Consider the following 115,343-nt stretch of genomic DNA (forward strand, 5'->3'; position numbering starts at 1 on the left):
GTTCGTCCTGAGCCAGGATCAAACTCTCCATAAAAGAAATTTGATTAGCTCAAATTGTTTTGCTGGCATCAATTTTGATGTCCAAAATTTTGTTTCGTTCACTAACGAAGTTAGTTAATAAAAACTATATTGATTACGTTTTGCTTGTTCAGTTTTCAAGGTTCATGTTGCACTGCGTTTCAGCAGCAATAAAATTATTATATCAAAATATTATTGTGTTTGTCAACAACTTTTTTAAAAGTTATTTTCGCTGTCGAAGTGACAGGATTTACAATATACCACGATAACATTTCATCTGTCAACATTATATTTGATTAATATTTCATTAATACAATTGGTGTTTGACGACAGGATTAAATAATATCATGTTAATTATAGATTAGTCAACAAACTTATTAAAAATCTTCTTTTTTTATTTTTCTACTATATATTCTTGGAATTAGGGCGCTTTCCGCACTCATTTTAGGTTGAAATGCACCCTATCGACCATTGGATTATTTTTAAAACTTTACGAGTACTCTTAATCCTACTGAGGCCCTCCTACCTTATATAGGAATAAAAAAAAAGAACCCTCATAATTGAGGGTTCTTAATCATTTAGTTAAGTTGTTTCAATTAAGCCGTACTTGCCATCTTTACGTTTGTAAACAATGTTTGTGCCGTTTGATTCAGCATCAGTGAAAATGTAGAAATCATGGCCTAACATGTTCATCTGTAAAACAGCTTCTTCATGATCCATCGGTTTTAAATCAAACTGTTTAGTACGTACAATGGAATATTCGTCTTCCTCTGTTACAGTATCAGCTGCAGCTTGCGTTATAGCAAAATAAAGTCCTGCACCTTCACGCTCACGGAATTTACGGTTTACTTTTGTTTTATGCTTGCGAATTTGTCGCTCTAATTTATCAACAATTAAGTCGATAGCAGCATACATATCATTATGACGTTCTTCTGCACGAAGTGTTAAGTTCTTCATTGGAATCGTAACTTCCACTTTTGTTTGCTTGTCATTATAAACCTTTAAATTTACGTTAGCATTGGCGTTAACATCTTCGTTAAAATAACGTTCAACTTTTTCGATTTTAGTTTCTACATACTCTCGAATAGCTGGCGTTACCTCAATATTTTCACCACGAATGTTAAAGTTTAACATGTAAACTCCTCCTTTATGACTGCTATACTTCTTATTTCTACACAAGTGTGTGAAATTCCTCTAAAATAATTCTTTTTTCAATAAAATTTTATGAATTTATTTTTTTCTGTTTTGCTTCAGCCGTTTCTTTTTTACGACGTAATTTCAGCTCGTCAACAATCAAATCCTCAATAGCGCCTTGATTATTGAAAAATACGCCGTATTGTTTCCCATTACCATGAGGACGGCTCCAAATTACTTCGCCATATACTCGGATTTCTCTTGTATCTAGAACAAAGCGCAAATCAAGAGGAGAAGGACGTACACCTAAATCAACCTCAGTAAACATCTTTAATCCCCTCGGACTAATATCCAATAAATCAGCCATTGCCGTTTGCGCATGATTCACTTTACCATTCTCATATATAGCAAAGGTCATATTAACCGGCTCGTCAAATTTAAAACGAAAGCCTTCTTGACGCTTAAATATCATTTTCCCCACCCCAATACTTTTCAAACATTTAGTTAGCTTGATTATGACACGAATACATGATTTTCATCCAGAGGGAATTAGTAACATATTTTACCGTTAAATCACCTAATTTATGACTATATGTAAAGTTCCTCTTGTCTATTTTTGTATAATCTTAATAACTTTATCGTTTTTTCATTTGCATAATTTGTCTAATAAACAAAAGAGACCATCATCAAGCGATGGTCTCTAATTTTTTATTAAACATGTCCGTTATTCCCATTACCGAATTGTTGTTGTCGATTAATGCGAATAACTTCTTTCCAAGTATCCCGAAATTCCGTCACTAAGCCTTCAACTTCTTCGATGATGCTAACATCATTTTGGATATTTGCTTCTACTAAACGACGATTCATATATTCATAAAGTGCTAACATATTTTTCGACACTTCAATATCCATATTAAGTGTAGCCATAAACTCACTAATAATCGCTTGAGCTTTTATCAAGTTTGTATTCTTTTCTTGAATATTTTTTTCTTGAATCGCAAGTTTAGCTTTATTTAAGAACTTTAAACATCCATTATAAAGCATTAATGTAAGCTCACCAGGTGAAGCAGTTGTGACGCTATTTTGCTTATACGCGTTTTGTGCTGTTAAATTTGCTGCCAATAAAGGACAACTCCTTTTAGATGTTACTTATTTACTATTTTAAACCATTAAACGAAGAAAAGCTAATAGAGAAATTAATTTTTCTTATCGTAATACATCCCGTCCATCACACGGACATTACCATAAGGATTAAAATATTGCACTTCACTTTTTTTCGTTTTTTGAAGGTTTGCCATATCCTGCTTTACTGCGCTCATTACAGCAGCCAATCGTTCTTTAATCCCATTATCTAATTCAAGCAAGGTACGATGAACACGATCTTGTTCATCAAAATGAAAACCTTCTTGTTTCAAACCATTGATAATCGTTCCGCGCTTGTCCAACATAGTATTTATAGTATCCACATAGTCATCACGATCTTCGCCTTTTGGGATATCACCTAATAATTTATATAGATTTGCAGATGCCTGTAAAAGTTGATTTGTTAGTTGCATAAATTTCTCCTACCTTGCTTCATAAAAACTTCATCAACCTTGAGCGAACAAGCTTGATTGTGAATTAGCTTTATTAATCGCTTGTTCCATTGCCGTGAATTGCTTCCAATAACGCGCTTCAATATTTTCGAGTTTTGTCTTCCAAGTGCTAATTCGACTTTCTGTATCAATAAGATTTTTCCCAATTGCATATTGAGTGTCGGTCATCGTAGTGCGCCCAGCTTTTTTCTCTATATTGATCTCTAATGATTTCATCGATTCACGTAACTTATCTAAATAACCACGTGTATCTACTGTTTTGCCATCTACTACATCCTCTTTTTTTCCTTCGCTGTTTTTAAAGAGTTTTTCGACTGCATCAGGATTTTCTTCTAAAGCTTTTCGTAATTTAGTTTCATCAATTTCAAGCGTTCCGCCTTCATTATAATTTTTAGAAGTTGTAATTCCTATACTATAGAGTGTATTAAATTTTGAGTCATCAATTGCTGGGTTTGCTTGATAAATTATAGATCGCATACTAGATATTCCTTCACGAATAAGAGTATCTCCTCGAAGTAAACCACTCTTTGCTTTCTCCTCCCACAATTTGATTTCGCTCTCAGACATTTCTTCTTTTTGTTCGCTGGTTAACGGTGTATAAGCACGATATTTAGTTTCTTTAGTCTGATCATTTAAATCTTTTACAAAACCATTATAAGTAGCAACAAATTCTTTAATCTTTGCCAAGATATCATCAACATTTGTTGACGATGTCATTTTCACTGCTTGCGCTTTTGGAGCGGCATTTACTATCGTATCATCTACACTACCATCAGGTTTTAAAATGCCAGCTGCATCAGCATCTGCTTTTGCCGCATTTTGCGTACTAGTAGCTTCATTTAAGCGTGTAACAGCTGCTTTTTCTTCAGCATCTGCAGTTAAGTATTCTGTTCGCAGGATATTTTGATCCGCTAGTGCGTAAAATTTATTTTTTTGATCCGCTGATAAGTCATTCCAAATCTTTTTTTGATCATCTGTTAAATTCTCTTCTTTTACAGTACCATTTTGTAAACCTTTTAATACAGCATCGCCAAATTGACTATACTTTAGTTTTAAATCATCTCCTTGCGCTTTTTCCGCATACGTTTTTAACGTTGCTGAATCCGTTGCAATTAAATTTGTTAAATCATCTTTACTTAATGATTTTAATGCATCTTTTACTTCTTGAGTAAATTCAGTATTATCGTCAATATCTTTATGAATTTTTTCAATAGAATCATTACTGTCGTATGAGAACCGCTTTAGAGCATCAATGGCATTTTGATCAAAGTTTTTTAAGATTGTCCCATACTGTGCGTAATCAGCATGATTTTTAAATGCTTTTAGTTGCGTTGTATCAAGAGAAGATAAAGCTAGTAATTCATCATCCTTTAAAGATTGGAATTTTTCTATTTTCTCTGGACTCATACCGCTTTCTTCAATTGCCTTCCTAATCTCCTCAACTGATTGACCTGCAGATAATTTATCATTGATGAAACTAGCTTCATCGTTTGCTAAGCCTTTCCAAAAAGCGCTTCCTAGTTTATTATATTGCACTTGTTGTGACAAAGTTAAAGAACCACCGAAAGCATCTGTATAAGCCTGGTTGTGTGCTGTTGTGTAACTATTAATATCGCTAGCACCATAAGCTCCTTTTTTTGTTGCAAGGTTTGCTTGTTTATTTGCTAAATTAGTAGTAGCATTTTTAAATTCTTCCAAAGCAGCTTTATATTTATCAGCAATAGTTTGAACACCGTTAAATGTATCTTTTAATGTTACATTATAACCCGAAATCGTAAACGTATTAGTTGTTCTTTCTGTTGCAATCCCATTTACGGTGAAAATAGCATTTTTACCTTCAGTAGTTTGTACTTTACTAGGATCGCTAAATCCTAACTTTGCAAAAATGTCATCTCCACCTGTAACTTTAATTTCCTCATCGCCTTTAACATCACCAGTGTTCTTGGCAGTAAATGAGAAGCGACCATTTTCAAATACAGCACTAATCCCAGCATTACTAGTATTTACTTTACTAATAAACTGATCCACAGTCATATCAGAAGTAATTTCAATTTTCGTAGCTTCACTTGCTAATTTCCCATTATTCTGGATTGCTTTAAATTCAATAATCCCTGTTGCACCTAAATCGGACATTTTTGTCGAACCTACAGCACTTACTTGATCTCCAACTTTACGCGCTGCTGTAGCTAATTGTGAAACCCCTTCAATTGAAAGTGAACCAGCAGCACTTCCTGTTGCAGTAGCAGATACTAAATTAGAATTTGAACTAGCAGCAGTTTTAGAAATGAGACTTTTTAATACTAAATTATCAGAAATATAAGTATCAAATGTTCTAAGTTTTGTATTTACACTACGATATGCATCACGTTGCCATTCATAAGTTTGTTTCTTTTGATATAACTTGTTTAATGGTGCTTTTTCCGCAGTCATTAATTTTTTTACTAATGCATCTATATCCATTCCTGAAGCTAATCCGCCTACTCTATTTACCATTATATTTCCTCCTAAATTTGTTTATATTTTTTCGTCTACAATCATTCCTAATAACTTTTGCATCTCATAAAATGCATCTAAAAGTTTTTTAGGTGGTATTTCTTTAACCACTTCTTCTGTTTGCGTATCCACAACCTGTACGAAATAACGATCTAGTCCGTCATGTAACACAAATTTAGAAGCATTATGGTTTACTTGTAAAAACTCATTTACAGTGTCTACTACATTTTGCAGCTTATCTTTTGATATTTCTTGATCTTCAGCAGCTGGTAATTCTCTTGATTGCATTACAGATTGCGATTTAACAGTTGTCGTTGGTAGTTCCTCTGAATCAACTTTCTTAGCAAATGTTGATGAAGTTATAGTACCTACATCTGTAGATTGTCCTTGAGTTGCAATACGCATAATATGTAAACCTCCTAAACATTTCTTGTTCTTATATTTAGTATCGGAAGTTTTTAGGAATGTTTCACTTTTTCTGTTGAAGTACTTTGAATCGGTTGTATTTCTTCAAAAGAAAAACCTCTCGATCAATAGTTATGCTTTGAACAAGAGGTAATTTCAATTTATTCTATTTAAACTTTATCTTATCACTGTAAAGTTATTTTATGGCTGCAATTTTATTGCTCTTTGAATAGTTGTATCAATATATATCTCAAGTTTTTCTTTAAATTGTACTGATACATCGTCAAATGTTTTTATGTCTAGTAACTGTGCTTCATAATGCTCTAAATCAACTAATCCATTCTCAGAAACATTAGATTTGGTTTTAAATCTAAAAATATGTTCTGTATCTGTAATAGCAACTAAGTAAGGCTGATTAGGGTGTATTGTCTCTGTTATTGCTGTATCACGCCCAATACCCCCAAAGTCTTTTAATACAACACCTTCATAACTTTCTGCCTTAATGTCAGCGAGTTTAGAAATTGTAGGGAAAATATCAATGATGGAACATAATTCATAACTAACTTTTCTTTCAATATTTGCCCCACCCAACATAAATGGGACCTTACGTCTCGGTTCATGTAAAAGAAAGTCGTCTTCTTTTAAATAAGTTTGTCCATGATCAGAAACTAATGCAACAATGATATTTTCTTTACCAAAGCTTGATTCAAGATAACTATATAATGAGGATAGATGTAAATCTACACGCTTTAATTCTGATTCGTACTTTTTTAATTTATTGGGGTCATAAGAAGATAATACGGATGTTGCCCCAAGATTTTTATTTTGTCTATATTTAGCTGAAACGTTCACTTGACTCATTAAATCATTATTTATTTCATCAGCCACATCATGTAAGTCCATTAAGCTTATCCATAAAAAATGATTATTATTTTTGAAAGTTTCTAAGTGCTCGATTGCCTCTACAACAACTTCTCCTGCTGTAAACCCACCTGCGTAATTTTGATATAGAATTCGATCCATACCCTCTAAATAACCGTAGGTTGGTGTAACTCGCCAGTCGTTATTAATTTGGGCAGTCAAATATCCATTTTTCTGAAAATCCTTTGTAAACAAATGATTATATTTGTTCAACTCGAAATGATTTGAGGGATGGTAAAGGCCGTGATGTAAGGTAGTTTTTCCAGTGTACATACTTGCAACACTCGGCAAAGTCCAATCTCCAGTTGTATAGCAATTATTATTTATATAACCATTTGAGAAAAAGTTATATGTATGAGGCATTAAACTATGTAACTTTTCTTCGATTACACTATTAGCTAAACCATCTACAAAAATAGTTATGATAATTTGTGGTGTTTTTAATATGGGCTTCATATTAATTGGTTTAGCAATAAAAAAAGGTCTATTTGACGTTACTTTATATTCACCTACATCATTAAATGTAAAATAATTAAATTGGTTAGGGCTTAGTACATTTTTAGGAAAAAGATAGTTACTTTTAGGACCTTGCACTTCGATATCATCATATTGTCCAAACAAACTTATCGGTAATGTTGTTTCATTATTAATTTCAAATGAAAAAGAATTAGTAGTTTTTCCTTGTAAGAGTTCAGTTTTAAAAAAGTACCGTGAATTTGTATCAATATCCATTACATTCATAGATTTATACATTTCTGTAAGAAATTCATTGCCAGCAGAATCTTTTACAACCTTTTTCACAAGACTTTCATTGAAGCGGCTAACTGGATAAGTTCTTTCATCTCCTTCTAGAAGAATCATTTCGGTATAATCTAAAGCTGCACGGAATTGGTCAGGAATTAATGAAGCGTCTTCTTTTAATAGCACTATCACTTGATCTAGATGCTTTGTCGCTATTTCACGATCATTGTCTGAACCTGCTAAATTCACACATCTTGCGAACATCCATAAGCTTTCAATTAACTCACCAACTGCACTCTTTAAAGTGGCCAAATTATAAACTATTTCAAATGAAAAAGGAAACTCTTTTAGTGCTTCTTCCTCTAATAATGTTATTCCTTGTTGAAACTCATTAATTAAATAATAATAGTTAGCAAATAAAGAATAATACGATTCATTTCTTATACTTATTCCATCTAATTTTTCCTTCGCCTCTGCTAATAGACCTTCATTTAATAGAAAAGAAATTTCCTCCACTACTTTTTTAAAACTAGTAATTTTAGCATTCTTCAAAATCATCACTCTTTCAGTATTTTATTCTACTACCTCTAATTCTTTTTAAGAATAATTCTAGCTAAATATGGGTTTTCATTTTTGTAAATAGAAAATCCTCTCCCTTTTGAAAATTCTTGAATTGAAAATCCTAGTTTTATTAATTTAGTAATTAGTAAATCTGTATCTATATATCTTCTGTAATGATCATTAAAAACTTTGTCTAACTCCTCATCTTCTTTGGTTCTAAACTCAGCTACTATTTCACATGAGGTTTGAATATTTTCTAGTATACTTTCTAAAATCAAATTTTCCGTTTCCTCTGTAATTGCATGTAAGAAAAACCTAGTATAAAACAAAATTCCTTTGTCTTGCGATGTTGAAATTTCATTGAATTTTGACATTAATTTTTGAACTTCATTAACATCACTTAAATCAACACAGGCAAAATAAATATTTTTATTTGCATTAAAATGTTTATCCATTATATTATTATTGATTTTTATCACTTCTTCTGATCCATCTATACCGATAACCTCAAAACCATTTTTAGCAAAATAAAATGTATCTTTTCCAGTTCCACATCCTAAGTCAATTAGAATTTTGTTTTTTATAGATTGTTCATTTTTCTTAAAAATAAACTCACTAAAGTTTGATGATTCAGTTAAATCCGCTCTATCTTTATAAAATTCTTCCCAGTATTGTTTGTTTATATAACTCATTAAAAATTCTCCATTCTCTGCCTTCTAAAATTGCCTCTAAAATTAAATGAAATCAAATTTAAATGGTTCTCCCTTATGTATTGAACACTTAACTTTTTTTCCAAGTATATGATCATAATATTTAGGTTTAAGTCCATATCCCGGACGAACTATTCTAATATTTTCTTTATTAAGTACCTCTCCTTCCTTTATATCCTTAGCAACGTATATAGAGCGTCTAAATTTTAATGAAACTTTTTCTTTTTCTGTAGGGCCATACGTAACTTTCCCCATAGCTAACCAAGCACGTTCCGTCTCTTCTACTAGCGCCTTCATTTCAACTGGTTCCATTGAAAATGCTGCATCAACACCACCATCATCTCTGTCTAACGTAAAATGTTTTTCTATGACTGTTGCACCTAGTGCAACACTTGCTACAGCCACGCCTATACCGAGTGTATGGTCAGATAATCCGATTTGGACATCATCAAATAACTGTTTCATATGTGGAATGGTTAAAATATTTGTGTTCTCAGGCGTTGCAGGATATGTACTTGTACATTTTAATAATACTAAATCTTTACAACCAGCTTCTTTTGCTGTTCTTACTAATTCATCTAATTCCGCCAATGTTGCCATACCTGTGGATACAATCATGGGCTTACCTGTTGCAGCAACTTTTTTGATAAGCGGTAAATCAGTATTTTCAAAGGAAGCTATTTTATATAACGGTACATCTAATTCCTCTAAAAACTCAACTGCTGTTTCATCAAATGGCGTACTAAAAGCAATCATTCCCAATTCCTTAGCACGATCAAAAATTGGTTTATGCCACTCCCAAGGTGTATATGCTTGCTGATACAAATTATATAAATTTTGTCCATTCCATAAACTTGTATTATCATTTATTTGGAAACCTGGATTATCTAAATTTAATGTCATTGTATCCGCTGTATATGTTTGAATTTTTAATGCGTGTGCACCTGAGGCCGCAGCAGCTTCTACTATTTTTAAAGCACGTTCAAGAGATTGATTATGGTTCCCTGACATTTCTGCAATAATAAAAGGTTTAGAAAGTGATCCAATTTTAAAGTTCTCTACTTGTATTTGTTTCATTTAGATGTCCCCTCTAACTCTAGCTTTAAATATACTTTATGTTTTTCCCATTCTTCAGCAAACAGACTGTAAACATAAATATCTTCATATTCGTTATTTCTTTTTATTTCCTTTCGCAATACCCCGTCCAACTTAAATCCTAATTTTTCGTGAAAATTACAACTTACTTGATTTGTTTCAATTACTTCCGCACATAACTTTCGAAATTTCAACTCTTTGAAAACAAATTCGAGAGCAGTATATCCTAATAATTTACCAGTTCCTTTTGGAGCATTTTTATCCCCTATATAAAAACCCCATGAACATTTATTTGAATAAATATCCATATCATTAATATTTAGTATTCCATAATCAATGTTATTAACTGAGAAAATTTTAGAAATTTTATTATTATTACTTTTTATGTCTTTATACCAATTCATATGTTGTTGCCATTCTATAATGTCATTGTTAAACATTACAGATCTAATGTGTTCTTGATTACGCCATGCTAATACTTTATTTAAATCATCTTCAACTATATCCCTAAGTGAGGCATTAAACATAATATTACAATCCTTCATGATATTAAATTTTCACAACTTTTTCTCATACGTCCTAATTCTACCGAATCTCCATAGAGAATTTTAAAATTTATTAGTATTTGATTAGCTTTTATTTCATCAGAGACTCCTAAATAAACAATTGCTCCGGTATTCGCAACTGCCTTTGCAACTTCTACTTGATTCTTCGCAACGGCAATGACAATCGAAGGTAATCTTAAAAAAGCCCTTTCCCAAGTCGTAGCTCCGCCCCCGCCAATTGCTAAATCTGCTTGTGCCATTAATTCTGCAATATTGTTCACTTGGCAATGGTAATGGGTATTTTCAATTTCGTCACATATTTGTTTGATTTTCAATTTGTTTGGATTTGAGTTTCCTACAACTACATCTACAACTAATTTATATTGTTCTATAATCGACTTAATTGCCAAAAGAACCTTCTCAGTTTCATTCGTTGGATCACTACCACCAAAGAAAATAAATAGATGCTCAACTCTCCCATTAAAAGGTTTTATATGTTTTTTCGCTTCAATAAACTCATCTCTTAATAAAGCATGACTAGGCCCTAGTAGCATTCTAGCGGAAGAAGGAACTAACCCATCGTACCTTGTTTCCATATCTAAATAAAAATTTTGATCCAGCAATATATCACAGTCATGTTTACGATTTGCTAAGTCATCAATAACCATTATACTCTTAACAAAAGGTCGAACTAATTGTTCCCATTTAATATCAATTGAGTAATGATCAATAATAAGCTTTTCCACATTGTATTCTTTCAAAACCTCAATTGTCTCATTAGCATCTTCTTCCCAGTATTCAGTTACAAAGTTCCATAAAGAAACATCACAAGGAGGTAAAGTATAAACAACAAACCCTTGTTGTTCTATTAATGTTATACATTCACCCTTTGCATCTCTACAAATAAAAGCTACCTTTTGTCCACCTTTTTTTAACCTGTGCGCTAATGTTAAACAACGCATCACATGACCAGTGCCAATTTCAAATGAGGCATCCACTCTTATAATTGTATCCATATTTTCACCTATAACTTCTTTTGTTCAATATGAGCGTTAATATAAATCCAATCTGGATTAGCTTTCATAAGTTTGACTGTATCATATAAGGTAAATTGGGGATTTTCATTATACAGCTTTTCTATTATATTTTTAATTAGCTGAAAATCTTCCTCTGTATCCACTGTCCATCGATATTTACTATAATTTACTTCATTTCGGACACTACCTATTTTAAAAACATCAGGATTCGTATAAAAATAAGCAGTTACATGTTCACGATCCCTCTTCATAACAGCTTCCTTATAAGCCTTTTCTAAAACTGCAAACGTAAATACTTCCGTATCTAGACCTCTTGGATAAGTTCTTTCCACCGTATTTGATACATATTCAAAATTATTATCTACAAAGTATTGTATTGCTTTATCTACCACTTGCACATCAATTATCGGGCAATCTGAAGTGATGCGGACAATTGTATCTGCTCTAAATGTTTTAGCTGTCTCATAATATCTAGCCAATACATCTTCCTCAGATCCTCTGAACCACAAAATATTTTTTTTTTTGCAAAACTCTACTATTAAATCATCTTTTTCATTAATGGTAGTTGCTATTACTAAATCATTGATATAATTACTTTGCTGTAAACGCTCTAATTGATATGATAATAAAGGTCTACCATTTACTTTTTTTAAGATTTTCCCAGGTAGTCGAGTTGAACCCATTCTTGCTTGAATAATTGCTACAATTCTCATTTTTTCACCTTTTCTAATTCCATAATCACCGAATTGATTACATCCTTTGCATCCTCATTAGACATTTTCGGAAATAATGGTAAGGTAATAATTGCTTCATATAGTTCTTCTGCTTTAGGCATAGACCCTTTGATGTACCCTAACTCTTGATAATATGACAAAGTGTGAACTGGAATGTAGTGGACATTCACACCAATATTTTGAGCTAATAATGCCTCAAATATTTCTTTCCGAGTTACGCTTATGTTTTCTAGATTTAATTTAATGATATAAAGGTGCCAACTTGAAACTCCATCTAATTGTTGAGTTGGTACAAATAAACATTCATTATTCTTAAATGCTTCATTATATAGTTGGGCAATTTCACGGCGACGTGATACAAACTGATCTAACTTCCTTAGCTGACTAATACCTAGAGCAGCCTGAATATCTGTCATTCGATAATTGAACCCTAAAAATTGCATATCATAATACCAAGGACCATCATTTTTCGCAAGATTGCTTGCCTCTCTTGTAATTCCATGAGAACGAAATTGTAAGAGTTTTTTATAAAAAGCTTCATTATTAGTTGTTATAACGCCACCCTCACCTGTGGTAACATGCTTTACTGGATGAAAGCTGAACATTGTCATATCACTTAGGGAACCTATTTTTTTTCCTTTATATTCAGCTCCTAATGCGTGTGCTGCATCCTCAATGACAATTAAGTTATGTTTTTTCGCAATATCATGGATTTCAGCCAACTGCACGGGCTGACCTGTAAAATGAACAGGGATAATTGCCTTAGTATTAGGTGTAATTTTTTTTTCAATTTCCAAAGGGTCAATGTTATACGTATCTTCTTTAATATCTGCAAATACAACTGTGCCACCTAAATAACGTACACAATTTGCACTTGCTGCAAAAGTAATCGGCGTAGTAATAACTTCATCACTTTCACCAATATCTGCCGCAAAGCATGCTCCATGTAACGCTGCCGTCCCATTTGAAAATGCTACAGCATATTTAGAACCAACATATTTTGCCATGCATTCTTCGAATTTCGCAATTGTTGGACCTGTTGTTAAGTAACTGCCCTTCAATACATTTACCACAGCCTGAATATCCTCTTCATCTAACCATTGTTGTCCATACGGTAAATATGTATCTCTCATGCTATTAACTCCTTTAAAGAAAAAATGCAGTCAAAGACTACATTTCATCTACTAAATCTTTTAATTGTTCTATAGTTAACCATTCCGAATTGTTATCACTTGTGTAAGCAAATGCATCAGGTAAAGCTTTTCCGCCATTTAGTTGGTCTTTAGCAAACCAAGCAAGCTCCGGTTGGATAACGTAGTAATCATCAAACTCTAATGTATGACGAGCATCGTCTTCCATAATCATCGCTTCATGAAGTTTCTCACCAGGACGAATTCCAATTACTTCTATTTCACATTCGGGACCAATCGCTTTTGCTAAATCTGTTACTTTCATGCTAGGTATCTTCGGTACAAAGATTTCTCCACCATACATGCGCTCTAAATTATCTAATACGAATTGAACTCCTTGATCAAGAGTAATCCAAAAACGTGTCATACGCTCATCTGTAATAGGTAACTTCCCTGTATCTTTGATCTTTTTGAAAAATGGTACAACACTACCTCGACTTCCCACTACATTGCCATAACGAACAACTGAAAATCTAGTTTTCTTTTCACCTACATATGCATTGGCCGCAACGAATAATTTATCAGATGCTAGTTTTGTCGCACCATATAGATTAACTGGGCTACAAGCCTTATCTGTTGAAAGTGCAATGACCTTCTCAACACCGCGGTCAATAGAAGCCTCAATAATATTTTGTGCACCGTGGATATTTGTTTTTACCGCCTCAAATGGGTTATATTCACATGCATCAACATGCTTCATTGCGGCTGCATGAATGACAATATCCACACCATCAAATGCGCGATATAGACGGTCTTTATCTCGTACATCGCCAATAAAGAAACGAATGCGCTCGTCTTGGAAATCTTGTTTCATTTCATATTGTTTTAGCTCATCGCGACTAAAAACAATCACTTTTTTCACACCTAATGAAAGTGCTTTTCCGATGAACTTTTTACCAAAAGAGCCCGTACCACCTGTTACTAATACTGTTTTATCTTTTAAAATATTCATTTTTTCACCTTACTTTATAATCATTAAATTAACTACTAGATACCTAATAATCCCACTCTATACTATTCCTACTCCTACTTTAAATTTTGGAATCCATCTTCCTGTATATTTATCTTTAAAGAATAAATTTTTATTAACGAAACTATCCACAACTTCCCAAAATTCATTAATACTAATATCTATATATTCACAAAAATCTTCAATGTATTTTTCTCCACATTTACCATCATATTCTTCTACATACCAAATTGCATCTTCTCTAGACAATCTTCCTTCCCTAATATCATAACAAGCCTCATCTGTAGCAAAACCAAAACCAAATTTATAATACTTGATCATTTGATTAAGTATTTGCATGTCCGAGTCAAGAGCAGTATAACGTCTATATCTACCAATATCATAAAGACTTTCTGTTGATCTTCCTCTTAATCCCCTTGCTATTGCAAAATCTGCATTTCCAACTTGAGACCATTCTTTTGTATAATATTGCAAATAAATACCTTTAATATCTTTCTGCATAAATAAATCTTGTTCAGGGTATTGATACATTGATAAATCTTTTTCAGTCAGGGAGTCTACTAATAAATCTTTAGCATTTCCTCCAGCAAGTGTATTACCTTTATTTACATTAAGGGCATTTCCATCTGAACCCAATCCATTTGATACTCCTAATGTTAATGCTGCGTTTTCTCCTTGAATAACTAACGGTATGTTAAAATTAATTGCTACTTTATTAGCAGAAGCATATAAAGGATATTCAGAAGGTTTAATAGGATTACCCCATTTATAAAAGGCCGATTTTGTCAACTTTCTCAAAATTCGGGGATTTTGTCTTAGTTTAATGCAATCAAACCCATGATTAATTAAATTTTCGATATTATATTTACCTATTTCTGTTAAACAATCTGGTTCACAATTTACCAAAAGTACATTTAATCCTAATTTTTCTTTAGCATAAAAGGCCTGGAAAGTACTATCTTTACCTCCACTAACACCCACTACACAATCATAATCTCTATTTTTACTTTTTGCCCAATCTGCAATCTTTTGTAATTCATCTTTTCTCATATCCCAATCAATATTCTTTTTTTCATCTTCATAAATACAAGCGTAACAAATACCTTCATTATTGAACTTAATATCAGGCCTAGTATCAGGTTGTAAACATTTTTTGCAATAATTCATTTTACTTCCTCCATTAAAAGATTTACATAAGATTAATTTTAGATCTCGTATATAAAATACCTTTTAAGTAATTCTTTATTATCATGCAAAATTATTTAAACTATCTTTTTTAAAATAGTGAAGCTAGTTTTTAATATTAACTGGCTCTACTTCTTCAAAAAAGGGAGCAATTTCAAATTCAAAAATGTCAGCTATAAGTACATAATCCTGCTTTTCTAATCCTTCATTAACTTCTAATAAGAATTCTTGTATTTTTCCTATATTTAATAAAGCTAATACGTTATTTTTTATTAATAATTCACTTGCATTAGTTAGCCATAAAATTCCCTCTGTTAAATCTTTAATACTAATTAAAGCTTCATTTATATGTTTTTCTCGAAGTTTATCAGCAATTACCAGAATTCCTGCAGGTAACTTTTTTAAGTATTCATTATAACTCTGAATTGTATCATTCAATATATTTTCCATCTTTACACCTCATATTTTTTTGCTTTTTCTATTACGTCTAGGGTATATCCTTTTGTCTTTTCTATAGCTTCTTGCAACCTTGAATACAATTCTTTATTTTGGTTATATACTCTTCTATATTTTTCTTCTGGATTTTCATTTGAAATTGGTTGAAACTTTCTTAAAACATCTATAGTAATTGGATCAACTATTCTATTTATTGAGGTAAAATCTTTCTTACTAATAAACTCTTTATCAACTTTATTTAATTCCTTTAATACATTTTTATCAAATAAAACATTCGATTTATTCCTTTCTAATATTTTTAAAGATAATTTCAAACTTCTTATTAATTCATCATAAATTTTCACTTCTTGTAATAGAATATCTATTAATTTACTATTATTATAGGTATTAAATTTTTGTTTTGATTGGATTTTATTCAGTTGAACATCCCTATTAACATATTTATTACAGAATGCTATAAAACTCATTTGTTGCATTCTTTCAATTTTCACTCCACCTTCAGTACAATTGAATATCATCGTAGATTGACTTAATATTTCATTTAACCTCTCAAAGTCCTTCTTCATGGAAAATAACGGATAATCAGTGAGTACTTTCTCACCAGAATAACCTTCCACTTCAAATAATTCATTTTCTTCTTGAAATTTTCCGTCTATAATTAAAAAATTTTTATTGTTTTCTGCATGAGACTTACTATCTGTATAAGCTAAATCTTGTCCAATAATTGCTACAGGTCCAGTAGAAATATAACTAGCGATGCTTAGTGCAAAATTAGCTACCGATCCTCCACCTGAAAATATCGGCAATTCAATATCAAATACCTTTTTTATATATTTCTGAATATCTTCATCGTCAGGTGTTAAAAATGCATACTTGGTATTCTGATATCGATCTTGAATTTTATAATAACTACTTAAACAAAAAATTAATTCTGATTTTATGTTTTTAATATCTTTAAAATGGAGATAATTTACTTCACCTCCATCAATTGTAACTATATAATCCGGTTCAATGCCATATTCCAATAGGGTATTAATAGTAGATCCTGCTGCAATGGTTATAACATTTTTCTTTATTTTATCTAAGATTTGCAGCTGTTTAGTTAAGGAGGGACCACCTGAAATTAAAATAACTGGGCAATTATACATTTTTTTTAATTTCCCCAAAGAAGAATCTTCATCTAAATGAATTAAATTATGAATATAATTTTCTTGCCAAGAATCCGAAAATTCCTTAATAGTATTTTCCATCACTTTATGTACGTTTTGAATATTTTTAATAATTTTCAACAATTCTAGCAATTCTTCTTTGAAAATATTTTCATAATTTGGTGATACTATAACTTTAATTTTTTGACTTAAATTATTCATAGAATTAGCCACTATATATTCTATGCTTTTTTGATCGTATTCATATATTATATTAAAATTAGTTTTTGATATTGAAGAATTCAAATATTTATATAATGGATCTATTATTATTAACTTCTGAGATTTTTCTATTTTATTATTTATAGCTTCAGCGATATATCCCAACCCATAACCAAATAATATTAATACATCCAACACTTCATATTCTCTTTCTGCAACCATCTTAGCTTCTCTAATAGGGTCATACTTACTATGTAATAGATAACCATTTACCTTTACAGTTTCTAAATTAGTTTTTGTTGATAATATTTCTATTTGGTACTTTGACAATTTATTTCACCTCATACTGTATATCGGCCAAAGCTTAAAAAAATAAAGGAGCCTATCCAAACTTTGGACAGACTCCTCATAATTTTATTGTGCTTCAATTGCAATTATTGTAGTAATTGAAGTACGCCTTGTGGTTGTTGGTTAGCTTGAGCTAACATAGATTGAGCAGCTTGCATTAAGATGTTGTTCTTAGTGAAGCCCATCATTTCTTTAGCCATATCTGTGTCACGGATACGTGATTCAGCAGCTGTTAAGTTTTCAGAAGTAGCACCTAAGTTGTTGATTGTGTGCTCTAAACGGTTTTGTACTGCCCCTAAATCAGAACGTGTTCCTGAAATAGTTGTAATTGCAGTATTAATTTTTGTAATAGCTGCATCTGCTAAAGATTGAGTATTAATTTTTAATGCACTGATTGATAAAGTTGCTGCATTAGTATTTGCAATTGTTAAGCTAATTGCTTGAGTTGCATTCGCACCAATATGGAATTTTTTAGCTGAGAAAGAGCCATTTAATAATTTTTGCGTATTGAACTCAGTATTCCCTGCAATACGATCAATTTCTGATAATAATGCATCTACTTCTTTTTGTAAATCTCCACGGTCACCTGACACGTTTGTATCGTTGGCAGATTGTACTGCTAATTCACGCATACGTTGTAGGATTGCATGAGTTTCGTTAAGAGCACCCTCAGCAGTTTGGATTAAAGAGATTGAATCTTGAGCGTTTTTAGTTGCCATGTCAAGACCACGGATTTGTCCGCGCATTTTTTCAGAGATTGCTAAACCTGCAGCGTCATCGCCAGCACGGTTGATTTTGTAACCAGAAGATAACTTCTCAAGGTTTTTAGAAGCTTCAGTGTTGTTGAAAGCTAAGTTACGGTGTGTGTTTAAAGCTGAAATGTTGTGTTGAATTCTCATTTGGAATTCCTCCTTGAATGTTTGTTTTGTTATTCCACGTCCGTGTGGAATATTGTCGGTTTAGGTTGTATGTATGTACTTCCCTTACCCTACACTCTATATATCGTTAGTAGTTGGAAAAGTTTAATAGTTTTTTAAAAGTTTTTTTATTTTTTTATGTAATAGATTCATAGATACTATTTTATTTTTTCTTCAGCTGATCTAAAAAACTCGAAGAGGAAGCAAGTGCTTCTTTATTTTGCGCCTGAATAGCTTCAAAAACTTCTGAGCGATGTACTTTTACCGTTTTCGGGGCAACAATGCCAAGTTTAATTTGGTCACCTTCAACTGCTAATATTTTAATTTCGATTTGATCGCCTATCATAATAGACTCATCTTTTTTTCGAGAAAGGACTAGCATTATTTCGCACTTCCTTCCAATGGCAGCATCGGATAGCGTAATGGATATGCTTTATTGTCTTGGAGAACGATTTGTTTACCACGTTTTTTATCTATATTTAAAATAACTGGTGCTAATAAGTTTATTGTAGATTCTTGGAAAGTTTCTTTCATTGTGACAATAGCATATGGAAGAACATCTTCTTGTTTATCAATCTGTAATTGCTCGCGATCTTCTTCACTTATGTCAAAGCTATAATCTTTTTTGAAAGCAAATGGATAGGCAACGACAAAGCCGATTTCGACATGCTGAACAGACTGAAGTAATGCTAGTGGCAGGTCGGCATCGATTGGTAGTAAAACAAACTCTCTTTCTTCTTCTAATCCTAATAAGCCATGTTCAAAAGTCAGGATATCTTGTTCAACGATTTCTACTTCTCCTAAAAATTTAGTAGCTATTTTCATATTTTCGGGTGCACTCCTTTAAACGATGACATCAATGTCAACATCTGGTCTTTGTATCATTGTACCAGTTACTTTACCTGGTGTGTATTCATGGATAGGTTTGTTTACTTGTGCGTCAATTATTGGTTCTCTACGCTGAATATTGACGTCGGTTGTACCTGGCGTATAGTCAATTTTAACAGATCCAACAGATGGCACAAATTTTATATTAAATTGCACACGATGTGGGCCATGGTTTTGTTTGGCGATATTTTGGATTGTTGCTCTTCCCTGATCTTTGCCGGCACCCTCCATCATTTGTCGGCCTTCCCTTGCTCTTCGTGCCATGCCCCTCATTGCCTCTTGTTTCCCTTTTTGCGCATAATTTGCACTTGATTCTAATGGTCCAATTAAGCCTAAATCACGCCTTGCTTGAGATGAATCAATTTTCAGCACACTGCGTGTTGTATTAATCTCGAGTATAGCGGCAGGCTGTTCAATGTGCTGCGTAGCACTTGGTTGTTTAATGTATTGCTGTGGCTTAGCAATATTAAGGTCGATTTGTGCGTCCGTTGTACGAATTTGAATTTGTGGGAGTCTCATGTACACTTCTCCTTTCAAGAAAAGCGTCTGAACAAAATGTTCAAACGCTTGGTTTTATTAGCAGGAAAATCAATTGTATTTATCTAATAAAATCAACTAAAGATTGTTGAATAATTTTAGCGCCAACAGACAATGCTGCCTGATGGATCGATTCTGACGTTACCATTTCTGTAATAGCTTTTGAATAATCAACGTCCTCGTTATTCGATAATTGTTTCGTTACGCTAATTTCGCGAATAGATAAGCGGTTTTCCATTAATTCCACACGATTTTGGCGTGCCCCAACATCTGCTTGCGCTTCGAGAATTTTGTTGTGCATTGTTGTAATATCATCGGTTGTACTATTACTTGTAACGCCACCTAATGTAGAGCTGATTTCTTCACCTGTTGCAAGGGGAATTCGATTCGGATCTAACAAACCTGAAATTTTGGCCATCATGTCATCTACACTTTTGAATAAATCCATGCCAGCCGTATTCACTGTCATCTGAATACCATCATACACTTCAATTTTAACATCTTCGGAATTGACATTCGCATTGTTAAGTGCGCCATTTATAAATAATGGTTGTCCTGTTTTTGTGCCGCTGAATATATAGCGATCTCCTACTTTTGTGTTCGCTACATCTTGAATTTGTTTACGAATTTGGTCGATTTCAGATTTCGCTTTCGCTCGCTCATCTGGTGTATTTGTATCATTCGCAGCTTGAATTACAAGCTCACGTACTCGTTTCATTTGTTCGCCTACTTGATTTAATGATTCATCAGATGTATCGAGCCAGTTGTTCACTTCATTCATATTACGTGTGTACTGTTCAACTTGCCCTAAATCACGTCGATAGCCCATTCCTTTCACTGCTACTACAGGGTCGTCTGAAGGTCTCGTGATTTTAGAGCCTGAAGTGATTTGATCTTGTAGCTTGGACATTTTTCCGTAGCTATTATTTAAGTTTAGAAGCATGTTATTCGATAACATGGATTGTGTTACGCGCATGTTTGTAAAAGCTCCTTCCTTTAGTCGTACTCAATTAGTTTTTAGTTAAATTCCTACACGGCCCATGCCGTTAATGATTTTGTCTAATGTTTCATCGATAACGGTAATCATACGAGCATTTGCGTTATATGCTTGTTGGAATGTAATCATATTCGTCATTTCTTCATCAAGCGATACCGAAGTGATTGAAGCACGGCTGTTGCCAATTGTCACAAGAAGTGTTTCAGAAGTTCCATTTAAGCGCGCTGCTTCTTCTCCATCGACACCGAGCTTACCAATGATTCCTTGATAGAATGAGTTAAATGTTGCACCGTCTAAATTTGCTTGAACTTTTGATTGGATATTTGAAAGCTCAAGTGCCCATTTACCGTTCCCTTCTTCATTTGGCTTGCTCGAAGCAGCCAATTTTGAAGAATCTTTCAAAAGGTCAGCATTGACTTTAATATTTCCTGCTGACATCGGTTTTGTATTATCAATCGGTTCAAAGAAATCGATTGTGCTTTGAGCACCAGTTAAATCATACCCTTGCTTATGCATCGCATTAAAGACATTTGCAAATTCAGAGGCAAGTTTATCAAGGCTAGCCATCGTTTCTGGATAATAGCCTTTAACATCGGCCCCATCTTGATATCCATAAGAGTTGATCAATGATAATAATTTACCTTTGCCAGGCTCTAACTGGTCATATGTAATAGTTCCTGAATCTGCTGTACCTGCGCCAGTAACATTGATGCTCGTAAATACTTTCGATAAATCCGTTCCATCTATTTGTGTAGCACCACTATTTACTTCGATGCTCGCAGCATCTTTACCATTCACTAATTTAATAGCTGTGTTCGTGCCATATGGCTTAAATGTAATAGTTACACTGCCTTCAGCTACACTAGAAGCAAGTCCACCAGAAGGAACTCGTTCGACTGAGACCGGGATGTAACTATTTAATTCATCGATTAACACATCACGAGCATCATATAAATCATTTGGAACATGACCATTTGGTTCAACCTCTTGCACTTGTTTATTAATAGAAGCAATTTGTTTTAGTAAGGAGTTGATGCGGTTTGTTGAAACACTAATTTCGTTACCTAAATTGCCTTGAATTGTTTTTAATTGCGTATCGATATAGTTAAATGATTGTGCTAAATGATTGGCACGTTCAATGGCAACTTTACGTGATGCAGCGTTTTCCGGACCTGTACTAACATCTTGCAGACCTTTCCAGAACTGTTCTAATGCTGCGTTTAAACCGTACTGAGAAGGTTCGTCCATTATATCTTCCATTTGAGATATTGCATTTGAACGTGATTCCCAATAACCTAGCTTATTTGTTTCCTGACGGTATTGACGGTCAATAAATTCATCGCGAATACGTTGAATGGAACCTGTCTCTACCCCTGTTCCCATATGTCCAGGGTAATTCGGCGTGTTTAAGCCTGCCGTTGGGAAACCTGGTGTAGCTTGCATGTTTACTCGTTGGCGCGAGTAACCAAGTGTGTTGGCATTTGAAATATTATGACCTGTTGTATATAAAGCAGATTGTTGTGTAAATAAACCGCTTCTACTTGTTTCTAAGCCCATAAATGTTGAGCGCATCATTATTCCTCCCTTTAGTAACGATTAAAAATTAAGCTTGTGAATCGAAGTACGATTTTTTGGCTACTGTATTCGTACCGCGTACCTCACGGCCAGAGTAATTCATTTGCTCTGGGCGTGGGCGTAGTGCATCTAATGTTAGATTGACAAATTGTAATGATTGGAATACTAATTTTTGATTGAGTTCATTTTGTTTGCGTAAATCATTGATGATTAGCATTAATCGATTGCGAACAGCTGAAAGTGCTTCTTTTTCAGCTTCTTTTTCAGCAGCCTCGATGACATCAGCAACAGACATTTTGTCAGTTGAAGCAATTCCTTTTGCTCCAAGGTATTCGGTTACCTGTACCTGGCGCTGTTGCTCGAGCTTATCAATGGCCGCTACATGTGCCTGCTCATCCTTGAGCATTTGGTCTAGTGCTTCGATATCGCCAGCTTTAATAATTTCTGTTTTTCTAAAGGCTAGTTCGAGTAAGCTTTTATGCATTCTCTCTAATATTGTTAATGTAGAACAAATTGTTTCTACAGTCATATTACTAAGCACCCTTTCTGTATTTCCTAGAAACGATAATATTTCAGCATATCTTCAGCAACTTTGCGAGCATTGACCTTGTATTCTCCAGAATCAATATCTGCTTTTAATTGTTGCACGCGTTCAGCACGTTCAGTACTGTACGTCGTTACACCTTGCATTTCTTGCGCCGCTTTTGAAATTTCAATTTTGTCAGCGAATGACGCTTTGTTGTCGCCAGATTTGACATTGCGTACTTGATTTTTATATGCGTTAACAGCATTAACACCATACGATGTGATTTTCATGTTCGTCCCCCTATCTTAAAAGCTTATCTTACTATTATTTCGGATTGTCTCCAACAATGTTAAGTTTTCAAATATAAAAAAGTGTGCTAATTTTGTTTAAAATTAACACACTTTCGCTTATCAACCATCTTTAAGGTGTATAATTTAACTTCGTCATTTTGAATTTCCTGTTACAATTTGCTTGCTGATTCGCATGAGCATTGAACATGTGTAAGTGAAGGAAGCTCAACTCTAGTGTAAGACAACTCTTTTCATCTTGTTATTTTTTACGTTCAGCATGATATGTTACACGATCATGCTCAGCTACACTTTCACGGAACTCTTTAGCTGCCTCAAATGTACGAAGTTCTGATTTTAATTCATCTTGGCATTTTGTACATAGTTTCCCTGTTGTCGTTAAATGACCGCAGTTATCGCATGGATAGCCTAAGTTCGGGAACATTGCTGGCTGTAAACGACCTTTACGAACCCACTTATACAATAGTTCCTCTTCAGCACCCGTTGCTTCCACAATTCGTTCTACTGTAGCCGCACGGTTTTCACGTTTTCGTAAAAAACGATAAACAATTTGATATAATTCCTCTTCTGATTGCGCGCATTTATGACATACGTCTCTGACCCCTGTATAATTAAAAAACTCATTACATTTTGGACAATTTCGAACCTCAGCCATCTATTCTTCCTCCTCTTGCATGATCACTATTTAATTACACGAATCCTAAATTCGTAATCTATTATACATGATGTTTTAGCATTTTCATCCATTAATTAAAGTGAAGGTTCGAACATTTCGGGCGCCCGCTTCTAGTAAAACTTGTTTCGCATGCCTTAGTGTTGTCCCTGTAGTTTGTATATCGTCAAAAAGGAGATAATCTTTATGCTCAACTTGGGCTGTAGGCATTAGTCGAAAAAGTGGAGCTGATTTTATACGTTGCTCCCTATTTTTTGAGCTTTGTGTTTCTATAGTTGTTTTTTCTAATAGTTGTTTATAAGGAATATTAGCCGCATTTAGAAGCTCCTCCGTATGTGAGAAGGTACGTTCTTGTTGCTTAATAGGGTGCATAGGAATCGGAATAATTGTTGCTGTCTCACGTTTAAATTGTGCATGTAACTCCTGTCGAAATACTTTAGCGAGTGCAACGTCTTGAAGAAATTTAAATTGATGCAAATACTTCTTCATTGCATCGTTATATTGATAAAGTGCTGTTGGTGTAGATGTACGCTCAAATTTGGAGGCACATTTTTCACAAAGGCAAGGTGAGAAGTTTCTTATTAAAAGTGTTTTCCAGCTAGGAACGATACGCAAAGGCTGTGCACATAATAAACAAAACATTTCTACTTTGTTCATTGCGAGAACGCTACCTTATTGTTATATTTTATTTTCTCTCGTGCTTCATCCATTGCTATTGTAATGCCATGATGAAAAAACATCACATCTCCCTCTGCATAATTTTCATGCCGCCCTACTCGTCCAGCAATTTGAATCAATGCGCTTGCAGTAAAAATAGACGATTCTGCCCCAACAACAGCGACTTGTACATTTTTTATCGTAATACCTCTTTCTAATATAGTCGTCGTTAGTAACCCAGGAATTTCTTCATTACGTAGCTGAAGTACTTTCTGTTTCCTTTCTGGATCCTCAGCATGAACGGCTAAAATACTTGCATGTAGCCTTTGAAAAAGTGGCGTTGCAATTTTCAACAATTCAACTTTCGAGAAAAATATAAGAAAAGGCTCTTTTTTAGTAAGTCGCTCCTCTGTCCATTCTTTTAGCTTCCGAGGAATTTTTCCACGCTTTAAAATTTTTTCATAACCCCATAGCGAGCTGAAGCGTGGCATTGGCAAAGGCTTGTTGTGATATCTTTTTGGAATATATGAGCAATGATTAAACTCTTTTATTAATGACTGTGATGGTGTAGCTGTAATAAAGTAAGTTGAGGCTTTTGCAGTTTTGGCTTTTTTCACGGCTCTTGCTAATGTTTCATCGAATGAATATGGGAAAGCATCCGCCTCATCAATAATCATCACATCAAATGCCTGTTCAAAGCGATATAGCTGGTGAGTCGTAGCCAGTATTAGTTGCGCATATCCGTCCTGCCTCGGCGCTCCACCATAGTAAGCATGAATGACCGTTTTTGGAAAAACCCGTTGAAAGCGCGGAAATAACTCTAGCACCACATCCGTTCGTGGCGCAGCGATGCAAACCCGTAACCCCTTTTCCAACGCATAATGTACAGATTGAAAGAGCAGCTCAGTCTTCCCAGCCCCACATACTGCTGAAATTAAATGACATCGACCTACTTTGACACTCTCAAGCATTTCATCAGCTGCCTGTTGTTGAAGTTCCGTCAGTTGGCTTGTCCATTGGAGTGGATGCTGTCTTTTTCTATACGCTTTCGGCCCTCTCCATATTAGCAATTGTGTGCAGCTACTCACTCTGCCCATGCTCAGACAATGTCTACAATACACACATTGTTGCTGACATTTTGAACAGTTAAACATTGTAAAGAACTGCGGCTTGTCATTATAGCAACGATTACATCTCATTCGTGGTGTTGTTTGAATCCCGCCTATTATATGAAGATACTTTTTATCAATGGCATGCTGTATATCACGTTTGGCAAAAGGTGAATGCTCCCTTAGCCATATACGACCTTCATGAAAGTCCCGCAACGCAGGAGGCAACAGCCATCCTTTATATTTCATTCTAATTTACTCCTTTCTTTTTGTGATAATGGTTCTAGCAGGGGGTTCTGCAGGTTTATCGGCGTTTTACTCAGGTTTATCGGCGTTTTAAGCAATTCTATCGGCGATTCCTCGTGTTTTACCGGCGATTCACGCGCTTCTATCCGCGATTCTCACTCCAACCAAGGATAGATACCTGGCTTTCGCTGACTTAGCACCCTATCTGAGGTTTCAACCCGGTTACCGGCGATTTCCACCTCACCATGCTATCGACCAACCGCCCGCCATAAACGCAATAAAAAAAGTCCCTACAACAAGTTGTAGAGACTTTTTCTTATTATTTTTTTGTCCAGCCTAGTCCCATTGCGCCTTCACCTAAGTGTGTGCCAATAACTGGGCCGAAATAGCTCAATTTAAAGTTTACGTTTGGGTATGTCGCAGCGAGCTGCGCTAACCATTCCTCAGCTTCTTTTTGACAGTTGCCGTGAATGACTACTGCATCCATCTTGTCATACTTGTTTGCATCTTCAGCTAGTAAGTCTTCTGCACGCTTTAGTGCTTTTTTACGTGTGCGAATTTTTTCAAATGGTACGATTACCTTATCTACAAAATGCAAAACAGGCTTTACTTGTAATAAGCCTCCGATTAAAGCTGCTGCTGAAGATAGACGTCCCCCACGTTGTAAGTGCGCTAAGTCATCTACAATGAAGTAAGCACGAATATACTGCTTCATGTCCGCTAATGCTGCTAATATTTCTTGTGCTGAGCAACCTTCTGCCGCCATTTCAGCTGCACGTAGCACGTAAAAGCCTTGAACAGCGCAAGAAATCTCGCTGTCAAATGCGTACACATCAATACCTTCCACCATTTCTCCTGCTTGGACAGCTCCTTGATATGTACCACTTATACCACTCGATAAATGAATGGAAATTACTTCGTCATAATCATTTGCCAACTCTTCAAAGAGAGAAGCAAATTCACCAATTGGTGGCTGTGTTGTTTTAGGGAATTCTTTTGCCCCACGTACTTTATCATAAAACTCAGAAGCAGTAATATCTACTTCCTCTGCGAATAATTCACCTGCGATGTTTACACTTAACGGAATCATACGAATGTTTAAGCGCGCGCGTTCTTCTGGCGTAATGTATGCAGTACTATCTGTTACGATTGCCGTCCTCATTCATGTCCACTCTCCTATGTTCCAAGTTTACCTCAAAAAGAAATGAATGTGAATTGAATTACGACCTAACGTAATTGCATCAGGATTGAATCGCTGTTCAAACGATGACGTCCACTTCACATTCATTTTCTATGTATAGTAAAGGGAAAGATTTCCCCTTATTGATTGCCGGTGCTAGACTTTGTGTCATCGCCAATGTAAAAGACGCTCGTCACTTTCCAAGCTCCATCCTCTTTCACAAACACCGTAACTTGACGCCCTGCACTTTCGTGTTCTACATTGGTCTCAAGTTGGAGTGAGTGCGTTGTCACATTGGCAAATACTTGAGCTTCTTCCTGTTCATACTTCGCAATAGTCACATTTGCAACATCGCGTTTCGTATCGGATTGATCAAATACTTTCTCTGCAAATACTTTATCTTCATCATAATTAAATCCTTTTGGGTTCTTAGATATCGTATTCATATAACGATGGATGTCTTTATCATTGAATGCGGCAATATATTCATCAAACGCCGCTATAATTGCTTTTTCCTCATTAGCTGGTACATTCGTTGCTTTTTCGACTTCTCCACCCATCATTTCAAAGCCTACTGTACCATCTTCAATAACCTTTTCACGCTCTTTTGCAGTTAAATCATCTTCTTTATTGCCACAGGCAGTTAACACTAATAAGGTTAAAACTGCTAGAATACTTTTCTTTAACATCATAAAACCTCCCGCGCAATATTGTAGCATATAAATGCATTAGTAGGAATTTTGTTGCGCATTTTCTACTTTTAGGTGCTTATATCATTCTTAAGACGTCTTTTAATTTAAAATGTTGCACAACAAAAAAACTGCCTTAAAAACTACTTTATCTGTCAAAGTAGCTTTTAAAAACAGCCTTCAATTCTATACTATGCAGTTATCGTACTTCAACCCAACCATTTTTAATGGCTGTTACTACAGCTTGCGTACGGTCGTTTACGTTCATTTTTTGTAAAATGCTTGAAACGTGGTTTTTAACTGTTTTTTCCGAAATAAATAGTGTCTCACCGATTGTACGGTTAGATTGGCCATCTGTTAGTAATTGTAAAACTTCACATTCACGTTTTGTTAGTAAATGGAATGGACGACGAATCTCTGTTTGGTGGAAATTACCTTTGTTTTCATGTTCAGAAAGGCGACGGAATTCTGCTACTAAATTTTTTGTTACTTTTGGATGTAAATATGAGCCGCCATTCGCTACTACTTTAATCGCTTCTACGATTTCGTCAGCATCCATCTCTTTTAGCATATAGCCAAGTGCACCTGATTTTAGTGCATGTGTTACATATGTTTCGTCATCATGGATAGATAGCATAATTACTTTTGCATCTGGATATTCTGCAATTAAATCAGCTGTTGCCTCAACACCATTTTTTCCTGGCATATTGATATCCATTAAAACAACATCTGGTTGATTTTCCGCGTATAAGTTCACGACATCTGTGCCATCGTCACCTTCTGCAATTACATCAAACGTATCTTCAAAATCTAAGATGCGTTTAACTCCTTCTCGGAATAGCTGGTGATCGTCTACAATAATAATCTTCGTCATTAGTCTTTACCCCCTAAAATTCTGCAACACATTTCTTTCTTTAATCTACTTCTAACGGAATTTTAAATAATACCGTGGTGCCACGATTTATCTCACTTTCAATTGAGATTGTACCATTTAATATTTCTATTCTTTCTCGCATTCCTAAAATACCAAAGGAATGATCTTTTACGACTTTCTGGTCGAATCCAACGCCATCATCTTTTACGACAATATTTACCGCATTGTTCAACCATTCAAGTTTTACCCAAATATCCTTACATTTTCCGTGTTTCATAGCATTTGTTACACATTCCTGCACTAATCGGAAAATGGATACCTCATAATTTGATGGAATCCGTTGCTCTGTGCTTCTTGACTGAAAATGGATTTCAACACCAGGATTATATTCGGTCACAGTCGACAAATATTTCTTTAATGTCGGCACAATTCCCAAATCATCTAGTGCCATAGGACGTAAATCATAAATAATACGTCGCACTTCTGATAGCGCATTGCGCACTGTTTTCTTCAAATCAGCAATTTCAGCCAAAGCATATTCAATGCCCTTCTCACGATACGTTCTTTCAATTAAGTCCGTACGCATTAAGACATTGGCCAACATTTGGGCAGGTCCATCATGAATTTCTCTTGATAAACGTTTTCGCTCTTCTTCTTGCGCTGCGATTATTCGTATACCAAAATCTTGTTTCATTTTCGCTTGTTCAAGCGCTAACCCAACATTTTTTAAATCAGAAGTTAAATAATTTAAAATAACATTTACTTGATTGACAATATGATCAGCACGTTCAATTGTATCGAGTAATCCTCTTAGACGTCGCTCTAAATCATCTCTTTTGTCGCGAAGTTGCTTTTCTTGTGTTCTAATGACGGAGAGCTTCAATTGAAAATCATGGGCCGTTTCATATGCATCTCTAACTTGTTCTTCGGTATAATTATCAAAAGCTTTACTCACTAACACAAGTCTTTGCTTAGCAAGTTGCGTGCTTTTTTCTAAAGCATCGCCTTCATCGATGACAGTTGAAATCTGTTTTCGAACAATTTCTAGCTCTTGTTGCATATCTTCAAAGCTTCTACGGCTTTGTTCACTTATAATGAAAATATCGTCTTTAGAGCTCATTATTGTTTCTAACATTCGATTGAATACGTCATCAAGCGACTTTAAATCGAAGGTATCATTTGAAAACATAGTGTACTCCCCAGTCTAATGTCCTTATTACCACATAGTATTTTGAAAGACCAATTTCATAGAATCTAAGTCTAAACCTATTATAGCATCACAATGCTAAAAATTAATGCTTTTTCTTTATGAAATTTATAGCATACAACCCTACTTTAAAGGAGAATGACACATATGAGAGATAACTATTTAACTGTAAAAGGCTATGGAGAAAGTGAAATCATAATTTCTAAATCTCGCTTTCTCACTTATATAGAACGCGCTGAAAGCGAAGAGGATGCAATGATGTTTATTGAGCGCATAAAAAAAATGCATCATAATGCGACACATAATTGCTCAGCTTATATAATTGGAGAGCATGATCATATTCAAAAGGCAAATGATGATGGGGAACCTAGTGGCACAGCAGGCGTCCCAATGTTAGAGGTATTAAAAAAACAAGGCTTAAAAGATACGGTCGTTGTCGTCACACGCTACTTTGGTGGCATTAAATTGGGCGGTGGCGGTCTTATTCGTGCGTATGGTAAAGCAACAACAGAGGGATTACTCGCTGCACAAGTTGTCGAACGCAAGCTACACCATCTAATGAAAATTGTAATCGACTACACTTGGCTCGGAAAAGTAGAAAATGAGATTCGTAACTCCGCTTATGCATTAGAGGAAATTCGCTACTTGGAAGGTGTCGAAATCATTGTTTCCGTGTTAAAAGAGGAAGAAAATCAATTTATAAATTGGATTACAGAACTTACAAATGGACAAGCATCCATCTCATTCGAGAGCGCGCAATTTATCGAATTTATTGTGAAATAAATAGTTTTAATTGTCTAATGCTGAAGGTCCATAGTATAATTTTAATATTGAGCTAACTTACTCAGTTACGCCACTGTGCTAATTTGAATAAATTTTAGTTCAATCACGTAATTATTCCCAAAATCAAGAGGAGAATATACCAGACATGAAAAGAACGAATGTAAAAAGGAAAAAGAGGACTTCTAAAGCTTCTTTAATAATAAAAGTAGCATTACTACTTGTTGCTAGTTTCCTAATTTGCGTTACGGCCTACGGAGTCTATATTACAAAGCAAGCCGAACACGCTGCAAACTCAGCACATGAAGAATTAGAAGGTCGCGATGTTTCTACACTAAGAGAAGAAAAAGTAGAACCGGTTCATGATAATGTTTCTATTTTATTTGTAGGTGTTGATGATAGTGAAAATCGTGGACAAGGTTCTGATCATTCACGTTCAGATGCACTGATTTTAGCTACATTAAACAACAATACAAAAACGATTAAAATGTTAAGCATTCCTCGTGATTCTTACGTTAATATTCCTTCAGTAGGATATAAAGATAAAATCACGCATGCACATGCTTTAGGTGGTACGCTGGCAACAATTGAAACGGTTGAAGGACTGCTAGATATTCCAATCGACTACTATGTGCGCATGAACTTCAATGCATTTATTGATGTTGTCGACGCATTAGGTGGCATTGAAGCTGAAGTACCATATGCTCTACATGAAAAAGATGAATTTGATCGTAATACGATTAATTTAAAACCAGGTTTACAACATTTAAGTGGTAGTCAAGCACTTGCACTAGCTCGTACACGTAAACAAGATAATGATATCCAACGTGGTATTCGACAACAAGAAATTTTAACAGCAATTACAAATAAAGTAGCTTCAGTCGGTTCGATTACAAAGTATGACGACGTCATTAAGGCGATTGGCGATAATATGAAAACAAATATGACATTTAGTGAAATGAAATCATTCCTGTCTTATTTAAAACAAGGTAAACCACGCATCGATTCGTTAACTTTAGATGGTAGCGATGATATGTCTACAGGCGTTTACTATTATCAATTAGACCAACAATCAGTTGATGATGTGTCACAAATTCTTAAAAACCATCTTGCTTTAAAATCATCTTCTACTTTAACAAATAATAATACAGATAAAGATAATGCAGCTGGCGACGACAGTTCGACTAACGAGTCAGCACAATAAATCTTTCAAAACAACTAGTTGCCGGTATTTAACCGGTGACTGGTTGTTTTTTTGTCTGCTCATGGTAGTTCCTTTTATTATTGCCTTTGATAGTCATACGATACAAGGAGGTAATTCCGCGCTTCAAGGTACTGATTCCGCGCTTCGGCATCGTTTTTCCGCGTTTCAAGGGATTATTTCCGCGCTTTAGATCCATATTTCCGCGAAGCAACAAGGTTTTTCCGCGATAGCAATACATGAGCGATACATGGAAAAATCTCCGCAAAAAAAGACTGAAGACAAACTCAAAATCCCTTTGAGTTTGTCTTCAGTCTGAGCAACCACACAGTATGGTTGGTTCTAATGTTATTTATTAAAAATCCGCATGAAATTTAATAGCGGTTTATAGTTTTTACCTGCAAGGCCAATAATCTCGACGAAAATTTCAATGGCGATTAAAATAACCGTAATAAGCAAAATTGCTCCCCATAATTTAGCCATTGAGAAGATAATGGCAGCTAAGCCGAACATCATCGCAATGCCATAAATAATAAGTACTGTTTGACGATGAGTAAAGCCCATATCCAATAATCGATGATGTAAATGCGATTTATCTGGATCTGACCATTTTTTCTTCATACGTAAACGACGAACAATTGCAAAGAATGTATCAGAAATCGGTACACCTAGCATAATAACCGGGATAATTAACGAAATGATTGTAAAGTTTTTATATCCTAATAATGCTAATACAGAAATCATAAATCCTAAAAATAGTGCCCCAGTATCACCCATGAAGATTTTTGCTGGATGAAAGTTATAAAATAGGAAACCAATTGTTGCAGCAGCTAAAATTGCTGCAAAGGCTAATACGAACATATCGCCCATTATAAAAGCCATACCTGATAATGTGATTAGTGCAATAGAAGAAACACCTGCAGCTAAACCGTCTAAGCCATCAATTAAGTTAATCGCATTTGTAATACCAACAATCCATAATATAGTAAATGGAATACTTAAGAAACCAAAATCTAATTGCCCACCAAATGGCAAGTTAATAAAGTCAATTTGAATACCGCCTACAAAAATAACGACAAGGGCAGCAACAACTTGGCCAAGCATTTTTGCCTTTGCGGAAATTTCGCGCATATCATCAATGACACCAGTTGCTACAATGATACAAGCTCCGATAATAATCGCTAAACTATTTTCACCTTGTGGCTGTATGAACGCCAACCCTATTAAAAACGCAAGGAAAATCGCAAGACCACCAAGCCTTGGCATTATGCGTGCATGTACTTTTCGATAGTTTGGCGCGTCAACGGCACCAATTCTAAACGCTAAACGTTTAACTAGTGGAGTTAACAAAATGGAAGCAACGAATGCTGCTATTAAAGACACGTAAAGCATGTCTCTCCCCCTCAAAAAAATAATCTACATTTGAATCCAATTTGATTATAGCATGAACAAGCTCTGAAATATACTTTTTCTATTCATTTTCCACCTTTTCACAATTTACATTTTTCTCTATTATTCTACTTGTATTACTTAATGTCAAATGTAGTCATCATTCGTAAAATTTGATAGAATAATGAGGTGTCTAGCATTTAGACAACTTTAAAGGAGCGTAAATTCATGTTCTCAATTTTTAAACGCAACAACGAGCAAACAAGTGCTCGTCAATTAAAACGCTACTATAAAATAGTAGAGCAAATTAATAATTTAGAAGAAAAATATGTCAACAAGTCAGATGCTGAATTAAGAGAAATGACTTTTATTTTCAAGGATCGCTTAGAACAAGGCGAACTAATAACATCAATTATCCCAGACGCATTTGCTGTTGTACGCGAAGCCTCAAAGCGTGTTTTAGGTATGCGTCATTTTGATGTACAACTGATTGGTGGCCTTGTATTAACAGAAGGCAATATTGCTGAAATGCCTACAGGTGAAGGTAAAACACTTGTCGCTTCACTGCCCTCTTATGTACGTGCATTAGAAGGTAAAGGTGTTCATGTCATTACAGTAAACGACTATCTAGCTAAACGTGACTTTGAGCTTGTTGGTCAAATTCACCGTTTCCTAGGTTTAACAGTCGGGTTAAATATTCCGATGATGGAACCAACTGAAAAAAAGCAAGCGTATAACGCAGATATTACGTACGGTGTTGGTACAGAATTTGGTTTCGACTATTTACGTGACAACATGGCACATAGCTTAGCCGATAAAGTGCAACGTGCATATCATTTCGCCATCATCGATGAAGTCGATAGTGTACTTATTGACGAAGCAAAAACACCGTTAATTATTGCTGGTAAAATGCCTGCAAATGATGAATTACACCGCATTGCAGCAATGTTAGCAAAACGTTTTAAAGCTGAAGAAGACTATGATTTCGATGATGAAACAAAGGCAACTTCATTAACAGATAAAGGCATTGAAAAAGTAGAGGCTGCATTCGATGTTGATAATTTATACGATTTAGAACATCAAACGCTTTATCACTATGTGATCCAAGCTGTACGTGCACATGTCATGTTCCAGCGTGATGTTGATTATATCGTTAAAGAAGATAAAATCGAGCTTGTAGACATGTTCACAGGTCGTATTTTAGAAGGTCGTTCTCTTTCTGATGGCTTGCACCAAGCAATCGAAGCAAAAGAAGGCGTAACGATTACCGAAGAAAATAAAGCACAAGCGCAAATTACTATTCAAAACTATTTCCGTATGTATCCGAAGCTTTCTGGGATGACAGGTACAGCGAAAACACAGGAAAAAGAAATTCGTGAAGTGTATGGTATGGAAGTAATTCAAATTCCAACAAACCGTCCACGTCAACGCATTGACCAGCCTGATATGATTTTCAAAACGCAAGCAGCCAAATATAAATTCGTTGCTGCTGAAGCAAAACGACGCCATGCAACAGGACAGCCAGTGTTAATTGGAACAACATCCATTCTACAATCCGAAACGGTTGCAGATCATTTGAAAAAAGAGGGATTAAAGTTCCAATTGTTAAATGCTAAAACGGTTGAACAAGAAGTTGAGCTTATCTCTCAAGCTGGTCAAAAAGGTCGTATTACCGTTGCTACAAATATGGCTGGTCGTGGTACAGATATCGTGCTAGGCGATGATGTCCATGAACTTGGTGGACTTTATGTTATCGGTACCGAGAAGCATGAAAGCCGACGCGTTGATAATCAGCTGCGAGGTCGTTCTGGCCGTCAAGGTGACGTAGGCGAAAGCCGCTTCATTCTCTCTATTGAAGATGATATGTTCCGCCGCTATGCAAAAGAAGAGGTTGAAAAATTCTCTGCAAAAATGGTTGTGGATGAAAATGATGTCATTCAAAACAAAGATGTACAAGAGCTAATCAATCGTACACAGCGCATTGTTGAAGGCTCACAATATGGCATGCGCGAGTACAATTTAAAATTAGACGATGTTATTAATGATCAACGTACTGTTATTTATGGTTTACGTGACAAAATTTTAGCTGGCGAGGATTTAATGAGTGAGCTGAAAAAAATGTTAAGCGAAACGGTCGATTTCGCAGTGCGCGATGCTGCGCCTGAAGAGCTCCCTTCTGTAGAATGGGCTTATGACCAAATGGAAAAGTCACTTAATTCATTATTCATCACTCCTGTCACGATTGATCGTGAAGTAGGCAAAGTGAAAGAAATTTTAGCTGATATACAGCCTTCTGAACAAGAACTTCTTGATCATATGCAGAAATTCGCAGAAAATGAGCAAGTAATGGCTGTTATTCCACAAGTTATGTTGAGTTATATAGATAGTGGTTGGGTGAAACATTTAGAAGCAATGGCTCACTTAAAAGAAGGTATTGGCTTACGTCATTACCAACAGGAAGATCCAATGCGCATTTATCAACGTGAAGGACTCGAATTATTTGGAAAGAACTTCCAAGAATTACGCCGTTCTATTATTATCGAAATTACAGGCTTCATGAAAATGGTTGAAGGACAACAGGAGGTACAATAATGGGCTTATTTTCATTTTTTAAGAAATCAGACAAAATCGTACAAGAGAACACAATTGACTCTAAAGATTTACTAGGGAAAGTTTCTACTAATAAAGGTGACAATCGTGATGTTGTAACAAAACTTTCATTCCACCCTGAATGGGATGTACCACAAGAGCAAAAATACATTTTTAATTTCCTAGCAAATGAGCTAGAGCCATTAAAACCAAATCAATTATCGCTATCTTCTATTAGTATTGAAGATGAGCCACGCACAGGCAAATGGCTTGTTCGCGCATTTTTCCGTTCTTCATTAGCTGAAGCGATTGAGCTTGGTGAAATCGAATTATTCATTATGGATAAAAATGATGAGCTAATAGCATCTAAAAAATTCGATTTTAAAGCACTTGGCACAATTCCAGCTGAGAGTGCACGTCCATGGGTATTTGAATTTGAAAAATCAACTATTAAAGTAGACGAAGTACCAGAAGACGGTTGGAAAATCGCCTTTAACCTTGTCTCATTACGTGGTCACCAATTAGAATTAGACCCTTCATGGGAGCAACAATTACCAGCAGCGCAAAAAGAAGAGCTTGCAAAAATCGTGAATACATTACCAAAGTTAGGCGAAACGGAAGTCAACTTCACTGGTCTACAAGCAAAACTTGCTGATAATGGTAACCTGAATGTTTCAATCTTTATCCGTAATGGCCACAATAAAGCGATTAATCTAGAGCAATTACCGTTAGAAATTATCGATGCAACAGGTAAACAAATCGCAAAAGGTTCCTTTACAATGGATCCAATCCTGACTGTCCAACCGAACTCAACAAAACCTTGGACATTCATCTTCCCAGCTGAACTTGTTGATGCTCAACAAGCTGATCTTTCTCGCTGGACAGCACGAGTAACTCAATAATATTAATAAAATCCTTCTTTCTATTAGAAAGAAGGATTTTTTAGTGTAAACAAACCGTCATTCTATCTAAAAAAGCGATTTTTGCGCAATGCAAAAATCGCCTCGTTATTATTTCACTGAATCGAATCGTTTATAAGCTACTAATCTAGTTGACCAATAAGAGTACGTAACATCCGAAAGTTCTACACCATCCGTACCTGCGTGGATAAATTTATTGTTACCGAGATAAATACCCATATGAGAAATGCCTTCTTTATACGTATTTTCAAAAAATACTAAATCTCCTGGCACAGGATTTTTTACTTGCGTTGTACTGCTACTGAAATAGCCTTCGCTGCTATCTCTCCCTATTTTCAAACCGCCTTGATTGAAAGCATAGAAAATAAATCCACTGCAATCAAGACCTTCTGGTGTGTTTCCGCCATAAAGATACGGTGTTCCAATTAATTTATTAGCCATTTCCACCGTTTTTTTGTATATAGCTTGTCCATTCGCTGTAGGATCTTGATTCGTTACTTTTGATGGCGTCCCCGTATCTGAAGTCACATTGTTATGTATTGTATCACCCTCGGGTATAACAGCTACTGGAGAAATTTTTAACACTTGTCCAATATAAATCGTGTCGTTTTCTATTCCGTTCCAGTCTTTAAGCTCTTTTAATGTCACATTGTATTGCTTTGCTATTTTTGAAAGTGTATCACCTTTAATAACTGTATGAACGGCAGTCGATGGCTTAGAAGGTGTCGTTGTTGTTGGATTTGACGGTTTTACTGTATCCGTTGTAGGTTTTGACGGTTTTACTGTTTCGGTTGCCGCCTGTTTCGTAATCTCTAGTTTTTGGGCTACATAAATCGTATCCTTCGATAGATTATTCCATTTTTTTATGTCTTGTATTGTCACTTGATGTGTTTGTGCGATTTTGGATAATGTATCGCCTTTTTGCACTGTATATGTTGCAGCTTCTGCGGTCTGTATTGCGAAAAATGAAGTAGCAATAGTGCTTAAAGCGAGAATTCTCCACTTTTGTGATTTTAGCATATCAAATAGCCTCCGTTCATGGTAGAATATTTCCTTGTGTGTCTATCATACTAAAGAAGTGACTAAACAAAAATCGGAAAAACTGACTATTTTTCAAACAATTTATGAATCCTATAGAATACTACAGAATCCGACTATCTACTATTAGTATAATAATTGCAAGTTTTATAGTCCTATGATAACATACATGACTGTATTTAAAATTTTTAGAAAGTTTTATTTTTTCAATTATAAAGGAGTTTTTAGTATTTATGAGAAGCATCTTGATTTTCATCAAAGAGAATTTAGCAGTAGGCTTACTACTTTTTGCATTGTTCCTAGGGGCAGGCAATATTATCTTTCCACCGTTACTTGGCCAACAAGCCGGTGAACATATTACAATAGCGATGATTGGTTTTTTAATAACGGGTGTCGGTTTACCTTTACTTGCTATTGTCGCCGTTGCAAAAGCAGGTGGCGACTTACAGCTACTATCAAGTCGTGTTCACCCTGTTTTCGGTATCATATTCACGTCAATTGTCTATTTAGCAATCGGGCCATTTTTCGCAGTTCCGCGTACTGGCTCTGTGTCTTATGAAATTGGCATTGCACCATTTCTTTCAGAGGCAGCACAAGAACATTGGGCTCCACTATTCATTACATCAGTAGTATTCTTTGCGTTTATACTTTATTTAGCATTCAATCCTTCTAAACTAGTAGATCGTGTAGGAAAGATTTTAACCCCTGCACTCTTAATCGTTATTTTACTACTTGCTGTTAAAAGCTTTATTACACCTATGGGTGAATCAGGAATGGCTGTTGGCAAATACAATATTTCGCCATTTTCCGAGGGCTTTGTTCAAGGTTATTTAACGATGGATGTTCTAAGTGCACTCGTTTTCGGTATTGTAATTTTACAAGCCTTAAGCGATATGGGAATGAAAGACACTAAAAAACAAGTTAAAACAACAATTTTTGCAGGAATTGTAGCTGCAATTGGTTTAGCCTTCGTATATATTTCACTTGGCTATATCGGCAATACAAGTATAGGAGCAATTGGTACATCTGATAATGGTGGCGTCATCATCGCCAAATCTGCAGAATACCTTTTCGGCAGCTTCGGTAGTATTATTTTATCGCTTACCATTTTATTAGCATGTATTTCTACTGCTGTCGGCTTATTGACAGCCAATGCGCAATTTTTTAATAAGCTATTCCCGCAAATTTCATATAAAACGTTCTTAATCGTATTTACGTTATTAAGTGTAGCCATTACAAATGTTGGGTTATCAACAATCATTAGCACATCACTTCCTGTACTATTGATTATTTATCCACTAGCTATGGTATTAATGGTGTTATCGCTTGCCGATCATTTCTTTAAAGGTGGACGAATTGTTTATATTTTAGCGTTAATCCCGACATTCTTTGTTAGTTTTTACGATGGCTTAAAACAAATGGAAATTAAAGTTCCTTCCTATGAAAATATCCTAAAAGCATTACCGCTGTACGAGCAAAGTCTTGGATGGCTTGTACCTGCAATGATAGGAGCAATTTTAGGTTTCATTATTCATAAGCTTTTCAAGAAAAACTAAATATGAATCGCTTACAGACACGTTCTATTTATAGACGTGTCTGTTTTTATTCGACGTCAATATGGAAATTCATGTATAATATATGTAAATAATTCTGAAAAGAGGTGTCTTATGAAAAAAGTATTATGGTCCTTCTTGTTCATTTTGAGCTTTGTCATTTTTCCATTATCAAACGCTTCTGCTGCAAATAATGACCAGCAACTTGTTGAAGAAATAAAAGAAATTATTACGGAAAATTATGTTGGTAAAATTAATGGAGACCTACAAAAGGCAACAACCATTCCTGACATTATTAATATGTTAGACCCCTATTCAACATATTTTTCTAAACAAGAATTTGAGGAATTTATGAATAGCATCAATCTATCCACGATTGGTATTGGTGTCGTAATTGAGGAGCATGAGGATGGTATTCATATTTTACAAGTAATCGACGAAGGTGGAGCCTCTGAGGCAGGTGTTGTGGCTGGAGATATCATTATTGCCATTAACGGTCAATCCATTGTAGGTAACTCTATAGAAGAAGCCTCTTCCCTACTAATCGGTAATGAAGGTACACAAGTACAGGTTAAGCTATTACACGAGAACGGTTCCACTTCCACGAAAACAATTACACGTAAAAAATTCACACTACCAAACGTAGAGTCTGCTTTATTATTTGGTAATGTTGGCTACATAGCAATGTCTTCTTTCTCTGAGGATGGTGCGCAACTAGTAAAAGAGGCAATGATTCAGCTTAAACAGCGTGGCGCTACTTCTTTTATTTTGGATTTACAAAATAATGGCGGTGGCTATGTTGCAACAGCAGAACAGCTTACTGGTTTATTCCCAAAGGCAAAAATCGCTTATTTATTGCAAGAAGCACATGATTCTTACGAAGTTCGTGCCAAACAACAAAACGTTAAATTCCCAGCAGATACTCGTATATTAGTAAATCGCTATAGTGCAAGTGCATCTGAAATGCTAGCGGCTTCGTTACAAGATCAACAATCCGCAATTCTGTATGGTGAAACTACTTACGGTAAAGGGGCAATGCAAGGCTTCTATGAATTGCATGACGGTAGTTATTTAAAGCTTACTGTCGGTAAATTTACTGGCCCTGCAGGTCACACTATTAATGAAGTAGGTGTGAAACCAAACATCGAAACGAAGACTGCACCAATTTTCCAAGCTCACTATGATGCTATTAAAGCGCAATACAAAGATTATCAAGAACTAGTTAGCTTAAAAAATGTGCCTACTACTAAAACGTTTACTGTTAAGTTTTCACAAGCTTTCACTACACCAATCCCTGAAGGCAGCGTACAGCTAGTAGCTTTAGGCGGAGACGAAATTTCATTTACAACAAAGGTAAAAAAAGATAATTTCTTAATGATTACACCTACTGATCCTTTAGTTGAAGGGCAAGAATATATGCTACTTGTTCATCCAACTATTCAAAAACCTACAGGTGGCAAACTACAAAAGGGGATTTATCTCCATATAACAGTAACTAAATAAAAATGGGGCTACCCCATAATAGATTGCGTTTGATCTTTGCTTCAAGTGGATGCTTGCTGCGAAAATCAAACGCTTTTCTTTTTAGTGGACGTTCGTAGCTAAAAATAGTTGGAGCCATGCCTGCGGAAATCGGAGTGGAGTTTTATAAGTGTCAGGCACTCAAACAATTAGAATGGAGCGAAGACATTGACTACCTACGGGAAAGCACAATACCCCTCTCCAAGCTATGCGGAGAGGGGTTTTAATACTATTTAGTATAGCTACATCCATTATCACGACTGGGAGATTCTTTTAGGAGAAAAAATACATGCACTAAATTTCGTGCAAGTTCACACGGCTTGCTTTTTTGTTCTAGTAAATTTGTCAATATTAAACGTTCAAATGAGCCAACTAAACTATCTGCTACGATTTTTATATCGATATTTTGGTATTGAAAAAGACATGCACAATCATGACGATAAACTAGCTCAATCAATTGCTGTGTCAATTGAGATTTAACGCATGACGATTGTTTTGATTCAAAAAAGCCTATTTTCGTTAGCTTTGGATTCTCAATTATATAAAGGAACAACATATATAACTTTTGCTCTAGCATTTGAATAAAGCCCTCTATGCCCTTTTCTACTTCTTCATTTTGATTGCACATGATTTCATTAAATCCCTGCTGAAATCTTATGTTCAAATCATTATAGAGCGATTCTTTACTTTTAAAATATAAATAAAATGTCGGCTGCGTTACATCTGCCGCTTTCACTATATCGCTTATTTTCGTAGCATAATATCCCCTTTCAGAGAAAAGCTCCACAGCTTTTTCAAGTAATAATTGTTTACTTCTTTCACCATTCGAATTAATCTTTCTACCTCTTGCCATAATTGTCACCTTACTCTATTAATAAATATTCATTATTTTGTTTAATTATGGTATTTAAAATAGTTAATACCATATAGTAACCTATCATTTTCCTTTTCACTACCTGAATAATGTTAATTATAATACAATTCAAAAAATTACACTATGCATTTTTAGCAATAATATGATGTTTGGTACTTTTCTTGCCTTTTGAAAATAAATACAATCGATTAATAGATTCAACCCAATCATCATTAAAACCCTTTACAAATGTACCTTTACAGGCTTTAGATACAATATAAAAAGCATGCCGAAAGTATTCTCGGCATGCTTTTAAAAAAATAATCTGTCTAAAATAAGCATATTTTTAATAAATAAAAAATGGTAATTTTTATTATCTGACTGTTTACACAGCCTTATCATTTTTTATTGTTTTAATAACTTCTTTTTTAGCTTATCTATATATTCTTTTACTTCAGTAATGCCAAATACTAAGTAAGAGCCAACAAAGACAGCGATAAAAATAGCTAGTCCTACAATGAATGTTAACCACTTGTATTCAAACACTAAATAATGGCTTGAGAAATACATAACTATTGTAATGATAATCATTGGCGGCAGCGCTCTGAAAAAATGCAGCTCTTTGCTGAATATACCCATTTTTAAGTCATACTTAGGTATCGCATAAATAACTAACATAATATAGTTTGTAATGGAACTAATTAATGTACCCCAAGCAATTGCTTCAGCACCGTAATTGTCCACCATTAGCATAATGACGGCAATATTGACACCAAAGACATTAATTAAGCTGAAAATAACTGGTGCTATCGAGTCGCCTTTTGCATAGTAAAAACGCGTAATGTACGTATTCGCAGCTAAGAAATACATGGATAATACGAATATTGCTAAGACAGGTGCTGTAATGGCAGTCGAGTCAGCATCGAATTTACCATATTGGAATATAACTTGTATCAGGTTTTCTGAGTAGAAGTAAGAATATATTGTTACTGGTATAAGTAGCAACAATAGATAATGTAAACCTTTTGAATATAGGTTCTTAATAGAAGCAAGATCATTGTTAGCTTCTTTTTGGCTCAGAATTGGATAAATTACCGTTGTAACAGCTGTAATTAAAATAGCTTGCGGAAATTGCATCAGCTTGGAAGAATAGTTCACAGCTGCAACTGCCCCTTCTGAAAGCATTCCAGCAAATACACGCTGTAATAATGCATAAAGTTGAATCGTTGCTCCTCCAAGCATAATTGGTAAAACCATAAGCCAAAGTTGCTTTGAGGACATATTCTGTTCAAATGAAAACCCAACTTTATGGGAATCTAATTTACGATAGCCGACTATTAGGAAATACACCATAATCGCCGCACTAACTAAAGCACTAATACCGTAACCAATTGGTCCGATACTTGGAATTAAAGATAATCCAACAGCAATTACTAAGAAAATGGCGTTGTAAATTAAAATGGCAAAGCTTGATAAGTGAAATTTTTCATTCACATTCAGTAAGCCGCTATACCAAGATGATAAAACAAGTAATATAGATGACGGCATCATCCAGAAATACAAGTTTTTTAATAAGCCTAATTCACTTGGAGTATAATCATTCGTATTTTTATCTTGGTTAAATATGTCCATAATTGGGTTTGTAAAAGCTAACAAGATGACAGTCATAATGGTAACTGTTAACAATACAATCGTAAAGGACTGTTTTACAAATAATGCTCGGTCTGTCGTTTCCCGATTATAAATCGAGATAACGGCCGTTGTAAAAGCCCCACCTACTACTAAATATAAAAAATTCGGAATGGTATAAGCTGTGAAGATGCTATCTGCAATATGTGTACTACCATATTGGTAACCGATAATCATTTCACGTAAAAAGCCGAATACACGGGCAACGATATTAATGATCGCAACGGCCCCTACAACTTTTATAAATTTATTCATAAGTCATCCCTACCTTTAATGGCCGACTTATAAATGGCAATACATCTTGCTGTTATATTTTTTTCATCGTGAACGTCTAATACTTTTTCGATCGCCTCACGATTCATATATTGTTCTTTCGGGGTGTTCACTGCACGCAGCATCTCCTCAGATAAAGCGATTGCGTCTTCAGGCTCCACTAAATGCCCTGCACCTTCACCAAGTAGTGATACGAGGCCACCTACTTTAGAAGCGATAACAGGTGTGTCTGTCGCTAATGCCTCTAATGCTACAAGTCCGAATCCTTCTAAATGTGATGGTAAAACGAAGACATCACTTGCCTGGAACCACTTTACAAGTTCCTGTTGTTTTAGTGGGTCTATAAATTTGACGTCTTCACTGAAGAATGGTTGCAAAGATTGGAAAAATCCCTCATCTCTTCTAGAACCTACAATAATTAGCTCTATAGGACGCTCCACTTTCGTTTTTAACATTTGGAATGCCTGCAGTAGCTCTTCAACACCCTTTTGCTTAATGACATTTCCTACAAATAGAAAAACAAAAGGCTCTTTGGCTAATTGCAATTGTTGACGTACTTCTGCTTGTCTACCTTGTGAAAATACTTCACGATTCACGCCCATGCTAACTACTGAGATTTTGTCGGGAGCTATATCAAAGTCTTGCTCAATTTGTTGTGCTAACACAGGACCTACTGCAATGACATGCTCACTTTCACGTAAAATACTCGCTGTCCAGTTGCGAATTCTCGCACTTTTCTTTGCCATACGTTCAATGTCTCCACCATGAGCAGTAACAATGTACGGTATACGAAACATTTTCTTTAAAAGTAGCGATAACATCCCTGAAGGAAACACATAGTGCGCATGTGTGATATCGATTGATTTTCGATTTTTCAAACCCTTCATTAAAGTAGAAAATCCCCATTTAGCATATTTTACAATGGTGTTTTTCTTGCCTGTAGCTGGGTTTGTATTCACTGCTATTTCAACGTCTAGTCCAGCTTTTTCAAGAGCTGTAACTTGATTTTTTACAAAAATACCGAATGATAAATGTTCAGATGTTGGATACATATTACTAATGACGAGTATTTTTTTCATAGACGTGTCACTGCCTTTTTCATTAATTCCTGACCATACATGGCCTCTTTATGAATATGTGTAGCAATTTGTTTCGTCTCTGCAATTGACTGTTCCCAATTGCTACTTAGTTTACCAACTAATTTAGAAAGAGCATTCTCATCATCTTCTATATCCTGCATCTGTAAGCAACGATCTGATGCACCAACAAAGGACATAAAATCTTGCACTTTTGTATGATAGGATACAGCAATAATGGGAGTCTCTGAATTGGTCGCCAAAATAAGCGAATGTAAACGCGTACCAATTATTATATCTTGCTCTCCTGTAACTTCTAATAAACGCTCAGGCACAAGATTTCCCTCAATTATTTCTGTATGTGCACGATGCTGCATTTTCTTCTGAATATCTTGTGTCACTGTTACATCTTGAGGAAATTTCGTTGCAAAAAATGTAATGTGAGCATTTTGCTCAGAGATTACTTGATCTAAATTTTTCGCCATACCTGTTACATATGCATCGTATTTTGCTACATTACCTTCCGGCCAATAGTTTGCATTATAATATGGAACGGCCGAAACACCAATTTTCCTTGGCTTTTCAGCATAATCTTTGCGATCACCTTTTAACGTAAATGCAGGATCACCTATCACTTCAATCGGTTTCTTGACACCGATACTTTGTAATAGTTTTTTAGACTGAGGATCACGAACAGAGATATTTGCTGCATAACGACACATAATACGAATACTAATTTTACCAGAAATTGTATCTAGTGGTCCTGCGCCACATCCGTAAATAATGTAGGGAATATTACTTTGTTTTGCCATCATTGCGTATGTTCCATAAAGATGAGCCTCACGTTTATAAAAATCCATTAAAATACCACCACCACCAATGATGAGGAGGTCAAAGTTCGATACATACTGTTTGTTATTTTTATACGTATGGATAAACGTTTTATATAGATTGCCCTTTTTATAATACAATGGATAGCTATGTACCCCATAACGCTCGGATGTTTGTTTTGTGTTATTGCTAAAAACGGTAATGTCGTCACTCGTTACCGAAAATGTTTGTTTTACTTGTTGAAGAATGCCGTATAATATTGATTCATCACCATTATTATCATTGCCGTAATTCCCCACAATGCCTATTTTCATTAAAAAACATCCTTTTACTTTTTAATACAGAGATTATACCACAATTGCACTTATTCGTTCTTTTTAAAAATAGTAAAAAAAAAGGGAGCCTCGAATATCTACGAGATTCTCCCTGTTTCTAGCGTCTTACAGCCATTATTCATAGCATAAAACAGCAGAAAAGTACTACTTCATTTTTTACTGTCTTTAGCACAAGTCCACTCACTAGCTGAATCAAGTTAAAAGCCCCGGCGAGGTCACAGTTTTAAGAGGTGCTTTTCGAGCAGGCTCGAAAAAATCTGGACGCTATTATGCCGAGGCTTGAAATCTTTTACTTATTAATCGTTCTGTAAAGGAACAGACCAAAGTGTGCTCGACTGATTGCTTCGTTCGGTTTATAAATGTTACCGTCGTAGCCAGTCGTAATGTTGTTAGCTGCTAGTTGTTGCACATAAGTGTAAGCCCAATGATCTTTTGGAACATCTTTAAATGCAATACTACTTGTTCCTTTTAATTTATATGCAATTGCCACAATTTTCGCCATCTGCGCTCGTGTCAATGTTGCACTCGGGTCAAAAGTATTGTCTTCACGTCCACTCATAATACCAGCTTCTACAACAGCTGCAATTTCCTTATAGTATATGTGATTTGCCTGAATATCTTTGAAGCTTGGGTTTTTCACATTTTTTGTATCTAAATCTAATGCTCGGCTAATAATGACTGCTGCATGTGCACGTGTTAGCTTGTCATTCGGTCTAAATGTACCATCAGCCTGACCTGTAATAATATTGTGAGTTGTTAAATATTCAATCTCTTTATAGTAGACATAATTATTTGGAATGTCCTTAAACAACGCTGGTTTCGCTACAGTAACTGTAGCTGCTACACTCTTCGTTCCTAAAGTAGCGATTACCTTACCAGTTGCCCCTGGATTTTGCGCTGTAAACTTACCATCGCTCGTAACTGTACCTATATTACCTTCTACAGACCATTTCACTTGAGAAGGATTATAAACAATAGGCTTACCTGCGTCGTCTTTAGCATCAATCGTAAAGCTAACAGATTCACCTGCACCTACCGTTTTAGAGCTTGGTGCAACAGCCATTGTAGTAGGAGCATCTACAACCTTGACTTGATATGATTGCACAGCAGCGCCGTCATAGCCGATGTAGATTCGGTCATCCCCAGCTTGCGTTGCTGTATAGTTCAAGCCATTAATCTGTAAATTTTGGTTTTGAGATGCTAACGATAAATGACCATCTAGTGGTAGTGTCGTATAGTTATCATCTAAAACGTATTGAACAGCTACACTCGACGAAGCACCTACTAATAATGTAGCGTAGTTTGTACTATTCGTAAATTTAATATGTGTTGCCTTGCCAGTTGGTGCCGTACTTACTGCTTGTAGTGTGGCAGATACAAGACGCTGCGTATTACCTGAGTTGGATGGCAAATTCGCTAATACAACATTATTACTGCCGTAGTTTCGAACAGCCATTGTCGTAGAGCCACCGCCATCTAAGTTAATAGCTCTGTCGACACCAAGTGCCACTAAATAATTAGCAAGCTGCACCATATTCATGCCCTTACTATGGCTTTGACGACCATCTACTGTAATGAAATGCACTGTTTGTCCATTATTACTTGTAGCGACTACTGTACGTGGTGCAACTTCTTTTGCACGTGAGCTTGAAGTGCTCATCATAATATAAGGTTTACCATCCTTAACTAAATAAGGACCGCTCGCCAATATAAATTGTGCATTTTGCCAAAGCTGATCAATTGAAAAATTAACACTCATTTCATCACCAACAGCTACTTGGCTTAATTTATTGTGCCATTCACCGCCCTGTAAAGATACAACAAAGCCAGTTGAAGGTATCGTTAATTTTTCTTTCGATCCATAAGGCTTAATTTGTGTTACCTTACCAGTTAACGTTTGTCCAAATGTATTTTCTGTAATCGGTGAACCAGTGTCTACCACTATTTCAAAACCGTATTCATTTGTATCTGTTGTTTTACTATAAAACTGTGGTGTGTAAATAATAGCTTCATATATATTACGTACACGATTTAAGCCTGACATTTCATAATTCGTTCCGTTATGGGAAAGTGTCACGTCAAAATCAAAATAATCAATAACACCGCGACCATCAGATGTCATCCCAAATGCCGTCGGAACATTCATATATTGGTCGGAACCGCTGGAAACTGTTCCACCGTTCAAAATAACATTATTTTTAGCTAGTAAAAATAATGGATAACCTTCTGACATATTAAAAAAACTTGCATTAATAGCACCAACTACTCTATTTCCCTCACGAGAAAGACGATTCGCATTTGCTACTGTCGATTCTTTTCCATTGACTGCTGCGGGCATCCCTAATTGTACTTCTGTCGTCGGATCTCCAACATTAATCGATAAATGATTAATAGAGTTTGTATAGGTATTACTGTATGTATATTGTTTATACTGTACACCTTTTGAAAGTGGGTAATCCTTCTTTACTGTTTGAAATGCGTAGGCATTTAGTGGACTAACAACGATCGACATCATTACAACTAAAATCAGTAAAATTTTTGCTATTCTTTTCATTTTTTCGCGCTCCTCAGGAAATGTAGAGCCCTCACCTTCCCTTCTTTGTTTTACTTCTATAAGATTATCAAAAATATGCCAAAATAGCTATGGAACATTTAAGCTATTTTCCATTTACATATAATTGGTAAAAAAACTATTTATATTGACGCATTTTAAGAGAATACTTATATTTGACCTTATCGCGACTCTCTAACTTTGGTAAAATGATGTTAAAGTTTAGGAGGGAAAAAAATGAAAAAACTATCAATCATTGCATTGGTTATGGCAGTAGTTAGCTTGCTCTTTTGGCAACCCCAAATGGCCTCTGCTGATGAACTTTCAGGGCATGCCCATGAAAATGGTCTGCGCTACTTAATTTCGAAAAACGCTTTAGTAACGAATGCTAACGGCAGTTATCGACCAAATGACAATGTCACACGTGGAGAATTTGCTTCTTATTTAGCAAAGGTAATGAATCTCGAAGCAAATAACGGTATGGCATTTACAGATGTTCCAGATACATATGTGTATGCAAAGGAAATTCAATTGGCTGCTACAGCTGGAATTATAACAGGATACACAGACGGTTCATTTAAACCTGATGCCGCCATTTCAAGACAGCATATGGCAATTATGCTGGAGAGAGCTATTGATTATTTAAAGATTCCTAAAGGTACTTCATCCATTACATTTAAAGATAATGCATCCATTATTAAAGAATACCGCTCTGCCGTAGCAATCGGTGCTCATTTAGGAATCATTATCGGTTCTGATGGCTACTTTATGCCTGAAAAAAATGCCACAATTGGACAAGCTGCAACGTTTATACAACGTTTAATGCTGCTTGCAGGTGATGCTGGTGCTGACTTCTCTACTTATGCGATTAAAGAAATTTCAAATGGTACACTAGTCGGCAATCAAGGCTTCACAAGCTTCGAAGCTGCTGATAAAGCATTAACAAAAAATACGCAAGTTATCGTCCAAAAAGATAAAATTGTAAAAATGACTTCTGGCTATGTTGTGACGAATAATTATGTTGCACTTTATTCTGAAACGATTAAAGATCAAATCGCTGTTGCTGGTAATACAGAAATGGAATATATCAGCAGTGATGCAGCTCAAGTGAAAGTTCGATTAGCTGGTCAAGTTGGCTATTTAAAACAAGCGGATGTAACGTTAATTCCCTTTTCACTAAGTAAGGGACGTTCTTACTATTCAAACGAAAATGGCGAAATTAAACATACACTATACGATTACGCAACAAATAAATATTCTTCAAGCTATGTTTACGGAAAAGCACCTGCCTTCATGAAGCAGGGTGAAAAATACTATAGCTGGAATGGTATTTACTTCACAAATGGGAATGGCTCTTCTAAAGGGGAAGCTTATAATTATTATCAATTTTTACCTGCTCGTGCAACAACACAATATACAGCAGAAGAAATCGATGCTTACATTATGGATAAACTTGCGGAGATGGAAAGTACAGGTATTACACTTTATAAAGATGCCACAACGAAAAGTAAGCTTATCGGCTTAGGACAAACGTTAAAAGAGGTTGAGGCAAATTCACATATTAACGCAATGTTAATTTTGTCACTTGCTCAGCATGAAAGTGCTTATGGTATGAGTGACCATGCACAAAACTTAAACAACCTATTTGGTTTATATGTTTATGACACTAACCCACTTAATAAAAAATTCGACAGTGTAGCTGCTAATATTAACGAACTTGTTGATAAGTTCCTACAACCAAACTACATTACACCAGGTGGTGCCCCTGGGAAAAACTATGCAAACGGTGCAGTAGTTGGTTCGAAAGCACTTGGCTTTAACGTAAAATATGCATCTGACCCGTACTGGGGAGCTAAAATCGCTGGACACTACTATCGTGCTGAAAAAGCGTTAGGTTTTAAAGATGCAAAAAATCCTTATACAATCGGCTTAACAACAACTACTGGTTTAAATGTACGTACAGACACTTCTACTAGCAATAGTCCTCTCTTCACATATGCTAGAAGTGGTATGCCTGTCATTGTTATCAATACAAACATTAATGGCTGGCATGAAGTACTATCTGATAAGCTCCACCCAGGCTCAGCTTACATTAGTAAAGACTATATTCAGTTTATAGATACAGTGAAATAAAAAAAGGACCCTCCACTTTATTGGAGGGTCCCTTTTTATTCCCTAAAACACAGCGTTGTGCAGCCGGGGTTTCGCGCTGAATGTCTTAGGGATTCCGCGGTTGATTACCTTTTTTCCGCGGTATGGCGGAGGAATTCCACGATTAACTACCTTTTTTCCGCGGTATGGCGTGGGAATTCCTCGATTCAAGACCTTTATTCTGCGATATAGCGTTCGGATTCCGCGATTCACTACCTTTTTTCCGCGGTATGGCGGAGGAATTCCGCGATTTATTACCTTTTTTCCGCGGTATAGCGGAGGAATTCCGCGATTCACTACCTTTATTCCGCGATATAGCGTTCGGATTCCGCGATTCACTACCTTTATTCCGCGGTATAGCGGAGGAATCCCGCGATTCATGACCTTTTTTCCGCGTTATGGCGTAGGGATTCCGCAATTCATTACCTTTTTTCCGCGATATTGCGTTGGCATTCCACGATTCACTACCTTTTTTCCGCGGTATGGCGTGGGAATTCCGCGATTCAAGACCTTTATTCTGCGATATGGCGTAGGGATTCCGCAATTCATTACCTTTTTTCCGCGATATAGCGGAGGAATTCCGCGATTCACTACCTTTTTTCCGCGGTATGGCGGAGGAATCCCGCGATTCATTACCTTTATTCCGCGATATAGCGGAGGAATTCCGCGATTCACTACCTTTTTTCCGCGATATGGCGGAGGAATTCCGCGATTCACTACCTTTATTCCGCGGTATGGCGGAGGAATTCCGCGATTTACTTCGGGCTTCCCACATGCATGGTTTGCAAGCGATATAAAAGAGCTGCCCTATTGAGGACAGCCCTTTACTGTTAGTATCGAAGTTTTCTTTGCTCTGTTTTTATAATTGCAGATGCAATTACTACAAAACCTAACATTAAAATAAAGATTAAATCAAGTAAGCCTGTGTGCATCGACACAGTAAACAATGTAATGACAAATGCGTATGCTACTGAGTGGAAGCTACGGATACCACCTTGTTTTACTTTATTATAAATTAATGAAATTAATACACCGTATAGTAAGAAGCCAATCGCTACAAGTGCATAGCCACCATCTAGGAATAATTGTCCGATAAAGGTAGGCGTTGTTGTTCTTGTTGGACGTGTAATATATTTACCTTCTTCCACGCTCAATGAGTTTACAACTTCCGTTACCTTCATACGAGGTGAAATTTGCTCACCAGGAAGAACCGTATTAAAGATACCTTTATGAATTTCGCCTTTTAAGTAGCCCTCTTCTTGCGTGTATTCGATAATTTTACTTAATACGATATGACCTGTAACACTTTCACCATTTATTGAACGCATCCATTTAGGTGTTAAATTTACTTTTTGTTCAACTGTTAACAGTTTTTCTTTTTCTGTTTCTGTCAATTCAACATCGGGTTGATCGCGATTATTGAATTCTTTAGTTGTATCTTCTGTCACCACTCGTAAGAAACCAAACATCGAGAATGCAACACCGATTACAAATAACGCTGTCAGGAACCACGTTAATTTCACACGTTTCACAACATAGTGGAAAATAATAATTCCAGTAAATAGCATAATAATTAATGGTGTACGATAGCCCATTAATAGGAACAAGAACATAACGACAGCAAAAATCGTGCCGTATACTAATGCCTTTTTCCATGTCATATGCTTTTCTAAAATCATTTTGTAAGATAATAACAGTAAAATTCCGTACCATAATAATTGGCTAAAGAAATTTAGTTTTGGATCGAGATTACGACGATTAGATTCATCAGAAATTCCTAAACCTCCACCAAAAATCATCATTAAATAAGAAGCTAAACCGATTATTGTTAGTAACACAACAATGTGAATAACATATTTTCCTAAGAACGATAACCCGAATGATGGGATTGTCCATTGTAATTTATCAATAATATAAACACCGATATAATAGCAAATAAGTGCTACTAGTACCGCTGGCAAAATTGATACTCGAACGTTAAATAATTCAAATCGATGGAAATCGAATAGACTTGTAAAGAAATATAGCACTAATATAAAAGGTAAAAAGAAATACGGTGAAAACGTATCAATCTTATTGACCTTTGTGAAAACTTGCTTCAGTTTATTCATACATGTAATACATCTAAATAGATGTTATTGCCCTCCTCTATCATGAATCAATAGTTGTTGTTCACTATTACATTCTTTAGTTTTCCCTACAAAAACAAAGGTTATTATATCATAAATACGGATAGACTTATAGAAAGTATTCTATGGATTTTACATAAAAAAGCTCAAAAATTTCATTTTCACCTAAATCTCTACGATTCAGTCATTATTTGGGTGTATGATGAAAATAAGTAATACCATTTTGAGAAAAAAACAAAACAAGGATGTGGATTTATTGAAGATATTCATTTCACTAATTACTTTCTGTGCTTGTACGCTTGTTGTATTCCTATTACCGACACAAGCCCAAGCTACAACTCAAAGAATCGGCATCGTTTTCTCTGAAAGTAGTGAGAAATATGCCAACTCCACACACCCTGGTGGTACATATGAGGGACAAACAGTATCTCCAAAGGTCGATTATAGCTCTACATACAACAAGGAGCTAAAAGCTTTCCTTTTATATCAGCAACAGGGCTTCAATGTAGAGAAAATTTACGAAAAGGACTTAAATAGTTTAGAAAGTTTAAGCCAATATGATGCAATCGTCTTTCCTTATACGGTCATGATGAATCATCTACAACGCGAAAATGTCAAAATGTACGTACGCAACGGTGGCGGTGCTATTTTTGCGTTCCAAACAGCTCGTAACGAATCCGCAAAATTTCCAAAGGCTGGTCAAATGGATCTCTCCCCATTAATCTACGATGTCGACTCTTGGGTCATGGAGTGGGATAACCTATCAGAAGTTTTCAACTCACGCTTTATCGACGATATAGTATTGGGTAACGCAACAATTAGCAATAGTAATTCAGTACATCCAATTATCCAAAACGCGACTAATGAGCTCGGCAAAAGCAAATTAAATCTTACAAAATCTGATCAAGAGTGGGTTGAAATCATTAAACCTTGGCAAGGTGGCTCCGCCTCACCGCTATTATATTTCTCGAATTACGATTATACTGACAAGCCACAAACAATGAAGAAAAATGAATTTGGAGCAGCACATGCCATTCAATACGGCAAAGGTAGAGTCGTACAAATCGGATTCAAAATTTATGATTACATTACTATTAATGCCAAAGCAAATTGGCAAGATAACGAAAACGGTGTTGCTTACTCTACAACACAAGGCGACTTAGACGCTCAAGTATTTATGAAGCACGCTTTACGTTGGGTTGCCGAAAATCACAATGGTGATGTGCCACGTCGCTATAATCTTTCGCTATACTCTGACAGTGTGCAAAGTTATGTAGCGCCGTCTGGTAAATTCGTCTTCTACTCCACAGTAACGGTAAAGAACAATGGTAATGTGCCAGCTCGTGGTACGTTAAAAGTAGAGATTCTTGATGCGAACGATCAGGTTGTCGGTAAAGGGCATGATCGTTATTTACCAGGTCTTGCTGCCGATGCGACAACAACTAATGCTGACCGCAAAGATATTAGTACCCACTCGGAAAAATATCAAATTTTCATGCCCGGAAATTTAGCCGCTGGAACATATACGATACGTACTTCCTTCATAGAAGGTCGCGATGATCGTAAAAATGTTGACGAAAAATTTGCAACCATTGCAGAAATTAAAACGCTCACACGTACAAAAGGTTCCAACAAGGCTTCTATTGAGGTTGCCCCATTCTTTCAGGATATATTAGCAACAAACGGTGCTTATTATGATATTAAAAACTTACATGCATTAGGTGTTGTGAAAGGGAGTAATGGCAAATTCAACCCTCAAGGCACACTCACACGAATACAAGCTACTGAAATGGTATTACGTGCACTTGGTATCACCCCTTCAAGCTCAGCTACCTTGAACGCCAGCGATATGAAAGCTGGTGATTATGGCTATGCAGTCCTAGCTACAGGCGTTCGCTTTGGAATAATTTCTTTAGAAGATGGCAAAATTAACGCCCATCAACCGATGACGCGTGCCGCAATGGCACATGCACTTGTAAAGGGATTTAAGCTTCAAGGCTATACTAAACATACATTCATCGATGTCCCTACATCTCATGTCTATTTTAAAGATATCCAGGCTCTCTATGCACTAGATATTACTACAGGCTATGCAGATCAAACATTTAAACCAAACAACACGGTAACTCGTCAAAACTTTGCCCAATTTGTTAATCGCACACTTCACGCGAACGCTAAATAACTTTTGGATGGCGCTAATAGATTATCTGGAATCTAACTTTTCATCCAATAAAAAAAGAGCTACGTCGTTCTAAATAGAAACGATGTAGCTCTTTATTTTTATTGTTTAGCGTAGTATTGTGAAATCCCTTTATAAATAGCTTCAGCAAATAATTCGATATATTGATCATCTGTCATTTTGCCGCGGTCTTCACTATTTGTAAGGAAACCTAGCTCTACTAGAATCGCTGGAATTAATGTGTTGCGAATAACATAATATTGTTGCTCTTTAACACCGCGATTTTTCATGTTTAAGTTATTAACAATTTGGTTATTTACAAAAGTAGCTAGATCTATATCTTCTTGATACATATCTCCAGTTGTCACAGCATAATATGTTTCAGTACCTTGTGCAGAGGTGCTAGTTGCTGAGTTGACATGTATACTAACAAAGATTTCGCCATAGTTTGCATCGGTAAAGTCAACACGGTCTTGCAACGAAGGATATGTGTCACCTGTTCGTGTCATTAACACTTTTGCTCCAGCTGCTTCAAGTTTCTGTTTTACAAGTGTGCTAACTTTTAAAGTAATAGCCTTTTCTGAATTGGAACCTACTACAGCTCCAGGATCTTTACCACCATGACCAGGGTCAAGAATGATAATACGATTTTTCAGTGCATTACCACTTTGGTTTAATAGTTTTAAATAAGATTTATGCACATAGCCTGTTTGTCCATCAAAAGTAATTTGAGCCCAATAGCCACTAATGCTATTAACATGCACATAGTCGCCCTTATTTAATTTACCTAATACTGTAGAAGTTGAGTTCGCTTCTTTGCGCACATTTAGACTACCAACAGTTGCACGACCTAGTAAGTCTCCTGCAACTGGCGGAGGAGTTGGATCTGGTTTTGAAGGTTGTTCTACTTCCACATCCTCTGTGCTATTTGCAACAATATATCCTGGCAAGCCATTTACAACTGTTAAATAGTAGCCATTAACCGTTTTGTAAACAGGCAGTTTGACATTACTATTGATTGTTGAAATAGTTTTAGAAGACGAACTAGCCTTCACGTAGAGATTGATGCCTTGTGTTGTTTTAACTTCTTTTTGAATATTCCCTAATGCATTACCGTCCGCATCTAAAAACTGTGCGTACGTTTTATAAATATAAGCAAATGCACCTTTATATGTTACTTTTAACCAGTCACCTTCAACTGCATAGACTGATAGTTTTCCACCTTTATCGACTGTACCTACTATGTTCGAACTAGATACCGAGTCTTTTGATTTACGAATATTCAAGCCATCTGTTGTCACTTGAATTAAACCAATAACCTGTGTTGTATCTGGAACAGTAACACCTTTTACAGGTAGCTCTAAACGATATTTTTCACTTTTTGCACGAGCAACAAATAATGCGAACTGTGCACGTGTCACTTGGCTATTTGGATTATAATTTTGACCGCTTCCCTTTGTAATACCATTATAGTAAATCGTATTTACATATTGAACGTAAGGATGTGTAATACCTACATCAACAAAGGGAGAATCCATATTTTCGTATTCACTTGCATCAAGCTTAAATGCCTTTGTTAATACATAACTCATTTCATCACGAGTTAAAGGCTTGTTCGGTAAAAACTGTCCAGTTGTATTTGTTTTAAAGTAACCTAACTGTATGGCACGTTCAACGTAACCCGAAAGCTCGGTACCAACCGTTACATCTGAAAAGTTAGATTTATTGACAACTAATGGTTTGTTGCCAGAAGCAACGACAGCCATTTTTGCAACTTGTCCGCGCGTTACGCTATTATAAGGCTTATAATACGTTTTACCATTTTCCGTATACCCTTTTATAACACCTAAACTAATTAAATAATTGATCTCTTCATAAGCTTCATGCTTTGGGGTAACATCTTCAAAACCACCACTTGCATTTGCACTATGTATCGTAAACATAGAAGCTGAAATGAATAAGACGCATAATATAAGACTGATTTTTTTAAAGTACAATGTCTTATTTCCTCCCTTCATGTTCTCGTGTTATTGTGTCCATTTTAACAAAAATTCACATATAAAACTATCATAGATTGTAACTATTCGACATTTTTTTATATCACCCCATTTCATATGGATTCATAAAAAGAAGAGAGCCTGCAAGTGCAAACTCTCCCCATTTATACATTATTTAAAAGAACTTCCATGCATTGCTTCACTTCAAACGTAGCCCTTGTCCGAAGCGAAGTAGAAATTGATTACTTATTCACTTGCTTAGCACGCTCGATAAATGTTTCAAGTTGAGAAATTTTTAACATTTCATCATAACCGAAATTACCGTTATCTTTACCTGCTGTAATACCGTTTGATGCTAGAATTGAAATATATTCTGTTGCCCAATAATTTTCAGGAACATCTGCAAATGTCACCACATCACCTTTATGCTCAAGACCAAAAGCTACTACTAAAACTTTTGCAATTTGTGCACGAGTCATTGGAGAAGAAGGATTAAATTTGCCGTGATCATCACCTGTAAAAATACCTAACTTCGCTACTGCAGCAATTGCACCAGCATGTGCATAAGTAGGTTTTACGTCAGCAAATGATGTATTTTTATCTGTTGTATCTAAGTTTAAAGCTTTTGCTATTTGTACAGCAACTTCTGCACGTGAAGCATATACTGTAAAGTCAATTGCAGCGTCCTTAACTTCAGCAGTCGCTACTTTTGTCACTTCAGCTTGTTGTTCAGCGTCAAAATCCGCTACGCGTTTTGCACCAACGTAACGAGAACTCCAATAATATGGATCGTTTACACTAGAATAGCTAACACCTTTACCTGTTTGAGAGTGAATCATTTTACCATCACCTATGTATATCGCTACATGTGAGATACCACTACCACTCGTGTTAAAGAAAAGTAAGTCGCCAATTTTTAGGTCACTCTTCGCAACCGCTGTACCTTGCTGATATTGTGAGCTTGATGTACGGTTCAATTTAATGCCTAAATCATTGAAGACTTTAGAAGTAAAGCCAGAGCAATCTAATCCACTAGTAGTTGTACCACCATAAGCATAAGGAATACCTAAATATTTCGTCGCTGTTTCAGTAACTTCATTTGCAGTTGCCGCTTCAGCGTTATCTATTTGAATTGTTGAAAATAACATAAAAGATGCAAAAATCGGTAATAACCATTTTTTCTTCATAAGTTTGTTATACCCCTCTCAAGGAACTTTTTTGCCTATACATAGACTATCACAAATGATGGTATTTTAATTTTTCAATTGTGTAACGGTTTTAAAAGTAAAAAAAAAGCTGATATACCAACGTTTTGTGGTTTACCAACGCTAAAATATGGGTATTAATTAATGGGTATTCCGGCTTTTTGTAACATTCCTGTAATATTAGCCACGCTTTGTTACAATAGAGCGTGCTTTAAAGTGCCAGGCACTCAAACAATTTTCAACAATTTTAGAGGGCACTCGGATTTAAACCGAGGACAAACTGGTTCATTACCACTTGGCTATACCACCACGATTTTATTTATTGAAGATGCAAACAACTGTTTAGAACTAAAACGATCAAAAATTTTTACCCATTTGACCGCTTTAGAACTAATTGTAATCATCCTAATTTTATTGGCCATTATATCGTTTCTTCAAATCCCAGAATCCTGGGACGGAATTGACATCATATTTTCTTATAGTATGGATGAGTTTAATAAGTAAATCCTGACGTAAATCCTCTCTAAAATGTGGATGCGTTTGATAAAGGCACTGTTTCAAGATAGGCTCAAAATAATTTATTACAGTTAATAAAGCTTTATCGTCATGTTTCGATTTTTTTACTAGGGCAATTAATTCTTGTGACATCTCCCTTCAGTCCCTTCTTGAATTTTTAATACGTTCCGATAACTTATGAATACTTAGTTCAAGGTTTTCTAATTTCTTTTCAAATCTAATAAATAGATATACTGTTATTGCAATCGGAAAGCCAAAATTTCCGATTATCATAATCCAATCAGATGGTTCTGTTATCATCAGAAATCCCCCTTTTTTCCCCATTCTTCTTTTGCCTTTCAATGTAAATCAGCATATTTTCCAAAGCTTTCTTATGGGTTTTAGAGACAGCTTGCTGCGTTTTATTTAATCTTCGTCCAATTTCCGTATCGCTTAATCCTTCTGCATAAGCTAGACTAATGATCTCCTTTTGCTTTTTAGTCAACGAATTTAATGCATCATACAATATTGGGCTTATTACATATTCAAGTAAATCATTATTTAAAATCATCCCACTAAAATGGTCTTCTCCTTGTTCGTCCGCTACTAAATCGAGAAATGTTCCTTGTCCTTCACTAGTATTAATGGTGGCATCTAAAGTAAGAGAAAATCTGGATTGTATAAGCCTCAATCTTTTGTCGAAATTAATTGAATTAAACTTTAGAGTTGAAGAAATATGAGAAATAAAGCGGATTTTGAAATAGAAATGTTTAAATAATATATCTAATTCTTTCATATTCTCGGGAGTAGGGTTTGATATTGTTTCCATGTACTTTTCTTTGTTAGTTGGTATTTTCAAAAAGGAAATTACCAAATCATTTTTTAATAGCTGTCGATTTTCACATTCAAATTTTTCAATTCTATCTTCATCCCATTTATTTTCCAACACTCAAAGCACTCCTTTGTAAGAAGCATACATTCACTTCCTAATAATAAATAGAGCATATGTTCTTATTTTAGGTAAAAAAAAAGAGTGTACGTTCTTTTTTTCAAAAATAAACTATTTGTACTTAACCTAGTTTCCCCATCTAATAATTATTTTAACGTTTTACTCTTACTCGTTAACATAGATTATTTACACAATTTCTTTTAGAAGCAGATAGTCATTCTTCATCCCCCCTATTCTTATAGTATATAGAATAAATAATCTTCAAAATCACAACCTTTATGTGCCAGGCACTCAAACAATTTTCACACAATTTAATAAGACTATAGACAAACTTGAAATTGTTCGAGTTTGTCTATAGTCTTAGGGCTCTTCTAAATGCAATATCAACGGTTATAACTGTAGACATTAATCAAGTAGTTTATCTATTACATGTTTCGTTAAATTAGGCATAATTTCCATTGTATATTTTAATTCAGTTCTTTCGTATCTGTTATGTGCATCATAACCATACGGTCCAATATTAATTGCTGGAATATTTAAATCCCTAATAGTATTATAATCGACAAAATGTTTTGTTCCCCAACTTGGATTATTGTTAATAACGGATTGAATGCTATCTTCATCGTCATTTATCGCTACACAGCTCATGTCACAAATATAAGGAAAATAATTTCTTTGTACAATTGGCTTATTATAATGTGGTTGAACTTTTTCGATAGCATGATCTAAAGCTATTAGTAGATTTTTTTCTTTTTGATCTTTTCCAGTCACCTCTACGCGTGGTGAATAAAGTGAGGAATAAAAAATAATAATAGCAGGGCTCTTATCCTTTGCCCATTTCCATGTTTCTTCTACGACTCTCGCAGAAAACATACGTACATCTAATTCTTTATTTTCTAGTAAGTCTTCTTTAAATTTCTTCATATGCTCTTTATAACGTTCACCAGATTGTGAAATAATCGATTGCTCTAGTTCTTCATAAAATACCACCCTCGTTTCCCAAGGCAATTTTGTATATTCCTGTTCACTAATTTCACAATATCTCTTATAGTGACTATTTAAATTATTAACTACATTATTAAAGGCAATTTCTGCTTGATTTTTTAGCTTTTCAAGAACATCTTTAGGCGACCATGATTGAACAAAGAAATTATAATATACATATGAAGCAAGTGCTGTTTGAACAGTATACGTTTCTTTAAAATCTGTTTGCTTCAACGTTACTGGTGGCATAGGCGTTTCGCCTAATGATTTATCGCATAGCTCAGGATTATATGCAATTTGTCTAGTTAACTCTGCTGCGATATAGTTAGGATCAAGTCCTTCAAAGCTAGATCCCACATGACTTTCAGCTCCAGTTATATAAAATGAGGGAAGTAGCTTCCCGACACTACCTTTATAAATATATCTATTTTCATCGCCTTCATACCTAGGCGCTACAAAATCAGAGTTTATTAACGCCTCATATTCAAATCCATACGCTTCTCTCAGTTTTTTTAAATCATTTAAACCTGACAATACCCCGTGCGAGCTATCTTCCTCATCACACTCTGCAAAAAATACAATATTTCCTTTTAATTCTTCAGGATGCTCTGAATAATACTTTAATAGATAGTAATTACTTGCCACACCGCTTTTCATATCTAATGTTCCTCTGCCAAATAACCATTCATTGGATTCTAAATGCGCCTTAACTAACGGAGGAACCTTTTCGTTTTTCAATGCTTCTTGAAGATGATTCGGAAAACATGCTTTCTCTTTCAAGCTATTATAATCATCTATTCCAACCGTATCGGTATGGCCCATTAATACGACTGTTTTAGCGCTACTTTCTTTTGTCCCTCTTACAAAAGCAAATACGTTATATCGCTCAATCTCATCATCGACCGTTTGTGAAGTAAACACATAGTCTGGATTTTTTTGAAAGTAAGGAAGGTTAGCAATTGTTTTAGCAAGTGATTTGGAAATATCAATTTCGCCTTCGGTATTTACGATACTTTCAATATTTACAAGATCATTCGTCACTTTTAATACTTCTTCATACGTTTTCAACATAAATAACAACCCCTAACTTAAGTTAATGATTATAAAACTTGCTGTAAAAACTTCGCTGTTCTCTCTTCCTTTGGCGTTTTAAAAAATTCTGAAGGAGGGCCTTCTTCAATTATTTTTCCATCAGCTAACATAATTACTCTATCCGCAACCTCTCTTGCAAAGCCCATTTCATGCGTTACAATGACCATTGTCATACCATCTCTTGCTAAACTTTTCATTGTTTCTAATACTTCGCCAACTAATTCAGGATCTAGCGCCGATGTTGGTTCATCAAACAGCATAACGTTTGGGTTCATCGCAAGTGCTCGTGCAATAGCAACCCGTTGCTTTTGTCCTCCAGATAACTGTTCAGGATAGTAGTTAGCTTTATCAGCAAGCCCAACTCTCGTTAATAACTCCATTGCTTTTTTATTCGCTTCCTCTTTACTTTGCTTTTTCACCTGTATGGGTGCTTCAGTTATGTTTTGTAAAACGCTTAAATGCGGAAATAAATTGAAGTGTTGAAATACCATACCCATATTTTCTCTGACTTTATTTAAGTTTGTTTTTTCGATATCAATAATCTCATCGTTAATACTTATAGTACCCTCATCTAATAACTCTAAAAAATTCATACAACGTAACAACGTACTTTTTCCCGAACCACTTGCTCCAATTAAAACAACTACTTCTGATTTATTGATCTCAAGGTTAATGTCTTTTAAAACTTTTAATTTACCAAATGATTTAGAAAGCGACTTCAACTTTATCATGCTTTTTCTCCTTTCCAACATCCATTCTGCTTTCCAGTTTATTGAACAACAGTGTGAATATTAGAACTAAAATCAAGTAATATACGCCTACGACAAAGTAGGTTTCTAAAGGCATGTAGTTATACGCTTGGGCAGATAATGCATGGTTAAATAATTCTGAAACGGCGATATAGGCTACTAAAGAAGAGTCTTTTAATCCAATAATGAATTGATTAGCCAATGAAGGTATAGCTCGCTTAAAGCTCTGTGGTAAAATAATTCGTCTCATTGTTTTAAAATACGTCATACCTAATGAGCGGCCAGCTTCCATTTGTCCTTTATCGATTGATTGAATCGATCCTCGAAAGATTTCTGCAATATAGGCACCAGAATGAATACCAAGTGCAATAGCACCTGCTGCAAAATCGGAAAGAACAAAAATACTAGAAATACCGTAGTATAGGAACATAAGTTGTACGATAAGTGGCATACCCCGAATAATAAAAATATAAGCGTTTGCTATCTTCTCTAATATCTTGATATTCGAAACTTTGAAGAAGGCAAAAATTAGACCAATAACACAAGCAATTAATAAAGAAACTACTGTTAACTCAACTGTCAAAATAGTTGCTTTTAAAAATTCAATGCCATGTTTTTGGAATATCGATGCTATATTCGTTAAAAACTCCATATAAATCACCTAACCTCTTTAAGTGTATTGGTATAGAAGATTAATGTTTTTGGAATATTCAAATTATTTTACCTAGAATTAATCTATAATACTAGGTAAAATAATTTAGGATTGGATTACTCTAATAGATCTTTGCCAAACCATTTTGTACTTATGTCTTTATACGTTCCGTCTGCAACCATATCTGCAATTGCTTTATTAATTGCTTCTAATAACACTTGATTGTCCTTTTTAATAGCTACTGCAATTTCTTCTCTTTTAATTTCTTCTCCTACTGTTTGAATTTCTAAACCTGATTCTTTCATCGCGGAAATCCCTACTATTTTATCTGTAATTACTGCGTCTAAACGTCCTGGAGGAAGGTCTTGTAATGCATATATCTCACTAGGAAATTCTTTAATTTTATCTGTATATTTTTTTGCATCTTCAACATAAGTACTAGCTTGCATAACACCGATTGTCTTTCCCTTTAAGTCATCTAACGATTTAATATCTTTATTTTTACTTGAAATAAATACTGTAGCGCCCGAAATATAATATGGATCTGAGAAATCAACCTGTTTTGCTCTCTCCTCAGTAGCTGTCATACTCCCTATAATTGCATCATATTTCTCTCCTCGTAACCCTTGGAGGATCGTTTCCCATGGATTTGTAACAGGGTTTGGTTCAAGGCCAATTCTCTTTGCAATTTCATTGCCAATTTCTACATCAAAACCAACTAATTTTTCATTTTCCTTATAATTTAATGGCTTTAGTAAGCCACTCATTGCAAAAGTTAACTTTCCATCATTCACTAATTTCATATCTGATGTTGTGCTTTTTTCTTCGCCTGCTTTCGTTTCTCCTTCACTACTTGCAGATGTTTCAATTTGTACATTCGAATCTTTTTCTGAACACGCAACCATCAATGAAGCAACTAACACCAATAAAAAATAGAATAGACTTTTCTTCATAAAATACCAATCCCCCTCGTTTTATGATTAAGCTAATTCTCCACCATCAATGGCAATTGTTTGCCCTGTAATATAAGCAGATTCATCTGAAGCAAGGAAGGCATACAACGCCCCTATTTCTTTTGGATCTGCATGCCGTTTTAAAGGAATACCTTCATTTACAACCTCTAACATTTCAGGAGTATACTCAGCCATTTGCATCGGTGTTAATACATACCCTGGACATATTGTGTTCACTCGAATGATTGGAGCCAATTCTAATGCCATCGTTTTTGCTAAAAGATTAACGCCTGCTTTTGAAGCGTTATAGTCTGCATAGAATGGATGTCCCGTAACACCATTTGTAGAGGCAGTCATGAGTATAACGCCTTTCCCCTGTTCAACCATGATTTTTGCAGCGGCTTGAGATGTATAAAACACACCATTTAAATTAATGTTTAAAACTTTATTCCATTGTTCTGGATTAATATCAAGGAATTTAGAGCGAACGCTAATCCCTGCATTTGCAATAAAAACGTCCACTCCCCCTAAATCCTCTTTAATTTTTTTAAAGACAGCGTTTACACTTGCAGGGTTACTAACATCCACTACATATCCTTTGGCAATTCCTTTGTTTTCTTTTATAGACTTTTCAATACTTTCTTCATTAATATCTAAAATAGTGACGACAGAACCTTCTTCTACAAAGCGTTGTGCTGTGGCTAATCCTATACCACTTGCTCCTCCTGTAATGACTACTCTCTTCTTTTTTAAACTACTATGCCTTGTTGTCATCAAAATACCTCCTAGCGGTTATAACTTGTTAATTCCGTTTCATTTTTCACCTTTTCTTGATATACCCGCCATGAAGTACACCATTTTGCGGGATTATCTAAATAATCTGCTTCGATTAATTGATGAATGGTACTATTTTGCGGTGCATTTTTCACTACCTCTGGATTTTCATATGCTTCCTTTGAAATTTGTTCAAGTGCCTGGATATATTCATCTAAATCTGCTTTAGAGTAGGATTCTGTTGGTTCTAGTGTGAATGGTTGTGGCACAATGTATGGATGATGACTTGTCCAGTAATGTAAACCAAAGTCTGTCATACGACGCTGTACATCCTCTGTTGTGACACCTGTTTCCTTCTCCAACTGCTCCCAGCTATAACGAACCTGTTCCAGTCGTTGCCCTTGTACATAAGGTACACTTGCGCCACGAATTTTCGATACTTTACTGTATAAATAGTTATTATTTAGCACAGCAGTTTCTGCAACTGCTTTAAGTCCTTCTTGTCCTAATGCTCGAATCCATGCATAAGAACGTAAAATAGTTTGTGCAACGCCGTGGAAAGCGCGTACTTTCCCAATTGAATGCTCTAATTGATCATTTAATATATATTGATCACCACTTTTTTCGACAATAGGTCCAGGTAAATATGGTTTTAATTCCGCTGTTACGCCTAATGCACCTGTAGCTGGTCCCCCGCACATATGTGGCGCTGCGAATGTTTTGTGTAAATTAAAGAAACACATATCGAAGCCTGCCTCTTTAGCACGTGTAATGCCTAATAAACCATTTGCATTCGCTTGATCGTAGTAACAAATACCACCTGCCTCATGTACAATTTTTGTAAATTCTTTAATTTTTGAATTGTAAATTCCCGTATCTTCTGGGTTAGCTACAACAAAGCCAGCTGTTCGTTCGGATACAACTTCTTTTAACTTTTCAATATTAGGGAATCCATTTTCGTCTGGATGTAAAGTAATAATTTTATATCCCTTCACAACTGCCGTTGCAGCTTGAGATGGATGAGAGAAAATGGTTGTAATAATTTCATTACGTTGATCCGCCTCACCTTTAACTTCAAAATACTTACGTACAATCGATGCCATCGCAAATAGTGCTTGTGTGCCACCACTCGGTTGGAACGAGAATGCATCCATACCTGAAATGTCACGCATTGCTAAATCCATATTATGAATGATTTCTAACATTCCTTGAACAGTACTAACATCTTGCAGCGGATGTAGTTCCATTATTTTAGAATTACGAATTAGTAACTCGTTAATTTTCGGAATGTACTTCATCGTACAAGTACCTTGACCAATTTCTACATTAAAATCCGACCCTAATGTTTCTTGTGAAAGACGAACATAATGGCGTAATACACGGGCTTGGCCGATTTCTGGTAAGTTCGGCTTACTTGCTCGCTTTATATTTTTCGGTAGAACTGAAACGCCATCACCCACTACATCTACAACTTCTTGTGAAGCTTGCGGTACTTCGACTCCAACTTCACCTGGTTGATGTAGCTCGAAAATAATAGGCTCATTCCACTTGGCTTGATGAAAATCTATATTGACAGACTGTCTTTGAATTTTTAACATGCTAATGCTCCTTTCTACCTCATTATTTCGTCACAATTTTTGATAAAACACTTACTAGTTTGTCGATATCTTCTTTCGTATGCACTTCAGTTACACAACAAAGTGCCGACTGACCATATTGAGGAAACTCTTTCGAAAGGTCCTTCCCTCCAAAAATCTTGTGCTCTAATAATTGTGCATTGATTTCTTCGACAGTTAAGCCTGTATCATTAAAGTCGATAATAAATTCCTTGAAAAATGGCGATGTAATTCTCGAACCTCTAATGTTCTGAATTTTATTAAGTTGCATTACTGCGTACTGACTATTTTGCATAATTGCTTGACCTAATTCGTACATCCCGTTTGGTCCCATTAACGATAAATAAACACCTGCTGTAATGCCCCATAGAGCTGTTTGCGTACCGACAGATTCTTTACCGTTTTCTCTATCTGCAAAAGATGTACGGTCATATGCAATATCACCAAAACCATACTCTCCTTGTTTTACAGTCGGAATAATGCCAAATAATCGTGATGGGTACTCATTTACGAATTTCGGATCATTATGTGTCGCAATAAAACCTGCCTGCCCTCCACTAAAATTCATATGCATTCCTAGTGGTTGAAGGTCTCCACATACAATATCAGCTCCATATTGACTTGGTGGTGCCAGTATTCCAAGTGAAATTGGATCAACCCCAACTACGATTATTGCTCCGTATTTTTTTGCAAGATTTGAAATCTCTTGCCCTTGTGATTCAATAAATCCTAAATAGGATGGATTTTCGAAATAGATCGCCGCAACATCATTAGATAATTTTCTTTCTAAATCTGCTAAATCCATTAATCCTGTATTAAGATTAAAATGTACATCTTCAAATGCTAATTGAGGTGTTCCATAGTTTGTAATAATCTTTTTTCTCTCAGGTGAAACTGTACTAGCAAGTAAAACTTTAGTACGTTTAGTAATACGACTAGCCATACGAATCGAAGTAGCTGCAGCCTGTGCCCAATCAAATGTTGGCACATTCACTACTTCCATATCGACAAGTTCTGCCATAAGACTTTGGTATTCAAATAAAGCTTGGAAACGACCATGATCTTCGTATGGTTCACCCGCATAAGCAGTTAAAAATTCAGCTCTTTGATTCACCTCATCACATACTGCCGGAATAAAATGTTGCCAACAACCAGCCCCTAAAAAGTTAAGATATTCATTAGTGCTTATATTTTTATTTAATAGCCCTTCAATATGTCGTCGTAGCTCCAATTCATTCAATGCTTTCGGGATATTCATTGTTCCTTTATACTGTAAGTCGTCAGGAATGCAAGAATAGAGTTCTTTAATAGAATGCACACCAATTTCGTCTAACATTTCTTGTTTTACTTCAGGTACCATATTTGGAATGTATGGATGAACTTTTTTACTCATATAAAATACCTCCTATAATTTTTTATGCTAAGCCGCCACCATCAACGGTTAATGTAGTTCCTGTAACCCAAGCGGATAAACCACTTGCAAGGAATAGTACCCCCTTCGCAATATCTTCAGGTGTTCCCAACCTTGCCAATGGTCTATCAACCGCTGAACTACGAAGAAAACTAGATTCTTTTATATTTAATTGTTTTGCCTCACCTCGAAGTAGCGGCGTATCTGTATCTCCAGGGCAAATACAATTTACACGAATGTTCTCTGATCCATGGTCGATAGCCATAGCTTTTGTTAAATTTACAACCCCTGCTTTTGCAGCGCAGTAAGATGCAGCTTTGTCTCCACCTTTTAATCCCCAACCAGAACCGGTATTGATAATACTGCTGCCGCCGCCATGGTTTCGCATAAGGGGAATTAAATATTTCGAAAGAAGATAAACGCCTTTTAAAGAAACATTAATTACCGCATCCCAATCCGATTCTTCTAAGTCCACCACTGTTTTTCTACGAATAATGCCTGCATTATTAAAGAGCACATCGACTTTTCCATGCTTTTCTTCTATTAACTCCGCCACACGCTGGCAATCTTGCGAGTTCGTTACATCACACTTTACAAACTCAATATTTAAGCCCTCAGCCCGCAGTGTTTCTTCTGTTTCCTTGCCCTTCTGCTGATCGATATCAAGAATGATCGTTTTAGTCCCCACCTCACTTAGTAATTTAGCGGTTGCAAGACCTATTCCTGAAGCTCCCCCTGTTACTACTGCAATCTTTCCACCTAATTCAAAGTAATCTAGCAAATAAATGTACCCCCTTTTTTGTTTCTCATTTTATATAATGCAAAAATCATGCCAACTTTAAAAAGCTGATAATACGAGATTCATAAATAATAAATCATTATTTTTTGACACAGCTGTCATTTCAAATGCCGTTTTTGTCATAATATTTGAATTATTATTGAGTTGATAATTAAGGAAGGCGTTTACAAAGGGAATCTGCACGAAATTTTAAATTATAGAGGAATGTCTGTTTAGAAGTAGAATATGGAAACGAACAAAATATTGAAAGACGGCTCACTACATGCTTTTCCTAGTTTGTCTTCTTTCTTATATAGTGCCGCTCAGGAAGGGGGAGGCCACAAGCACCAAAATATTGCTGTCTTATCAGCAGACATACGGACTACACCATACATCACATAGAATGATAGACTTTCAATAATATAAGTGTAATCCAAAAATACCAAGAGGCTATGAATTAGCAATTGAGGGATATGTAATATGTAAGAATTTACTACTTATTTATTTACTTTCAAAATTGGGTTTCTTCTTATTTTATAAGGAACATAACAAACCTAGCTAAAATAGCAATCTTGTTCCATTACCCTACTTCAATTGTTGTATGTTGATTTTTAAACAAAAAAAAGCCTGTACGCGACAGGCTACTAGTAAAGGAATGCTTTAATTTTTGCCATACATTCCTCTACTACTTCAATAGGTGCTTGACCACGAACAGATAATTTCCGAGCTTTCCAATCGAGATTTTTCAATTGGTCAGTTAAAATTACGCCCGTAAAAACTTGGTTTTCAGGAATCTCTACTTCAAATCCCCATCCTTTTTTTGTATTCGTAATTGGACAAATAGTAGCGAATCCAGTTATTTCATTAAATGCTTTTGGTGATAGTACGATACCCGGACGGCTGCCTGCCTGTTCGTGCCCTGTTTGGGGATTGAAATCTAGAAAAACTAAATCTCCTTTGTCTGGAACGGTGCTCATTAAATCAGTTCCTTCCCAGCTACACCGAAGTCTATTGTTTCATGGCAGTTTTCCGGTTTACATTGGCTTAATAAGTCAGCAAGTTGATACTCTATTTTTTTCTTCTTGAGTACTATTTTTAAACCATCGACTGTTTCAATAATTTCAACCGCTGTTCCCTGCTCGAATGCTTTATTTTCTGCCATGTCTTTTGGGATTCTAACAGCAAGGCTATTACCCCATTTTTGCACTGATGAAGTTACTGTTCGCACGGCTAATTCATTACCTACTATAAATTTATCTAATTTATGTGTTGTCATTTTATCATCCTTTGGTGGGTCGCTTTTGTTCGTTTGACTTTGGTCATAGATACGTTCATTGTTGTTGTTCAATGACGGTTTATTGGGCGATGCAGGCTTCTTCGGTGTTTCATCCATTATAACAAGCCTCCTCTCTTTTGTGTATACATAGTATATACACAAAATCAAAGAATGATTCTTACATATATCCCATTTGCTTTAGATTATTTGTGACTTACAAAGTTACTGAGTGCCAGGCACTCAAACAATTTCACTTGCCAAGGAAAAATCCACGGCGACACTCCTGCGGGAATAGCGCAATACGTGCCTGTGGAAAGCGCCCGTCCGTAGCAGAAATCAACTGCCCTCTTAATTACTTTTTAATTTTCTATAAAGAGTCCTTGTACTGATGCCTAACTCTTCTGCAAGACGTTCCTTACCTGCAGCATCATTTCCGTATTCAGATAGTTTTTGGTTAATTAATTCCATTTCCATATTTCTTAACAGTTTAGGCGGTCTGATGTGAGTATTTTGCATTCTATTATATTCAATAATATAGCTTGGTAAACTATCTTTCGTTAATTGCAAAGAATCTTCCATTACCATACTGTATTCTAAAACATTTTCTAATTCTCGTATGTTGCCTGGCCAATAATAAGCATTCAATTCAGCTAAAAATTCGTCTGTAAAATCTTTAATATATTTACCTGTTTTATGTTGAATCTTTTCTAGTAACGTAAAAATTAAGTACTCCATTTCACCTTTTCTTTCTTTTAATGGTGGCAAAGTTAAAGGAATAACATTTAATCGATAGTATAAATCTGCACGAAACTCTCCTCTTTTCACCATTTCCTCTAAAGGTCTATTTGTTGCAGCAATAATTCTTACGTTTACCTTTCTAGGTTCAATTGCTCCCACTCTATAAATAAGACCATTCTGTAAAACAGATAATAGTTTAGCTTGAAGGTGCAATGGTAATTCCGTAATTTCATCAAGGAATAACGTACCTTTATCTGCAATCTCAAAATATCCTTGTTTTCCTTTTCTTCTAGCGCCAGTAAATGCCCCTTCTTCATAACCAAATAATTCACTTTCAAATAAAGTTTCGGGAATACTAGCACAGTTTAACTCTACAAATTTCCCTTTATGCGTAATACTGTTTGAATGAATATGATTAGCTAACAAACTTTTTCCAGTCCCCGTTTCTCCCGTGATGACAATTGACGATGAACTATTCGCAATGCTGTTTAGCTTTGTTTTAATAAATTGAAAATAAGGCGCATCCCCGAGTACATATTTTGTATCAAATCCGTTTTTTGTTTCAAATAATAAATAAGATCCCTCATTATTTAGAACATTAATAACAATTTCACCTAAACGAGCTAACCAGTATTGATATTTCTTTTGTTCAGTAGATAATTTCTTTTCACCTTCATCTGTAAAACTTACAAATGTTAAATACCCAAAATGCCGATCATCTTTAACTAAGTTCATCAGTATTTCTACTTTGGAAGGACAATTATTTTGGAACCTACACCCAGAACATGTTTTCATTTTTCCAGGTCTCTGCACGTATTGAAATGGCTCAGAATAGTACTTTTGGAAAAAGGGTAAATGTACTTGCTCTCCTTTTCTTTTTCTATATTCATCCGTTGCTAAAATTTTACCTTTCGCAGTAAAATAAGCTACTTCCACTTGTAACAAGTCTCCATATAAAATAATTATAGATTGTACTAACTTTTCACCATTTAACATAACATCACCCTCTCAGAAGTAAATTGAGTCAGTGGAATTTTACACGAAATCCTTAACTTTATAATTCTACATTCACTGGTGGGAACGCTTAATACGGCTATTTTAGACATGACATCCATCTCTAATATATACATACATTCAGCAAAAAAAGGTCCGTTCCTTTAAAAATCGTTCAACAAATACAGACATTCGAAGTCGAATATTATCAGAAATAGTTTTTTTAATTTTGAATTAGAGGGGTAATGATGTGGAAAAAATATAACTCCCACATTTGTGAAGTACTTTGCGATTTTCACTTTCTGTAGAAGTTCGATTAACATATTCTTTATGAGTTAGATACGATAAAACCAATCTTTATTGCTTATAAATACGTCAGTGACATATCGGTAAATCCTCTCTTCATTTTCCCAAATCCATTTATCAATATGCTCCATTAGGGTTTCATCTCTATATTTATTTATCCCCATCATATACATAGTAAGGATTTCATTTTCTCCTTTTGCTTTCAGTCTACCTATAAGTGTGGTAGCTGAAGAATCATTTACTATTTCATAATATGTCCAAACTCCCGACCTATTGGACTGTGATTGCCAATTTATCATCTCTCTTAATTCAACATACCAATCAGGCAAGTTGCTTTGTTCTTTTAATTCGCCATATGCAATAATAAACAATTCAGCCATTGAATTATAATCATTGATATTGTTAAAGAAGTTATCAATATATGTTTTATTAAATTTCATAGATATATTCACCCCACTCCTTAGTACAATAGAAAAGCCCTACCATTTTTGGTAGAGCTTCGTTTAGTAGCCACATAGTGTGGGCTTTTGTTTTGCCTCAGACGATTACCCATTCCAAAGTCATTGACTAGAAAATAGCTGGACCCAATAGTAAATTCCTTTGCTATCTACTGCAATCGCTACCCCTGTATTTGTATAATGTTCTCGCAAAATATTTTCTCGATGAGATGGTGATGCCATCCATGCTTTAACAGCCGCCTCAGAGCTTGGAATATTTCTACCTATATTTTCTCCTAAACTAGTATATGGATAATCGAATAAAGTAGCTAAATCCCAGGGCATGCCGTAGTAAGGTGATTCGTGCTCAAAATAATGTCGATTCACCATATCCTGTGCCTTAATAACGGCGACTTGTGTTAAAGCTCCATCATAGGTAAGCAACGGGAGCTTTCTTTTTTGTCTTTCGATGTTAACTAAATTTAACACATCGTTAGCCATTGTCGCTGAGTAGTTTTTTGTCGGAATATAAGTCTTTGATAAATAGTCATAGGCTATTTCATAATTTGTTAGTGTCGTTGTAAAGTCCAAGCTTCGTTCCACTAAGGAGGCAAATTGCGCACGTGTTACTAACAGATTAGGTGCAAATTGTTTCGCATTGACCCCTTTAATAATACCGACATCTGCAAGTGATTCAATATAGTCTTTCGCCCAATGGCCTTCATTAATATCACTAAACTTACTATTATTTTGAGAATCTACCTCAATTTTATATGCGAGCGTTAACATTTTAGCGATTTGCATGCGCTTCAAAGGTGCATCTGGGTTAAAGCAATCACCATTTTGCAATATCCCTAATTCTACTAGTGCGCAAATCTCCTTATAATAAGGATGATCTGCTGGTAAATCTACAAATTTGGGCTTAGCAGGCACATCTAACTTCAGTTGCATAGAACGGGCTATGGCAGCTGCTGCCTCCGCTCTTGTAATCGCTTGCTCTGGCTTAAACGTACCATCCTGATACGTTGTCATATATTGCTTATCTAACATATGCTGAATCGAGCTATTCGCCCAATGTGAAGGCGAAACATCCTTTGCCGTCTCTGCCGCTAATGCAACGTCTGAGCTATTTGGTAGAGGTAAGGCAAATGGAGTAGCCAGCAAAATAAGCGACATTCCGACAATACTAGATACTTTTTTTAACATAGCTACCTCCTATTTATATGTATGGCGTGCGTTTTTTTAAAGTTCCGGCTTCCCATCGAGAATCGGATAATTGATTTTCTTTACCCATAAGCCTTATATATAAACATACCATTATTACCTGTTTTTTCCTACAAAGATTTTAAAAAAATCACTCTAAAAGATTTTGCTTTCCTAAGAGTGATGTTTGTCTTTCTATTCAACTCCAATAATGTATAAGTCATCGTCATTTTTTTGTAATATGCGATAAAGGAATAAAGCCATTTGACCACGTCGAACATCCGTATATGGTGAGAATGTCGTAGAGCTTGTACCTTGTGTAATCCCATAATCTAATAACGTTTGAATATAATGATTGGTTTCAGCATCCTTTGTAAAATCTGTAAAGGGAGCAGTTAATGATGTCGCTTGTTTTAAATGAAAGCCCAATGTCAACATTTTGGCCATTTGACTACGTTTAATTGAAGCATTTGGATTATAGTGCGTCCCTTTTTGGATAATACCATTAGCTGCAAGCGCTGCAATTGGTCCATAATATTGATGTGAAGTTGGGACATCACTAAAGCCAGGATTATCAACATTGCTCGTTTGTAAATGAAGTGCTTGCGCTAAAAAATAAGCTGCTTCTCCACGTGTTAATTGTTGATAAGGGCTAAACGTTGTAGACGTTGTACCAAATACGATTCCTTTGCTATACAGTTCGCTAACTGCATTATATAGCTCCATCTCACTATCGCTTTTTTTAATATCTACAAATGGCATTGCAGCTGCTTGAGTAGGGATGACTGCAACACAAGGTGCCACAACTAAAGCCGTAGCAAACGCCCATGCGTATTTTTGCTTTGTTTCCATTGTCCTTCGCCCCTTTTTACATTGATTGACCTCTATAAAAAAATAACGAAAAGAGGGTCATGCCCTCTCTTCATTCTTTATTACAGCCCTAATTCCTTTATATGCTCTTGTAAAATACGATAGTTATAAACTAAATCTTGTTGTTCCAGTGATAGTGAACTATATAGTTTTTGTGCAGCAATCACTTTCTTTTCAAATGTCTTTGCATCAGGATCTAGTTCTGCAATAGCATCTACTACTTTGAGAACTGCAGCTATATCTTTTTCAGCATTTTTCAACTTATCGTAGTTGATAACCTGTCCTCTTACTTTGGAGTCTAGTGCCTTATATGCTGCTACTGCGTTCGCTACATCTTGGATATACGTGCTTGATGTTGGAGAAAGACTAGCGATAAGCTCCACAACTTTTTTCACTTCGCTCATGTTTTTCTCTGCTTCTAGCAAGATGGAATAATTCGATACTCTTTGTTTATCTGTTGTATTTAAACTATCGTAATCTTTACGTACTGACTCAATCATACCAAAGTACATTTTATCGCTTGGTTTTAAAGCCGCAATACTCTTGTACACTTTAATGACATTATCTAATGACAGAAGCAACTGCTCATTATAAACGTATTTGCGTTGTGTAGCGTTTAAATTATCATACGCCTTTAAAATCTTTTGATATTGACTGTCCATATTTTTCGATGTCATCAGCTTATCAATCTCATTGATAACGCTAATAACTGGCTTAATAATTTTTTCTTGATCTTGTAATGCTTTGTAATTTTCGACTGCCATTTGTTGCTCTTTAGGTAATGCATTATAGGCTGCACGAATTTCCTCAATGCGTTTTACATATTGATGTGGCTCAATATATGGTAATTCCTCAATCATACGTTGAACATTCCCTGCACCTAAAATACTTGTTTCAGCAGCTTGTAACTGCTTATAGTTTGTAACATACTGCTGCATGTCCTTACTTAGTGCATCATATAATGCGCGTGCTTGTACAGTATCATTATGGAATGTTTTACTCGAAGCTTTTAGCTTGCCAATTAATTCTATAACCTTTGCTAACGGTTCATAGCTTTGTAGCGTTGCCATATTGCTGACATACGCCTTTTGGTCTTTTGTCAATTTTTCATACGCTTTTTGTGCTGCATTGACTTTACTAACAAAGCTATTTGAGCTTGGGTCTAAGTTATCTATTTGCACCATGACATTTAAAATTGGTTTTACTTGTTTTTCACGATCCGTTAATAACTTTACGTTTGAGACAAGCTTTTTTTGTCCTGTTGTTAATTTGTCATAAGCAACACGGGCATTCATTAATTTCGTTAAATAATTTTCTTCTCCAGGAACTGCCGCATCGATTAAAGCAATGACTGTACTCGCAGAAGTTAGCTCTGTTTCTGCTGTCACAAGCTTTTCATAGTTGATGATTGCTTGCTGTTTTTCTTGAGGCAGTGCGTCATAATTTGCACGAGCAGTTTTTAAATCGTTTAAAAATGTCTTACTCGTTGGCTTCAATGTTTCTATTAAGCCAATTAAAGATGCCACATCTTCAACAGCTGTTAACTGTTCATAGTTTGTCACACGCTTTTGGGATGCTGTATCTAATGCATTAAAAGCTTTACGAGCTGCTACTACCTTTTTCGTATAGTCTTTGTTCGTTGGATTTAAAGCAGCGATTAAATTAATAACTTTCACAACATTGGCATTGTTTTTCTCGTACGTCGTTAATGTTTTATATTGCGTCACTAATTTTTTCGCATTTTTGTCCATGGCTTTATATTCTGCAGACAACTCCACTACTTTTGCGACAAATGTAGCATCTGATTCATTAGCTAACGCTATTACTTTATCATCAAACTGTTGAGCTGTTGTGATGTAACTTTCTGCTGTTAATAGAGCTGGATAGTTCGTTACTAATTTTTGTGCTTCAGGTGATAGTTTATTATATTCTGCTTTCAAGGCGGCAACGGTTTCTTTGAAATCTTTACGTGAAGTATTTAAAGCCAATATAGGATCGATGAGGCTCATCGCATCTACTTGGTCTTTTAATTTATTAGCTTTATAGCTTTTTACGAACTCACGCTTTGATGTATCCAATTTTAAATATGCGGTGTTAGCTGCCTTTGCCTTTTTTGTATAATCCTTCGCTGCTGGATCTAGTTTTTCAACAAGGGTGATGACATTTAACACTGCTTTATTTGAACTTTCCCAGCTCGTTAACTCTGCCAAATTGTTAACGATTTTTTTAACACTGGCTGCATCGATTTTTTGACCATCGGGTGCTACAGGCGTATTATAGGCTGCACGTGCTTCTTCGATTTTAGTGATTACATCTGGCGCTGTAGCAATGTCAGAAATAAGTGTTTCAATTACTTTTGCAGCTGCAATATTAGCTTCAGCCAATTGTAAATCAGTCACATTTTTCACAAAATCTTTTTTCGTTAGCTGATCGTATTCCGCTTTTGCCGCCGTTACTGCAGTACGATACGCATCCGTGTTGGAAATACGTAACGCAGTAATTTGCTTAGAAACATTGACTGCTGCTTGATATGGCTGAAGGTCATTGTAATTTGATACTAAGCGCTTTGTATCTGCATCCTTTAAATTATTGTATGCTGTTTCTATCGCTGTTACAGCACTAATAAAGCTTGCAGCCGTTGGGAAATCTTCTGGTTTTTTTGCTATCAGTTGCGTAATACTTGCGACAATCTTATCTGCTGATGATAAGTTCGCTAACACATCTGTATATTTTTTATATGGCGTAGCTGTTGTATTGTTCGGATTATAGGCAGTAATAATTTTCTTTTGATCAGCTGTCAGTGTGCTGTAACTTGTCGTTACTTCAGTTGCTGCTTCAGCGATTTGAGTAGAAGTTGATGACGTATTTTCTAGTACGCTAACAAAAGCATCTAATTTAGCAGTTGTTACTTTCGCCGCAGTTGCATCGTCATTCATTTTTACAAGCTTTGCGATATCTGCACCGTTCTTTTTAAAATAATTGTTACGCTCGGACTCGTCATAGCCATATTGGAGAGAGGTACCACGAACAGCCGATACAATGCCCTTTGCATCCTCAGCTTCTAATGCTGTATTCACGGCGTCCTTAAAATCTTGTTGAACAGCAAGATAGGAATTGGCATTTGAATCTGATCCTAAAAATGTTTCATAGTCTTTCTGAACTTTTGCAACATCCGCTATAAATGTTTTACTTGTATAAGATAATGCATTGATATTTTTACCAATATCAGTTAATTTCTTAACGAACTCTCGTTGTGCAACTACATAATCATACTTCGCTTCAATAAATGCTCGTTCATTTTCATTGAAATCAGTAGTGCTTAATACTTTTACATCTCCGTCTGCAATGACCATGTCATTTGCTGTTGATGTTTCTGAAAGCTTACCGAATTGTTCAATTGTTTTACTTCTCGAATCAGTTGCAGCTACGGTATTCACATAGGCTATTTGCTCAGTTTGTGATCCTGTTTGTGGTTGTGCTTCTTGCGCATTTGCAAGTGCAGTCGGTGTTAATAAAAGGCTTGTTAGGACACCCACTTTTAAAGGTTTCTTCAACTTGCTCATCCTTTCTTATTACGTTATATAGGAACATAGATATGTATCATTTATCGCGAATCTACTATCTTAAGTATCGGTATTTGTAACTTGATTTCAAGCTAATCTAGTAAACTCACGTACTTCCTTTACTAACTTACAGATAATTGCTATTTTTAGATAGAATAGACTTTTTAAAGGAAGTTATTGTTAGGATACTATATAATTGTGTTAGACGCATTTATCCCGCATCGATTATACGGAATTGAGCCTAATGAAAGTCCCACCATATCGAGAAAATTCCTTAAAAAAACTAGCATTTATACTATGTCATTTACCAGTAACTAGGTGTATACTACATCTTTAATATTTAATTTACTAGAAAGGGAGCTAGATATGTTTTATCACTACAAGTTTTGGCATAGCTTAACGCACCCCACGAACTTTACACAGGCTATTGAGTCAGGAGAAATAAGGGGCTATAAAAAACGAACATTCACGGTTTTCATACTCTTTTTGCTCCTTTTTGTGATACGCGAGTTTTGGGGTATGGGCACTGAAAACTTAACATCTTTATTTGCAATGAATCACCAGGATGAATACTATACAGCCCGTTTGCTATCAATGGTCGGAGCCATTGTTTGGGGAATCATTTATTTTTGCTTCCACTATTATGGCGTTACATATATATTACATCTATTAACGGACATTCCTTACAAATGGATTCAAAAAGTGCAGTTATATGTGGTAGCATTTTTGCTTATTGAAAAGGCCATTTTATTTGCAGTGTTCTATGCAGTTGGCTATTCTACATCGTTCTCCTTCTTTTCACTTGCCCCTGTTATACAGCAAGTATTGGATAAGGATGTTGTGTTATTCATTATTAATCAGTTAACGGTAACTACTGTGCTGACGATTATTGTGCACTTTACTTTCCTTTCAAAATGGGAGGAAGCGTCAGATCGTAAAGTACTATTAGCAAAAATTATCGTACTCCAGGTAATAATGGCTGTTATTGTTGGAATGATTAGCGTGTTACCACTACAAGAATGGATTACAAGGGGGTTAGGATGATGCGTATTATTAAATCCAGACCTTGGACAAGCCTTAGTATCATCGTGATAGCGCTATTAGTTGGCGTGAATGCCTTCTTCGTTTTCAAGGATAATAGTAAAGTAGCGCGTTCCTATTTTGTTGATGAATTTCAACGAGCTACCGCTGGTGACCGTGTAGAAACGGTGAAAAAGGATGCAATTGTTGCGCCAGCAGAAACGTATACAATTTCTGCAGATGCAAAAACTTTATCAGCTGTAAACGTAAAGCGTGGGCAGGATATTAAAGCAACCGATCTTCTAGCTACCTATAAAACTGAGGAAGTCGACGATGAATTAACGAAGTTAGAAGCTGAACGGGATGCATATGAAACCGAATTGAGTGATTTAGAATCTGCTTTATCACAAGTAGAATCTGAATTCGGAGACAAAACGAATCCGAAAAGTTCAATCAATACAGACCAAATTAGTGATAAATTAAATGTCACAGTTAAATTAGAATTAGGCCAACAAAATTCACCATCAACAGCTGTCGCTATTTTAAACCGTCATATTGCGGAAGCGACACGTCAAATTTCCGTAATGGATGCTCAAATTGCACAAATCCAAGCACGGCAAGGAGTGATTAGCCCTGTTGATGGCGTTATTTCCAACATTATCGAAGAAGCTGGTACGGTGACATTTGAAATTTATTCAACTGAAAAAGCATTGCTTGCTTACTTATCTGAGGATGAGTGGCAAAAGGTTTTAGCGGGACAAACGGTAAATTTTGATTTACAACATTTTAAAGATGATTTATCTGGTGTAGTACTTGAAAAACAGATGATCGCAACAAATCATGACTCTACATGGGCAAATGAATTAGCAAAATCGGCGAAACTGCCGAAACCAACTAATTATGAAGTAACGTTACAGCAGGACGATGTGTTAGAAAATATTCCATTTTCAACAGTCGGTCAAGCTTCAATTGTTGTTAACGAATCGCTCGATGCTTATAAAGTAAAGTCTTCTTGGGTTAAAAAAGCAAAAGGTGCCAAGAGCGTATATATTATCGATGAAAACGGAAAAATCCGCCTTGAAGATATTGACGTTGACTTTTCAACTGCAAATTCAACGATTTTCACAAGTTACTTCGATAAAGGCACACCGATTTTAGCTAATGAACAACGCAACATTTTAGCACGCTCCTTCTGCTCAATGCCTGTTAAAAAAATAGAATGGCAAAACTTCAAAGAAATTGGCTGGAAAGACTACGTCAAATACATTATTTTCTAAAACAAAATTAAGGAAGCTAGCCAGACCTAGCTTCAACCTAAAAAGGTAACAAGAGGTGTTCACTCTTGTTACTTTTTTGTCGCTTGAAGTGTCCACGAGAAGTGCCAGGCACTCAAACAATTTACTATATTAAATCCACGTAGACTCCTGCGGGAACAGCATAAGTTGTAAGCATCAACAAACGAACAACAGTGAAGGTTGCGGCTTACACTGTACCCGCGGAAAGCCTAATGGAAAGTATCTATACGAAGTGCCAGGCACTCAAACAATTTTGCGACTCCTACGCACTTCTTATTTTGTAGCATTGTATTGTAATGCTAGTTCTTTATATTCTTGAGCTTTTTGATATTGTCCTAATCGCTCATAACAGACAGCTAATTGAACATACGGTAGCCAAGTCCAAGCTGCATGATCGATTAAATTGCCTTGCTTCGGCTCATTTTTTACTATTGTTGCTTGCTCATACCAATAGATAGCTTGATCATATTGCTCATCTACTAAAAACCTTGCACCTAAGCGACAACAACATTCTGGACGAGGCATGCTATATGACAATGTTTTAAATAAATATTGCAATTGTTTATCAGGAGCATGTAGCATTTCATAACATTCCGCTACCTTTAAGCAAGCTGCTATTTCATCTTCTATCCAACCTTGTTTTGTTAATAAAAATTGATTATATTTTTCTACCGCTTCTTCGTACATGGCGTGATCTTTTAATTCATTTCCATAGTAAAATAAATCACGCGCCGAAAATTCCATTCCCTGCTCTTCTCTTTGTTTATAGATTTTTATATTTCGGTCTGTATATGCTTTCTCTTTACGATGAGTAATCGCTATATTACGCTGTATTATATTGCCATGAACAGATAAGTATTCATGGACTGCTCCAATCCAAGTAAAATTGCACGAACGTTTTACTAGTCTGTTTCTTTTAAGGCTGTATGTCGGCTCCCCATTATGATTGAATGCTAAATGATAATCCATCATTACACTGTCCACTTCTTTAGAGCTTAGTTCTTTTGTTAAGCTCGAAAAATGTAGTCTTTCGCTTTCCTGTAAAATATCATCTGCATCTAACCATAAAATATAATCTTTTGTTGCTTTGCTAAATGAAAAATTACGTGCTTTTGAAAAGTCGTCTATCCATTCAAAATCATAAATATCGTTTGTGTATTGCCTTGCGATTTCTTTCGTTTTATCTGATGAACCAGTATCTACAATGATGATTTCATCAACAGTTCCTTGAACGGAAGATAAACATCGTGCTAAAACTTGTTCTTCATTTTTAACTATCATACATAAGCTAACTGTTGCTTTTTCCTTTTTTTCAGTGAGGATTTCATCATTAAATTTTTGAGCACCAAGTAAGTCGGAATCTCGATAAATATGAAATGCAGGAAAACGCGTATCTACAAATAACTGTAAATCTAGTGCAGTTGCTCTTATGCAAAAATGTCGATCTTCTCCCCAAAAAGATAAATTCTTCAACTGTTTAAAACGGACACCTTTTAAAAGTGCTTTTCGACTTATTAATGTGCACGCACCCAACCCGCCCACTTCATATACCCCTGGTACTTTTAATTGCTTTATGAAAGCAGCAGTTCTATTTGCGATCTCTATTGGTTCCAATTTTTCTCCATTTTTTATTTCATATAATGTGTATTCATCCATCATCCAAACTTGAGGTAATGCTTCTATATCCTTTTGCCATTCGGTCCAGAAAACATTTGAAATGATGTCTTTTTGTTCATCCCATAAATTTTGTAGTGTATTCGGATACAGCATTAAATCTGAGTCGATAAGGAATAATCCATCATAGTTGAATTCAATAGCATGATCTATGATAGAATCTTTCATTTTTGCCACTTTTTCTATTAGTGAATCTGTCCAATAATGTGTTTTATCATCTTTCATATAAATATCATTTTGTTGATCATTTTTAATAATTTTTACACGCTCGTTTTTTGATTGAAATGACGTTAAAAGTTCTGTCGATTGTTTATCGTCATTATCATCTATAAATAAAAAATCCACTACAAGTTCATCTTGATTTAACGATTGTAGTGAAGTTAAAAAATACGCCAAAATATATGGTTTTTGTCGCACAGGGCTGGCAATTAAAATATGAGGTTTCATGTAATCCTCCTTCATTAGATCCTTTAGGAAAACATAATGCTAACAATTTATTTTGTACTAAAGTGAATTAGGAACAATGGTCATAGTTATATCAATATTCATATTTCACTTGATTTGTTACAGTAATGAAGGTTTTACGGGGGCTTGAAATTAGAAAAGCCCTCTTATATGATGCAAAAGTCAACGACAATTGACTTATCATCACATAAGAGAGCTCCATTTACCTAGGGTAACGGCGATTTTCTGGATTTAATCGGCGATTTTAAAGGTTCTATCGGCGATTCACCATAGTTTATCGGCGATTCCAAAGGTTCTATCGGCGGTTCACCATGAATTTTCCATATCTTGTTGCGTTGCTAGCTCGTAGTACATAGATGCTATACCACTTACTTCGTACATCATGCCGTGTACGTAAAGTTTCTCACCATTTGTGCCGTTTAGGCGAATGGCAAAAAGGGCCTCTCCTTTTCCAACTCGTTTAATTGTTACACCATCTGCTGAACTTTCAACCTCAACAATTTTGTGATCAATCGTTGCTCCTGTATATTGCTCGATGTTAACATCTTTAACCGTAAAGCCTATTTCACTTGTTGGAATGAATTCGCTACTTATTTCAACAGCTGCAGAAGTATACATATCAAAACCATCCGTTTCAGCACGAATGCCGACGCGTACAGATTGACCTTTACCATCAGATAATGTAGCAATATAATCTCCTGCCTGCAGTAACCTTAACTCGTAATTGCCGCCTTTCGGAATGCTTTCTTCCTCCCAACCATCAAAATTAAATGGTTGATACACATAGACTTTATCACTTACCTCATAACCGTTTGCAGTTGTTAGCTGAATGTGAGCCGGATTAAAACCTAACTCTTCCTCAAAAAGGAGTGCTACACCAGGTGTTATTTCATCCGTTTGCTGGCAATTGAGCTGGAGTTTGCCGTCTACTTCTGTAACAACAATCTTATATTTTTGTGTCTCGACGACCTCATAGTTTTCTTCCTTATCCATATTGTAACCAATTAACACGAAGTAGCCCGAGCCTTCTCGCAATGCCTCTACTGTTACACCATTCGTTGTTTGGTGAATTTTGAAAAATTCATGCTCACCATCAGTCGCAATATTGTCATAAGAGTAGGCATCAAGTTGACTTGCACCAAGTTCGCTTGCAGAAAATTTCTGTAAAACTCGATTCGCTTGCATCGCCTCTATGCGTTGAATAAACAATGCGAGCTGCGAACGCTTCACTGTTTCTTTTAAACCAAATGTAGTCGCTGTAATCCCCTTTGTAATGTTTTGTTCAAACAAAGGTCCAATTGCATAATACGCATCGGAGTATTTCACAACATCTGTAAATGGCAGTGTCCAATCTTCTGCATTATTGACTAATTGGTAGGCAGACGTTAACATACTCGCTAACTGTTCGCGAGTAATAGCTTGATTCACACCGAAGCTACCGTTCGCAAAGCCCGACGTAATTCCTTCATTAGCTAAAGCAGCAATTGCGCCATAGTATTCATCACTTTGCTGAACATCCATAAAGTGTGGATCTATCACGTTTTGCGTATCTAACGCTAATAAGTTAGCTAAAATTTTCGCAACTTGTCCACGCGTAACATCAGCAAATGGCTTGAATGTACCATCTGAATATCCATTGATAATACCTCTTGCTGCTAAATCTTTTACCGCTGCTCCATATTCTTTCGACAGATCAACATCGCTAAAACCTTCTGCTGCCTGCGCTGTCGGTACCACGACAATGGCACTTGTTGCTAATGCCGCAACGATTGCTCCTTGAAATAAACTGTTACGCTTCATCCGCTCATCCCCCTACACATTTTATCTATCATACTTGATAATACGTGGAGGTAATAGTAAAAGTTTCATATTCTTCTATAGTTATGTATTTTGATGCTGTACTTACTATAAATAGCAATACCCCAATGCTAGAGGTATTGCTTCATTTACAGGGATTTCTCTCCATCAAAAAAGCCTTGTGACCATGATGAAACAAAAAGTTTCATCTAATCACAAGGCTAGTTACTAGTAAACTAGTTTATAGCTTTACGCTATTTATTAAGATGCAGCAACGATTGTTACTTTTAATTCTTTTGTTGCGTTACCAACTTTAATTTTTAAAGTTACTTTAGCTTCTTTAACATCTGCATTTAATGTAGCTGTTGCAGCTGCAGTACCGTTACCAGAAATTTTAACATCTGTTACTTTTTCAGGTACGATTGTAACTGTTTCTGCTACAAGTGCAGAAATTGCTTTGTTACCATATTGGTCAACAGTTGCAACGTTTACTACTACTGGTGCATCACCTGTAGATTTTAAGTTTGCTACAGTTGAACCAGATACTAAAGTAGCTTCTGTAATAGCTTTAGCAGCGTTGTAATCAGCTAAATTAACTGATGCAGCAGATGCTGTGAAGAAGAAATCTTGTGTTTTTTCAGCGTCAGCAGAAACAACGAATTTTTGTTCTAACACTTGACCAGTTGCATTAATTGTTACTTTTAATGTGAATTCTGTGTCAATTTTGTTAGCTGGTGTTGCTGAATCAGTGTTTAAAGCTGTATCAGCAATGTTTACTTTACCAGTAGTTACATCTTGAGGTGCAGCTAATTTACCGCCAGTTACTGTTGCAGTATATTCGTTCGCTTCAAGAGCAACTTTACCACCGTTTAGTAAACCGTTAATAGTGATGTTTTTGTCTGTTGCTACTTTAGTTTTACCAATTTCAGCAATTTCATAACCGTTGTATTCAGTACCATCAGTAACTTGTACTTTTACTTCAACAGCAGAATCAATTGTGCCATTTGGAGTTGTAAGTGCCACATTTAATGTTGCAGTTCCGTTTTTAAGAGCTGTTACTTGATTACCACTTACAGAAACTACGTCAGAAGTTCCAACTAATGTAACTGTTACAGGTTCAGCAGAGTTTTTCATTTCACGACCATATTGGTCTTCGATGATTAAGTGATCTTTAGCTGTAATTGTTACTGGAGCTTGAGCAGTTGAAAGTACTAAAGGAGTTTTAAGTCCACGAACTACAGTTGGAACTGCTTTAGCTTTAACATCTACAGTAATAGTAGCAACTTTGTAAGTTGAAGTTTGGAATACTAATGCTTGTGTTCCAGCAGTGTTGAATGTAGTTTTGTAGTAAACTTGACCATCTTTCACTTCAAGAGCTGATTCAGCAACTGTAGTACCGCCAACTTTAATACCTTTGTTAGCATCAGCTAATACTTTTTTGTTAGTGATTACGTTGCCTTCTTTATCAGTAACTGTTAATGGGATTAATGTAGATTCTTCAGCAACAGCGATTTCTGGTTGAGAAACAGAGATTGCATTAGTTGTAGAAGTTTCTGCAACTTTAACAGTATATTTAGCTGTTTGACCGTTAGTTGTTGAAATTAATAACACATCAGTGTCGCCAGCTTTTAAGATTGAAGATAATGCAACTACTAATTTATCTTTATCGCCAATTTTCACTTTAGAAACAGTGTTAGCAATTGTTAAGTTTGTAGTGTTTGTGTTTGTGATAACTAAACCTGTTGCTTTAGCAGCATCAGTAATTTCTTTACCATATTGATCTTTAAGGTTTAATACGATATAAGCATCAGAAGCTTTAGAAGAATCATTTAAAGCTACTTCTTCACCTTTAGCGTTATAAACACCAGCTACTTCAATAGAAGAAACTGTAGATTCAGCAGATAATTTTACAGTTTTAGAAACTGAAGTACCTGTAGCAGCATCGAATAATACTACTGGTACGATATCACCGATTTTTTTACCTTCTACAACAGCACCTGATAATTTAATTACACCTTTAGCTGAATCAGCAACAACAGTTGTATTAGCATTATCATTTGTTTTTAAAGAAGTTGTTTTTGTAATATCTGTACCATATTGGTCTTTAACTACATAACCAACAGTTGCAGTTGTACCAGCATCGAAAGTGCCGTCAGCTTTAACTGCTTTGTCAACTACAGCTACTTCGTCTAAAACTTCAATTGAAGTTACTTTTTGAGCTTCGATTTTAACTGTGCTAGTTAATACATTTTCAGTTAAACCAGCAATGTTTACAGTGTAATCAGCTGCTTGGAAGTTTGTAGCTCCTACTAATTGAACTGATTTTTTGTCTTCAGACCAAACTAGAGTTACGTTTTGTTTGAAAGTACCACGTAGTAATTCAACTTTAGCTTTAGTAGTATCTTCTACTGCTTTGTTGAATTGTACTTCGATTGTTTTAGCGTTAACAGCTTTTACTGATTCTAATTTAACTTCAGTTACTTCATATGTAACTACAGCTGAATAAGTTTTACCGTCAATTTCGAACTCTACTTTAGTTTCTTTGTTTTCTACAAGTGGAGTTTCTAATTTTACAGTGTGTTTAGTGTCATCAGAAAGAGTTACTTCTAATGTAGTTGCGTCAACAACTTTAGCTTCTTTAACAGTTAAAACTGCTTCACCAACGTTTGTGATTGTACGGTGTAAGAATGATGCGAATTGACCACGTGTTAAAGAGTTTTTAGGGTTGAACGCTTTAACGTTTGTAAGTCCAGCATATTCTAAAGCGATAATTGCTTCACGGTTTTCTGTAGCTGTAGTTTTGTCTAAATCTGTGATAGCAGATTTGAAGTCAGATTCTTTGTAATCTGCTACTAAATCTACACCATAAACAGTGTTGATAGCACGTACTAATACTACTGCCATTTGTTCACGGTTCATGTTGTTTGTGTACATTAATTGGTTGTTTGAACCTTTGAATACGCCTGCATCTTTAACAAGTGCTGCATATTGTAGTAATTCTTGGTCTGGAGCTGAAGTTGGAAGGTCAGTGAAACGAGCTTCTGTTTTGTAATCAGCTGGAATTTCATATTTTTCAGAAACTAACCATTTACCTAAGAATTTTGCTACGTTACCGCGTGTTACCACTGCGTTCGGTTTGAATGTACCGTCAGTGTAACCTCCTACGATTTTAGCGTCCGCTAATGCTAAGATAGCGTCCTTGTGATCACTTGTTTCAATATCAGAAAAGCTTGCTGCGCTTGCTACTGGTACGATTGCTGATGCTACTAGAGCTGCTGATGCTGCGCCGACAACCCATTTGCTATATTTTTGTTTCATGTCTAAAAACCTCCTAGATAAATTAGCCACTTTTATGACTACGATTCTATTATAAGAGAAGTAGAACATACATATCTATGTGAAATATCTGGAATGAAAGATGTGGTAACAGTAATACTTAATTGGTTATACATACATTTTTTAGTTTTTTATATAGTGTTTTACCATCCAACAATTAGTAGACAAGCGTTGCTTTTATGCGGAAAATATACCATTTTACCCATAGGTATTGAGACTTTTTCCCTTCCATATATTTTTAGCTAAGACAATTTTCTCACTTAAAGGAATAGTGAACAAATCATGAATTTACGTTACAATAATATAGGTAATTTATTCATTAATTCCCTTGGAAAATTGGATTAAGATTTTATGGAAACCAGAATCTAGCGATAGTCACTATATTCTATTAAGAAATAATGGGCTTCAATCAGCGGTATGACTGGGTTTACAAGCAATTTACTTAGGGGCTATCGGGGGCTCCCACAGTTCTATTTGCGACTCACTTGGGGCTATCGTCGATTCACGACTTTCTTTTAGCGATTCTGCTCACGGTACCGGCATCTTCAAGGTTTTAACAGCAACCTCGGCAATTCGCTAAGTTCTATCATTTACAGAGATGGGGATTTGACAGAAATGGTATTTAGTAGTCTTATTTTTTTATATGTCTTTTTGCCATTAGTAATGATTGTGTACTTCATCTCTCCGAAGATGCTACGCAATACGATTTTACTGTTGGCTAGTTTGTTCTTTTACGCTTGGGGTGAACCGAAATATGTGCTTTTAATGATGCTGTCTATTGTACTCAACTATGTGCTAGGCATTGTCATCGAAAATACAGTTTCACAGTCTAAGAGAAAAACACTCCTTTGGTTAGTCATTGTTAGTAATTTAGCCATCTTAGGCTATTACAAATACGCTGGCTTTTTCGTGGACATTGTTAACAATTATTTGGCACAGCCAATTGAATGGCAGGCGGTTCCACTGCCAATCGGCATTTCATTTTACACGTTCCAAGCACTTAGCTATGTTATCGATGTTTATCGCAAGGACGTAAAGGCACAGCGCAACTTTTTGGATTTATCACTTTTCATTACATTATTTCCACAGCTCGTTGCAGGCCCTATCGTTCGCTATCAAACGGTAGCTGAGCAAATAAAAAAACGTATCTCTACAGCAGACGATTGGATGATTGGGACGCGTCGCTTTGTACAAGGCTTAGCGAAAAAGGTACTTATCGCAAATCCAATGGGCGAAGTAGCCGATCACGTATTTAGCTTATCTGGTGGGGACTTAACAACTGGTACTGCATGGATTGGAATTTTAGCGTACTCCCTACAAATCTACTTCGACTTCTCAGGCTATAGTGATATGGCAATTGGGTTAGCACGTATTTTTGGCTTTAAATTTGAAGAGAACTTTAACTATCCATATATAGCTCAATCTGTTACAGACTTCTGGCGTCGCTGGCATATCTCACTCAGCAGTTGGTTTAGAGACTATGTCTACTTCCCACTTGGTGGAAGTCGCGTTAGCCACGAGTGGAAGTTATATCGTAATTTACTTGTTGTCTGGACACTAACTGGTTTTTGGCATGGTGCAAGCTGGACCTTTATGGCATGGGGCTTTTACTACGGGATATTAATTTGCTTGGAAAAATGGGTATTGTTGAAATGGTTGGAACGTATTCCACGTGTAGTCCGACATATGTATATTCTTATTATTGTCATGATTGGCTGGGTTTTCTTTAGAGCGAATGACTTTACATATGCATTTGCATTTATCAAAACGTTATTTGGGTTATCAGACGCAGCATTGTATAACTATGAAACGATTTTACTGACGAAGGATTATGCTATTTACTTTGTTATCGCTATTATATTTGCAATGCCAATCTATAAACTTTATCAAAATTGGAGCGAACAAAAAGCTACCGCTTCCCTATCATTTGACTGGGGGCTACGCATTACGCAAACAATTTACTATGGCGCTCTTTTGTTATTTATCACGATGTTTTTAGTGAACGCAACACATAATCCATTCATTTACTTTAGATTTTAGGTGGGACATCATGCGAAAAATACAAACGTTACTTTTACCAATTACATTTTTTTGCATCATTTTCGGTGGCTTTGTCGTGCATGTATTAACAGTGGATCGTCCACAATCAGAGATGGAAAACCGACCATTAGAATCTGCCAACATCACGCCAAGTCCACAGGAAATCTTCTCAGGACAATGGTCCAAACAGGTAGAATCTTATATTTCCGATCAATTTCCTGCTCGAGATACATGGATGCGCAATTATGTTAACTTTCAACGTGTTGTGGGCAAAACTTATTTAAATGATAAGTACGCAGTAGATGATAAAAGCGGCTGGATCATTTCTAAACCAGCCGCAGCAAAAACTGAAGAAGAGCTAGCTTCCTTTGCCTCCGATTTAAAACGTTTAAGCGAAGGGCTAGCCGAAAAAAATATTCCGTTTACATTTTACTCACTACCAGCTAAGGCAACCTACTCTCGTGAGCCAAGTCCAAGCTTTATGCCTGAAGATGCTGGTATTGCCAACAACACCAAACTGCACGAACTTGTTACAGCTGCTGGTGTAGACAATATCCGTCTATATGATGAAATGCAGGACGACTTTTCTGCAGAGCGCAACTTCTTTAAAACAGATCATCACTGGACAATACAAGGTGCATACTCTGGCTACGAAGCACTTATCAATACACTAAGCAAACGGCTTGGCGAGACGATACCAACTATACCATTTGATGAGGCCAATACAGTTTGCTTACCAAATAAATTCGCCGGCTCTTGGAATAAAATACTGTATATGACCGTCGATAATAATGAAAAAATTTGCTACAACGAGCCCGCTTCGTTCGCAACACAATTTACTATTTACGACGGTACGATTGAAGGTGGGGTCACTGCACCATACGAAGCAGTATACGGTCGCGCAAAACAGATGAGTCCCGATGCAGTCGTGAACTACGCTGAAGCCTACAGTCGCGACTTCGCTGAGCTTACTCTCGTCAACCAAAACTATGACAGCGACAAACATCTCGTCGTCATTAAAGATTCATACTTTAACACCATTCAATTTCACGTAGCAAGTCACTTTAAAACCGTAACAATTTTAGACTTACGTTATTTGGATAAGGACATCATTTCATACTTACAAAACATGCAACCAGATTATGTCGTCCTTGCCTATAACGATCGCAATCTAAAACTAATGCCGGAATAAGCTTCATTGTTCGACTCGCTCATTTCTAGCGGCGATTGCTGCTAGGTTACCGGCGATTCATGGAGTTCTATCGGCGATTCCTGTCGGGCTACCGGCGATGCTCTGAGTTCTATCGGCGATTTCCTCCAGTTTACCGGCGATGCTCCGAGTTCTATCCAATATATAAATTAAGAAAAGCCGAATACTTTATTCGGCTTTTTCTTATCTATAATTTTTATTATTAATTTCTATAAAAGCTTGAATCATATGTTGACGGAATTGCTTTGATACATATGAATACTTTTTGTTTTTTAACCAAGCGAAACCTACCATTTGATAGCAGTGGCTATTTTTCAAGCGAATGATTTTAGTATTCGCTAATTGTTCACCTAAAAATGAATACTGCGGATAAAATGTAATCCCTTGTCCTTCATTAACAAGTTGTAAAACAATCGACATTTCCGTTCCTTCAAATACAATGTTTGGGGTAAACCCCGCTTGTAAACAGCATTTTTCAAACATACTAATAGATTCTAATCCAGATTTATATCCTATAAAACGTTCGTCTTTTGCTTCTAGTAAATCAATTTCATCAAATTGTGCAAGTCTATGATTTTTAGGAACAATCAAATCTAATCGTTCCTTTAAAACAGGAAGCCATTCAATATCAGTTCCTATAATCGGTGTATTGGAAACACACAACTCAATTTCCCCACTAATTAGACGTTCCTTTGCTACTGAATCAGGGAGAATGGATTGCTGAATTCGAATATTCGGTCTACGATCATAGAAACTTCTAAATATGGGCGGTAGTATTGTAGAGCTCATCACACTAATAGATACACGATCTTCCTCTATATCAGCCATTTCTAGTACTTCTTCATGAGCCTCTTGTAAGATTTTTAATGCTTTCTCTACTTCCTGCGCATAATGCTTTCCATAACGATTCAAACGAATTTTCTTACCATTTCGATCGAATAAAGGGACACCTACTTCATCTTCTAATTTGGCAATCGTTTTACTTAATGATGACTGTGTAATATTTAAAGAAAGTGCAGATTGAGACATATGCTCCGTCCTCGCCACAGCTAAAAAGTATTGTAACTGTAAAAGTTGCATAGTATTTCCCCTTATGAATCATAATGAATATAGATATAGATTTGAATATATTGTAGCGATATTTGCAAACGATTACAATGATAGCGAATTTCAATAATCTGTACTAAAGGGAGAATGAATATATGAAAATTAAAGCAGCAGTTACGCCTGGTCAAGGACAAGATTTTATTATTGAAGAAGTAGAACTAGCAGGTCCAAAAGCGAATGAAGTGCTAGTGAAAATTGTTAGTACAGGTGTTTGCCATACAGATGCTGTTGCGCGTGATGCCGCAATCGCCCCACTACCTGCTGTTCTTGGACATGAAGGAGCAGGAATTATTGAAGAAGTCGGTGAAGGTGTAACTCGTTTAGAAAAAGGTGATCACGTTGTACTTTCATTTGCGCATTGTGGACATTGTGATAACTGTTTAACAGGTCACCCAACAGTTTGTGAAACATTCAACGATTTAAACTTCGGCGGTACACATGATGATTACACACATCGTTTATCTAAAGATGATCAGCCACTTTCAACATTTTTCGGTCAATCTTCGTTCGGTACTTATGCAATCTCACATGAACGTAATGTTGTCAAAGTAGATAAAGATGTGGATTTAGCATTACTCGGACCTTTAGGCTGCGGTATTCAAACAGGTGCTGGTACTGTTTTAAATAAAATCAAACCAGAGTTTGGCTCAACAATTGCTATTTATGGTGCTGGCGCTGTAGGTTTAAGTGCTATTATGGCTGCAAAAATTGTAGGCTGTAAAACAATTATTGCTGTCGATGTACACGATTCACGCTTAGAATTAGCTAAAGAGCTAGGTGCAACACATACATTTAACGGAACAAAAGTAGATGTTGTAAAAGAAATTAAACAATTAACAAACGGTGGTACAAAATACGCAGTCGATACAACAGGCGTTCCTCCAGTAGTTCGTCAATGTTTACAAGCGCTACGTCCACTAGGCGTTGCAGCAGTAGTTGGTGTAACACCAGAAATGACTATCGATGTGCACAATGATATCATGGCGGAAGGTAAAACAATGATGGGTGTCATTGAAGGAGATTCAGTACCAAATGTATTTATCCCTCAATTAGTGGACTACTATAAAGCTGGCCAATTCCCATTCGATAAATTGGTGAAATTCTATGACTTTGACCAAATCAATGAAGCATTTTTAGCATCAAAAAATGGCGAGGCAATTAAACCCATTTTGCGTATTCAATAATGTTTCAGTGCTTGCTCGGGGTTTAGTGGCGGATTTGCATGAGTTTAGTGGCGTTTCACTCGAGTCTACAGGCGATTTACTCGAGGCTACCGGCGATTTACTCGAGTCTACAGGCGTTTCACTCAGGGCTACCGGTGATTTACTCGAGGCTACCGGCGTTTTACTCGGGTCTACCGGCGTTTTACTCGAGGCTACCGGCGTTTCACTCAGGTCTACCGGCGATTTACTCGAGGCTACCGGCGATTCCCTCGGGTTTATCGGCGTTTCTCTCGGGTCTACCGGCGATTTACTCGAGGCTACCGGCGTTTCTCTCGGGGCTACTGGCGTTTCTCTTGAGGCTACCGGCGTTTCTCTTGAGGCTACCGGCGTTTCTCTCGAGTCTATCGGCGATTCGCACAGGGCTATCGGCGTTTCTCTCGAGGCTACCGGCGTTTCTCTCCCTACAAACAAAAAAGCAGTGATTTCTACTTTAGAAATCACTGCTTTTATCGTTTCTTTAGTTTTCCGACAATCCATTGACTAAATGGTAAGTATGATAGTAGCTTTGTCAGCCCAATACAAACAACTAGCGTCCACAGCATAAGCAGTGGAACACGCGTCAGTGTGCTATCAAAATGCGCCACGAACCAGCTTGTTGATAGGCGTAAAACCTCCCAATGGATGAGGTAAATCATAAATGCATATTGACTAATTATCCGTACAACTTTCGTCGATGGTATTAACTGTCCCCAAGCAATCACACAAAGTACAACACTTACGACAAGTGGCACTAAATCGAGCCGTCTCGAGTGTACATCTATGTAACCAAGTTGCACACGAATATATAAGAACAGCGCAGATAGTATGACAAAAACAACGGTCGCTCCGCGATACTTCTTTGCCAGCACGGCTAATTGTTCATAATAAACACCTATCGCATATGCTACAGCAAAATAACCGAGCCAACCCGTAAACAGTAAGCGTATAACCATCACATTGTCCTCAAATATTGGATACGGCAATAAAATGATTGCATGATGCACAAGTGTAATCAATACACTAATGGGTAAAAACCACGCAATTGACCACTTGAAACGCTTCATCAGCGCAATCACCATATACAGCTGCATAATGACTACGACAAACCAGCCAACAAACTCGCCAGACACAACATTGTGATAATACTTGTCCCATAGCAAGCCCTTCTGGTAAATTGACTCAACCAATAACGCATCTAAAAAAGCCCACACTAAAAAAGGCACAAAAATATATTGAATGCGACTCGACCAAAAATTAGTCGGTAGCTTTTCACGATAACGATTCGACAATATTAAAATGGATAACACAATAAACGTCGGTGTTGCATAGCAAAGCGCAATTCGTAAAAACAAATACAACGGTTGCTCAGGTTCTGCCCCAACCTCCATAATAACCCACGATGATGTATGCAATAGTAAAATGGATAGACATGCCACCACACGTAGTAAATCCCACTCTTTAATCACTACAACATTCTCCTAGTACTTTATATCTCTATTAAGCATGTCATAGAATGTCGATTAATGCAATGGTCGTACTTGGCATCTACTACAGCAAGCTTTTTAACTCATTTCCAAATGTTTTCGTTTAGGATAGCAAATATGAAAAAATTGGAGTATATTGAAAACATTTAGTGATAAAGATAGAAGAAAGCTTCTAGCTATAAGAGGGGTATAAAATGTATAAAATATTAATCGTTGAAGATGACATGGATATTGCACAAACATTAAAAAACCAACTAGATAAATACGGCTATCAAGGCGTTATCGTGCAAAACTTTGACAAAGTGCTCGATCGTTTTCAAGAATTTCAACCACATCTTGTTTTAATGGACATCAATCTTCCTGCATTTGATGGTTATTATTGGTCTCGGAAGATTAGGAAGGTTTCGAACTGTCCAATTATGATTTTGTCTGCTCGGATGAGTGAAGCCGATCAAGTTTATGGAATTGAAAATGGTGCTGATGATTTTATTACCAAGCCCTTTTCACTCGAAGTCGTTTTAGCCAAAATAAATGGACAGATCCGACGTATTTACGGTGAATATGCCGTGGATGCTCAAGCCCGTATCCTCAAAAAGGGCAATACAACGTTAAACTTAGATACGGTCAGATTAAGCACAACCGAAACTGAGGACCTACTAACCGTCAAAGAACTGCGACTTTGTACAATGCTATTTGAAGCATATCCTAATGTCGTGACTAGACAGCAGTTACTGAGCGCAATTTGGGATGACGAAACATTTGTTGAAGAAAATACGCTTACAGTCAATATTGTAAGACTTCGAAAAAAATTAGAAACCATTCATTCCTCTTTAGAAATTATTACAATTCGAGGCATAGGATATCAATTAGCGGAGAAACACATATGAAGTTATTTTTACAAGACCATATAAGCATCATTGTCGTTTATATTTTGACGTTTTTGGGCTTTCCTATTGGAATGCAACTACTAGATGGCTTTGAGAACCATTACGTTTATTTTGTATTTTTAGCGACTGTACTATTAGTCATCTTACTGTATATTCGTTATTTACGTCGTAAAAAAATGTATGCACATATCGAAAAACAAACTGACGACTTTGTTATTTACCGTCCGCTTGCCCCGTATGAAAAAGCGTACGCAAAGCAATTACAATCGATACAAGCTTTACTACTAGCACAAGAAGAACAGTACAAACAGTTTTCACTGGAGCAACAAGTTATGATTTCTCATTCTGTGCACCAAATGAAAACGCCCCTTTCTGTTATTCAACTGCTCATTCAATCGAACCAGTGGAAAGAAGCGACTTTACTTTTAGAATGGCAAAAGGTGAAAATCCAATGTGATAAGCTGAATTATTCTTTAAATCAACTACTTACGTATAGTCGCTCAACAAATTTAATGGCTGATTTAAAGATAGAGCCAATACAACTAAGGGGTATTGTGCAAGAAGTAATCAATGATTTAAAGGATTATTTCATAGAAGAAGAGATGTTCCCAAAATGTATAATCCAAGACAATGTACTGCTCTACTCCGATCGAAAGTGGCTGAAGGTCGTTATTTATCAGCTATTAAGTAACGCTGTAAAATATGGCGAGCGGCACTCTTCGGTCAACATCTATTTTGAGGATGGTCATTTACTTATTAAAAATATAGGTGACACCATTCCAGAAAATGAAATCACACGTATTTTCGACTTATATTACACAGGCACTAAGGGGCGTATTAAAGGCGAATCTACTGGTATTGGTCTATATTTAGTGAAACGAATTCTGACAACCTTAGATCACCCATTCCAGTTACATTCAGCAAATAACGAAACAACCATCACTATAGATTTCTCTAACAGTATAAAAAAAGCTATATGACAATTTTGTCATACTGCTGTCATGTGTAGCGATATATGCGAATCACTAAAGTATCTATACTTGAAGTACATCAGATACACAAGGAGTGACGAATACATGTCAAACACAATCTTACATGTCCATCAGCTTCACAAGGAATATGCCGGAGAAGTTTTATATAAAGCATTAAAAGGAATCGATTTTCAATTAGCTGAAAATGAATTTGTTGCAGTGATGGGTCCGTCTGGTAGCGGGAAAACAACATTGCTCAACTGCATTTCTACGATTGACCGTCCAACTAGTGGCGTTATTACAATTAGTTCAAAAAATCCATATGATTTAAACGACGATGAACTAGCGAAGTTTCGTCGCAATGAGCTAGGCTTTGTGTTTCAAGACTTTAATCTTGTCCACACATTGACAGTCGAAGAAAATATTTTATTACCACTAGCACTAGACTCCGTTGGAATGAACGACATGCACAAACGTTTAGCCTATGTTGCACAATTTCTGGGCATCGAAGGCATTTTAAAGAAACGGACATTTGAAATTTCAGGCGGGCAGAAACAACGAGTAGCCATCGCGCGGGCTGTTATCCATGAGCCAAGCTTATTGCTAGCCGATGAACCGACAGGGAACTTGGATTCCAAAGCGGTCAATGATGTCATGTCATTATTTGAAAACATCCATAAAACGTTAAAGACAGCTATTTTAATGGTGACACATGATGCCTATGTCGCTAGCTTTGCACAGCGTGTTGTTTTTATTAAAGACGGCTCTCTCTATAACGAAGTACACCGTGGCAAAAATAAACAGCAATTTTACCAAGAAATTATGGACACACTTGCTTTCTTAGGTGGTGGACAACATGAAATTTAATGATATTGTTGTGCAAAACATCTTACGTGATAAATGGACTTATATTTCATATTTTTTAAGTAGTGTATTTTCCATTTTAGTGTTCTTCTTATTTTCAATTACAGCGTTTCATCCGATGCTTGCTGCTATTGATCAGAATAGTACACTTGGCATTACGATGATGTTTGCTAGTTTATTTATTTACATTTTCTCTTTTGTTTTTATCATTTACTCCATTTTTGCGTTTTTGAAAAAGAAAACAAAGACGCTCGGCACGTTTATGATTACAGGCGCATCCATGAAGCAAATCCGTACAATGATATTCAGAGAAAATATGCTGATTGGTGCTGCTGCTATTGTTACAGCAATCATCCTTGGACTTATTGTTTCGCCATTATTTTTAATGGTCGCAAAACGAGTTCTTCAAGCTGATGAATTTGGTATGTATGTACCGATTACATCCATCCTGCTAACAGTCATACTTTTCACCATTTTGTTTGTAATCGTATCGAAATTTATAGCACGCTTTATCAATCGAGAAGAAGCCATTCAATTATTAAAAGCAGATGTAACAACGGAGAAAGTTATTGCGTTCACGCCCATAAAATTGTTGCTTGCAATCATCGTTAGTGGATTTTTATTGATTTCATTGAAATTCGAACTAAATTGGGTGAACTCGTTAGGCATAATTTTTTACATCGCCTTAATTGGTAGCTTACTTTTAACTATCTACTTCATCATTACACAAGGTATACGATGGGTCATTCGCATTTTGGTAAAACGTCCTACCTATTATAGAAAAACCAATATGCTTTTTGTTTCCAATTTAAAGGCAAAGAGTCGCTCCCATGCACACCTTATCTATTTACTAACAATCTTATTACTTGGTGTATTTTTATGTACAAGTGTACTATATAGCTCTTACTACAATGTTAAAGAAAAAACGGAAAGTTTGTACCCTTATAGTTTTCAATATACTTCCCTTCCTGGGAATACACTTGCCCAAGAGCGACAAGATATTACCTATATCCAATCGACTTTAGACAAAGCAGGTCATTACGATGCCTATTATTCCGCATTTAAAACTGATGAAGATCGACGAATAGGTTTTATGTCTGTTAGCAATTATAATGCACTCGGTTTGCACAAAAAAATCTCATTGAAGGACAATGAATATTTTGTTGCAGCAGGTCATCAAGGCGTACGACCTGCTATTGACACAATTCATGACTACGCAGTGCCAAAGATGCAATTTGCCGGTTTACAAGAACAAAACATATTACTAACAGGCTTACAAAATGTTTATTTTATAGTGCCTGATGCCATTTATGAAACGCTTGAATTCCCTGTTTACAAAGTGTTTGCTTTTGAGATTCAAGATTGGACAAACAACATCGATCTAGCGGAAAATATTTCAGCTAAAATCACCTCGAATCAAGAACATTTAATCTCATCGAAAATTGATTTATACGCTTCAGAAAAGTTTGTAAAAAGTATTATGTTCTTTATCGGATTTATGCTAAGTCTCATATTTTTAAGTGCGGCAATGAGCATTCTATACTTCTACTTACAAACGTCACTTGAAGGAGAAAAAGAAAAATATATCGGCATTCGAAAAATTGGTCTTTCTGTGAAAGAGGTAAGTTCCGTGGTGACAAAAGAATTGGCAATGCTCGTTTTTATCCCTTTTACATTTGCTAGCATTCTATTAGCTTGCGTGATGTTGGCAATGCGTAGTTTGATTTCAACGTCATTTTATGAAATGACCGCAATCGGCATCAGTATATTTTTACTATTATTTATAGGAAGCTTCTTCATTATCCGTCGAAGTTATTTAAAGAAATTATTAGAAGCGCGATAAGCGTGCCAGTCACTATTACATTAAAAGAGAACGAAAAAGTGTTAGATTGACTGTAGTCAATCTAACACTTTTTTATACTTTTGTTTTCATCTAACCTGCTATCGATTGTTGAAATCGCTTTATAATATGGCTCACCCAATAGTCTTCGTCAAAGTGATGAACATAGATTGGATCCTCCTGTAAACGATGGAGGAAACCAGATGTCGTGAGCGCTTCATCAGCTTGCTCACCTAAAACTATTTTTAACTCATCTCGAATCAAAAAGACAAGCTCCAAATCTAGTTCATTAAATGTATAACCAATCCATTTCAATTTCCTTCACCCCCACAATTTTTAAACATTCAATTGCTGCTTCTGTATGTAGCACTAACTGTGAATTCTTTATATACAATGGCTTGATACTATCAAAAAATTCATCGAGAGTAATTATTCCGTTAAGCATTTTCCGCACTAAAATATTGGTACGCCCATCTGCAAGTGGTCCGAGCGTATAATCAAAAGAGTGATATAGTTCATTCTTGAAACCAGTACTTCGGCAATTGAAAATAAATTCAGCCCATTCCTTTGGAGGTTGCTCAAATTGCTTAGTAGTTAAACTCATTAACTTTTTAATATCTAAATGGAAATACACAACTACTGGTTCAGTACCAGCCGGCAATCGTCCATCAACCATTTCATCTTTAGCTCTTCCAATTGCCCACTTTTTAGCTTGCTTCAAATTATTCGTTACATAGAAGCCTTTCCCAAAATCTGTACGATAACGCTCTTTCGACAAATCTATACTCTGCTCAATATTTACTCCATCTCGTTTAGTTGTACCGTGATAGCAAAATAAATAAGCTTCCCTCATTTCTACCCTATAATAAACGTTTATTTACGAACGCTAGCCACTCGTATTTTGCCCATAATATATCATATTCTGAAATTCTTTTAAAATATAATACAAAAGGAACTGTATAGAAAATTCCCAACACTGTTCCTTGAGAAATTCACTTCATTTGTGCTTCTACCTGCCGCTCATATCCCTGTTAAATCGCTTAATTTGAAGCTCTCCATATCTTCCAAAAGATTTGGATTTATACTTTTCCATCCATATAACAGTCAGGTACTTGTCCTAAAAAACTAAAAGCCCACTTCACATCCAATTGAAGTGGGCTACCAATATATTATTCTGATTAATTTGCCATCTGTAATGCCGTTTTTTTACCATAAATCGTTTCTACCCATTCCGGGTGATCGATAAATGGATTGCGATTACCTTGAACTTCGTAGATTCTGTCGTTTCTTCGTTTTTCAAATTCATCTACGGGATCTTGTAGATGCCATTGTAAAAGGACAGAAAGTTTACCATGATTAGGAGCTGTCCCATTATTAACTTTTTCATTTAATTCAAGGTCAACTTTATCACCTGGCTCATAACGAGTTGCCATATAAAATAAGATACGTGCTACATCACCTTTTACATTATTAGGCGGCTCGAATGAATCCGAATCTTTCAAGCAACCATTACAACCCGCCACTGGACTGCCACCATTATCAAAATCTAAATTTCCTCTCGAGCTATTCACTGAAACATCTGTAGGGCGTAAATGATGAATATCTGTTCCTGGTCCATTGCTCGTTCCAAAATTACCATGTGATTTTGCCCACGTATGCTCTCTGTTCCAGTTTCCTACTTTACCGCCATTGTTTGATTTAGGGCTTGATTTCCCAGAGTAAAATAACAGTACATTATTTAAATTATTTGGATCTTCATCTGTATATCTTAATGCCTCCCATGCATCATCATATGACAGTACCTTTTGTTTAGAAATGATATCGTGAAGTGCTTTTTTTAGCGCTTGACCTTCTTTGTCATAGGCAGCTGCATAATAGTCGTTAGCGTTTACTGTAACACTAAAGTTGGTAGTGATACTTTTCTTGCCATCGAATGCAGTAACGCCAACAATATGGTTACCCGCTTCTAAATTTAGTGTTAATATGTTGCCATCAATTGTACCTTTTGTAGCTGTAAATGTCAGTGTGTCATTATCCGGATCAGCGAAATGTTCCGTTAAATCAATTGTAATTGCAGTTCCTACAGCTACTGTTTTATTTGGAATAGGATTTTTAACGACGGGTTGCTTGTTTTCAGAAGGTAAAATAACTTCCCCTTTTGAATTCGTAAATTTAATTTTCTCTAATGTTGCGCCTTTCTTCAGTTCAATCAATTTTAAGTCGATATTGTCTGCGCCTCTAATTTCACTCACATTTTTGCCTTCAATTGTAATCTTTTTAAAGATATTACCTTTTAAGTCCACAATAGCTCCTGGGTGATTTGGCGTGATGATAACATCTGTGTTTTTAAAGCCTTCTCCGTGAAGCTCTACATACTTCCCTTTTAGGTGGACGCCCTTCGTAATATACGACGCAGCATCTAAATGCAATGCCACACTAGGCTTAGTAATGTTTAATATATTTTTCTTAAAGTTCTCATAGTAATATGTGATTTCAGGCACAATCGGTTCAACAGTAGAACCTTTTTTCAAGTCAATTTGCACCATTACAGGGTCATGATCACTTGCACGTCCTGCCATATCTGTAAAGTCAGCATTAACATGAAGAATATCAATGATTGTTTTGTCTTTAAGGTTATTAGAAACCAAAATATGATCTAATACTTGCGAATTCCCTTGATATAAATATGTGTAACGATCAGCGTCTTCCGCTTTATTAATCATATTTGTCATCTCAGCACCTTCATGAATCTTAAGAGCTTCAGCAAATTGATAGTCGTTAAAATCACCTAAAGATACAATGTTTGCATCTGCATTTTTTGATTTAATGTCTTTAACAAAGTTATTTACAATCGTTGCGATTTTTTTACGTTGCACTTCACTTCCATAAACCGGTGGCTGTTTTGCTCCGAATAATGGCGTGTCACCAGATTTAGAATTCCAGTGGTTAGCGATAACGACCACATCTTCACCTTGGAATTCAAATTGTGCAGCTAACGGTTTACGACTACTATTAAATGCTTCATTCGTAGGATCAATTCGACCTGGATTTAGCGTTAATTTACCGTTTTGATAACTAACGGCAGTAGTCGCATCGCCTGCTGGGATACCTTCCTTCAACTTCACTCTTTCTGGATTGTAAAGGAATCCAACACGAATATTTGCGTTAGGTGCACCACCGTCTGCATTATTCACCGGATCAATATTGACATACTTATACTCAACGCCACTTGCAGCTTTAATGGCATCAATCAATCGTTTATAACTTTGATCTGCTTTCGAATCACCAGTCGATTCGCCGTTATTATCTTGTACTTCCGTAACCCCAACAATGTCCGGCGTTTTCATATCGACACCGATTGCGCGTGCTAATTTACGTGCTTTATCATCTGATGTCGACGTTTTATTATTCGAGAAGTTTTCTAGGTTATAGGATGCAATTGTTAACTTATCATCGGCTTTAACAATCTTTGTTGTCTCAGGTTTTGCAGTCCCTTTTACATGTGCTTGTTTCATCTCATCTAATGGCACATAGATTTTAAAGTTTTGATAAGAGTAGCCAACGATACCCGTAATAGGTCCCTTAAACTTATCACCTGTAGCAACTTCGAAATCACGAGCTGTTCCGTTTGGTTCTAATCTGAATTGAATACGATTTGGATTTGTCTTTCCTTCCTCATACAAGACGCCACCATGAAGTGTATTCGTTGGTTCACTTTCTAAAACCGTCACTAAATCCCCATGTTCCTGTGGAGAGACAGCTTTGACATCGCCTACTTCTACACGCATGCCTTCAATACTTTCCCAAAAATCAATAGCATCAATTGTCGGGTTGAATACTTGCAGATTATCACTATCAATTTTGCTAAATGACATTTTTAATTTATCAATTTGAATGGCTTTCGGTAATGCTACGCTACTCTTTATTTTTTCTACTTTGCCACCTTGATCATTACGAACATTGATTTGCGTTGTTTTTAAATCTGTTTGGTTGGCGTCACTATAGCCATCGTACGCAAATTCATCTACTTTACCTGTTACAGATACTAAATCACCTACTTGAATCGGCCAAGCATTTTTCCCACTATAAAGTAAGATAGCTTCAGATGTATTTGGATTATTGTCCGCCAATTCATCAGGCGTTTGAATCGTATAATACGTACTACCGTTTAAAGCAAATGAATACGTCACGATTCCTTGAATACCTTCAACTGTTTTACCCGCAAACGGAGAAGTATGCCCCTCCCCTTGAATATTATGAATCTGCAAGGCATCTGTAATAGTATAGTCATAGGTCATAATTTCACTAAATTTCCCATCACTCGCTTTTACAACTGTTTTTAATGTTGTATTTTGAGTAATCTCGATTGGTGTTGTATATTTCGTACCGCCTACAGTTGGATCTGAGCCATCTACTGTGTAGTAGATTTCTGCATTTGCTGTCGATGTAGATAAAGTAACTGCTGTTTTATTCACAAATGTCCCACTTCCAGGGGATGCGATGGCAGGCTTTAACGCTGTACTATCCACCACAATATCTGATGCAGAACGAGGAATCAGTTGGTAATCATTATCGAACTGTTGCACAATACCTGTAATCGATTCATATGTTGTACCTACAGTTAAGCCAAGCGTAGCTGTTTCATCTCGTACTAAGAAATTGCTGCCATCACTAGCTGTAAAGTTTGCCCAGCCGCTCCCTTCTTGAACATTCGTAAGCGTGACATTTTTTACAGTAATAAGTTGTGATTCATTGGCTTCCTTTACCTCTGCTCCTGTTACCAGTTTTGCAGTTGGTTCACCAACGCCTGCTACTTTATCGATGAGTTGAGCACTATCTAATTGCAATAAACCTCTGTAATCAGCTAACGTACCTTTGAGCGTTACTTCATCACCAACATTCGCATTTAAGCTAGTCGGACGAACTGCAATACCTCCAGTTGCATCTTGCACAGAAATTGTATTTTTCAGTTTCCCTGCTACAACACCTTTGATTGTTACTGATGTTCCGTTAGCTTTTGCTCTTGCATCAGCGATAGAAAGAATATCTTCTTGTCCAACTACTGTATAATTGAAAGTTTGTACATCACTATTATCTAATCCCTCTGCTACAGCAATTGCTTTTATTGTTGTTGTTTTATCAATAACAATTGGTTGCGAATATAAAGTGCTGTTCGAAGTCGGCTCTGTACCATCAGTTGTGTAATAAATCGTTGCGCCTTCCGTTGCTGATGCTAATGCAATTGCAGTACCAGTCGCTACCGTTCCAGAAGGTGTAGAAGCTGTTACTGCGCCTACCTTAACAATTGGCCCTACTTCTCCGCCGTCCATAGAATGACTGCCTAAATAATCGAATGTATCGATTGGATAGGGCTGCCATTCTAACGAAGGATCAAATGCATCACTTGGATTTATGTCACCAGAAGTAACTGCACTCTTTCTGACCAATGTTTTATCAACAGTTGACACACCGTTTACATCCCATGCTTTCCCTGGATCGAAGCCCATTTGACCAAAGGAATCAATAACCTCTTCACCTTTTTTTAAAACAATAGCATCATTACCATTAAACGAAGTAACAGCTGATGCAAATCCACCTTTATCTTTTATTGCTGCCACTGCGCTAGAATTATAGATAATGATCGTGTCATTATGTGCTAAAGTTCCACTTAACGTCTGTTTATTCGTGGGAGTAGTATTACCGTTTGTATAAAGTTCTAGTTTATATTGACTTAAATCAATCGTTGAACCCGTTCCATTGTAAAGTTCAATCGCCTTATTATTACTCGATCCTTCAATATATTCAGAGATAATTAAATCTGCTGCTTGTCCTGCTGCTACAGCTTTAGCAGGCATCACCGGAATCGATACACTTGCAACTAGAGTTGTTGCTAGTAAAGCATTAAATGACTTGCTCCATTTCTTTTTAGACATTGTCGGTTAGCTCCTCTTTAAGTATTTGCTTAAATAAAGACTTCCTCTTATCCGAAGAAAGTCTACTCCACTATTCTCTATCTCGTCTATCGGTTTGTCCCTATACCGTCCATGCGCCTTTCTTGCAAACGGCGTATCAACAATAGTATTAAAACCCATTACCCCAATATATATATGAAACCATATTTGTGTTAATACACTATTTAAAAATTATTTAATTAGAGTAAATGATAGTATTTTATTTAACAAATTATTATATTTAAAGTAGCTAAAACCTATATTCTATAATAAGTTAGTCATAGATATTAGTACGACCTTTTAAACAATCAATTATATGTAGATGTAATAGTATATTTTCTACATAACTATGTAGGAAATATATAAGCATATTGGATGACCTTAAATCAGCCATGGAGAAACCCCTACTCCAAGAGCTTCTCAGAAATTACGACATTCCATATAAACATATAAACCTGTCTGTGTGTAATCCTCCATTAACCTATTGATTTAATAAAATAGTTTTTAACTACTAGTTTCTTTATAAACCTTATCCTATCCTGCATCAATTGTGCTGTAGGTAAATAGCTCCTCAAAACTATTGATTTCACAATAAAAGCCTTGTAGAGAGAAATCTCTACAAGGCTTTTGGAATCTAGTTTGAATACGCATTATAAGTATTCAATTATTATTTATTTTACAGTTACAGATAAAGTTACGCCTGTAGTTGCAGCTGGAGATTGTTGTGTAATAATAATAACTCCATTGTTAGCAGTTACATCGTATTTAGTAGCAGTAGTATCTAATTTTGTATCTAATGCTGCTGCAATAGCTGTTGCAGTTGCATTAACGTCTGCTCCTAATACATAATCTTTACCCGCTCCTTCTACTAATTCAACTTCTACAGAACCAATTTTAACAGTAATTGTGCTACCTGCAACTGGTTTTGTTTTTAATTGGAATGAGTATGAAGCTGGTGTAGCAACACCATCAACACCAACAACAGCAGTTAAAGTTGGTGCAACTGTAGCAATTTTAAGAGCTGCATCACTAGTTACAGATAATGTAGAAGCTGCACCTAATGTTGTACGAGAAATTTCTACATTATTACCAACTACTGTAGCTTTTACATCAGAAACTTGTAATTGTGCTGCAGCATTAATTGCATTTACAATTGCAGTTGCATCAGCATTTAGAGATAATGAAACATCAAATGATTTATCAGCAACAATTGATAGTTTACCTGCTGTTGTTACTACATCATTAGCAGCCATTGTTAAAGTAGACTTTGGTGCTGTGTTAATTCCTGCAGAATAGTCAATAGAAGGTGCACCATTGTTTACTACACTTGTATAAACTACTGGACTTACCTTTACATTAAATTTAACTTCAGTAGTATCTTTACCATCTGTAACGTTTAATGTAAGTGTTGTTGTACCTTCAACATTTCCAACTGAAATTACTAAGTTAGAACCAGAAGCAAGTGCTTGAGCTACATTTGGATTAGAAGAATTTACAGCACCAACGAAGCTTAATGCATCATTGTCACCATCAGTTGCAAGTGAAGTAATTGCAATCGTTTGGTTAGTTGTACCAACTGTGTATTCTAAATCTTTAGCGATTGAAACTGGTTTTTTATTATCAACAGTTTCTTTACCAACTGGTTTGTTTCCAGTCATAGCAGAACTAATGATTGAAAGTGAAACAACGTCATCTTTCACTTCATAAGTTACTGTTACAGCACCCGTAGCAGCTTTAAGTTGATCAATAAATGCTTTTGCTGAAGAAATTGTTGATCCACCAATACCGTAGTATTTGTATGTTTTACCGCTTTCACCATCATACTTAACTGGGTCTTTACCATCAAAAGTAATAGTTTCTTTACCTACGTTGAACTCAGTAACAAGACCAGTGTATGGGTTAGAAATTTCTTTAGTAGCAGTGAATGTTGCAGTTGCTTCTTTAGAAGTGAATGCAAATTCTTTGTTTCCGTTAATTTCTTTAGCCACACCTGTTGCAAGAACTTTTACAGAAGAAGTTTTACCGTCTACAGAAGTAACTTCGATTACACCTTCTTTAGCAACTACTGTATGCACACGGTTTGGAGCGATTTCTACATCGCCAACTTTTACATTGTTTGCACCTGTGTTGTAAACAGTGTAAGAAACATTTTCAGTTTTGTAACCAGAGTTAGCAACAACTTTACCACTTTGGTTTGTAAGTTTTACTTTGAATGTTGCAACTTCGCCACCAGCAAATTTATCAGTTTCTTCAGTACCTTTGTAAGATGCTAATTTAGAACCATCTAAATATTCAGCTTGGAAGTATGAAATTGGTGCAACTGCAGATGGTTCACCTTTGTCTAAGTTTGCATCTTTAGCGCTTTGGTTATTGATGTCGATCCAAGCGATTGGTGTAGCATAAGTATTTACAGCATCAGCTGAAATTACGAAGCTTGCTTCACCTTTAGAGTTAGTTTTAACAGTGATTTTTTTACCTTCATAACCAACTTGTTTACCGTTTTCTACTTTTACGAATTGTGCAGAAGTAACTGTAGAAATTACTCCGTCAATATCTTCGTTAAATGCAACGTTAACTGTTTCGTTAGCAGCTAATTTACCATCTTTATCTTTCACTACTAAGTTATATTTACGACCGTTTGTTACACCAGTTGCAGCAGTTTCGCCACCATCACGAGTTACTTCAAGTGAGTAAGCAGCTTGAACTGCACCGAATGTTACTTTAGCAGCAGAAGCTTGTAATGTATCCGCAGTGTATTTTTGAGTGTATCCAGTTGTAGTAACTGTACCATTTGAATTAGTAACTGTTACTGGAGTCGCTTCAAATACTACTGGAGTTACTTCAGCGTTAGAACCTGAAACTGTGAATGTAGCTTCACCTTTAGAGTCAGTTGTGATTTGTGCAGCTTTAGTGTTGTTATCGCTAGTTTGAACTACAGCAAGACCGTTAACTGTAACGTTTTGTAATTTATCAACAGTTACGTCAATGTTTTCTTTAACTGATACGTTAAGTACTTTACCTGATACTGGTTTACCAGTTTCTGGGTGTTTGTAAGTTACTTTGTAAGTTTTGTTAGCGCCATTGTTAATTGTAGAACCAGTAGTAACTTCAGTGATTTCTAAAGTTTGGTCAACTGCCCAGAATACATAACCAGTTGAGAATTTAGAACGGTCACCGTTAGCGTATACAGTTACAGTGTCGTTCGTTGCAGCATAACGAGTGTAAGTATAAGAAGCGATACCTTCGTCGTTAGTTACAGCTTCAACTGTTACTGGAGTTTTCACGCCATTAGAAGAACCTGGGATGAAGAAAGTTACTGGGACACCAGCTTTAGATTGACCTTCAGCAACAGTTACTTGTGCTTTAAGTGTTACTTGTTGGCCAAGTTTACCTTGTACTGATTTTTCAACTAAATCAACTTTAGTAGGAACTACAGCAGCGATACCTTTGAATGTACCGATTTTGTCTTCGCCAAGAGATACAGTGTACTCTTTGTCAGCTGTTTGAGCAGCAGTTGTTAAAACAACAACTTTTTTGTTTGTTTGTTTAACAGCAGCGTTTTTAACTTCAAGATCAGAGATTAAGAAGTTAAGAGCTTGTACGTTTTCAACTTCTTCGTCAAATGTTACTTCAACAGTTGTGCTATTGATAGCTTTAACTGCAGCAACACCAGCTTCAGGAGTGTTAATAACGTTTTCGATTGTGCGGTATAAGAATGAAGCGAATTGTCCGCGAGTTACGCTGTTACCTGGGTTGAAGTTAGATACGTTAGTGATACCAGCGTATTCTAAAGCAACGATAGCATTGCGTTGTTCAGCAGAGTAAGCTTTTTCTAGGTCAGAGATTTCAGTTACGAAACCAGCTTTTTTGTAGTCAGCAACTAAGTCTACGCCAGCGATTTCTTTAATAGCACGTACTAAAACTACTGCCATTTGTTGACGTTGCATAGTTTGAGCAGCGTTTAAGTTGCCGTTTGAACCGTTGAATACGCCTGCATCTTTAGCAAGTGCAGCATATTTAACTAATTCAGCTTCAGCTGTTGTTGGTAGATCGTTGAAGCGTTGTTTTGAATTCCAGTCAGCTGGAATTTCTTGGCCTTGTGCTTCTAAATAACGACCTAATAATTTAACCACTTGACCGCGGTTAATTGTTTGGTTTGGTTTGAATGAGCCGTCAGCGTATCCATTGATGATACCTGCATCAGCAAGTGCGTTGATTGCTACCTCGTGGTCGTTACCTGCTACATCTGAGAATCCTGCTGCAGAAGCCACTGGTACGATAGCAGAAGCTACTAAAGTAGCCGTTGCAGCCGTAGCTACGAATTTTTTGTATTTCTTTGGTTGGTTAGCCATAGAAAAATTTCCTCCTCTAAGTTAAAAAATTATGTCTCTACTACATAGTTATGTAGTAAATAAACAACTACACATAAAAGTATAGTTGTATCCCTAAAAGTTGTCAATCATATTTTGGGAAAATTACTAATTCACTTCCGGAAAATAGTGGACATCGAACTCTCTTTTACCATTGTCGGCTATTAGGCGTTTTTTTTCAAGTGAAAATATGCAACTTTTCCAACAAAATCTAATTTTCTACCATTCTATTGTTCATATTTTCTAGAATGATATAAAATATTGGATAATTAAGTTATTTGATAAAACGAAAAAAGCTCAAGCATATAAATGCTTGAGCTTTTTTCGCTTGGGCTACCAACCGTTGTTTCCTTGCAGGGAATTCTATTATTTCATAGAGGAAATTCCTATACACCTACAGTCTAACACTTTCAATTTAAAACGACAATACCAATTTTTAAAAATTATTGACGTTTTTGCCTTGCCACTTCCAATAAGAAAAGTGGTAGTGCGATCTGACGCTTGATGCGCTTAGGTTCTTTCATTAAACGGTAAAACCATTCAAGACCAAACTTCTGGAAAATTTCCGGAGCGCGTTTTACTGTTCCGGCGAGCACATCGAACGATCCACCAACTCCTTGATAAATCGTTGGATACAATCTGTCTCGATTGGCGTTAATCCAGTTTTCCTGTTTTGGACTTCCCATCGCGACAAATAGTAAATCCGGTTGGGCTTCATTAATACGATCGATGACCTTCTGTTCATCCTTTTCATAGCCGTCCTGTACGCCAACTATTTTAATAGAAGGAAATAATAATTCTAGCTTTGCTTTTGCTGCATCGGCAACACCAGGTTTGCCTCCATAAAGGAAGATTGGCTTGCTTCGTTTTGCCGCTTCTTCACAAAGCTTCATCATCATATCGACGCCTGTAACACGTTCACGAATTTGCCCTTTTTGAATTTTCGAAGCAAGAATAACACCAATACCATCTGGAATTTGAAATTCTGCTTCATTTAATAGCTTCTTTAGTGCTGGGTCTTCTTTTGCCTTGATAATTTTTTCTGGATTAATAGCAACGACGAGCGCTTTTTGTTTGTTTTCAATGCGCTCAAATGCCATATCCATTAATTCATCGTAGCCTTCCGTATTGACGTTGATGCCAAGTACTGTTTCTTTCATCGGTTTTTCGCATCCCCTAGTAAGTGGAACTGGAAGCCAGCCTCTTGCCATTTTTCACGGTTTAAGCAGTTTTTCGTATCAAAGACGATTTTTGTTTTTACAGTAATATCCGTAGCATTATATGCTTTGAACTCATTGTGATCTGTTAGCACGACAATGATATCTGCATCTTTTGTTGCTTCTTCTAAGCTTTGTGTTTGTGTTGCATGTTTGTTTTCTTTAATGTGTGGATCATAAGAAATCACTTCTAAGCCTAAATTTTGTAGCTCATCAATTACGATTGTTGATGGGCTTTCACGCATATCATCAACGTTTCCTTTGAAGGCTAGTCCAAGCACAGCTACTTTGCCACCTGCGATTTTGTTTTCATTTAAAATCGCTTGTGTTTTTTGTGCTGTATAGCTTGGCATGCTGTCATTTGTATTACGTGACATATGAATAATTTGTGCTTGTTCGCCACCTAGCTCAACTAGGAACCATGGGTCTACTGCGATACAGTGTCCACCTACACCAGGACCTGGGAAGTGTACATTCACACGTGGGTGATAGTTAGCAAATTTAATGGCTTCCCAAATGTTTACGTCTAATTTTTCAGCCATTTTTGCAAGCTCATTGGCAAAAGCAATATTGACATCACGGTATGTGTTTTCCATTACTTTTACTAATTCAGCTGTTGTTGCATCAGTTAAATGGATTGTACCGTTTACAAATGTTTGGTAAAGCTCTTTTGTCATTTGAGAAGATTTTTCATCAATCCCACCAACGATACGGTCGTTGTTCACTAATTCTTCAAAAATGCGACCAGGAATTACGCGCTCTGGTGAATGTGCTACAAATAAATCAACGCCGAACTCTAAGTTTGCTTTAATTAGTTCAGGTAGCATAATATGCTCTACTGTTTTCGGTGGTACTGTCGATTCAAGAATTACTAAATTTCCTTTTTTCACATAAGGCACAATTGATGCCGTTGCTTGACGTACATATTCTAAATTCGCTGTATTGTCAGGGTTAATTGGCGATGGTACAGCCACAATGAAAACATCCGCTTCTTGTGGTGTTGTTGACGCTGTTAAGAATCCTTCATCTACTGCTTTATTTAGGCGTTCTTGTAAACCGTTTTCTTCAATATGAAGTTTTTTTTCTTGAATACTTTTTACTGCTGCTGGGTTTACGTCTACCCCATGTACTTTTATGCCGTGGTTGGCAAACATTACAGCCGTTGGTAATCCGATATAGCCAAGTCCAACGACACAAATTGATTTCGTCATTCTCTATTCTTCCTTCCGTTTCAAAAACGAGTAGTAAATTTTTATATGGTCAATAAAATGCATTTTCACATTTTTGTTCTGCATTATAGTATACATCTTTCAAGGGAAAGTGTGAATCAATTTGTTATTTTGCAGTATTTTCTGTGTGCTTTTTACATTTTGTTGGGTTTATCGTAGCTTTTTGGAAGTGATTGGATTGGTTTATCGGCGATTCGCGGGCTTCTATCGGCGGTTTCTTCCGGGTTAACGGCGATTCATCGACTTCTATCGGCGATTTATACTGGTTTACCGGCGATTTCGAGACTCTTATCGGCGATTCCAACAAGCTAGACAAGTAGTACTTCGTATATTTGCCTGTGTTACATCGTGTTGGCAACGATTTTTGCAATAATCGTTTAGCGATATACTCACTATCAATTTTCAAAAACTCACGACAGTCCCTGTTCGTTATCGTATCTCCAACAAGCATGTAATAATCTTTTAGTGCTTGTACATGTGCATCAGTACATTGGTGCTGGCATCTCTGACATAACCAAGTTCTTTTCAGCTTTTCCATCCCAAAGTGCCCACAATTTTCGCAAAAAACGCCTCTTTGTAAAGCATTAGGATCAATTTGATAATATCGGCAAAGCGGATAAGGCTTTCTGTGTTGTAATTGTGACAAAATAATGTTTGTTATTTCAGTCGTAGCTATCCCCTTATTTTTCGCTAATAACTTATGCAAATACATTGGGAGTTCTCTTCCCATTACTATCGGTAGCCCTTCACCCTCACGATGTATTTCTACATTATTAAAAGGAAAAACAATTGCTCCATATATCGGTATCATAATGTCATGCTTGTTAAGAACATGGTGCATTGCCTGAATATACTGTTCCAGTTGAATTTCAGGATGCGTAAAAACTTGAATTTCTCCTGTATCTAAAGTACGAATTAACTGGCGCGGGTCATTTTTGAAATGGACAGTACCACGTATATTTTTAATTTCTAATATAATAACACCGCTTGATGAAATGACTAAAATGTCGATTTGCATGGGGAGTACCGTAGGAAGCATAACATTGTGGAAGATGTGACAGTCACTGAGCTGTGGTAACTTTTCTAGCTCTTTCAAAATATAATGTTCTGCAAAATCGCCCGCTTCCTTATTTTTCAGCTCCTGCTGTAAGGTTGTGAACTGTGGATGTGAAGGATGCAATCGTCGAACAAACGCTTGCAATCCCAATGTCAGCGATGATGGCGCAAAAGGTTTAACAATCAATAACTTCACTCCTTTTCTTTTTACTATAACAGCATAAAAGTTGTAGAAAAATAGGGTGTTGGAAATTAAAAATTTACTGTGGTTTACAGGTACTAAACTTGTTAAATCAAATGGTTTATCGGCGATTCGTGGGCTTCTATCGGCGATTTCTTCCGGGTTACCGGCGATTCGTGCAATTCTATCGGCGATTCCATCTAAAACAAAAAACAATAAGGAATCGCCATTAGTATCTGGGATTCCTTATTGTTCCGCTTTCTAGCAATTTTAAAATTGATTGTGCCTGTTGCATGTGAAGTGCCAGTACATATTGGCTTGCTTGTAGCAAAATTTGTGATTTCACCATATTCATCATTTCCTTCGCAATATCAGCATCGCGAATTCGTGATTCCGCAGCGGTTAAGTTTTCTGCTGTATTCATGTTCGCATTATATGCATGTTCGAGTCGATTTTGATATGCACCTAGTCGTGAACGTTCAGATGATACTCGCTTTAATGCCTCGTCCATCGTTGAAATTGCCTTGTTTGCATCATCGCGTGTTGCAATAGAAGTAGTGTCGTCTAAACCGAGTGCCCCAGCTCCCATATCATTAATGAACAACTCAATGCTTTGACCCGCATTTGCTCCTGCTTGAATTTTAAGGCCATTCGTCGAATAATCACCATTCAGTAATGTTTTCGTATTAAACTCGGTATCTTTTGAAAGGCGCTGAATTTCTTTTTTTAGCTCTTGAAATTCCTTATCGAGTTGCTGACGATCACTATCGGTTAGTGTATCATTGGACGCTTCTACTGCTAGCTCTCGCATTCTTTGTATCATTGCATGCGTTTCATTAAGCGCACCTTCAGCTGTTTGCACAAGTGAAATTCCATCTTGAATATTTTTCGATGCCATATTCAATCCGCGGATTTGCGCACGCATTTTTTCAGATATCGCAAGACCCGCCGGATCATCGGCTGCACTATTAATGCGATAGCCCGAAGAAATTCGCAACATCGCCTTGCTCATTGCACTATAATGGTTATTCATATTATTTAATATCGACATTCCCGTAGCAGACCACTTTCCTAGCATCTCCCCACCCCCTTGCGAACAGTATTTTTATTTATATCGGTGTCAGCCAATCGCTTTTAAGTACTATTGGTAATAAATCCAAATAATTGAAGGTTGAACGATTAAAACTTTCTCAATTAAACTGTTAAAGCACCCGCTTCTTCTACATGAAAAGTGGGTGCTCATTTGCTGTACCTAGTATTCAATTTTTGTTAACCTCCGAATTGTGTGCTCTTTTGATGTAATAGCTCAAAAAAGAGCGCTTCATTGTAATCTAATAACGCTTGATCAATTAAATAATCAATATTTCTTTGCTCAATTTCTGTAATAAGCTGATCTATCTCACCAACAGTTGCGGAAGAGACAAGGGGTAACTGTGGTTTTGGTGTAGCGCTTTCAAGAATTGGCGTTAAATGTTCATGAACATTTGTAATGAGTAGTAATTGATAAAGTGGTAATCGAATAAAACGATTCCCTTTTTGGAAAACAAATACCTCAGATAAATTTTCGATTTGTTGTGTATGCAAGTTGATAATCATTTCTTTCCCTTCAATTGGAATGAAATGAAAAATCTCATTCTCTTTTAATATTGAGAAATATTGATAAGCAAATACGAGACGCAATTTATCTCCAGAAATTTTCGTGTAGAACGGCTTCATGTACTGAACCTGCATCATCCTTCATCCCTCCTCGTTATCTGATTATTCAGATTTTAACACAAATAAACGTACTTGTTAACCATCTTATGTTCAAATTTTTTCTTTCTGATCATTCAGCTTATCATGTCCGCATTTTAATCGTATAATGGAAAGACAGTCTTTTTTCCTTAATACTACGTATGACATTTTTTGTCATCCAAATTAAAGCTAAAGTCATTGGCCAATGCAATTGAGAGGAGTGAGGTTATGGCTTTGTCTATTTCGCAACTAGCTAAGGAATATCAACAATTTATACTTGCTAAATTAAAAGAAGCTGAGCAGGATTTACATCCGTCCTCTAGCGAAGACGAGGAACTTATGCGTCGTGCAGTTTTTTCTGTACGTAACAAATCTATCGTATTTGATCGTTTTAATGGAGCAAGTTCTATATTATATGCAAGC

The 115,343-nt window shown here is 36.1% G+C and carries 95 protein-coding genes (1 of these 95 running past the window's edge); 21 read left to right on the top strand and 74 right to left on the bottom strand.

The genetic code is table 11. The features are described 5' to 3' along the window. Positions 1-600: 600 nt before the first annotated feature. The 32 genes from hpf to ACIQXW_RS12445 all read right to left on the bottom strand — a co-directional run bounded on the left by hpf (position 601) and on the right by ACIQXW_RS12445 (position 29,873). The gene (hpf, locus tag ACIQXW_RS12290; protein WP_340826329.1) at positions 601-1,152 is read right to left on the bottom strand and encodes a ribosome hibernation-promoting factor, HPF/YfiA family; all 552 of its coding nucleotides are present in this window, start codon (positions 1,150-1,152) and stop codon (positions 601-603) included. Positions 1,153-1,240: 88 nt separating this feature from the next. After that, positions 1,241-1,624 (bottom strand): PilZ domain-containing protein, encoded by a 384-nt coding sequence (locus ACIQXW_RS12295; protein WP_402762547.1) that lies wholly within the window; start codon positions 1,622-1,624, stop codon positions 1,241-1,243. Between the two features lie 239 nt (positions 1,625-1,863). Next, positions 1,864-2,274 carry a flagellar export chaperone FliS gene (fliS, locus tag ACIQXW_RS12300; RefSeq protein ID WP_402762550.1) on the bottom strand — a complete coding sequence of 137 codons (411 nt, stop codon included), beginning with the start codon at positions 2,272-2,274 and terminating at the stop codon, positions 1,864-1,866. A 74-nt stretch (positions 2,275-2,348) separates the two neighbouring features. Next, positions 2,349-2,708, bottom strand: a complete 360-nt coding sequence (fliT, locus tag ACIQXW_RS12305) for a flagellar protein FliT (protein WP_402762553.1) — start codon at positions 2,706-2,708, stop codon at positions 2,349-2,351. 33 nt (positions 2,709-2,741) lie between these two features. Continuing rightward, positions 2,742-5,240: a flagellar filament capping protein FliD gene (gene fliD, locus ACIQXW_RS12310; protein WP_402762556.1), complete on the bottom strand. Its 2,499-nt coding sequence runs from the start codon at positions 5,238-5,240 to the stop codon at positions 2,742-2,744. A 21-nt stretch (positions 5,241-5,261) separates the two neighbouring features. Continuing rightward, positions 5,262-5,645 carry a flagellar protein FlaG gene (gene flaG, locus ACIQXW_RS12315; protein ID WP_402762558.1) on the bottom strand — a complete coding sequence of 128 codons (384 nt, stop codon included), beginning with the start codon at positions 5,643-5,645 and terminating at the stop codon, positions 5,262-5,264. 201 nt (positions 5,646-5,846) lie between these two features. Then, positions 5,847-7,859 carry a sulfatase-like hydrolase/transferase gene (locus ACIQXW_RS12320; RefSeq protein ID WP_402762561.1) on the bottom strand — a complete coding sequence of 671 codons (2,013 nt, stop codon included), beginning with the start codon at positions 7,857-7,859 and terminating at the stop codon, positions 5,847-5,849. 35 nt (positions 7,860-7,894) lie between these two features. Beyond that, entirely contained in the window at positions 7,895-8,560 is a 666-nt protein-coding gene (locus tag ACIQXW_RS12325) for a class I SAM-dependent methyltransferase (RefSeq protein ID WP_402762564.1), read from the bottom strand. 42 nt (positions 8,561-8,602) lie between these two features. After that, a complete protein-coding gene (gene pseI, locus ACIQXW_RS12330; RefSeq protein ID WP_402762567.1) occupies positions 8,603-9,655 on the bottom strand; it encodes a pseudaminic acid synthase in 1,053 nt (350 codons plus the stop codon). Then, positions 9,652-10,200 (bottom strand): UDP-4-amino-4,6-dideoxy-N-acetyl-beta-L-altrosamine N-acetyltransferase, encoded by a 549-nt coding sequence (gene pseH / locus ACIQXW_RS12335; protein WP_402762569.1) that lies wholly within the window; start codon positions 10,198-10,200, stop codon positions 9,652-9,654. Before pseH ends, pseI begins: the two co-directional genes overlap by 4 nt. A gap of 14 nt (positions 10,201-10,214) precedes the next feature. Further along, positions 10,215-11,234, bottom strand: a complete 1,020-nt coding sequence (gene pseG / locus ACIQXW_RS12340; protein WP_402762572.1) for a UDP-2,4-diacetamido-2,4,6-trideoxy-beta-L-altropyranose hydrolase — start codon at positions 11,232-11,234, stop codon at positions 10,215-10,217. An 8-nt stretch (positions 11,235-11,242) separates the two neighbouring features. Continuing rightward, the gene (locus ACIQXW_RS12345; RefSeq protein WP_402762575.1) at positions 11,243-11,968 is read right to left on the bottom strand and encodes a cytidylyltransferase domain-containing protein; all 726 of its coding nucleotides are present in this window, start codon (positions 11,966-11,968) and stop codon (positions 11,243-11,245) included. Then, positions 11,965-13,122 carry a UDP-4-amino-4,6-dideoxy-N-acetyl-beta-L-altrosamine transaminase gene (gene pseC, locus ACIQXW_RS12350; RefSeq protein WP_402762578.1) on the bottom strand — a complete coding sequence of 386 codons (1,158 nt, stop codon included), beginning with the start codon at positions 13,120-13,122 and terminating at the stop codon, positions 11,965-11,967. The genes ACIQXW_RS12345 and pseC overlap by 4 nt, the downstream gene beginning before the upstream one ends. A 37-nt stretch (positions 13,123-13,159) precedes the next feature. Further along, positions 13,160-14,131 (bottom strand): UDP-N-acetylglucosamine 4,6-dehydratase (inverting), encoded by a 972-nt coding sequence (pseB, locus tag ACIQXW_RS12355; RefSeq protein WP_402762580.1) that lies wholly within the window; start codon positions 14,129-14,131, stop codon positions 13,160-13,162. A gap of 57 nt (positions 14,132-14,188) precedes the next feature. Next, entirely contained in the window at positions 14,189-15,316 is a 1,128-nt protein-coding gene (locus ACIQXW_RS12360; RefSeq protein ID WP_402762583.1) for an N-acetyl sugar amidotransferase, read from the bottom strand. Positions 15,317-15,439: 123 nt separating this feature from the next. Further along, positions 15,440-15,784, bottom strand: a complete 345-nt coding sequence (locus ACIQXW_RS12365) for a DUF8042 domain-containing protein (RefSeq protein ID WP_402762586.1) — start codon at positions 15,782-15,784, stop codon at positions 15,440-15,442. Positions 15,785-15,786: 2 nt separating this feature from the next. After that, positions 15,787-17,490: a motility associated factor glycosyltransferase family protein gene (locus ACIQXW_RS12370; RefSeq protein ID WP_402762588.1), complete on the bottom strand. Its 1,704-nt coding sequence runs from the start codon at positions 17,488-17,490 to the stop codon at positions 15,787-15,789. A gap of 104 nt (positions 17,491-17,594) precedes the next feature. Beyond that, on the bottom strand, positions 17,595-18,407 hold the full coding sequence (locus ACIQXW_RS12375; RefSeq protein WP_402762591.1) for a flagellin N-terminal helical domain-containing protein: 813 nt from the start codon (positions 18,405-18,407) through the stop codon (positions 17,595-17,597). A 181-nt stretch (positions 18,408-18,588) separates the two neighbouring features. After that, positions 18,589-18,807 (bottom strand): carbon storage regulator CsrA, encoded by a 219-nt coding sequence (csrA, locus tag ACIQXW_RS12380; RefSeq protein ID WP_402762594.1) that lies wholly within the window; start codon positions 18,805-18,807, stop codon positions 18,589-18,591. Further along, a complete protein-coding gene (fliW, locus tag ACIQXW_RS12385) occupies positions 18,807-19,250 on the bottom strand; it encodes a flagellar assembly protein FliW (RefSeq protein WP_402762597.1) in 444 nt (147 codons plus the stop codon). Before fliW ends, csrA begins: the two co-directional genes overlap by 1 nt. An 18-nt stretch (positions 19,251-19,268) precedes the next feature. Beyond that, positions 19,269-19,832, bottom strand: coding sequence for a DUF6470 family protein (locus ACIQXW_RS12390; RefSeq protein WP_402762600.1), 564 nt, complete (start codon positions 19,830-19,832; stop codon positions 19,269-19,271). Between the two features lie 79 nt (positions 19,833-19,911). Continuing rightward, positions 19,912-20,826 carry a flagellar hook-associated protein FlgL gene (flgL, locus tag ACIQXW_RS12395; protein ID WP_402762603.1) on the bottom strand — a complete coding sequence of 305 codons (915 nt, stop codon included), beginning with the start codon at positions 20,824-20,826 and terminating at the stop codon, positions 19,912-19,914. A 45-nt stretch (positions 20,827-20,871) separates the two neighbouring features. After that, positions 20,872-22,419 carry a flagellar hook-associated protein FlgK gene (gene flgK / locus ACIQXW_RS12400; RefSeq protein WP_401019632.1) on the bottom strand — a complete coding sequence of 516 codons (1,548 nt, stop codon included), beginning with the start codon at positions 22,417-22,419 and terminating at the stop codon, positions 20,872-20,874. 31 nt (positions 22,420-22,450) lie between these two features. Then, a complete protein-coding gene (locus ACIQXW_RS12405) occupies positions 22,451-22,951 on the bottom strand; it encodes a flagellar protein FlgN (protein ID WP_401019134.1) in 501 nt (166 codons plus the stop codon). A gap of 26 nt (positions 22,952-22,977) precedes the next feature. Beyond that, positions 22,978-23,238, bottom strand: coding sequence for a flagellar biosynthesis anti-sigma factor FlgM (gene flgM, locus ACIQXW_RS12410; protein WP_173479684.1), 261 nt, complete (start codon positions 23,236-23,238; stop codon positions 22,978-22,980). A gap of 259 nt (positions 23,239-23,497) precedes the next feature. Beyond that, positions 23,498-23,911, bottom strand: a complete 414-nt coding sequence (locus ACIQXW_RS12415) for a TIGR03826 family flagellar region protein (RefSeq protein WP_337982047.1) — start codon at positions 23,909-23,911, stop codon at positions 23,498-23,500. A gap of 84 nt (positions 23,912-23,995) precedes the next feature. Further along, a complete protein-coding gene (locus ACIQXW_RS12420; protein ID WP_340826366.1) occupies positions 23,996-24,586 on the bottom strand; it encodes a ComF family protein in 591 nt (196 codons plus the stop codon). Beyond that, positions 24,583-25,944 (bottom strand): ATP-dependent helicase ComFA, encoded by a 1,362-nt coding sequence (locus ACIQXW_RS12425; RefSeq protein WP_402762607.1) that lies wholly within the window; start codon positions 25,942-25,944, stop codon positions 24,583-24,585. Before ACIQXW_RS12425 ends, ACIQXW_RS12420 begins: the two co-directional genes overlap by 4 nt. Positions 25,945-26,260: 316 nt before the next feature. Next, a complete protein-coding gene (locus tag ACIQXW_RS12430; RefSeq protein ID WP_340820893.1) occupies positions 26,261-27,103 on the bottom strand; it encodes a DegV family protein in 843 nt (280 codons plus the stop codon). Between the two features lie 158 nt (positions 27,104-27,261). Continuing rightward, complete coding sequence (locus ACIQXW_RS12435) at positions 27,262-27,813, bottom strand: nuclear transport factor 2 family protein (protein WP_402762610.1); 552 nt, start codon at positions 27,811-27,813, stop codon at positions 27,262-27,264. A 196-nt stretch (positions 27,814-28,009) separates the two neighbouring features. Next, positions 28,010-28,684, bottom strand: coding sequence for a response regulator transcription factor (locus tag ACIQXW_RS12440; protein WP_340820895.1), 675 nt, complete (start codon positions 28,682-28,684; stop codon positions 28,010-28,012). A gap of 40 nt (positions 28,685-28,724) precedes the next feature. Next, positions 28,725-29,873 (bottom strand): sensor histidine kinase, encoded by a 1,149-nt coding sequence (locus ACIQXW_RS12445; protein ID WP_340820896.1) that lies wholly within the window; start codon positions 29,871-29,873, stop codon positions 28,725-28,727. 165 nt (positions 29,874-30,038) lie between these two features. On the opposite strand from ACIQXW_RS12445, the gene ACIQXW_RS12450 reads away from it, so the two are divergent. Together ACIQXW_RS12450 and ACIQXW_RS12455 are read left to right on the top strand one after the other, a co-directional pair. After that, positions 30,039-30,674, top strand: a complete 636-nt coding sequence (locus tag ACIQXW_RS12450) for a YigZ family protein (protein ID WP_340820897.1) — start codon at positions 30,039-30,041, stop codon at positions 30,672-30,674. 145 nt (positions 30,675-30,819) lie between these two features. Beyond that, positions 30,820-31,875 (top strand): LCP family protein, encoded by a 1,056-nt coding sequence (locus tag ACIQXW_RS12455; RefSeq protein ID WP_340820898.1) that lies wholly within the window; start codon positions 30,820-30,822, stop codon positions 31,873-31,875. 345 nt (positions 31,876-32,220) lie between these two features. Here ACIQXW_RS12455 and ACIQXW_RS12460 read toward each other — a convergent pair whose 3' ends face one another. After that, positions 32,221-33,264 carry a glycosyltransferase family 4 protein gene (locus tag ACIQXW_RS12460; RefSeq protein ID WP_340820899.1) on the bottom strand — a complete coding sequence of 348 codons (1,044 nt, stop codon included), beginning with the start codon at positions 33,262-33,264 and terminating at the stop codon, positions 32,221-32,223. 225 nt (positions 33,265-33,489) lie between these two features. Here ACIQXW_RS12460 and secA2 point away from each other — a divergent pair, with 225 nt between their 5' ends. After that, the gene (secA2, locus tag ACIQXW_RS12465; protein ID WP_402762615.1) at positions 33,490-35,853 is read left to right on the top strand and encodes an accessory Sec system translocase SecA2; all 2,364 of its coding nucleotides are present in this window, start codon (positions 33,490-33,492) and stop codon (positions 35,851-35,853) included. Continuing rightward, positions 35,853-36,752 (top strand): accessory Sec system S-layer assembly protein, encoded by a 900-nt coding sequence (locus tag ACIQXW_RS12470; protein WP_340820901.1) that lies wholly within the window; start codon positions 35,853-35,855, stop codon positions 36,750-36,752. The genes secA2 and ACIQXW_RS12470 overlap by 1 nt, the downstream gene beginning before the upstream one ends. A 108-nt stretch (positions 36,753-36,860) precedes the next feature. On the opposite strand, the gene ACIQXW_RS12475 is transcribed toward ACIQXW_RS12470, so the two are convergent. Next, entirely contained in the window at positions 36,861-37,790 is a 930-nt protein-coding gene (locus ACIQXW_RS12475) for a C40 family peptidase (protein WP_340820902.1), read from the bottom strand. A 251-nt stretch (positions 37,791-38,041) separates the two neighbouring features. On the opposite strand from ACIQXW_RS12475, the gene brnQ reads away from it, so the two are divergent. Together brnQ and ACIQXW_RS12485 are read left to right on the top strand one after the other, a co-directional pair. Continuing rightward, positions 38,042-39,364 carry a branched-chain amino acid transport system II carrier protein gene (gene brnQ, locus ACIQXW_RS12480; protein ID WP_402762619.1) on the top strand — a complete coding sequence of 441 codons (1,323 nt, stop codon included), beginning with the start codon at positions 38,042-38,044 and terminating at the stop codon, positions 39,362-39,364. A gap of 111 nt (positions 39,365-39,475) precedes the next feature. Next, the gene (locus tag ACIQXW_RS12485) at positions 39,476-40,864 is read left to right on the top strand and encodes a S41 family peptidase (RefSeq protein ID WP_402762622.1); all 1,389 of its coding nucleotides are present in this window, start codon (positions 39,476-39,478) and stop codon (positions 40,862-40,864) included. Positions 40,865-41,111: 247 nt separating this feature from the next. Here ACIQXW_RS12485 and ACIQXW_RS12490 read toward each other — a convergent pair whose 3' ends face one another. The 5 genes from ACIQXW_RS12490 to ACIQXW_RS12510 form a co-directional block, all read right to left on the bottom strand. Continuing rightward, the gene (locus ACIQXW_RS12490) at positions 41,112-41,735 is read right to left on the bottom strand and encodes a TetR/AcrR family transcriptional regulator (RefSeq protein WP_402762625.1); all 624 of its coding nucleotides are present in this window, start codon (positions 41,733-41,735) and stop codon (positions 41,112-41,114) included. Between the two features lie 405 nt (positions 41,736-42,140). After that, a complete protein-coding gene (murJ, locus tag ACIQXW_RS12495; protein ID WP_401019147.1) occupies positions 42,141-43,679 on the bottom strand; it encodes a murein biosynthesis integral membrane protein MurJ in 1,539 nt (512 codons plus the stop codon). Next, positions 43,676-44,776, bottom strand: coding sequence for a glycosyltransferase (locus ACIQXW_RS12500; protein WP_402762628.1), 1,101 nt, complete (start codon positions 44,774-44,776; stop codon positions 43,676-43,678). Before ACIQXW_RS12500 ends, murJ begins: the two co-directional genes overlap by 4 nt. Next, positions 44,773-45,918 (bottom strand): polysaccharide pyruvyl transferase family protein, encoded by a 1,146-nt coding sequence (locus ACIQXW_RS12505; RefSeq protein ID WP_340820908.1) that lies wholly within the window; start codon positions 45,916-45,918, stop codon positions 44,773-44,775. Before ACIQXW_RS12505 ends, ACIQXW_RS12500 begins: the two co-directional genes overlap by 4 nt. 310 nt (positions 45,919-46,228) lie before the next feature. Then, positions 46,229-48,493: an S-layer homology domain-containing protein gene (locus tag ACIQXW_RS12510; RefSeq protein ID WP_340820910.1), complete on the bottom strand. Its 2,265-nt coding sequence runs from the start codon at positions 48,491-48,493 to the stop codon at positions 46,229-46,231. A 234-nt stretch (positions 48,494-48,727) separates the two neighbouring features. On the opposite strand from ACIQXW_RS12510, the gene ACIQXW_RS12515 reads away from it, so the two are divergent. The 3 genes from ACIQXW_RS12515 (at position 48,728) to ACIQXW_RS12525 (ending at position 51,438) form a co-directional block, all read left to right on the top strand. Then, the gene (locus ACIQXW_RS12515; protein WP_402762632.1) at positions 48,728-50,623 is read left to right on the top strand and encodes an S-layer homology domain-containing protein; all 1,896 of its coding nucleotides are present in this window, start codon (positions 48,728-48,730) and stop codon (positions 50,621-50,623) included. A gap of 164 nt (positions 50,624-50,787) precedes the next feature. After that, a complete protein-coding gene (locus ACIQXW_RS12520) occupies positions 50,788-51,024 on the top strand; it encodes a hypothetical protein (RefSeq protein WP_402762635.1) in 237 nt (78 codons plus the stop codon). 225 nt (positions 51,025-51,249) lie between these two features. Beyond that, positions 51,250-51,438, top strand: coding sequence for a hypothetical protein (locus ACIQXW_RS12525; RefSeq protein ID WP_402762638.1), 189 nt, complete (start codon positions 51,250-51,252; stop codon positions 51,436-51,438). 33 nt (positions 51,439-51,471) lie between these two features. Here the strand turns inward: ACIQXW_RS12525 and ACIQXW_RS12530 are convergent, their stop codons facing one another. Then, positions 51,472-52,752, bottom strand: a complete 1,281-nt coding sequence (locus ACIQXW_RS12530) for an oligosaccharide repeat unit polymerase (protein ID WP_401019152.1) — start codon at positions 52,750-52,752, stop codon at positions 51,472-51,474. 274 nt (positions 52,753-53,026) lie between these two features. On the opposite strand from ACIQXW_RS12530, the gene ACIQXW_RS12535 reads away from it, so the two are divergent. Continuing rightward, the gene (locus ACIQXW_RS12535) at positions 53,027-54,952 is read left to right on the top strand and encodes an S-layer homology domain-containing protein (RefSeq protein WP_402762640.1); all 1,926 of its coding nucleotides are present in this window, start codon (positions 53,027-53,029) and stop codon (positions 54,950-54,952) included. Between the two features lie 98 nt (positions 54,953-55,050). Here ACIQXW_RS12535 and ACIQXW_RS12540 read toward each other — a convergent pair whose 3' ends face one another. From ACIQXW_RS12540 to ACIQXW_RS12635, 20 genes are all read right to left on the bottom strand, one after another. Next, entirely contained in the window at positions 55,051-56,946 is a 1,896-nt protein-coding gene (locus ACIQXW_RS12540; RefSeq protein WP_401019155.1) for an N-acetylmuramoyl-L-alanine amidase, read from the bottom strand. 242 nt (positions 56,947-57,188) lie between these two features. Then, entirely contained in the window at positions 57,189-58,133 is a 945-nt protein-coding gene (locus ACIQXW_RS12545; RefSeq protein ID WP_340820916.1) for a C40 family peptidase, read from the bottom strand. Between the two features lie 429 nt (positions 58,134-58,562). Continuing rightward, complete coding sequence (locus tag ACIQXW_RS12550; RefSeq protein ID WP_340820917.1) at positions 58,563-58,799, bottom strand: helix-turn-helix domain-containing protein; 237 nt, start codon at positions 58,797-58,799, stop codon at positions 58,563-58,565. A gap of 6 nt (positions 58,800-58,805) precedes the next feature. Next, the gene (locus tag ACIQXW_RS12555) at positions 58,806-58,967 is read right to left on the bottom strand and encodes a YvrJ family protein (RefSeq protein ID WP_402762644.1); all 162 of its coding nucleotides are present in this window, start codon (positions 58,965-58,967) and stop codon (positions 58,806-58,808) included. Beyond that, positions 58,948-59,595: a sigma factor-like helix-turn-helix DNA-binding protein gene (locus ACIQXW_RS12560; protein WP_402762647.1), complete on the bottom strand. Its 648-nt coding sequence runs from the start codon at positions 59,593-59,595 to the stop codon at positions 58,948-58,950. Before ACIQXW_RS12560 ends, ACIQXW_RS12555 begins: the two co-directional genes overlap by 20 nt. 405 nt (positions 59,596-60,000) lie before the next feature. After that, a complete protein-coding gene (locus ACIQXW_RS12565; protein ID WP_402762649.1) occupies positions 60,001-61,650 on the bottom strand; it encodes a M20/M25/M40 family metallo-hydrolase in 1,650 nt (549 codons plus the stop codon). A gap of 29 nt (positions 61,651-61,679) precedes the next feature. After that, on the bottom strand, positions 61,680-62,402 hold the full coding sequence (locus tag ACIQXW_RS12570; RefSeq protein WP_340820921.1) for an amino acid ABC transporter ATP-binding protein: 723 nt from the start codon (positions 62,400-62,402) through the stop codon (positions 61,680-61,682). Further along, the gene (locus ACIQXW_RS12575; protein ID WP_340820922.1) at positions 62,377-63,072 is read right to left on the bottom strand and encodes an amino acid ABC transporter permease; all 696 of its coding nucleotides are present in this window, start codon (positions 63,070-63,072) and stop codon (positions 62,377-62,379) included. The genes ACIQXW_RS12570 and ACIQXW_RS12575 overlap by 26 nt, the downstream gene beginning before the upstream one ends. Before the next feature lie 116 nt (positions 63,073-63,188). After that, positions 63,189-64,025 (bottom strand): transporter substrate-binding domain-containing protein, encoded by an 837-nt coding sequence (locus ACIQXW_RS12580; protein ID WP_340820923.1) that lies wholly within the window; start codon positions 64,023-64,025, stop codon positions 63,189-63,191. 27 nt (positions 64,026-64,052) lie between these two features. Further along, a complete protein-coding gene (locus ACIQXW_RS12585) occupies positions 64,053-64,799 on the bottom strand; it encodes an SDR family NAD(P)-dependent oxidoreductase (RefSeq protein ID WP_402762654.1) in 747 nt (248 codons plus the stop codon). A gap of 11 nt (positions 64,800-64,810) precedes the next feature. Next, positions 64,811-66,397 (bottom strand): aminomethyl-transferring glycine dehydrogenase subunit GcvPB, encoded by a 1,587-nt coding sequence (gene gcvPB / locus ACIQXW_RS12590; protein ID WP_402762657.1) that lies wholly within the window; start codon positions 66,395-66,397, stop codon positions 64,811-64,813. 22 nt (positions 66,398-66,419) lie between these two features. Further along, positions 66,420-67,808, bottom strand: a complete 1,389-nt coding sequence (gene gcvPA / locus ACIQXW_RS12595) for an aminomethyl-transferring glycine dehydrogenase subunit GcvPA (RefSeq protein WP_340820926.1) — start codon at positions 67,806-67,808, stop codon at positions 66,420-66,422. A 22-nt stretch (positions 67,809-67,830) separates the two neighbouring features. Continuing rightward, on the bottom strand, positions 67,831-68,607 hold the full coding sequence (locus ACIQXW_RS12600) for an SDR family NAD(P)-dependent oxidoreductase (RefSeq protein ID WP_402762660.1): 777 nt from the start codon (positions 68,605-68,607) through the stop codon (positions 67,831-67,833). A gap of 641 nt (positions 68,608-69,248) precedes the next feature. Beyond that, positions 69,249-69,581, bottom strand: coding sequence for a type II toxin-antitoxin system PemK/MazF family toxin (locus ACIQXW_RS12605; RefSeq protein WP_340820928.1), 333 nt, complete (start codon positions 69,579-69,581; stop codon positions 69,249-69,251). Beyond that, the gene (locus tag ACIQXW_RS12610; protein ID WP_402762663.1) at positions 69,581-69,997 is read right to left on the bottom strand and encodes an AbrB/MazE/SpoVT family DNA-binding domain-containing protein; all 417 of its coding nucleotides are present in this window, start codon (positions 69,995-69,997) and stop codon (positions 69,581-69,583) included. Before ACIQXW_RS12610 ends, ACIQXW_RS12605 begins: the two co-directional genes overlap by 1 nt. 231 nt (positions 69,998-70,228) lie before the next feature. Next, positions 70,229-71,614, bottom strand: coding sequence for a sigma-54 interaction domain-containing protein (locus ACIQXW_RS12615; RefSeq protein WP_401019168.1), 1,386 nt, complete (start codon positions 71,612-71,614; stop codon positions 70,229-70,231). Between the two features lie 332 nt (positions 71,615-71,946). After that, positions 71,947-72,357 (bottom strand): hypothetical protein, encoded by a 411-nt coding sequence (locus ACIQXW_RS12620; RefSeq protein ID WP_340820931.1) that lies wholly within the window; start codon positions 72,355-72,357, stop codon positions 71,947-71,949. Positions 72,358-72,477: 120 nt separating this feature from the next. Beyond that, the gene (locus ACIQXW_RS12625; RefSeq protein WP_402762667.1) at positions 72,478-73,560 is read right to left on the bottom strand and encodes a CAP and S-layer homology domain-containing protein; all 1,083 of its coding nucleotides are present in this window, start codon (positions 73,558-73,560) and stop codon (positions 72,478-72,480) included. A 192-nt stretch (positions 73,561-73,752) separates the two neighbouring features. Then, positions 73,753-74,409, bottom strand: coding sequence for an S-layer homology domain-containing protein (locus ACIQXW_RS12630; protein WP_402762669.1), 657 nt, complete (start codon positions 74,407-74,409; stop codon positions 73,753-73,755). A gap of 80 nt (positions 74,410-74,489) precedes the next feature. Continuing rightward, complete coding sequence (locus ACIQXW_RS12635; protein ID WP_402762672.1) at positions 74,490-77,981, bottom strand: hypothetical protein; 3,492 nt, start codon at positions 77,979-77,981, stop codon at positions 74,490-74,492. Positions 77,982-78,509: 528 nt separating this feature from the next. Between ACIQXW_RS12635 and ACIQXW_RS12640 the strand changes: the two genes are divergently transcribed. Together ACIQXW_RS12640 and ACIQXW_RS12645 are read left to right on the top strand one after the other, a co-directional pair. After that, on the top strand, positions 78,510-79,034 hold the full coding sequence (locus ACIQXW_RS12640; RefSeq protein ID WP_401019173.1) for a hypothetical protein: 525 nt from the start codon (positions 78,510-78,512) through the stop codon (positions 79,032-79,034). Beyond that, positions 79,031-80,287: an efflux RND transporter periplasmic adaptor subunit gene (locus ACIQXW_RS12645; protein ID WP_402762675.1), complete on the top strand. Its 1,257-nt coding sequence runs from the start codon at positions 79,031-79,033 to the stop codon at positions 80,285-80,287. The genes ACIQXW_RS12640 and ACIQXW_RS12645 overlap by 4 nt, the downstream gene beginning before the upstream one ends. A 291-nt stretch (positions 80,288-80,578) precedes the next feature. Here ACIQXW_RS12645 and ACIQXW_RS12650 read toward each other — a convergent pair whose 3' ends face one another. The 3 genes from ACIQXW_RS12650 to ACIQXW_RS12660 all read right to left on the bottom strand — a co-directional run bounded on the left by ACIQXW_RS12650 (position 80,579) and on the right by ACIQXW_RS12660 (position 87,559). Then, positions 80,579-82,426 carry a tetratricopeptide repeat-containing glycosyltransferase family 2 protein gene (locus ACIQXW_RS12650; RefSeq protein WP_402762678.1) on the bottom strand — a complete coding sequence of 616 codons (1,848 nt, stop codon included), beginning with the start codon at positions 82,424-82,426 and terminating at the stop codon, positions 80,579-80,581. A gap of 324 nt (positions 82,427-82,750) precedes the next feature. Continuing rightward, positions 82,751-84,244, bottom strand: a complete 1,494-nt coding sequence (locus ACIQXW_RS12655) for an S-layer homology domain-containing protein (protein ID WP_402762680.1) — start codon at positions 84,242-84,244, stop codon at positions 82,751-82,753. Positions 84,245-84,502: 258 nt separating this feature from the next. Next, entirely contained in the window at positions 84,503-87,559 is a 3,057-nt protein-coding gene (locus tag ACIQXW_RS12660) for an S-layer homology domain-containing protein (RefSeq protein WP_401019178.1), read from the bottom strand. A gap of 633 nt (positions 87,560-88,192) precedes the next feature. Here ACIQXW_RS12660 and ACIQXW_RS12665 point away from each other — a divergent pair. Together ACIQXW_RS12665 and ACIQXW_RS12670 are read left to right on the top strand one after the other, a co-directional pair. Next, on the top strand, positions 88,193-89,617 hold the full coding sequence (locus tag ACIQXW_RS12665) for an MBOAT family O-acyltransferase (RefSeq protein WP_402763204.1): 1,425 nt from the start codon (positions 88,193-88,195) through the stop codon (positions 89,615-89,617). A 10-nt stretch (positions 89,618-89,627) separates the two neighbouring features. Then, positions 89,628-90,809, top strand: a complete 1,182-nt coding sequence (locus tag ACIQXW_RS12670) for an alginate O-acetyltransferase AlgX-related protein (protein ID WP_402762683.1) — start codon at positions 89,628-89,630, stop codon at positions 90,807-90,809. 201 nt (positions 90,810-91,010) lie between these two features. On the opposite strand, the gene ACIQXW_RS12675 is transcribed toward ACIQXW_RS12670, so the two are convergent. After that, on the bottom strand, positions 91,011-91,907 hold the full coding sequence (locus ACIQXW_RS12675; RefSeq protein WP_402762685.1) for a LysR family transcriptional regulator: 897 nt from the start codon (positions 91,905-91,907) through the stop codon (positions 91,011-91,013). A 122-nt stretch (positions 91,908-92,029) separates the two neighbouring features. Between ACIQXW_RS12675 and ACIQXW_RS12680 the strand changes: the two genes are divergently transcribed. After that, complete coding sequence (locus ACIQXW_RS12680) at positions 92,030-93,118, top strand: NAD(P)-dependent alcohol dehydrogenase (RefSeq protein WP_402762688.1); 1,089 nt, start codon at positions 92,030-92,032, stop codon at positions 93,116-93,118. Next, positions 93,081-93,641: a DUF6944 family repetitive protein gene (locus tag ACIQXW_RS12685; RefSeq protein ID WP_402762691.1), complete on the top strand. Its 561-nt coding sequence runs from the start codon at positions 93,081-93,083 to the stop codon at positions 93,639-93,641. The genes ACIQXW_RS12680 and ACIQXW_RS12685 overlap by 38 nt, the downstream gene beginning before the upstream one ends. Here ACIQXW_RS12685 and ACIQXW_RS12690 read toward each other — a convergent pair. Continuing rightward, a complete protein-coding gene (locus ACIQXW_RS12690; RefSeq protein ID WP_402762694.1) occupies positions 93,604-94,602 on the bottom strand; it encodes an acyltransferase family protein in 999 nt (332 codons plus the stop codon). The genes ACIQXW_RS12685 and ACIQXW_RS12690 overlap by 38 nt on opposite strands. Positions 94,603-94,814: 212 nt before the next feature. Here ACIQXW_RS12690 and ACIQXW_RS12695 point away from each other — a divergent pair, with 212 nt between their 5' ends. The 4 genes from ACIQXW_RS12695 to ACIQXW_RS12710 all read left to right on the top strand — a co-directional run bounded on the left by ACIQXW_RS12695 (position 94,815) and on the right by ACIQXW_RS12710 (position 99,185). Further along, positions 94,815-95,507, top strand: coding sequence for a response regulator (locus ACIQXW_RS12695; protein WP_402762697.1), 693 nt, complete (start codon positions 94,815-94,817; stop codon positions 95,505-95,507). Continuing rightward, a complete protein-coding gene (locus ACIQXW_RS12700) occupies positions 95,504-96,487 on the top strand; it encodes a sensor histidine kinase (protein WP_402762700.1) in 984 nt (327 codons plus the stop codon). Before ACIQXW_RS12695 ends, ACIQXW_RS12700 begins: the two co-directional genes overlap by 4 nt. 96 nt (positions 96,488-96,583) lie before the next feature. Continuing rightward, the gene (locus tag ACIQXW_RS12705) at positions 96,584-97,345 is read left to right on the top strand and encodes an ABC transporter ATP-binding protein (protein ID WP_402762703.1); all 762 of its coding nucleotides are present in this window, start codon (positions 96,584-96,586) and stop codon (positions 97,343-97,345) included. After that, positions 97,335-99,185 carry an FtsX-like permease family protein gene (locus ACIQXW_RS12710; RefSeq protein WP_402762706.1) on the top strand — a complete coding sequence of 617 codons (1,851 nt, stop codon included), beginning with the start codon at positions 97,335-97,337 and terminating at the stop codon, positions 99,183-99,185. Before ACIQXW_RS12705 ends, ACIQXW_RS12710 begins: the two co-directional genes overlap by 11 nt. A 90-nt stretch (positions 99,186-99,275) precedes the next feature. Here the strand turns inward: ACIQXW_RS12710 and ACIQXW_RS12715 are convergent, their stop codons facing one another. From ACIQXW_RS12715 to ACIQXW_RS12755, 9 genes are all read right to left on the bottom strand, one after another. After that, a complete protein-coding gene (locus tag ACIQXW_RS12715) occupies positions 99,276-99,497 on the bottom strand; it encodes a hypothetical protein (RefSeq protein WP_402762709.1) in 222 nt (73 codons plus the stop codon). Beyond that, a complete protein-coding gene (locus tag ACIQXW_RS12720; protein ID WP_402762711.1) occupies positions 99,472-100,035 on the bottom strand; it encodes a DUF3990 domain-containing protein in 564 nt (187 codons plus the stop codon). The genes ACIQXW_RS12715 and ACIQXW_RS12720 overlap by 26 nt, the downstream gene beginning before the upstream one ends. A 325-nt stretch (positions 100,036-100,360) precedes the next feature. After that, a complete protein-coding gene (locus ACIQXW_RS12725; protein WP_402762713.1) occupies positions 100,361-105,115 on the bottom strand; it encodes an endonuclease in 4,755 nt (1,584 codons plus the stop codon). Between the two features lie 689 nt (positions 105,116-105,804). Further along, positions 105,805-109,485: an S-layer homology domain-containing protein gene (locus ACIQXW_RS12730; RefSeq protein WP_402762716.1), complete on the bottom strand. Its 3,681-nt coding sequence runs from the start codon at positions 109,483-109,485 to the stop codon at positions 105,805-105,807. Between the two features lie 461 nt (positions 109,486-109,946). Next, positions 109,947-110,663 (bottom strand): WecB/TagA/CpsF family glycosyltransferase, encoded by a 717-nt coding sequence (locus ACIQXW_RS12735; protein WP_402762718.1) that lies wholly within the window; start codon positions 110,661-110,663, stop codon positions 109,947-109,949. Next, positions 110,660-111,931: a nucleotide sugar dehydrogenase gene (locus tag ACIQXW_RS12740; RefSeq protein WP_402762721.1), complete on the bottom strand. Its 1,272-nt coding sequence runs from the start codon at positions 111,929-111,931 to the stop codon at positions 110,660-110,662. Before ACIQXW_RS12740 ends, ACIQXW_RS12735 begins: the two co-directional genes overlap by 4 nt. 124 nt (positions 111,932-112,055) lie before the next feature. Next, complete coding sequence (locus ACIQXW_RS12745; protein WP_402762724.1) at positions 112,056-113,402, bottom strand: nuclease-related domain-containing protein; 1,347 nt, start codon at positions 113,400-113,402, stop codon at positions 112,056-112,058. 13 nt (positions 113,403-113,415) lie between these two features. Then, on the bottom strand, positions 113,416-114,264 hold the full coding sequence (locus ACIQXW_RS12750; protein WP_340820955.1) for a flagellin N-terminal helical domain-containing protein: 849 nt from the start codon (positions 114,262-114,264) through the stop codon (positions 113,416-113,418). A gap of 191 nt (positions 114,265-114,455) precedes the next feature. Beyond that, positions 114,456-114,920: a transcriptional regulator gene (locus ACIQXW_RS12755; protein ID WP_340820956.1), complete on the bottom strand. Its 465-nt coding sequence runs from the start codon at positions 114,918-114,920 to the stop codon at positions 114,456-114,458. Between the two features lie 228 nt (positions 114,921-115,148). Here ACIQXW_RS12755 and ACIQXW_RS12760 point away from each other — a divergent pair, with 228 nt between their 5' ends. Beyond that, a protein-coding gene (locus ACIQXW_RS12760; protein ID WP_340820957.1) for a hypothetical protein crosses the window boundary here: on the top strand, positions 115,149-115,343 show its beginning. The gene runs 1,380 nt beyond the window's last position; only the first 195 of its 1,575 coding nucleotides appear in the window; it begins with the start codon at positions 115,149-115,151; the stop codon falls past the right edge of the window.

Source organism: Lysinibacillus sp. NPDC097162, from assembly GCF_044762185.1.
Taxonomy (GTDB): domain Bacteria; phylum Bacillota; class Bacilli; order Bacillales_A; family Planococcaceae; genus Lysinibacillus.

Bases quoted from the DNA above. Each gene is read 5' to 3' on its own strand.
- hpf (WP_340826329.1), bottom strand. From the start codon at position 1,152: ATGTTAAACTTTAACATTCGTGGTGAAAATATTGAGGTAACGCCAGCT.
- ACIQXW_RS12295 (WP_402762547.1), bottom strand. From the start codon at position 1,624: ATGATATTTAAGCGTCAAGAAGGCTTTCGTTTTAAATTTGACGAGCCG.
- fliT (WP_402762553.1), bottom strand. From the start codon at position 2,708: ATGCAACTAACAAATCAACTTTTACAGGCATCTGCAAATCTATATAAA.
- fliD (WP_402762556.1), bottom strand. From the start codon at position 5,240: ATGGTAAATAGAGTAGGCGGATTAGCTTCAGGAATGGATATAGATGCA.
- flaG (WP_402762558.1), bottom strand. From the start codon at position 5,645: ATGCGTATTGCAACTCAAGGACAATCTACAGATGTAGGTACTATAACT.
- ACIQXW_RS12325 (WP_402762564.1), bottom strand. From the start codon at position 8,560: ATGAGTTATATAAACAAACAATACTGGGAAGAATTTTATAAAGATAGA.
- pseI (WP_402762567.1), bottom strand. From the start codon at position 9,655: ATGAAACAAATACAAGTAGAGAACTTTAAAATTGGATCACTTTCTAAA.
- pseH (WP_402762569.1), bottom strand. From the start codon at position 10,200: ATGTTTAATGCCTCACTTAGGGATATAGTTGAAGATGATTTAAATAAA.
- pseG (WP_402762572.1), bottom strand. From the start codon at position 11,234: ATGGATACAATTATAAGAGTGGATGCCTCATTTGAAATTGGCACTGGT.
- ACIQXW_RS12345 (WP_402762575.1), bottom strand. From the start codon at position 11,968: ATGAGAATTGTAGCAATTATTCAAGCAAGAATGGGTTCAACTCGACTA.
- pseC (WP_402762578.1), bottom strand. From the start codon at position 13,122: ATGAGAGATACATATTTACCGTATGGACAACAATGGTTAGATGAAGAG.
- pseB (WP_402762580.1), bottom strand. From the start codon at position 14,131: ATGAATATTTTAAAAGATAAAACAGTATTAGTAACAGGTGGTACGGGC.
- ACIQXW_RS12360 (WP_402762583.1), bottom strand. From the start codon at position 15,316: ATGAATTATTGCAAAAAATGTTTACAACCTGATACTAGGCCTGATATT.
- ACIQXW_RS12365 (WP_402762586.1), bottom strand. From the start codon at position 15,784: ATGGAAAATATATTGAATGATACAATTCAGAGTTATAATGAATACTTA.
- ACIQXW_RS12375 (WP_402762591.1), bottom strand. From the start codon at position 18,407: ATGAGAATTCAACACAACATTTCAGCTTTAAACACACACCGTAACTTA.
- csrA (WP_402762594.1), bottom strand. From the start codon at position 18,807: ATGCTAGTCCTTTCTCGAAAAAAAGATGAGTCTATTATGATAGGCGAT.
- fliW (WP_402762597.1), bottom strand. From the start codon at position 19,250: ATGAAAATAGCTACTAAATTTTTAGGAGAAGTAGAAATCGTTGAACAA.
- ACIQXW_RS12390 (WP_402762600.1), bottom strand. From the start codon at position 19,832: ATGAGACTCCCACAAATTCAAATTCGTACAACGGACGCACAAATCGAC.
- flgL (WP_402762603.1), bottom strand. From the start codon at position 20,826: ATGCGCGTAACACAATCCATGTTATCGAATAACATGCTTCTAAACTTA.
- flgK (WP_401019632.1), bottom strand. From the start codon at position 22,419: ATGCGCTCAACATTTATGGGCTTAGAAACAAGTAGAAGCGGTTTATTT.
- ACIQXW_RS12405 (WP_401019134.1), bottom strand. From the start codon at position 22,951: ATGACTGTAGAAACAATTTGTTCTACATTAACAATATTAGAGAGAATG.
- flgM (WP_173479684.1), bottom strand. From the start codon at position 23,238: ATGAAAATCACATCGTATGGTGTTAATGCTGTTAACGCATATAAAAAT.
- ACIQXW_RS12415 (WP_337982047.1), bottom strand. From the start codon at position 23,911: ATGGCTGAGGTTCGAAATTGTCCAAAATGTAATGAGTTTTTTAATTAT.
- ACIQXW_RS12420 (WP_340826366.1), bottom strand. From the start codon at position 24,586: ATGAACAAAGTAGAAATGTTTTGTTTATTATGTGCACAGCCTTTGCGT.
- ACIQXW_RS12425 (WP_402762607.1), bottom strand. From the start codon at position 25,944: ATGAAATATAAAGGATGGCTGTTGCCTCCTGCGTTGCGGGACTTTCAT.
- ACIQXW_RS12430 (WP_340820893.1), bottom strand. From the start codon at position 27,103: ATGAGGACGGCAATCGTAACAGATAGTACTGCATACATTACGCCAGAA.
- ACIQXW_RS12435 (WP_402762610.1), bottom strand. From the start codon at position 27,813: ATGATGTTAAAGAAAAGTATTCTAGCAGTTTTAACCTTATTAGTGTTA.
- ACIQXW_RS12440 (WP_340820895.1), bottom strand. From the start codon at position 28,684: ATGACGAAGATTATTATTGTAGACGATCACCAGCTATTCCGAGAAGGA.
- ACIQXW_RS12445 (WP_340820896.1), bottom strand. From the start codon at position 29,873: ATGTTTTCAAATGATACCTTCGATTTAAAGTCGCTTGATGACGTATTC.
- ACIQXW_RS12450 (WP_340820897.1), top strand. From the start codon at position 30,039: ATGAGAGATAACTATTTAACTGTAAAAGGCTATGGAGAAAGTGAAATC.
- ACIQXW_RS12455 (WP_340820898.1), top strand. From the start codon at position 30,820: ATGAAAAGAACGAATGTAAAAAGGAAAAAGAGGACTTCTAAAGCTTCT.
- ACIQXW_RS12460 (WP_340820899.1), bottom strand. From the start codon at position 33,264: ATGCTTTACGTGTCTTTAATAGCAGCATTCGTTGCTTCCATTTTGTTA.
- secA2 (WP_402762615.1), top strand. From the start codon at position 33,490: ATGTTCTCAATTTTTAAACGCAACAACGAGCAAACAAGTGCTCGTCAA.
- ACIQXW_RS12470 (WP_340820901.1), top strand. From the start codon at position 35,853: ATGGGCTTATTTTCATTTTTTAAGAAATCAGACAAAATCGTACAAGAG.
- ACIQXW_RS12475 (WP_340820902.1), bottom strand. From the start codon at position 37,790: ATGCTAAAATCACAAAAGTGGAGAATTCTCGCTTTAAGCACTATTGCT.
- brnQ (WP_402762619.1), top strand. From the start codon at position 38,042: ATGAGAAGCATCTTGATTTTCATCAAAGAGAATTTAGCAGTAGGCTTA.
- ACIQXW_RS12485 (WP_402762622.1), top strand. From the start codon at position 39,476: ATGAAAAAAGTATTATGGTCCTTCTTGTTCATTTTGAGCTTTGTCATT.
- ACIQXW_RS12490 (WP_402762625.1), bottom strand. From the start codon at position 41,735: ATGGCAAGAGGTAGAAAGATTAATTCGAATGGTGAAAGAAGTAAACAA.
- murJ (WP_401019147.1), bottom strand. From the start codon at position 43,679: ATGAATAAATTTATAAAAGTTGTAGGGGCCGTTGCGATCATTAATATC.
- ACIQXW_RS12500 (WP_402762628.1), bottom strand. From the start codon at position 44,776: ATGAAAAAAATACTCGTCATTAGTAATATGTATCCAACATCTGAACAT.
- ACIQXW_RS12505 (WP_340820908.1), bottom strand. From the start codon at position 45,918: ATGAAAATAGGCATTGTGGGGAATTACGGCAATGATAATAATGGTGAT.
- ACIQXW_RS12510 (WP_340820910.1), bottom strand. From the start codon at position 48,493: ATGAAAAGAATAGCAAAAATTTTACTGATTTTAGTTGTAATGATGTCG.
- ACIQXW_RS12515 (WP_402762632.1), top strand. From the start codon at position 48,728: ATGAAAAAACTATCAATCATTGCATTGGTTATGGCAGTAGTTAGCTTG.
- ACIQXW_RS12520 (WP_402762635.1), top strand. From the start codon at position 50,788: ATGGCGTGGGAATTCCTCGATTCAAGACCTTTATTCTGCGATATAGCG.
- ACIQXW_RS12525 (WP_402762638.1), top strand. From the start codon at position 51,250: ATGGCGGAGGAATCCCGCGATTCATTACCTTTATTCCGCGATATAGCG.
- ACIQXW_RS12530 (WP_401019152.1), bottom strand. From the start codon at position 52,752: ATGAATAAACTGAAGCAAGTTTTCACAAAGGTCAATAAGATTGATACG.
- ACIQXW_RS12545 (WP_340820916.1), bottom strand. From the start codon at position 58,133: ATGAAGAAAAAATGGTTATTACCGATTTTTGCATCTTTTATGTTATTT.
- ACIQXW_RS12550 (WP_340820917.1), bottom strand. From the start codon at position 58,799: ATGTCACAAGAATTAATTGCCCTAGTAAAAAAATCGAAACATGACGAT.
- ACIQXW_RS12555 (WP_402762644.1), bottom strand. From the start codon at position 58,967: ATGATAACAGAACCATCTGATTGGATTATGATAATCGGAAATTTTGGC.
- ACIQXW_RS12565 (WP_402762649.1), bottom strand. From the start codon at position 61,650: ATGTTGAAAACGTATGAAGAAGTATTAAAAGTGACGAATGATCTTGTA.
- ACIQXW_RS12570 (WP_340820921.1), bottom strand. From the start codon at position 62,402: ATGATAAAGTTGAAGTCGCTTTCTAAATCATTTGGTAAATTAAAAGTT.
- ACIQXW_RS12575 (WP_340820922.1), bottom strand. From the start codon at position 63,072: ATGGAGTTTTTAACGAATATAGCATCGATATTCCAAAAACATGGCATT.
- ACIQXW_RS12580 (WP_340820923.1), bottom strand. From the start codon at position 64,025: ATGAAGAAAAGTCTATTCTATTTTTTATTGGTGTTAGTTGCTTCATTG.
- ACIQXW_RS12585 (WP_402762654.1), bottom strand. From the start codon at position 64,799: ATGACAACAAGGCATAGTAGTTTAAAAAAGAAGAGAGTAGTCATTACA.
- gcvPB (WP_402762657.1), bottom strand. From the start codon at position 66,397: ATGTTAAAAATTCAAAGACAGTCTGTCAATATAGATTTTCATCAAGCC.
- gcvPA (WP_340820926.1), bottom strand. From the start codon at position 67,808: ATGAGTAAAAAAGTTCATCCATACATTCCAAATATGGTACCTGAAGTA.
- ACIQXW_RS12605 (WP_340820928.1), bottom strand. From the start codon at position 69,581: ATGAGCACCGTTCCAGACAAAGGAGATTTAGTTTTTCTAGATTTCAAT.
- ACIQXW_RS12610 (WP_402762663.1), bottom strand. From the start codon at position 69,997: ATGGATGAAACACCGAAGAAGCCTGCATCGCCCAATAAACCGTCATTG.
- ACIQXW_RS12615 (WP_401019168.1), bottom strand. From the start codon at position 71,614: ATGTTAAATGGTGAAAAGTTAGTACAATCTATAATTATTTTATATGGA.
- ACIQXW_RS12620 (WP_340820931.1), bottom strand. From the start codon at position 72,357: ATGAAATTTAATAAAACATATATTGATAACTTCTTTAACAATATCAAT.
- ACIQXW_RS12625 (WP_402762667.1), bottom strand. From the start codon at position 73,560: ATGTTAAAAAAAGTATCTAGTATTGTCGGAATGTCGCTTATTTTGCTG.
- ACIQXW_RS12630 (WP_402762669.1), bottom strand. From the start codon at position 74,409: ATGGAAACAAAGCAAAAATACGCATGGGCGTTTGCTACGGCTTTAGTT.
- ACIQXW_RS12640 (WP_401019173.1), top strand. From the start codon at position 78,510: ATGGGCACTGAAAACTTAACATCTTTATTTGCAATGAATCACCAGGAT.
- ACIQXW_RS12645 (WP_402762675.1), top strand. From the start codon at position 79,031: ATGATGCGTATTATTAAATCCAGACCTTGGACAAGCCTTAGTATCATC.
- ACIQXW_RS12650 (WP_402762678.1), bottom strand. From the start codon at position 82,426: ATGAAACCTCATATTTTAATTGCCAGCCCTGTGCGACAAAAACCATAT.
- ACIQXW_RS12655 (WP_402762680.1), bottom strand. From the start codon at position 84,244: ATGAAGCGTAACAGTTTATTTCAAGGAGCAATCGTTGCGGCATTAGCA.
- ACIQXW_RS12660 (WP_401019178.1), bottom strand. From the start codon at position 87,559: ATGAAACAAAAATATAGCAAATGGGTTGTCGGCGCAGCATCAGCAGCT.
- ACIQXW_RS12665 (WP_402763204.1), top strand. From the start codon at position 88,193: ATGGTATTTAGTAGTCTTATTTTTTTATATGTCTTTTTGCCATTAGTA.
- ACIQXW_RS12670 (WP_402762683.1), top strand. From the start codon at position 89,628: ATGCGAAAAATACAAACGTTACTTTTACCAATTACATTTTTTTGCATC.
- ACIQXW_RS12675 (WP_402762685.1), bottom strand. From the start codon at position 91,907: ATGCAACTTTTACAGTTACAATACTTTTTAGCTGTGGCGAGGACGGAG.
- ACIQXW_RS12680 (WP_402762688.1), top strand. From the start codon at position 92,030: ATGAAAATTAAAGCAGCAGTTACGCCTGGTCAAGGACAAGATTTTATT.
- ACIQXW_RS12685 (WP_402762691.1), top strand. From the start codon at position 93,081: ATGGCGAGGCAATTAAACCCATTTTGCGTATTCAATAATGTTTCAGTG.
- ACIQXW_RS12695 (WP_402762697.1), top strand. From the start codon at position 94,815: ATGTATAAAATATTAATCGTTGAAGATGACATGGATATTGCACAAACA.
- ACIQXW_RS12700 (WP_402762700.1), top strand. From the start codon at position 95,504: ATGAAGTTATTTTTACAAGACCATATAAGCATCATTGTCGTTTATATT.
- ACIQXW_RS12705 (WP_402762703.1), top strand. From the start codon at position 96,584: ATGTCAAACACAATCTTACATGTCCATCAGCTTCACAAGGAATATGCC.
- ACIQXW_RS12710 (WP_402762706.1), top strand. From the start codon at position 97,335: ATGAAATTTAATGATATTGTTGTGCAAAACATCTTACGTGATAAATGG.
- ACIQXW_RS12720 (WP_402762711.1), bottom strand. From the start codon at position 100,035: ATGAGGGAAGCTTATTTATTTTGCTATCACGGTACAACTAAACGAGAT.
- ACIQXW_RS12725 (WP_402762713.1), bottom strand. From the start codon at position 105,115: ATGTCTAAAAAGAAATGGAGCAAGTCATTTAATGCTTTACTAGCAACA.
- ACIQXW_RS12730 (WP_402762716.1), bottom strand. From the start codon at position 109,485: ATGGCTAACCAACCAAAGAAATACAAAAAATTCGTAGCTACGGCTGCA.
- ACIQXW_RS12735 (WP_402762718.1), bottom strand. From the start codon at position 110,663: ATGAAAGAAACAGTACTTGGCATCAACGTCAATACGGAAGGCTACGAT.
- ACIQXW_RS12740 (WP_402762721.1), bottom strand. From the start codon at position 111,931: ATGACGAAATCAATTTGTGTCGTTGGACTTGGCTATATCGGATTACCA.
- ACIQXW_RS12750 (WP_340820955.1), bottom strand. From the start codon at position 114,264: ATGCTAGGAAAGTGGTCTGCTACGGGAATGTCGATATTAAATAATATG.
- ACIQXW_RS12755 (WP_340820956.1), bottom strand. From the start codon at position 114,920: ATGATGCAGGTTCAGTACATGAAGCCGTTCTACACGAAAATTTCTGGA.